The following is a 111,339-nucleotide window of genomic DNA, read 5'->3' on the forward strand; positions in this document are numbered from 1 at the left end:
GCCACCGATGCCGACCAGGCCCACGCCCGGTACCTGCGAGATCTTCGGCAGCAGGATGTTCTCCGCATAGGCGTCGACCGTGGTCAGAGGTAACGAGTCCGACGTCAGTGCGATCAGCATGATCGGCGTCTCCGCCGGATTGACCTTCCTGATCGTCGGCGGGTAGGGGATGTTCGGCGGCAGGAAGGGGCTGGCGGCGTTGATCGCTGCCAGCACGTCGACCGCGGCGCTGTCCACCGTGCGCGACAACTCGAACTGCACGGTGAGCTGTGCCACGCCGAGTGCGCTGAACGAGGTGAGCTGGGTGATGCCGGGAATCTGGCTGAGCTGCTGTTCAAGCGGTGTGGCGAGGGACGAGGCGATCGTGCCGGGGTCCGCGCCCGGCAGTTGCGCCGAGATCTGGATGGTCGGGTAGTTGACGTTCGGCAGGGCCCCGACCGGCAGCAGCGGATAGGCCGCAAGGCCGCACAACAGCAAGCCGGCCATCAGCAGGGCAGTCGCGATCGGCCGCAGGATGAAGGGCGCGGAGAGGTTCATGGGAGCGCGTCCTGCACGGCGCTTTGCAGATCAGCTTCGCGTGCCGCCTTGCCGTGCAGCTCTTTGATGCGGCTTCCTTCGGTCAGCCGATACTGGCCATCGACCACGACGACGTCGCCCGATTTCAAGCCCTGATCGATCAGGGCCTGCCCGTCGCTGATCTCGACCACGTGGACGGGACGCAAGGTGGCTGTCTGATCGGCAGACACGACGTAGACATAGCTGCCGTTCGGACCTTGCTGAACTGCCGATCCCGCTACCGTCAGGGCATCCTTGCGGGTTTCCAGCAGCAGTCGCGCGTTCACCAGCTGCCCCGGCCATAGCCGGTGCTCGTGGTTGGGGAATACCGCCTTGAGCTGGACGGTGCCAGTGGTCCCCGCGATCTCGTTGTTGACCAGCAGCAGCGTGCCCTCGCCGAGCTTCATCTTGTTGTCTTGACTGAAGGCGATGACCTTCAGCGCTCCCTTCGCGGCCTGCTGCTGGATGATGGGCAGGTCCGCCTGCGGCAGGGTGAACAGCAGCGAGATCGGCTCGATCTGGGTGACCACGACGAGACCGTTCGGATCGGTCGGATGAATCACGTTGCCGACGTCGATCTGGCGGACGCCCGTGATGCCGGGGATCGCCGACGTCAGACGCGTGTAGCTGAGCTGGACATTGGCCTGATCGATTTGCGCCTCGTCGGCCTTCACGGCGGCCTTGAGCTGCGCCACCTGCGCCGTCTGCGTCTCGATCAGTTGCGGGGTCGCATAACCTTTGTCGCCGAGCTGATTGTAGCGTGAAAGATTGGCCTCGGCGTTCACGAGCTGCGCCTGGTCCCTGTCGCGGTTCGCCGTGAGCTGCTCGATCTGTGCCTCGTAAGGACGAGGATCGATCTGGGCGAGCAGGTCGCCGGCCTTGACGGTCTGGCCCTCGGTGAAGGCGATCTTGACGATCTGTCCCTGAATCTGGCTGCGCACGACGTCGGTGTTGTAGGCGATCACCGTGCCGATGCCGCGCAGATAGATCGGAACAGCCTTGCCGGTGACGGTGGCCGCAACCACTGGCACGGCGGCGGGTACGGGCGCGGCGGTGACGACCGGCTTCTTGTCGCTGCCGAAGAACCAGAAACCCCCGCCGATCAGGATCGCGGCGAGAGCAACGAGTGCAAGGGTGAGGCTCCGTTTCACGGCGATGATCCTCCTTGATTTCCGGGATTGCCGGAGCCGTTGATTGAACTCGTGCTGCCAACGGAATCAGGGCCGGGCACCGGCACGAACGAACTGATTCCGGCGCCGCCGAGCTCGGTGGATCCGAGCGGAATCCCGACGCGTCCGACAGTCGATGTCGAGGGAGGCAAGGCTGACTGGGTCGTCAAGCCGTTCGGGCAGCCAAGCGACGAGCTTCCGGAGAGCCCGCCGCCGTCGAACAGAGATCCCGATGACCCGGGATTGCCTGATGCGGCGCAGTTGGTCGTGTCTTGCAATGGCGTGACCGGAGATACGCCCGGCGTTGCAATTTCAGTCGAGCCCAACGGAATGCCTTCAGGCCGTGTCGAACCCATGTTGAGCGGCGAGGTCGAGAGCATTCCGGTCGATGGTGGCATCGTCGGCAGTGCCGTTTGCGCAATAGCCGCGACGGGGGGCAGCCATATCAGGCCAGATGCGAGGGCCGCGCCCAGAAGCATCGATGTCAACCAGCGATGTCTGGACCGGTCCGGGGAGGGCTGTTCTCGCATGGGCTGCTCCGAATTCCTTCATTGCGCGGGACGATAGGGAGCGGCCGGCGTGCCGGTATTCCCTGAACGCACGTCCCGCTGTCTGGCCGCACGGTCGCAAAGGCATCACTTTCGGAATCATTGCGGCTCCTGCTGAAGCGGCAGCGTTGCCTCGGACAGCTCGCGGCTCCACCTGGCGATGTCGCCGGAGCGGTCCGCCGCACGCGCGCGATCGAGGGCATCGAGCGCGAGCCGAAGATGCGCTCCCCTTGCGCCTTCCGCCTGTGCCAGAGATCGCGGCGTGGGCTGATGACCGCGTAGTGCCTCGAGACTCTCCGGACTCCACCCATTTGCATCTGCATTCTTCTCAATGGCGGCGTCCAGCTGTGCCTGGACACGCTCGATCGAATCCTTGCAGGACGCTGCATGAACCGGAGCTGCCGCATTGAAGATGATTATAGTGGCAGCGGCGATCCGGATGAGTGAATTCGGTGTCATTGTCGATCCCAGCACCATCGTCGATCGGTTCAACCCGTGGCTTCTGCGGACGACGATGGCAGTTCTGGTCCTCGCGACGTCGTGAATATCAGCACACATGGCGTCTCCTCCGCTCGAAGTGCACGACCTAAGTAGGTCGCGTTCGAGGATGCGCGAGTGGCCGCCGTTGCGACGAGCATTCTTGGGCGTGCGAAGTGGCAAGCGCCGTTGCTTGCCGAAATACGCAGGCAGGCGGCGAAATTAGTGTCGCCTCATTCCAACCCGGAGTGATCCCGACATGAAACCCCTCAACGCTGGCCTGGCCCTTGCCGCGGCTTTCTCTCTGTTGACGACCGTCGTCCCGGCACGCGCAGAACCCCTGAAGAACATTGTCCTGGTGCATGGGGCCTGGGTGGACGCGTCCGGCTGGAAGCCGGTCTATGAGATTCTCACCAAGGAAGGTTTCCGCGTTACCATGGTGCAGGAGCCCGAGACGTCGTTCGCCGACGACGTCACGGCAGCGAAGCGCATTCTCGATCAACAGGACGGCCCGACGCTCCTCGTCGGTCACAGCTATGGTGGCTCGCTCATCACCGAAGCTGGAGTCCATCCCAACGTCGTCGGTCTCGTCTATGTCGCCGCGCACGCGCCCGACGTCGGCGAGAACGAATCGGCGCTAGGCAAGAAGACGCCGAGCGTGCTCGGCAAGACCGAGGGCGTGATCAAGGTCACCCCCGACAAGTTCACCTATCTCGATCCCGTGCAATTCCCGAAACTGTTCGCACCCGATCTGCCGCGTGAGCGCGCCGAGTTCGTCGCGCGCTCGCAGGTCCCGGCCGCGGCGCAAATATTCAGCACGCCGCTCACTGCGGCCGCATGGAAGACCAAGCCGAGCTGGGGCGTCGTGGCCGGTAGCGACCAGATCATCAATCCGGATCTCGAGCGCTGGTACTATGAGCGCGCCAAGAGCCAGATCACCGTCATCCCCGGTGCCAGCCATTCGGTCTACGAGTCGCATCCGAAGGAGGTGGCGGCTGTCATCACCCGCGCGGCACGCAGCGTCCAGCAGCCTGCTACGCGCTGACGACGTTTTCCTGCAGGTCCTGACGCACGGCCGGCAGAAGGAAGGTCGGCGGGAGCGACAGCGCTCCCGCCGACCTGACCAAAACTGCGGAGCGTTTGCTTTCGCGCGTCACCCGAGCGCCTAGCGCTACCAAGTTCCGAAGAGACGATGCCGCCGATCGCGCGACGCGGTCAAAAAAAGGGGCCGTCCTTGGGGGGAGGACGGCCCCGAGATGCTCGTACGCCCAGGGAGGAGGACAGGCTCGAGCGGTGACGTGGGGGTCTCAGTCACCTAACACGCACAGCATCGCCGATCCCGCAGCCGAAGTATTTCAAGAATCCCTTCTGTTTCTCATTTCGCATGATTCACGAGAAGTCCGCCTTGCCGGGATGTACGTCGGGTTGGGAGGAGAGCCCTCTTGCGGACTACGGCGTGTGACCTGCCAGCGCCTCTTCAAGGCAGCGGATGATTTCGTCACCGCTGGAGGGTTTGCCGAGATAGCAATGTGCACCTGCGGCCATCACGCGCTGGCGCACATTTTCGCTCGGGAACGCCGTCATGAAGATGATCGGGAAATGGCGACCGGCGGTAATCAGCCGGGCCTGCAACTCATCACCGGAGATAATTGGCATCTGGACGTCGGCGATCATGCACGCCGGATCGTCTGCTGGCGCCTGCTGCAGGAAATCCATGCCGGATTCATAGGCCTGGGCTTCGTAGCCGATCGAGCGCACGAGGCTCGCAAGCGACGTGCGGACGCCCTCGTCGTCGTCTACGATCGCAATCACCGGGGTTTTGGCCATGAGCGCACAATCCTGACCGCAGTCTTCCGCAAGGAGAGTATCTCCCTTTGCGCGGCCGATAATGCCTTATATGCACCCGGAGCAGCCCGGCCGGAACTATACTCAGGTTTGGTCCGTAGTCCTGCGGGTCTGGGAAACCCCAAGCGCCTCGGCCTTGCGGACCAGGTCGGCCAGTGACCGGACCTCCATCTTGCGCATGACGTTCCCGCGGTGGATCTTGACGGTGATCTCGCTGAGACCGATCAGGGCGGCGACCTGCTTGTTCATCAGGCCGGCTGTGACATGGCCCATCACCTCGCGCTCGCGCGCCGTCAGGGTCTCGTATTGGGCGCGGATATCCTCCTTGGTCGCGGCTTCGGCACGGTACTGCGCGTCGCGCTCGAGCGCCGCCGTCACCGCATCGAGCATGTCCTGGTCGCGAAACGGCTTGGCGAGGAAATCGACCGCGCCGGCCTTCATGGCCCGCACCGACATCGGAATGTCCCCGTGGCCGGTCATGAAAATGATCGGATGGCTGATGCCCTGCCGGACGAGCTGGCTTTGCAGGTCGAGCCCGCTCACGCCGGGAAGGCGGACGTCGAGCACGATGCAACCGGGGCCGTCCGGCAGCGCGCCGCCGAGCAGTTCGGCGGGCGATGCAAACAGGCGCGTTTCGAGGCCGACAGATCGGAACAGGCTGTCGAGCGAGGCGCGGATCCCCGCGTCGTCATCGACGATGATGACGACCGAGTTGAGGGATTGGGCAGATGGTTGCGCTTGGTCGGGTCGTTTCATGGTCTGGGGTGTTCTTGGCTGTATGGCAGTGTCAGGCGGAATGTCGCTCCCGCGCCCGGCGTGCTCTCGACCGACAACTGGCCGCCGTGAGCTTCCACCGTCGTTCGGCAGATCGCAAGTCCCATGCCCATTCCGCCGCTCTTCGTCGTGAAGAACGGGTCGAACAGGCGGGGCATGTCTTCAGGCCGGATGCCCGGGCCGCTGTCCTGCACCGTGATGGCGAGGTGCTCCCCGTCGACGGCAATGGCGCGCAGTTTGGCGGTTCGGGAACCGGGCTGACCCGACATGGCCTGGCAGGCATTGACCAGGAGATTGACGAGCACCTGTTGAAGCTGGATCCGGTCGCCGCGAACCGGCTTCAAGCCATGCTCGGTCTCGAAGGTGAGGACGACGCCGTCGTTCGCAAGCTCTCGCGCGACCAGAAGGGCCGCTTCCTCGATGATCTCGGCGATGTCGATACTGTCCTGCTGGGCGGGAGCCTTCTTCAGGAAGGTCCGGATGCGCGCCACAATCTCGCTGGCGCGGCGGCCTTCCCCGACGATCTGGACGATCGTGGCCCCGACCTCGTCCAGATCGGGTACCTCGCGGCGTAGCCAGCGCAGGCCGGCCTCTCCGCTGGTGACGATCGCCGCCAGCGGCTGGTTGACCTCGTGGGCAATGGAGGCGGTGAGCTCGCCGAGGGTGGCGACGCGTGCGGCGTGGGCGAGCTCCGCCTGCGCCGCAAGCAGGGCATCCTGCGCCTGCTCGCGCTCGGTGATGTCGACGACGAAAGCGAGCACGTTGCGATCGCCGCCGGGCTCGGAGGAGAAGGTGATCGTGAACAGCACCGGAACCTTGCGTCCGTCGAGCCTGACGAGCTCGGTCTCTCCTTCGTAGAACGGCTCCCTTTCCGCGAACGCGATCAAGGCGCCGACGAAACTCCGGTCGTCCTCGCCGAGAAGCCGCTCGACATTCTCGATAAAGGCCGAGGCGCCGTTTGCACCTGCCATCTTTTGCAGGGCCGGATTGACGTCGGTGATCTTGGCGAGCCGGCGGGCATGCCGGACGAAATCAGGATGTTGCACCAGATGCTCGCGCAGGCCGGCTCCTGCGGTGTCCAGCGATTGGAGTGCGGCCCGGAGATCGCTCCAGTCTTCTTCGACCACACCGATCCGGCTTGCGTCGAACATACGTCGGTACCGCTGCTCGCTCTGCACCAGCGCGCTGTGTGCGGCGACGCGGTCGGTGACGTCGGTGTGCGTTTCAAGGACTCCGACGGGCTTGCCGAGACGGTCGTGCTGCATGGCCCATCGGGCATCGACGGTGAGCACGGCGCCGTCTTTCGTTCGCTGCTGCACGCGGCCTTCCCATCGGCCCGTGTCGAGCAGGCCTGCTTCGATGACCTCGCGCCGGTCGGGATATGTGGTTCGCAGAAGCTTGTCGGCGAGCTGTCCGAGCGCCTCGTCGGCCGACCAGCCATAGGCCTGCTCGGCGGTCTTGTTCCAGAATGTGATCACGCCGCTGCGATCCCTGGCGAAGATCATGTCATGCGAAAGGTTGAGCAGGCGCGCCTGCGCTGCAAGGCGCTTCGTCGCCGCGTGATTTTGCAGCGCCAGCAGAGTCGTGATCCCGATCGCCGCGAGGCTCACCAGCACGCGAAGCAAGGGCGAGGCGATGCTCTCCAGATCGTGCGACAGCAGATAGGCGACAATCGTCAGGATGACGCAGCCGGCCGCGGCGACGATGATGTCGTCGCGCCGGTTGGTCTTGGCCGCGAGCAGGATCGCGACGACATAGAGAACCGCGACCGCGCCCTCGAGCGGCGTCAGCACGTCAACCAGGAAAACGGCGACGGCGAGGGCGGCAGACCCGGACCGCAAGCCGGCGCGGCTCATGGATGAACCCGTGGTTCGATCATGAATCGTCATCGTCGCTGGCAGTCGTAATTCTCATACAAGCGGCGTTGATGCCGCGATTTGACCGTGTTCACAACAGCCCGCCGCATGATTTTCGTGCCCTCGTGGAAGACCTGCGCGCCACGCAACCCGGCGAATTCGCCGATCGGCGGGAATCCCCGGAAAATCAGGGACGTCACGTGTTTCCGCCTTCGAATGATACGCAAAACGCGCGTCAACTTACCGCAGGCATCGCGCCGTGGTCCCGTCCGCTCCGCGATGCCCGGTGACGTGCCGCGCCGGTGCGCCCACGGGACGAACATGCTGCCATCATACCTAGGTATGATGCGGTCAACCCGACAACCTATCGGCGCAACCGCGCGTAGAATGGATCGCGCGGGCCGGCGAATTACTCTGCTCCCATGACATTCGGACAGGTCAGTCAGGCCTGGCCGGATCGAAAACGGGACAAGGAGATTCGACGATGTCGCTGCAAGTGTCACGCTCACAGGCGGTTGGGAATCATGACGTTCGCGCGATCGATATCTCGGCGATCGATCGCGATCCGCCCGGGCTGTCGACTTTCCCTGACCGGTTCGGCGAAGACGGAGCGACGCTGTCTTTCGTCCATCTGGATGTCGCCCTGGCAGTCGAGACGCGGGCGGTCGACGTCGAGCCATCTGCCGCCCGCGGGTCTGGCCTCCGGCTGTCCGCAAAACTCCTTGCGGGGGCGTCCGCCGAGTCCGAACCGGCGCTTGCAACGGGAGAGTTCAACGACCCGATCATGCGGCGCCTGTCGGACGCACTCGCGGCGACCGAAGCCACGCACGATGCCCATTCCGCCATCATGGCCGATGCGTTGCGGCTCGCGATCCTCACCCGAACGTTCAGCCGGCAGACGCTTCGCGCACCGACCGTTCGCGAGGAGAATGCGGGCCGGGCCGTGCGGTCGCTGCAAAACTGGCGCCTCAAGCGCGTCCTGAAATATGTCGACGAGAACCTGACCGCCAAGATCACGCTTCAGGATCTGGCGGTCGTGGCCGGGCTGAGCAGGATGCACTTCGCCGCGCAGTTCCGCGCAGCCACCGGCGTTCGGCCTCACGAATACCTGCTGAGGCGGCGGATCGAACGCGCCCAGGAGCTGCTCAAGCAGGGCGAAGTCGCCCTGGTCGATATCGCCTTGACCGTAGGCTTCCAGACCCAGGCGCATTTCACCACGGTGTTCAAGCGGTTCGTCGGCGATACGCCGTATCAGTGGCGAAGCGCCTATCTGGCGCAATTCATGCCGCTGCCGCGTCCGGGAGCAGGCCCGTCATGAACAACATCGGCATTCAAGCCCTTCTGTCGCTCGAGAGCACTCATTTGATGCTGACGCATCTTGAACTGATGGAGATGATCGGGTTTGTCCGCGCCCTCGGCAATTCGTATCGCCTTGCGGCTTCAGGGCCCGGTTCAAGCGTGATCTATGGTCGATTCACCCTGGATTTCTTCAGGACCATCGTCGCACGCGTTGTGCGCTAGGCGCGCGTCCGCGGAAAGCACGATGAAAATCGGCAAGGTCCAGGGATAAAACGGGTGCTGGCCGAAGTCGCTAGTCGATCGCCGTGCGCGAGCGGCGATGGCTGCCCTGAAGCTCGGGATAGCCGGTCAGCATCAGCTTGTCGGCGCGCACGCCCCAGCTCTCCAGGCGGTCGAGGAAGCTCATGCCGAGCAGATTGGTCTTCATCTGCCCGCGCTGGACGACGAGGGCCGGCACCGATTTTTCGACGAGATGGCCGACGGAGAGCCGGTCGAGCGTGAGGCGGGCCGCCTTGGTGTGGCCGCCCGCGGTTTCGAGGTCGACGTCGTATTCGAGCATCTCGAGCGGCAGGCCGATGGCCTTCGCGGTCTCCCAGGTCAGCACCACCGAGGTCGCGCCGGTATCGATCACCATGGGCGCCGCGACACCGTTGATCTTGGCCTTGAGAGCAAATTCGCCGCCCTGGCCGCGTGGGATCTGCACGGCGGGGGCAGGCGTCGCCGCCGTCTGCGCACGAAAGATGTGCGAGACCTTGTGGCTGGCGCGGGCGATCTGGTCGGGGTCGCCATAGGCGACGACGGCGCCTGCCGTGCCGGCGAGCATGACGAGGACGAGCAGGAAGCGGATCATCGCGCGCCTCCGCAGGCGCGCAGGCCGGTCAGGTGGGTTTCGGCGATGCCGCGATCGGCGCCAGTCCAGCTTCCGTCATGCGTGCCGGCAACAGCGCCATGACGGCAAGCCGGTCCGCGCTTTCCATGGCGTGCCAGCGCGCGATCTCGGGCAAGGTCCGGCCGCAGCCGAAGCACAGCTTGGTCCCGGGATCGATCATGCAGACGGCGACGCACGGCGTTTCTTTGCTCATTCGGACATAGTGGGGGATTGTCGGGCATGTCTGCAAGCATCTGGTTAAGAGCCTGTGCCTGCGCTCATGATCGGCTTGTGGCGCGGCCGGCGCTTCTCCTCGGGCAGTACGGAACTCTCCGGCTGGAGCGGCGGGGAATCATCCGATAGCGGCGCCAGCGCGCTCATCACGCGCTCCGGCGGGAAGGTGACGATCACCTCGGTGCCGATGCGCAGTTTCGATTTCAGCGTGAACGTGCCGCCATGCAGGTCGATCAGATTCTTGGCGATCGGCAGGCCGAGGCCGGCACCCTGTTCGGCGGACTTGATCGAGTTGGAGCCCTGGCCGAACGAGGCGAGCACGACCGGGATCTCGTCCTCGGGGATTCCGGAACCGGAATCCCGCACCGAGAGATATTGTCCGCCCGAGGCGGTCCAGCCGGCCTTCAGCCAGATCTCGCCGCCTTGCGGGGTGAACTTGATCGAGTTGGAGAGCAGGTTGAGCACGACCTGGCGGATCGCGCGCTCGTCGGCCCACAGCCGCGGCATGGCCTGCTCGAACACTTCGTGGATGGTGATGCCGCGGCTGGAGGCGCGCAGCTTCATCAGATGATGGCAGTCGGCGACGATGCCGACCAGCGACACCGCTTCCTCGTTGAGCTCGTAGCGGCCGGCCTCGATCCGCGACAGGTCGAGGATCTCGTTGATGAGGTTGAGCAGGTGCACGCCGGAATTATGGATGTCCGCCGAGTACTCCTTGTAGACCGGCACCGCATGCGCGCCGAAGATCTCGCTCTTCATCACCTCGGAGAAGCCGAGGATGGCGTTCAGCGGCGTGCGGAGCTCGTGGCTCATCTGCGCGAGGAAGCGCGACTTGGCGACGTTGGCGGATTCGGCGCGGTGGCGCGCTTCGTCCGAGATCGCCTTGGCCTGCTCGAGCTCGCCGATCAGCGCGTCCTTCTCGGCGCGCGCTTCCAGCGTGGCGAAGGTCGAGGAGTGCAGGCGATGCGCCAGCAGCACGAAATAGCCTTCGGCCGCGAGCGCGAGCGCGGCCAGGATGTAATTGTCCAGCGAGCCGGTCATCACGAAGCTCAGCGCCATGGCGACTGCGACCGGCGCTGTGGCGGCAAGCGCCGCGATCGGCAGATTGGCGGCGAGCATGCTCGATACTGCGATCACCAGCAGCATCAGGAACATCATCAGCGTTTCCGTGACCATGTCGAGCACGGGATGGATCAGGATCGCCATCCAGCACAGGCCATAGAGCAGGTCGAGCACGACGAAACGCGTCTGCCATGCCCGCGTCGCCGCGGGCGAAGCGGGCTCGGTCAGGAAGCGCCGGCAACTGCGGATCATCGCGGTGTGGATGCAGAGCATGCCGGCGGTCCAGGCCGCGGCCGGGATCGGCTGCATCCACAGGCCGAACAGCACGCCGGTCGCGACCACCAGCAGCATCACGACATAGGAAGCCGACAGCCGCGTCTGGGCGTATTGGCGCAGCATCTCGGCGTCGAAGGCCGGCCGGGTTCCGCTGGTCGACGTTAACTTGTCGCGCGCCTCGCGCACCCGCTGCGCCGCAGCCCGTCGGCTGCTCGCCGATGGAGCGCTCACCGGCTCGGCCGGAAGCTGCACGACCTCAGGCTTTTCAGCGGGGTTACTCATCAAGCAACAACGATTCCTGCCCACGCCGGACGCGGGCCTTCTGCATTGTCTATCTCTGGCAAGAAATCCTTAAGAGGTGACTTAAGGAGCTAAAGAATTACGTTAACCCGGCGTTAATTTGGATGTCGCCTGCGCCGTTCAATGCAGCGCAGCGTGCTGGGCGATGTAGACCACCGCTCCCGCCAGATAGCCCGCCAGCGCGGGGCCTGCGATGCGGCGGGCGTACCAGAAGAACTCGATCTTCTCGAGTCCCATGGCGGCAACGCCCGCGGCCGAGCCGATGATCAGGATCGAGCCGCCGGTGCCGGCGCAATAGGCGATGAACTCCCAGATGAAGCTGTCGGGCGGATATTGCACCAGATTGTACATGCCCATCGTGGCCGCGACGAGCGGGACGTTGTCGATGATGGCGCTCAGGAGGCCGAGCAGCATGACGATGATGTCGAGACGCCCGACCGTGGCGTCGAGCCATTTCGCCGCCAGTTCCAGCACGCGAGCATGCTCCAGGCACGCGACGGCCATCAGGATGCCGACGAAGAACACGATGGAGCTCATGTCGATGCGCGTCAGCGCATGGACGAGGGTGAGGGGACGGCGCGCATCCTCGTCTTTATGGCGGTGAACGATCTCGCCGACCAGCCAGAGGATGCCCAGCCCGAAAAGAATACCCATGAAAGGCGCAAGGTGCGTCACGGCCTTGAAAACCGGAACCGCAACCAGGGTGCCGAGGCCGAGATAGAACATCAGATTGCGCTCGAACGCCTCGACCCTGAGGGCCTGCTCTCCCCCTTGCAGCGGAGGGACGATCTCTTTTCCCCTGAGCGAATAGCCGATGATGAGCAGCGGTATCAGAAGGTTGGCCAGCGACGGCAGGAACACCGACTTCATGATGCTGACGGGAGTGATCTGCCCTCCGATCCAGAGCATCGTCGTCGTGACGTCGCCGATCACGGTCCAGGCGCCGCCGGCATTGGCCGCGATGACGATGATGGAGGCGAACAGCAGGCGATCGCTCTTGTTGCCGATCAGCTTCTGGATCAGCGAGATCATCACGATGGTGGTCGTCAGATTGTCGAGGATCGCGCTCAGGAAGAAGGTGACGAAGCCGATGATCCACATCAGCGTGGTCTGCTTCGTGGTGCGGATGATCGAGGTGATGACTTCGAAGCCGTTGTGGGCGTCGATCACCTCGACGATCGTCATGGCGCCGATCAGGAAGAAGACGATCTGAGCGGTCGAGGCGACGGATTCGTCGAGCTGGTGGTTGACGAGCGAGGCATCTCCAACGGACACCGCGTAAATGGTCCAGAGCAGGCCGGCTCCCAGCAAAGCCGAAGCGCTTTTGTTGACGCCGAGCGGGTGTTCGAGCGCGATGGCAGCATACGCAACGATGAAAATGACGGCTATCACGCTCAGCAAGTCAATTCCCCCCGGAATTCGTTCTTCGACTCAATGCGAGCCTCGCCGCGGCGGGCGCCGCGTCGAGATCCGCGAGGGCCGCAGCTGCCCGGCTGCGGCCGTCAATGCGTTCATCAGCGATTGAGGCGCGCCAGCAGGCTCGAGGTATCCCAGCGCTTGCCGCCCATCTTCTCGACCTCGGAATAGAACTGATCGACCAGCGCGGTGACAGGCAGGTTGGCGCCGTTGCGGCGCGCTTCGGCCAGCGCGATCGAGAGATCCTTGCGCATCCATTCGACCGCGAAGCCGAAATCGTACTTGTCCTCGTTCATGGTCTTGTAGCGGTTCTCCATCTGCCAGGACTGCGCGGCGCCCTTGGAGATGGTTTCGATCACGGCCGCGACGTCGAGGCCGCTCTTCTTGGCGAAGTGGATGCCCTCGGAGAGACCCTGCACGAGGCCTGCGATGCAGATCTGGTTGACCATCTTGGTCAGCTGGCCGCTTCCGGCGGGCCCGAGCAGTTTGCACATCCGCGCATAGGCGCCCGTGATAACAGGTTCGGCGCCGGCATAGGCGTCTTGCGCGCCGCCGCACATCACCGTCAGCACGCCGTTCTCGGCGCCGGCCTGGCCGCCGGAGACCGGCGCGTCGATGAACTTGAAGCCGGCCTTGATCGCGGCCGCATCCAGCTCACGGGCGACTTCGGCGGAGGCGGTGGTGTGATCGACGAAGGTCGCACCCTTCTTCATGCCGGCGAAGGCGCCGTCGGGGCCGATCGTGACCGCGCGCAGATCGTTGTCGTTGCCGACGCAGCACATCACGAAATCCTGGCCTTCGGCGGCGGCCTTCGGGGTCGGAGCGGTCTTGCCGCCGAACTTGTCCGCCCATTCCTTCGCCTTGGCCGCGGTGCGGTTGTAGACGGTGACCTCATGGCCCCCTTTTTTCACGAGGTGTCCGGCCATGGGGAAGCCCATGACGCCGAGACCGAGGAAAGCGACTTTAGCCATGTGTGGTACCTTGTCCGTAGCTTGAGTTTTACGGTTGCAGCCGGGCGAGGGCGCCAGGGCGGCGTCCTCGAAGTTCCGCCGCGAGGGCGGATCGGAGGCGCACCATAAACCGTTAGGGGCGGAGGGCAACGGCTTCGTTTGGTGGCCCCCTGTGCTAGGATGCCGGACCCAAGGACTTCAAAAAAGGGAGCGAAAGCATGGGCGGCGTGAGCGTTGGCGTCCTCGATCATTTCAACATCCGGACCCGGAATCTGGCCGAGACGGTCCGCTTCTACGAGGACGTGCTGGGCCTCGAAAAAGGCGCCCGGCCGAATTTCGCCTTCCCCGGCGCCTGGATGTACAGCGAGGGCAAGGCGGTGGTGCACCTCGTTGATATTTCCGCGACCGCCGAGCCGCAAAAGCCGGATTCCGGCGTGGTCCATCATGTCGCCTTCGTCAGCACCGGCTTCGACGGCATGAAGCAGCGGCTGGCATCCAGGGACATGAAGTTCGAGTCCCGCCAGGTGCCCGGCGGCGAGCTCTGGCAGATCTTCGTCAACGACCCCAACGGGGTCATGATCGAGCTGAATTACGAGGCCGCCAGGGAGCAGGGGGCAGCGCCGACCGAGAAGGCTGACGATATCGGCAGGCAGTAGCCTTTTGGGCGTTTCCGCTCTAATGGGGCATCCTGAACTTTGAGGAGATGCGCTTTGAGCGTGACGCAGCAACAGGTTCTCGACAGCCTCGCCCGGATCAAATCCCCCCGCGGGGTCGCGCTCCCCAATGCCAATGTGCTGAGCGCGATCAACGCGTCCGATGGCAAGGTGTTCTTCTCGATCAATGTCGATGCCGCCGAGGCGAGGGCCTGGGAGTCCATCCGGGCCGAAGCGGAGGCCGCCGTGCGCGCCATTCCCGGCGTCACCACCGTGATGGTGGCGCTGACCGCCGAACGCAAGCCGGGCTCCGCGCCGCCGCCACCCCCGCAACCCAGCCGCGGCACGCCCGGCGTGCAGCCGGTCCATGCCCACAAGCCGCCGCCACAGGGCGGCGCCCAATCGCCGATGGCGCGGCAGTCGGAAATCCCGGGCGTTGCCGCCGTGATCGCGGTCGCCTCCGGCAAGGGCGGCGTCGGCAAGTCGACCACCGCACTGAACCTGGCTCTGGGCCTTCGCGACCTCGGCCTCAAGGTCGGGCTGCTTGATGCCGACATCTACGGCCCCTCGGTGCCACGGCTGACTGGCCTGCACGCCAAGCCGGAGCTGAACGACGAGCGAAAGATGATTCCGCTCCGGCGCTTCGGCCTCGCCATCATGTCCATCGGCTTCCTGGTCGAGGAAGAGACCGCGATGATCTGGCGCGGTCCCATGGTGATGTCGGCGGTGACGCAGATGCTGCGCGACGTCGAATGGGGCAAGCTCGACGTGCTGGTCGTCGACATGCCGCCGGGTACCGGCGATGCCCAGCTCACGCTGGCGCAGAACGTGCCGCTGAAGGGCGCGGTGATCGTCTCGACCCCGCAGGACCTGTCCCTGATCGACGCGCGGCGGGGGCTTGCCATGTTCAAGAAGGTCAACGTGCCCGTGCTCGGCATCGTCGAGAACATGAGCTACTTCCAGTGCCCGCATTGCGGTACGCGATCGGACATTTTCGGCCATGGCGGGGCCCGGCACGAGGCCGAGAAGCTCGAGGTCCCCTTCCTCGGCGAGATCCCGCTGCACATGGCGATTCGCGCCAGCTCGGATGCCGGCAATCCCGTCGTCGACAGCGAGCCGGACGGTCCCCATGCGGCGATCTACCGCGCCATTGCAGGGCAGGTCCGCGACCAGCTGAAGGGCGTCATCGCGGCAGCCTGAGCCCGCCCGGGGCCGCTCCCCTCGTCCTTTTGGGGGCATGCGACTTTCGTAGAGCCCCGTCATGCCATTGTCGCGTTCCGCAGGCGGGGCTTCCGTGGTAAAGGCCCACGGCAGTCAAGCCCCTTCGGTTCGACGCGGCCTAACGCGTCGCCGGAATGAGCGGCGGCAAGAAGAGAAGTTAAGGGGAAACGCCCCAACAAGGAGAGACCTGAAGATGAAGCGTCGTGATTTTCTGAAAGTGTCGGCAGCAGGCGCGGCGGCGACCGCCGCGGTGGCCTCGCCGGCGATCGCGCAGTCCTCGCCCGAGGTGAAGTGGCGCTTGACGTCGAGCTTCCCGAAGTCGCTCGATACCATCTATGGCGGTGCGGAGCAGGTGGCGAAGTACGTCGCCGAGATGACCGACAACAAATTCCAGATCCAGGTGTTCGCCGGCGGCGAGATCGTTCCGGCCCTGCAGGCGCTCGATGCGACCTCCAACGGCACCGTCGAGATGTGCCACACCGTGTCGTACTACTATGTCGGCAAGGATCCGACCTTCGCGATCTACGCCTCTGTGCCGTTCGGCCTCAATGCGCGCCAGCAGAACTCCTGGTGGTACCAGGGCGGCGGCATGGAGCTCGGCAACGAGTTCTTCAAGAAGTCGAACGTGATCGGCTTCCCCTGCGGCAACACCGGCACCCAGATGGGCGGCTGGTTCCGCAAGGAGATCAAGACGGTTGCGGACCTCTCCGGCCTGAAGATGCGCATCGGCGGCATTGCCGGCCAGGTGCTCCAGAAGGTCGGCGTGGTGCCGCAGCAGCTCGCCGGCGGCGACATCTATCCGGCGCTGGAGAAGGGCACCATCGACGCCGCCGAGTGGGTCGGCCCCTACGATGACGAGAAGCTCGGCTTCGCCAAGGTCGCCAAGTACTACTACTATCCGGGCTTCTGGGAGGGCGGTCCGACCGTCCACGCCTTCGCCAACCTGGAGAAGTGGAATTCGCTGCCGAAGAGCTACCAGGCGATCCTCACCAACGCGATGGCCAATGCCAACAGCTGGATGGCCGCACGCTACGACATGCAGAACCCGGCGGCCTTGAAGCGCCTGGTCGCCGGCGGCACCCAGCTTCGTCCGTTCACCAACGAAGTGCTGGAAGCCTGCCTCAAGGCGACCAACGAGTTGTGGGGCGAGATCTCGGCCAAGAACCCCGACTTCAAGAAGTCGATCGACGCCATGCAGGCTTACCGTTCCGACGAATATCTGTGGTGGCAGGTTGCCGAATACACCTACGACAGCTTCATGATCCGCTCGCGCACGCGCGGCTGATCGTCTAGGCCTAAAGTCGCAAGACCGGAAAGCCCGGCCTCCAGTGGAGGCCGGGCTTTTTCTTTGCCGCAGTGCGATCGGGATGGCATTCGGTCCCGGCTTGCGTCATGCTGACCGCAAGCCTCGGAAAGAAGGCTCACAATCACTGATACATCAGGGCAGGAAATCATGAAGAGAAGAGACTTCATCAAGGTCACAGGACTTGGTGCGGCCGGCGCGGCCACGCTTGCGGCCCCCGCGATCGCGCAGTCGATGCCGGAAATCAAATGGCGCATGCCGACGAGCTGGCCGAAATCGCTCGACACGCTGTTCGGCGGCGCAGAGATGATGTGCAAGATGGTCGCCGAGGCGACCGACAACAAATTCCAGATCCAGATCTTCGCAGCCGGCGAGATCGTCCCGGGCCTGCAGGTGCTCGACGCCGTGCAGAACGGCACCTGCGAAATCGGCCACACCGCCTCCTATTATTATTTCGGCAAGGATCCGACCTTCACCTTCGGCTCGGCCGTGCCGTTCGGTCCGAACATGCGCATCAACCAGGCCTGGTACATGCAGGGCGGCGGCCGCGACGTGCTCAACGAGTTCTACAAGAGCTATAACGTCGTCTCGCTGCTCGCGGGCAACACCGGCTGCCAGATGGGCGGCTGGTTCAGGAAAGAGGTCAACACGGCCGAGGATCTCAAGGGGATGAAATTCCGCGTCGGCGGCTTTGCCGGTCGCGTGCTCCAGAAGCTCGGCGTGGTGCCGCAGCAGCTCGCCGGCGGTGACATCTACCCGGCGCTGGAGAAGGGCACCATCGACGCCGCCGAATGGGTCGGCCCCTACGACGACGAGAAGCTCGGCTTCTACAAGATCGCGCCGCACTACTACTATCCCGGCTGGTGGGAGGGCGGACCGATGCTGCTGGCCTTCGTCAACCTCGACAAGTGGAACGCGCTGCCGAAATATTACCAAAGCGTGCTGGAGCAGGCCGGGCACTACGCCAACAATTACATGATGGCGCGCTACGACGCCGCCAATCCGCTGGCGCTGAAGAAGCTGCTGGCGGGTGGCACCAAGCTGCACGCCTTCTCGCCGTCGATCATGGATGCCTGCTACAAGGCCGCCAAGGAGCTGCATGCCGAAGTCGGCGCGACCAACGCCAATTTCAAGAAGGTGCACGACTCCCTCGCCAAGTTCACGAGCGACGGCTATGCTTGGTTCCAGGTCGCCGAGGTCGGCTACGACATCTTCATGGCGCGGCGCTCGCAGAGCTGAGCGCATCACCGGTTGGATGCAGCGCCCCGGAGCGAAAGCTCCGGGGCGTTTTTTTATGCAATCAAGGGAGCGCCCAACTCAAAATTCGAAAAACAACCCCATGCACAGTAGCCAACGGCTTGATAAATCATAAGAAAAAATTGGCCGCACAGGCGGCCTTCGTGGAGGTGCAGCCGGCGTCGGGAGGCGGAGCACTTTGACATGTCGGGCAAAGCACCGGCGGGATGCGGAAATTGACCAATCCGAAGTATCTCGTTGGCAATCCGGGCGCTGCGCATCTTGGAGCTGTGGATGCGCTGCTGCCGATCTGCTGCGGCTCGGGAGTCTTTTGAACCGCATTTCGGTTGCAGGCGTCAAACGCCGAAAGCCCCAGGTGTCGCCTTGTCTCCCAGTCCGGCCGATCTCTTTCACGTCCCCACGCTGATCTGTGCGTGGGGCCTTGCGCTTGGAATTTCGGGCGGCCCGTTGCTGCTGAAATTCCTTAACTATAGGCCGGTGACCAGGGGCGCTGTCTTGCAGGCCGTATCGAGCTTTGTCGTGACGGGGGGCTATGTGACGATTGGCACCGCCGCGATCGGCGCTCACGAGCGCGGTCTGATTTCATGGCCCGCGAGCATTGTCGTGATGGCGTGCCTGCTCGCCGTCGCCGCCGGCAGCTCGTTCTTGATCGAGCGGTGGTATCCCGACGAACGGGCCTAGCGGATCGCATGGTGAGGATGACCCCAACTCGGCGGGTGCCGATGCTTACAAGGGGCTGACACCGCGCGAGAGGCCCGCGCGAGCTGCCTTTTTGCTGGCTGAAACCTGGCGAATGGTAGAAGAGAGCGGAGTGCGGCGCGGGCCGTACGGTGACACTTGAGTTTTCGGCGGATTTGCGATGCGCCTTCTGATCGTCGAGGACAATGCCGAGCTGTCGCGGCTCGTCGCGGGCGGGCTGGCGGCGGCGGGCTACCAGAGCGACATCGTCGGCAGCGCGGCCGAGGCGCGCGAGGCGGTGAGCAGCGTCAGCTATGCTGCGATGATCCTCGACCTCGGGCTGCCCGACGGCGACGGCCTGTCGGTGCTGCGCGAGCTGCGCCTCAAGATGGAGCCGCTCCCCGTGCTGGTGCTGACCGCACGCGGCGGCCTGCAGGACCGCGTCAGCGGCCTGCGCAGCGGCGCGGACGACTATCTCGCCAAGCCCTTCGCGATGGAGGAGCTGATCGCGCGGCTGGAGGCGATCCTGCGCCGGCCCGGCCAGCTGCTCGGCCGCTCGCTCAATCTCGCCAACCTCGTCTACGACACCGAGAGCCGCCAGATCTTCGTCGACGACCAGCCGCGGATCATCTCCGCGCGCGAGACGTCGGTGCTGGAGATCCTGCTGCGCCGGCAGGGCCGGGTGGTGCCGAAGAAGAACGTCGAGGACCACATCTTCGGACTGGACGGCGAGGTCGCCTCCAACGCGGTCGAGGTCTATGTCTCGCGGCTGCGCAAGCAGCTCGCCGAGCACGGCGCCAAGGTCGTGATCCATACCATCCGCGGCGTCGGCTATCTCATGGACGTGGAGAAATAGCGTGGCCCAGATCGGGTCCCATACCGGGTCCTTCGGCAGGTCGCCGACGTTCAAATCCCTGATCTGGCGCATCGTGTTCCTGCACATCCTGGCCGTCGCGGTGGTCGCGATCTTCCTGCCGCTGGTGCTGTTCTGGCTGCTCAATTCCGAGATCGACCAGCTGCATCGCGATGCCATGCGCGCCCAGGCCGAGGTGCTGGCGGAGCGCATCGTTGTCCAGCCGGGCGGCGTGCTGACCTTCAATCTGCCCGACAGTCTCAAGGGCCTCTACTCGGAAGCCTATGGCCGCTATCAGTACGACATTCGCGATGCCGACGGCCGGCTGCTGTTCTCCTCGCATCGGCGTACCGCTGCCGCCGCGCCGCGCGCGTCGGAGAGCATTTCCGGCGCCGCCGTCACCCGCGAGATCGACGGCAAGAGGGTGCGCATCCAGGTCGCGGAAGACCTCGCGCACCGTGACGTCATCATCGACGACATCGTCTCGAACTTCTTCCGCCGCGTGGGATGGATCACCATCCCGATCCTGCTGATCCTGCTCGCCACCGACATCATCATCTTTCGCCGTGCGATCGCGCCGCTGTGGAAGGCGTCCGAGGAGGCCAGCAACATCGGTCCGGCGCGCACCGACATCCGCCTGCCGACCGAGCAGATCCCGCGCGAGATCCTGCCGCTCGTCACCGCCGTCAACCGGGCGCTCGACCGCCTCGAAGGCGGTTTTCGGGTGCAGCGGCAGTTCACGGCGGATGCCGCGCATCAATTGCGCACGCCGCTCGCGATCCTGCGCACGCGGATCGAGACGCTCGGCGATCATGCGGTGCGGCAGGCGCTGCATGCCGACATCGAAACCATGAGCCGTCTCGTCGCCCAACTGCTGGAGATCGCCGAACTCGACACTTTGGTGCTCGATCCCGGCGAGATCGCGGATTTGCGCGCGGTCTGCGCCGAGGTGGTCGCCTCGATCGCCCCGTTCGCGATCGCGCAGCACAAGGACATCGCGCTGCGGGGCACCGACGCGCCGGTCAGCATCCACGGCAATGCGGAGATGCTCCAGCGCGCGATCTTCAACCTTGCCGAAAACGCCATCAAGTTCACGGCAAAGGACACCACCGTCGACGTCGAGGTGGGCGAGGACGGTTCGGTGCGCGTGCGCGATTGCGGCCCGGGCATCGTGGAGGCCGAGCGCGAGCTGATCTTCCAGCGCTTCTGGCGCGCCGACCGCCGCCGCAGCGACGGCGCGGGACTCGGGCTGTCGATCGTGCGCGCCGTGACCGACGATCACGCGGCCACCGTCGCGGTGGAGAACTTACCCGGCGGCGGCGCGGAGTTCACGTTGCGGTTTCGGCTGGCGGAGCAGGGCACTTTACCCTCTCCCCTTGCGGGCCCTCTCGCGGGAGCGGGCGTCTCGCCGCGGTAGCGGCGAGACGGGTGAAGGGCGCTCTCTTACTTCGACGGCGGTCCGAGATCCAGCGGCGGCAGCTCGATCTGCGGCACTTCGATCTTGATCGTGTTGGGATCGATGGTCGACTGGACGCCCTTGTAGTGCATCACCATCGACGGGAACGTGATCACCAATCCGACCATGATCATCTGGATGACGACGAACGGCACCGCACCCCAATAGATCTGGCCCGTGGTGACGGGGTCCATCCGCTTTCCGGTGACGCGATCGGTGTAGCGGTCCTTCGGTGCGACCGAGCGCAGATAGAAGAGCGCGAAGCCGAACGGCGGATGCATGAACGAGGTCTGCATGTTGACGCCGAGGATGACGCCGAACCAGATCAGGTCGATGCCGAGATGCTCGGCGGCGGGTCCGAGCAGCGGGATCACGATGAAGGCCAGTTCGAAGAAGTCGAGGAAGAAGGCCAGCACGAACACGAAGACGTTGACGAAGATCAGGAAGCCGACCTGGCCGCCGGGCAGCGAGGTGAGCAGGTGCTCGACCCAGACGTGCCCGTTGACGCCATAGAAGGTGAGCGAGAACACGCGGGCGCCGACCAGGATGAACACGACGAAAGCCGACAGCTTGGCGGTCGATTCCGTTGCTTGCCGGATCAGGTCCCAGCTCAGACGCCGCTTCGCGGCGCCGAGGATGAGGGCGCCGGCGGCGCCCATCGCGCCGCCTTCGGTCGGGGTCGCGATGCCGATGAAGATCGTGCCGAGCACCAGGAAGATCAGGAACAGCGGCGGCACCATCACGAAGGTGGTCTGCTGCGCCATCTTCGAGAGGAAGCGGAAGCCGGTGAGCTTGTCGATTACCCAGTTCAGCACGGCGACGACGAACGCGAAGATGATGCCGTAGAACATGCTGAGCACGACATAGTCGGCGCCATGGGTCTCCGAATTGCGCATCATGAACCAGCCGAACACGCAGCTCGCCAGGAACAGCACGCCGAGGGAACGCAGGCCGCGATCGCCGCTGTCTTCGCGGAAGCCGATGGCTTCCTTCGGCAGGCCCGGCGTGGCCTTCGGGAAGATCATGCTGACGAGGAAGGCGTAGCCGGCATAGAGCCCCGCGAGCACGAGGCCGGGAATGAAGGCGCCCTCGTACATGTCGCCGACGGACTTGCCGAGCTGGTCGGCCATCACGATCAGGACGAGCGAGGGCGGAATGATCTGCGCGAGCGTGCCGGACGCGGCGATGACACCGGCCGCCACGCGGCGGTCATAGCCGTAGCGCAGCATGATCGGCAGCGAGATCAGGCCCATCGAGATCACGGACGCCGCGACCACGCCCGTCGTGGCGGCAAGCAGCGCACCGACGAAGATCACGGCATAGGCAAGACCGCCGCGGATGGTGCCGAACAGCTGGCCGATGGTGTCGAGCAGGTCCTCGGCCATGCCCGACCGCTCCAGCACCAGTCCCATGAAGGTGAAGAAGGGAATGGCGAGCAGCGTGTCGTTGTTCATCACGCCGTAGACGCGCTCGGGAAGCGCCTGGAGGAAGTCGGGGTGGAATTGGCCGAGCTCGACGCCGATGACGGCGTAGAACAGGCCGACTGCGCCGAGCGAGAATGCCGCGGGATAGCCGAGCAGCAGCACGACGACCAGCGACGCGAACATGATGGGCGCCATATTGGCGACAATGAAAGCGGTCATGATTTCCCCCTAAACCGTCGCCAACGGCTACTTCTTCTCGATCGCTTCGACGAGATGCTCGACTTCCGCCTCGAGCGCCGAGACCTGGGATTCATGCGGGTCCGGAATCATTCCGCGCATCACCGCAATCCGCTTGATCAGCTCGGAGATGCCCTGAACGAGCAGGAACGCGAACCCGATCATGATCAGGGCCTTGGCGGGCCATTGCGGCAGGCCGCCGGCATTGCCGGATTGCTCGTTGATGTGGAACGAGCGCTGGAAGAACGGCACGCCGGTGATGATCATGACGATGCACAGCGGGATCAGGAAGAACAAATGACCGACCACGTCGATCACGTTACGCACCGTCTTCGGCAGCGCGTTGTTCACGATGTCGATGCGGATGTGCTCGTTGTCGAGCAGCGTCCAGGGCGAGCAGAGCAGGAACACGATGCTGAACAGCACCCATTGCAGCTCGAGCCACGAATTGGAGGACGTGTCGAAGGTCTTGCGGATGATCGCATTGACCGCGGAGATGATGACGGCGGCCACGATCAGCCACGCCAGGCGTTTGCCCGTCCAGCGTGTGAACGCGTCGATTCCTTGGCTCAGCTTAAGGAGCGCTTGCAACGATAGGTCCTCCCCCGATTGTGTGCCCCGGCCGTCTTGACTGCGCCGAACTGGGCGCGTGGCTTGTCTCGCCGCGCAGGCATGAGGCCGCCGCACCAAACCAGCGAGTTTGTCGCCAGTCAATCGGAAGTTTGTTGATAGTTAAGGGGAATAAGGCCGCACGGCGACGGTGTCACCCGCCGGTGACGCTCATATGCCGGGAGACGCTGGGACGGTCGTGGCGGCGGTCGATGATGAAATCGTGGCCCTTGGGCTTCAGCCCGATGGCGCGGTCGATCGCATCCGCAAGCAGCATGTCGTCATCGGATGCACGCAGAGGTTTGCGCAAATCGGAGGCATCCTCGTGGCCGAGGCAGGTGTGCAGCGTTCCCGTGCAGGTGACGCGAACCCGGTTGCAGGATTCACAGAAATTATGCGTCATCGGCGTGATGAAGCCGAGCTTGCCGCCGGTCTCGGCGACGCTGACATAACGCGCCGGGCCGCCGGTGCTTTCGGCCAGATCCGTCAGCGTGAATTGCTGGGCGAGGCGCGCGCGCACCAGCGACAGCGGCAGATACTGGTCGATCCGTCCCGATCCGATCTCGCCCATCGGCATGACCTCGATCAGCGTCAGGTCCATGCCTTTTCCGTGGGCCCAGCGCATCAGGTCGGGAAGCTCGTCCTCGTTGAGGTTCTTCAGCGCGACAGCGTTGATCTTCACGGCAAGACCTGCGGCGCGCGCGGCCTCGATGCCTTCCAGCACCTTGTCGATCTCGCCCCAGCGGGTGATCTCGCGAAATTTCTGGGGATCGAGCGTGTCGAGCGATACGTTGATGCGGCGGACGCCGCAATCAGCGAGCTCGCTTGCGTGTTTCGCAAGCTGGGTCCCGTTGGTGGTCAGCGTCAGTTCGTTCAGGGCGCCGCTCGACAGGTGCCGCGACAGCGAGCGCACCAGGGACATCACGTTGCGCCGGACCAGCGGCTCGCCGCCGGTCAGCCGCAGCTTCTTGACGCCCTTGGCGATGAAAGCCGAGCAGAGCCGGTCGAGCTCCTCCAGCGTCAACAGGTTCGCCTTGGGCAGGAACGTCATGTCTTCCGACATGCAGTAGAAGCAGCGCAGGTCGCAGCGATCGGTGACGGAGACGCGCAGATAGCTGATGGTCCGCCCGAACGGATCGGTCATCGGGGTCGACAGCGCGGTGGATCCGTTCATGGAGAGGCCTTGTCACTTACGGCGACGGGCGCACCTTTTGCTTCAGTGGTGCTCGGGAAGCAATCTAAGCATCGGACGCGACGAGGACAATCGGGTGGTATACTTAGATCAGCGTTTGCCGGCGTTCGGATCGGGGAACGGCGAGCCCGCGGCCGGTGCGGCTTCGACGGGTGCCGCGGCCGGCGCGGCGGCAGCCGGTTTGGGCTTCCTCGGCCGGTGCGGCTTGCGAACCGGTTTCGGCGGGGTGGCCGGCTGAAGTTCCGCAAACACCGGATTCGGATCTGATGTCGCCGAGGCGGGTGTGGTGAAAGTCCCGGGATTTCTGATCACGTTCACCGGGACGCTCGCCGGCTGGTACTTGGGCAGCACAAAAGCGACCGTAAAGGGAGCCTCGGGGGCGGGAACCGAGACGGAGCAGGGGGTCTTGCAGCCCGGACCGAGTGATGTCGTGGCGTCGGCACCCGGAGGATTGGATTCGAGCCGGACCTGCACGGTCGGCGGGGCCGATTTGAACATGTCCCAGGACATCGAGGAGCAGCCCCCAAGACTTGCCGCTCCCACAAGACTCGCTCCGGCTAACGCAACCGCAATGACACGACGCATGACCCATCCACTTCGACTGCGACGAACCGCCACATGACCCCGCGCGGACCTTAGAAGCGTCGTCTGGGGCAGGCAACCGGCGGGCTGCGCATAGTTAATGAATGGTTAATGCAGGGTTGGCTGAATACCAATTATATATCAATGGCTTGTCCGCGCTACCCGGTCATCAGGCTGCTGGCTGCAGCCGGCAGGTCACGCATGTGATGGATCAGCCGGTCCGGCTTCAGCTCGGCGATCGGCACGTCGGTATAGCCAAAACTGACTCCGATCACCGGCACCCCGGCCCGGCGGGCCACCCCGACATCGGTTCCGGCATCGCCGACCATGATGCTGGATTTGACCGCTCCGCCGGCGCGCGCCACCGTTTCACGAAAAATGGTCGGATCGGGCTTCTGGACGCCAAAGGTGTCCGCGCCGCAGATTGCCGCGAAGCGGCGACTGAGGTCGAGCTTATCCAGGAGCCGCTTCGACAGCCATTCCAGCTTGTTGGTGCAGACGGCGAGGCGATGGCCTTGCGCCGAAAAATGGTCCAGCGCGGCCTCGAGCCCCTCGAAGGGGCGGGATTCGACCGCGATATGGTCCGCGTAATAGGCGATGAAATCCGCCGTCATCCGGTCCATGTCGGCGGGGGTGACGCTGCGGCCCTCGGCCTCCAGCCCCCGTTCGATCAGCTTGCGGGCGCCGGCGCCGATCATGTTGCGGGCCGAGGCCATCGGCACGGGCGGCAGCCCCTCGCGGTCGAGCACATGGTTCAGCGCGGTGATCAGGTCGGGCGCCGTATCCACAAGCGTGCCGTCGAGATCGAAGACGATGGTGTGAGGGGAGGCCATGGTCCAAGCGCTACCGGCCCGGTCAGGCCAGCGCAAGGGGCGGCGCCATAAGATCAACTTATAGGCTGGTTCGCCAGACCCTGTTCTCCGGCGGGAAACGAGGCTACATAGGCCGCCGAAAGCGGCCACGATCGGCGGCACGTTCGGGACTCAGAGGTGGGCGCAGACGTGGATATGGACCAGTTGAAGCGACAGGCGGCTGCGCGCGCGCTCGAGGAGGTGCGGGACGGCATGCAGCTCGGGCTCGGCACCGGTTCGACCGCCAAGCATTTCGTCGAGTTGCTCGGCGAGCGCGTCGCCGCCGGGCTCAAGGTGATCGGCGTGCCGACCTCCGAGGCGACCCGCCTCGATGCCGTCAGGTGCGGTGTGCCGCTGACCACGTTGGATGAGATCGACCATCTCGATATCACCATCGACGGCGCCGACGAGATCGACCCCGAGCTCAACCTGATCAAGGGCGGCGGCGGTGCGCTGCTGCGCGAGAAGATCGTGGCTGCGGCCTCGGATCGCATGATCGTGATCGCCGATGACACCAAATGGGTGCCGACGCTGGGCCAATTTCCGCTCCCGATCGAGGTCATCCCGTTCGGGCTCGGCGCAACGCGCCGGGCGATCGAGAAGGCATTTGCCGAATGCGGCGTTTCCGGGCAAATGGCGGTCCGCAAGGCCAAGGGCGGGGACAGGGACGGCCACGTTTTCGTCACCGACGGCGGCCACTGGATCCTCGATGCAAAGCTCGGACGGATCGAGGATCCTGCTCGTCTCGCCAAGGCGTTGAGCGTGATCCCCGGCGTGGTCGAGCACGGGTTATTCATCGGCTTGGCCAACTCGGCTGTACTGGCGGGGGCTGAGGGAATTCGCGTGATTGAACGGCGTAAGCCGAAAGGAGACTAGGAATGAAGAGCGTCTTGAAGTTTTTGCCGGCTGCGACCCTCGCGGTGGGACTGGCCCTCTCGGTCGTCCCGGCCGCCGCGCAGCAGGCCGCGCCCAAGGCAGCTGCCGCACCCGCGCAGCCGAAAGCCTCGCCCGCGGCGGTTGCGGCGGCCAAGGAGATTCTGCAGATCAAGAACGCCAACGCGATGTACGCGGGCGCCGTGCCTGGTCTCGTCCAGAAGACCAAGATCGCGCTGATCCAGCAGAACCTGAACTACCAGAAGGACCTCAACGAGGTCGCCCCGATCGTCGAACAGCAGCTCAATGGCCGCCAGAACGAGATCGGCGATGGCATGGCACAGATCTATGCCAGCGAGTTCACCGAGCAGGAGCTGAAGGATCTCGTTGCCTTCTACAAGTCGCCGCTGGGCAAGAAGCTGATCGACGCCGAGCCGCGCGCCATCGGGCTCAGCATGGCCTTCATGAACTCCTGGGCCCAGAACTTCTCCGAGACCGTGATGGGGGCCTTCCGCGCCGAGATGCGCAAGCGTGGCAAGGAGATCTGACAGACACTATCTGATCAGTAATTCCTGATTGGGGGTCGGAGTGGACAATGGCTGAATTCGACGTCGACCTCTTCGTCATCGGTGGTGGTTCGGGCGGCGTGCGTGCCGCCCGTATTGCGGCCGGTTACGGCGCCCGCGTGATGATCGCGGAAGAGTACCGCATGGGCGGGACCTGCGTGATCCGCGGCTGCGTGCCGAAGAAGCTGTTCGTGATCGGCTCGCATTTCCGCCACGAGCTCGAGGATGCTGCCGGCTTCGGCTGGACCGTGCCGCCCGCCAGCTTCGACTGGGCTACGCTGATCGCCAACAAGGACAAGGAGATCGCGCGGCTCGAGGCGGCCTACACCGCCAATGTCGAGAAGTCGGGCGCGCAGATCGTCAAGAGCCGCGCGGTGATCGAGGACAAGCACACCGTCCGCCTGCTCGAAAACGACCGCAAGATTACCGCAAGATACATCCTGATCGCCACCGGCGGCGCGCCCAACCATGGCGCCGCGATCCCCGGCATCGAGCACGTGATCTCCTCCAACGAGGCGTTCCATCTGAAGAAGCTGCCGAAGCGGATCGTGATCCAGGGCGGCGGCTACATCGCACTGGAATTCGCCGGCATCTTCGCCGGCTTCGGCTCCGACGTCACCGTGATCTACCGCGGCGACAACATCCTTCGTGGCTTCGACGAGGATGTTCGCACCCATGTTCGTGCCGAGATGGAGAAGCAGGGCATCACCATTCTCACCGGCTGCACGGTGAGCAAGGTCGACCGCCACGGCGATGAATTCACCACGCATCTGTCAAACGGATCGAGCCTCGCCTCGGACCAGGTGATGTTCGCGATCGGCCGACATCCGGCGGTGGCCAATCTCGGGCTGGAGAACGCCGGCGTCGCCATCAATCCTGCGAATGGCGGCATCGCGGTCGACCATTTCTCGAAGAGCTCGGTCGACAGCATCTATGCGATCGGCGACGTCACCCATCGCTTCAATCTGACGCCGGTCGCGATCCGCGAGGGCCATGCCTTCGCCGACACCGTGTTCGGCAAGCGTATCGTGCAGGTCGATCACGCCAACATCCCGACCGCGGTATTCTCGCAGCCGGAGGTGGGCACGGTCGGCCTGACGGAAACCGAGGCGCGCGCGCAGTTCAGTCACGTCGACATCTACAAGACCTCGTTCCGCCCGATCAAAGCGACGATGTCGGGCCGCGACACCCGCGTGCTGATGAAGCTGGTGGTCGACGGCGCGACCGATCGCGTGCTCGGCTGCCACATCGTCGGCGAGGCCGCCGCCGAGATCACGCAGGCCGTTGCGATCGCGGTGAAGATGAAGGCGACCAAGGCCGATTTCGACGCGACCATCGCGCTGCATCCGACCGCGGCCGAAGAGCTGGTGACGATGCGCACCCCGACCGCGCGCCACGTGCGGCAGGCGGCGGAGTAGGGGCGCTTCTTCCTAGCGAGCGACGGCTTCGTCCTTCGGCGCGAGCGGCACGCCCTTGTGCATCGAGACGAAGGTCCGGCCCATGGTGACATTCTTCTGCGCGCGGATCTGCGAATTGTCGTAGGTCCAGCATTCCCCGGAATCGTCGAGGAAGACGACCCACAGCAGATTGAACTCCGCTCCGTAGTCGATCAGGACATGGGCGTAGCCGTCGCCCTTGGGCGTCACGACGGGAATGGGCGGCTTCAGCTGCAAAATGGACAAAGTAATCTCCGGGTGCGGGCTGGACCAACGTCAGGCCGCAAACTCGGTTCCTAAGGCCGACCGGGCGCCGCAGCTTGCGGAGGCCGCAACAGATGCCGCCGGGACGTCCGGCAAACTAGGCGTAGAGATAGCCGACCGGCTTGCCCTCGGTTCGCAGCGGACGAATGTCCTTCTGCGTGATGATCTGGCCGGCGAGGCCGTCGATCTCGTCGCGCTGGGTCGGCGTCCAGCTGCGCAGATCGTTCATGCCCTTGAGGAGACCGAGCCGGAGCACCTGGGTGTTCTCTCCGACCGCAACGAGGCTGACCGAGCTCTTGCCTGCGGTCACGACGTCGCCGGCCGCGAGCTCGAAGGTCTCGCCCGTCTTGTTCTTGAATTCCGCCGTGCCGCGAATGACGCGATAGATCACGACCTCGCCCTTGGCGAACGAGGCGGCGTCCGCTGACGACGAAGTGCTCTTCGGCAGAAGCGACCCGCCGCGCGGGTCGGTTGCGATGATATGGCCGGCGACGAGCTGGCCGCTCGGTGCTTCGATGCCGATGTCGCGCACGTAGACCGGCAGCGCCGATTTGATCGAGTTGTCCGCGAGCGGCTTGAACAGGGCATCCAACGCCAGCGGATCCTGAAGCCAGAAGCCGGCATTGGCCGGGCGATCGTGCAGCGGATGGCTCCAGGCCACGCGCGGCGTCTCGGCCTCGTCGATCTGGTCGGGACCGACGATGGTGGGATTCGGAAAGGTGGTGGGATCGGTGATGAAGGCTTCGAGGAATTTGCCCGAATAGCCCATCGAGACCGGATCCGGCACCACCGTCTGCGGCGTCTTCAAGTTCTCTTCGGTCGACAGGCCCGACCAGGTGTAGAACAGCTGGCGGTGCACGATCGCGCTTTGCAGCATCACGGCGCCCGGGCCGACATTGTAGAAGCGCCCGTCATAGTCGAAGGTGAACGCGCCCGAGGTCACCAGCACCAGCTGGAAGCCGCCGGGGGGAAGATGCAGGTGGAAATCGGTGGGACCGGTGTCGGGGCGGTAGATCGGCAGGTTGGTCGCGACTTCGTGGAGCAGGAAGGTTTCGTTGTTGGCGTGGAAGCCCTCGTTGGCGCGATTGTAGAGTGCTTGCGGGCGATAGGTCGCCTCGAATGTCGCATTCCGGTCGCGGTCGATCGCGACGAAGTCTTGCGTGTTGAGGCGGAGCGGCGCGCCGTTCGGATGGGTGAGGCCAGTCGTCCTGAGATCGCCCGCAGCATGCACGTTCATGACGTTCTCCGCTCTGCGCCGTTGCTTCGCTCGCACCTTCTTTGCGAATTTTGGGCCAGTTGGTTTGCGAAGCAGCAAGCGGGTCCGGCGCCGCGATGCGGATGTGCCGGTTCAGGAAAAATCCGGTGGTTGCACGGGAGGTTAGATCGACAGCTCGTTCCGATCGCCGGACGCAGTCGGGAGCACATGCTTCCCGGTGCCTTGACGGGACCTGTCTAATTTGTCGGCAAGCCTCGCCAGTGCGCGTGCAGCGATGCCGTCCGGGTAAGTAATAACGCCGCGATCCGCTACGGCGGCGATTGACAGATTGTTCATGTTTTGTTCTTATGCTGCGACCGAGATGGAGGCAGCCATGGACAACCGCATCAATGAAATTCGCAGAACCATCCGAGCGCTCCGCGTCAGCATGCGCGAAGCCGAAGCCATCATGCATGAGCAGATAAACCGAGGCGAGGACTGCAGCTTCGTGGCGCAGGAAGTCATCAAGATGCGCTCGGTGATGAGCCTGCTGGTGAAGGAGCGGACTGCGCTCGGCGATCACGAGCCGATCGTCGTGAACAGTTTCTTCATCCCGCGGCGCCGGCCGACGCGAAAGCCGGTCGCGGCTCGTGCGCCGACGGTCGAGTCCGTATTCCGTCCGCGTCTGGTGGCGCGGGCCTGACGCGGAGGGCGGCTCAATCGAAAGCGTGAGGCGCGGCCCGATCCGGCTTGCCGGCCGGGCTGTCGGCCCACTTTGCCATCTCCATGGTCTGGGCATCGACGCCGTCGCACCAGAAGCAGCTCGGCCGCGCGCGGCCGTTCTCGGACAGGATCGGGACCAGGCTGTGGCCGCAACCGGCGCACGAGGCGATGTCAGTCATTCATTCCCCCACGGAATATCAAATTCGGAAATGACGTTCTCGTCCGCAAAGCTTGCGCGGGCGCTATGACGGCGCCGGCGCGCTGCGCCCGATCGGCGCGCTCGTCCCCGAAATCGTCGATGTCGCGATCCATCGTGACACGGCTGCGATGTCGTCGCCGTTGTCGTGATAGGCGCGCAGCTGGAATTCGGCCGAGCTGCCGCGCTCCACGATGGTGCGGCAATGCTCGATCTCGGCGGTGCAGCCCAGCGCGTCGGCGTCCTCGGCGGTGTCGTCGATGATTCGGGAGAGCATCTCGGCGATCGTGACCGGTCCGTCCTTGGAGGCAAAGATGCAATCGGTGCCGTAGCGCTGGGCGCGCCACTTGTTCTCCACCGCAATCGCGCGTTCGACCGCGGTGACTTCCTTCGACAGATGAGGCCGCAGGTAGAGGTGGCGCGTCAGGCAGCGATAGAGCGAGGCGATGGCGACGGCGTCGTCGACCAGAGTGCAGGTGTCGGGCGCCCGAAGCTCGAGGGTCGGGTGCCGCATCGAGGGGCGCATCGCCCACCAGATGTGGCTTTCGTCGGGAATGACGCCGGAGCGCTGGAGGGCGCCGACATAGTCATCATAGTCCCGCCGGCTCTCGAACAATTCGGGCATGCCGGTGCGCGGCAGCTCGGAATAGGCGGCGAGACGGTAGCCCTTCAGTCCGGTCTTGTGCGAATTCCAGAACGGGGAGGACGCCGACAGCGCGATGAACAGCGGCAGATGCGGCAGCATCGCCCGCATCACCGCCATGCGCTTCTCGGGATCTGGCAGCTGGACGTGCACATGCATGCCGCACATCATGTTGCGATGGCCGATGCTGCGCAGATCCTCGATCATCTCCTCGTAGCGCGGCTTCGGGCTCGGCTGCGACATGCGCCAGACCGCGGTCGGGTGCGTGCCGCAGGCCATGATCACGAAACCATATTGTGCGGCGACGTTGGCGACTTCGCGCCGCAGGAAGCGAAGCTCTTCGCGGGCGTCGTTGACGTCGACATGGACGTTGGTGGCGACCTCGAGCTGGGATTGCAGCATCTCGCGCATGGCCTGGCCGCCGGTCGACCAGTTCGCCGACTCGAACAGCTCGTTGGGCGTGTGGATGGCGACTTCGAAACTGCGGCGGTCGGCCAGGAAATACTCCTCCTCGATGCCGAAGGAATATTCAGCCGCTTTGGCCCCGCCGCCGGCGGAGCGAATCACGAGATGCTGCTTGTCATCCGATGAATCGAGACGCAGCAGTTTCAAAACGTCCGAAGCAAAGGTCATGTCCCACCCGGCAAAAATCACCTGCGGGCACTAATCCTTCTGGCAGGGGCGGGTTCCGCATCGGCGCTCCCGCAAATTGTCGCGTCGAACGGAACAATTTTCACGCTTTCGGACGCGCGTGCGATCAGCGCGTGGTTCGGCGGCACTTCGGTCCAGTCCGGTTCCTTGTCGAACGGTTCGGACACGACGATGACCTGGCCACCGTCCTCCCGGTAATAGAGCGTGTTCGCGGCGTCGTTGATCGCGACGCGGAAGGCATAGAGATCCCGGCCATTGGCGATCGCGCTGGTGAAGCGCAGCCGTTCGCGCAGATTGCCTTCGTTGACGAGGCCGACCAGGGCCTGCAGCACGCGGCGCGTCGCTCCAAGCGGATCGTCGTCGAGGCCAGCGCCCATCATCGCCAGGAACACGGCTTCCGAATCGGTCGTGCCCAGCCGCGACGGATAATAGGCATCGGGGATCAGCGCCTCGACCTTGCGCCGCAGCCGATTCCAGCTCCCGACGAATCCGTTGTGCATGAACATCCATTGGCCGCAGGCAAAGGGATGGCAGTTCTGCCGCGTCACCGCCGTGCCGGTGGCGGCGCGCACATGGGCGAAGAACAGATGCGAGCGCAGGTGCCGGCAGAGGTAACGCAGGTTTTCGTCCGACCACGCCGGGCGCGTCTCGCGATAAAGCCCGGGCTCCGGATGCTCGCCATACCAGCCGAGCCCAAAGCCGTCGCCGTTCGAGCCCGCCGTGGATTGCAGCGAGCGGATGCTCTGCGCGACCAGCGAATGCTCGGGCTCGGTGACGTAAGGCTCGAACGAGGTGGTCTCGCCTCGGTATGCGATCCAGCGGCACATGGGGTTCCTGTCGGGGATGCGTCCTGACAGCACCAACAAATCTGCCCGGGCTGCGTTCCCGACGAGATCCGCCCGCTCGCACCGCTAATCCCCGCCGCCGAGCGTTTCGCGATAAGCCTTGCCGTAGGGATAGAAATGCTCCTTGCGGCCCTGGTCCCAGAGTGCCTTGAATCCGGGCGCGGTAATGTCCCAGTCCGGGCGGCACTTCATGCTGACGGCCCTGAGGTCCTGGCGCAATTCCTCCATGGTCGGACGCCCGAAGAACCAGTAGCCGTTGTAAATCTTGTGAACGACGAGGCGGGGCTCCAGCACGACGACATGCGGGATCATGGGATTGTGGACGGGATCGGTGTATTCGGCGATGTCGAGGTCCTTCTGGACGATCCGCCTGGGGTCCGAGAGGAAGGGCCAGTGCGCGCCGGCACCGCTGCGATATTCATTGGTCTCGGTGATGTTGTCGGTGGTGATCGTGACCAGCCGGCAATAGCCGACCTCCATCTCGCGATGGAGCTGAACCAGCCCTTCGGTCTGGCGGCGATCCTTCGGGCAGAACCCGCCGCGGCCGAGCACGACGATCATGGGATCGTCCCCCTGAAGCTCGGAGAGCTTGCGGTGCTTTGCGGTGTGGTCGCTGAGTTCGTAATCCGGGAAGGTCACTCCCGGCATGATGTCAGTTCGCATCGAAGCCTCCTGTGTCCGGCGCTGATGTATCTCTAGAGATCGATCACGACGTCGCCTTGCGGTCGTGCGCAGCAGATCAGCAGATTTCCCTCCGCCGGCGGGTCGAGCGGATCCGACGTGTAGCTGACCTCTCCGGCCACGAGGCCGCTCTCGCAATTGTGGCAAACCCCCGTCCGGCACGACCAGCGCACCGGGACATCGCATGCCTCCGCGAGCTCGAGCAGGCTGGCGTAGGAGGGCCCCCAGCACACGTTGAGGCCGCTGCGGGCGAACGACACTATCGGACCCGGGCCGCGTGCTCCTGCCGGCTGATGTGGAGTCGTCTTCGGCGCGGCGGCGATACCCGGTGTCAGCGAGGGCTTGCTGCCGAACAGCTCGGTGTGGATGCGATCGGGCACGACGCCCAGCGCGCCGAGGCCGGTGGTGAGATCGCTCATGAAGGCCGTCGGTCCGCAGAGATAGAAATCGCCATCCATGGGAATATCGAGCATCTGGAGCCGCTGTCGATCCAGACGACCCATGCTGTCGAAGTCGGCTCCCTCGCGGTCGGCTGGATCGGGGGCGCTGAAGCAGACATGGCTGTGATGATGGGCCAGCCCGGCGAGAAGCCCGCGCGCCTCGGCCGCGAACGGATGCTCGCGGCCGTTGCGTGTACCATGCAGCCACCAGACGTCCCGCGTCGTGCGTTCCGCGGCGAGGGCGTGCAGCATGGCGAGCACCGGCGTCACGCCGATGCCCGCGCTCAGCAGCACCACGGGCCGCGCGTCGCGCCGGAGCGTGAAACTGCCGCGCGGCGCACCGATCGGCACGATATCGCCGACCTGGATCGTCTCGGCGACATAGAAGCTGGCCGCGCCGTGCGCCTCGCGCTTGATGCTGATGCGATAGGATGCGGCGTCGGTGCTGTCAGACAGCGAATAGCTGCGCGTCATCGCGGAGGGTCCCAGCCGCACGACGACGAATTGACCGGGCAGGGCGGTCGCCAGCGGCTGTCCATCCGCGGGCTCGAGCATCAGCGAGGTCACGCTGGCGCTTTCGGCGATCTTGCGCGACACGCGGAAGGGGCGGAAGCCGCGCCAGGCCGGCGTCGGGCTGGCGGTCGGGCCGAGCCCGGCGTTTCCCGCGACGGCGCTGTCCTTCTGCGCCAGCAGCGCTGCAAAGGAGCGATTCCAGCCGCGGCTCAGCGCCGGAATTTTCAGCGCGCGCGCGAGGCGCTCGCGCGGATGAGGGGGCAAGTAAAGCAGCGCATCGATCTCGGCGACGCTCATGCCTTCCGGACCGCTCTCGACCTGCACGATCTCGTCGCCGGCCTCGACGTCGCCCTCCTCGATGACACGGAAATAGAAGCCCGGCCGGCCGTGCTTGACGAGCAGCGCGGGCATGTCAGGTTCGTCCATGCGAATGCCGAGCCGGTAGCAGGTGACGCGCGGCTGGGTGACCTCGAACAGGGCGGTGCCGATCCTGTAGCGATCACCGATGCAGACCTCGGCGTCGGCCAGGCCCTCGACGGTGAAGTTCTCGCCGAATTGACCATGAACGAGGTCGGACCGGCCGAGATGTTTCTGCCAGTATCGGTAGGACTCGTCCTGGTAGACGAAGACGGCGCGCTGCTCGCCGCCGTGACCCGCAATATCGCCCTGGCCGTCGCCGTCGATGTTGAGCCGGCGTACCCTGCGCGGGCCCGTGACGGGGGTCTTCCAGATTCCGGTATGAACGGTCCGGCCTTGCCAGGCGACGTCGCGCGGCAAGCCGACATTGAGCGAGAGCAGACGAGCCATGGACCTTCCTCGGCCAAAACCACCGTACCTGCGCAATCTGGCGAATTCCAGATTGCGGCAGCCGTCAATCTGCACCCGGATCGTGGCTTGCGCCCGTTAGTGGTTGTTAGACGTTGCGAGAGTGCCTTGTCTGCGGCCGTCCGCGCGCCGATCTGAAGGCTGAGACGACGGGAGAAGCGCAATGGACGATCAAGCGACGCTGGCAGCGCTCAGGCGCCATTGGGACGCCTCGGATGCGAACGATTTCGAAGCCGAGCACGACATCTATCGCGAGGACGCCGTGCTCGACTATCCGCAGTCGGGTGAGCGCATCCGCGGCCGCAGCAACATCCAGCAAAGCCGGACGGTGCAGCCGAACAGGAAGCGCTTCACGGTTCGGCGGATCATCGGCGGCGGTGATCTCTGGGTGAGCGAGTTCGTGCTGAGCTATGACGGGGTGCCGTCCTACGTCGTCAGCATCATGGAATTCCGCGACGGCCTCGTCGCCCACGAAACGCAATATTTCGGCGATCGGTTCGACCCCGGACCGTCCCGTGCGCATCTCGTCGAGCGGGCGGGGTAGGTTGGGCGGCATGGCTATCGCATCATGTGGCAATCTTGCCTGTGGCCATCCTTCGAGACGCCCGCCTTTGGCGGGCCCTCAGGATGAGGACCGAGTGCGCGGCACCAGCTTCAGCGAGCACCGACGCTGCTGAGCCTCATCCTGAGGAGACCGCGAAGCGGTCGTCTCGAAGGACGAGGCGCGCGCTCAACTCGTGCAAGGCGCCGTATGCGATAGCCGTGGGTTTGGCCGGTGGTTTCCGTCGTGACGATGTGCGTGTTGGCACACCATTTCGTAACCAAGCCCCGCAACATGGAACCGATGCGGCGGCTGGTCGCAGCCGTGCCGCCTTGATTCCGCCAGACGCACCTTTATCTCTGACACGAACAAGAATCCGGGCCCCTCTGGCGAGGACGCTGACCTAGTCGGCAAACCTCGCGATGTCGGATGACCTGTCCCGCGCGAATGCGATGGATTGGCTGATTGTCGGGCCTCGTTCGTTCTCTCCGACCATTCGTCCCCATCGCAGCTCCGTGCGGTCATTTCGCAAATTGAGGAGCAACGATGACTGACGCCAAGCATTCAAATCCCATCGAGATCGAGATCACGGAACCGTCCAGCCTGAACGAGCAGGCTGCCGCCGCGCTGGTGATCGTGGGCGCGCTGGTCGCGGTCGCCGACCGGCGCGTTTCGCCTGTCGAGCGCGACGAGGTGATCCGTTTCGTCAGGGATCGCAAGCTGGCGCCGCACATTCCGGAGGAACGGCTTTATGCCATGTTCGACGAACTCGCCGAACGGCTCGAAGAGCCGGATTTCGCCAATGTCGTGATCGACACGCTGCGGCCGGTTTCGAACCTGCCGCTCTCGTCCCATCTGATCGAACTGTCGGAGCGCGTCGCTGCGGCGGATGAGGACGTCCATCCCCATGAAGTGCAGGCGATCAAATTGTTGCGCCTGCTGACGCTGGTGTTGCCGCGCGCGAAGCAGGTCGACTCGCGCAAGGAGCGCATCGAACAGCCGTTGGCCACAGAGGAGTAGGCATGAGCGCAGCATCGAACGAGCGTCGCAATGAGGCCGCAGGCTCCGCCGGCGAGATGGCCGGCGGTGACCCGCGCCTCGACAAACTCGTCGATCGGCTGCCGCCACGCATGGGTGACACGGTCACCTATCTGCTCAAACCATCGAGCCGATGGGTCAGAATTCCCTCGGGCGCGCTGCTCGTTGCCGGCGGCGTGCTTTCCTTCCTGCCGATTCTCGGCGTCTGGATGCTGCCGCTCGGCCTCGCGCTGCTTGCCGAGGACGTGCCCGCGCTGCGTTCGTCGCGTTCGAAGGTCCTGGATTGGGTCGAGCGGAAGAAGCCGCATTGGCTCGATCCGTCTGCGCCAAAAAAATGATCGAACATGATTGAATTCATCACACCCGAAGCGCTCACTGCGCTGCTTCAAGTCGTCCTGATCGACCTCGTGCTCGCCGGCGACAACGCCGTCGTCATCGGCCTCGCGGCGGCGGGACTGCCGGCCGAGCAACGCCGCCGCGCCATCATCGTCGGCATCGCCGCCGCCACCGTGCTGCGTATCGTCTTCGCGGGCGTGGCGACCCAGCTCTTGCAGGTCATAGGCCTGTTGCTCGCGGGCGGCGTGCTGCTGCTCTGGGTGTGCTGGAAGATGTGGCGCGAGCTGCGCGAGCAGGCCGCGCACTCGAAAGAACTCGCATTCAGCCATGGCGGCGGCGCGGCGGCTGCGCCGGTGCAGCGAAAGACCTTCGGCCAGGCGGCGGTGCAGATCATCGCGGCCGACGTCTCGATGTCGCTCGACAACGTGCTCGCGGTCGCCGGCGCCGCGCGCGAGCATCCCTATATCCTCGCCTTCGGCCTGTTGCTGTCGGTCGCGTTGATGGGCGTCGCCGCCGACCTGCTCGGCCGCGTGCTCCAGAAGCAGCGCTGGATCGCCTATGTCGGCCTCGCCATCATCATTTACGTCGCCTTCGAGATGATCTATCGGGGCTCGCTCGAGCTCGCACCCGTCATCGCAAGTCTCTGAGGCGATCAATTTCGGCAATCCGGAGCAATTCATGACGTCCGAACCCAAAGCACCTTCGGCGCAGGCCGTGCCGCCGCGCCTCGGCCTGTTCGCCCAGCTCATCTTCGGCTCGCGCTGGCTGCAGTTTCCGCTCTACATCGGCCTGATCGTCGCGCAGGCCGTCTACGTGCTGCTGTTCCTCAAGGAGCTCTGGCATCTGGTCGTGCATTCCTTCGATGCCAGCGAGCAGCAGATCATGCTGGTCGTGCTCGGCCTGATCGACGTCGTCATGATCTCCAACCTCCTGATCATGGTGATCGTCGGCGGCTACGAGACCTTCGTGTCCCGGCTGAACCTGACCGGCCACCCCGACGAGCCGGAATGGCTCAGCCACGTCAACGCCAGCGTACTCAAGATCAAGCTCGCGATGGCGATCATCGGCATCTCCTCGATCTCGCTGCTCAGGACCTTCATCGAGGCCGGCAATCTCGGCACCACGCGCAGCAATTTCACCGAGACCGGCGTGATGTGGCAGGTGCTGATCCATCTGACCTTCATCATCTCGGCGGTCGGCATCGCCTGGGTCGACCGCCTCAGCGACAGCGGTCATCGCAAGGAGGCCGCCCACGATTGAGTTCGTGTGGCCAAAGGCTTCCGATGCCGCGATCGGCAAACAGGTTACGGGCGCGGCCGGATCAGGAAGGTTGCCTCCCGGCCGTCATGCTGCCAATGTCCCGGGAACGCGTCCCAGCGCACGTTGAAGCGCCGCGAAGCAGTTTGCATCGATCTGGGTGCCGACCATTTCGGACATGATCCCCAGCGCTTTTGTCACCGGCATGGCGGCGCGATAGGGCCGATCGGCGGTGAGCGCATCGAATATGTCCGCGGTCGTGATCATGCGGGTTTCCAGGCTGATCTGGTCCCCTGCGAGGCCGCGCGGATAACCCTTGCCGTCCAGCCGCTCATGATGCGCGCCCGCGATCGGAGCGAGGCTGCGGAATGCGCCGATGCGTGACAGGATCGCCTCGGAATGCGCCGAATGCATCCTCATGATGTCCCATTCGGCGTCATCCAGCTTGCTGGGCTTGTCCAGGATGGCGTTGCTGACGCCGAGTTTGCCGATGTCGTGCAGCAGTGCCGCGCGCTTGAGCCAGCGCCGCTGCTCGGCGCTGAACTCAAGCTCCTCGGCGATCATGTCGGTGAACAGCGTGACGCGCTCGCTGTGACCGCTGGTGTAAGGGCTTTTGGAATCCACCACCTGGGCGAACGCGGCTGCAATGTCGTCGAGATAGTCCTCGTCGATCGGCAGGCTCGCCTGTGCGGGCGCGTGTGAAATGGCGCATTCGTGCCCGAGGTCGGTGCCTGTGTCCCAGAATCCGGGTCTTGCCGCCACGCGCTCGAAAGCCGCGACCAGGTCGGGATCGAACCAGAGGCCCGACCGGTTCCTGGCCTCGCGAAGAGCGGCCTCGGGTCCGTTTGCGATGTGGAAGACGTCGACGACCTGCGCGAGCAGGGCAATGCGCGAATAGATCGGGATGACGGTGCCGGACAAGCCTAGGGGCTTGCCGCTGCCGTCCCAGTGCTCGTCCAGATTCTTGATGCCTTCGGCGACCAGGTCGGAGAAGCGCATCTTGCGGGCGATATCCGCGCCGCGGTGGCAGCGGGTCTCGATCAGCTCGCGCGCGATCTCGCCACCGTTCTGGAAGATATTGACGATGGCGCGGAATCGTTCGGCCAACCCGGCCTTCAGGCCGGTGTGGCTGAGCACGAAGCGCAGTGCCTGGGACAAACTCCCGTCGATCAGCTTGAAGTCCTGCTTGAAGGAGAGATCGTCGGTCAGATACAGCTCGCAGATGCGGGCGGCATTGCTGCTGCAGCCGAGATCCTTCAGCAGCAGCGCGTAATACAGCTCGGTGATCTCCTGCTCGCCAAGCCCGATCTCCCTGCCGATCTCGACGCCGATGTGGCTGCATCGCACGCAATGTCCAGCCGGCTGTCCCTCGGTCAGGTCGAGCGCGTAGCTCAGCGCACCCAGGAGTTCGGCGAGCGTGACCTTGTCGTGCAATCGGTGGTCGGGAGGCGGTGGTTCCATGGTCGAGCTCCGGGGCCACTTTCGCGGCCTGTCCGGGCCGGTCTGACATCCAAAAACCGGACCTCACCACGAGAGAATTAACAGGCGGTATTTCCCGCGGCGAGCATGGCACCGCTGAGAGCGACAATTCAGCCAGCCTGAAATCTCGAGATCGATAAAATTGTCTGCAATCCGCTCGGGGACGGCAAACCCTGCGGACAAGAAGAGCGTAGCCTTAAACCCCGGCTTTGGAACCGGCGTGCATGCTCCCGGGCAAAAGGATGGGGCATCAACATGTCAGTTCTCAAGGAGGTCGTCGCTGCGCTCGCGGGAGTCTACGCGCTCTTGTTCGCCTGCGACGCATTGTTCGGGGTCGGCGAGGCGCGCTTCGACGACAACTATTTCCGCGCCAGCTTCTACGCGCCGCAGCCGAAGGAATTCCGCTTTGCCGACGGGATCACGCCGGCCAGGCGCGTCAGCGATGCGTTCGCGCAGTTCTCGGCGGGCGAGGCCAAGCCGAACAGGCGTTACTCGTCGCTGACGACGATCATCCGGTAGGGCGGTCGCATTCATCGGATGTCCGCCTGACGGGGCTTCCGGTCAGGTGCACCCACGCTCCTCATTGCAAATCGTGAAGATCCTTACCGAGTGGCGGCGTCAGCCGAAAATCTGAAAATGCGACCGCGAGCCCGGACCGCTCCGGCGTGCAGGCCATCGGTCCTACAAGATAGGACGAGTTCTCTGCGAATGGCGCAAGCCGCATGAGAGGCCATATCTTGCCGTCGTTCGAAGACTGCAAACGAAGAACGCCGTGCGCCACCGTAACGCGCAAGCTGAAGTCACCGGCGTCGTGCTGATAGGGTGCAGTCGCCCAGTCCGATCGCCCGTCGGTCAGCACGCTCGACAGCATTGCGCGCCCATCCGCGAACTCGATCCCGGCCTTGAGCCAGCAACGTTCGTCCACGCGCACCATGAGGCCCGCTTGATCATAAAGCGTTTTGAAATCGCCTCGGATGCGGAGTTCGGCCGTGAATGCATCTCCGACCGGAAACCCAAGAAAATGCCCGCTGTCGCGGATAAAACCGTAATGGGTTTCGCGCCAGAAGTCGGTGGCATGGTCCGTGACCATTTCGAGGATGTCGTCCTTTTCAGACCATTGTTTCGGTTCGTTCAACCAAATGCCGTTGGACCTGCCAAACATCCTCGATGCTCCATCTGAGCGCGGTACACGAGGTCCAACAACCAACTGCGCGGAAAGTTTTGTGCCGAGCACAAAAAAGCAGGTTTCAGCACAATGCGACCTCGCGCACGCCTTTCAGCGCGCACACTCTCTGTTAAGGCCGCAAAGCGAAGGGCATTGCAGTGCGTCCGGGACACGGGAGACGCGTGCTCACACTCCGTCATTGCGAGGAGCTCTTGCGACGAAGCAATCCAGACTGTTTCCGCAGCCACAGTCTGGATTGCTTCGCTGCGCTCGCAATGACGATGTTGAGACCGTGTGTGTTCAAACGAAGGTCCCGTGCTGCGGCCGCAGTGCGTCCGGGACACGCCGCGAGGACGCGAAGCTGTGTCTCAGTCACCCTGAATCCATTCCGCCACCCCGCGCCACAGCGTGTCGCGATGCTCGGGGCGGAAGAAGCCGAAATGACCGATGGCCTTGGCGCCGACGTCGGACGGCTTGACGTTGAGCACCTCCGGCTTGATCGTGGTGAACCCGCTCGCGAGCAGCTCGACCGCGGGCTGGGTTGCCCAGGGATCGTCGGAGAAACAGAGCGCCCGCAGCTCGCCCTTGAACTTTGCAAAATTCTCCAGCGCCGGCAGTTTTGAATCGAAGAGGTAGCGGGGGCTCGAGACCCATTCGGCCCATTGCAGGAAGACGCCCTTGGGCAGATCCTCGCCGACGCCGGCCCAGCCCGGGGCGTAGCCGAGCGTGTGAACGAGCGGCACGCCGATGAGGTTCATGAAGGCGAAGACGCGGTATTTTTCCGGCGAGGTCATCAGCCGCCAGGTCGCCGCCTGCGAGGCCACGAAGGCAGCGCGCGAGATTTCGCTGTTGTTGGCGATCAGCCCCAGCGCCTGGCCGCCGAAGGAATGGCCGACATAGGCCAGCGGCAGGGTGTTGTACCGCTCCCGCATCCAGCTGACCGCGGCGGTGACGTCGAGCGCGGCCCAATCCGACATCGAGGCCTTGAAGCCCACCAGCGATTTCGGCTGGTTGTAGCCGACCATCGCCGGCAGCCGCGAGTCGCCGATGCCGCGATAGTCGTAGGTGAGCACGGCGCAGCCGCGATGGGCGAGGTAGGAGGCAAAGCCGCGATAGATTTTGCGCGGGACGGCCGTCGCCGAGTTGATCAGCACGGCATGGCGTTTGGTGCCGCGCGGCAGGAACAGCGTGCCCGTCAGGGCATACCCGTCGGTCGCCGGGAAGTTGATCTCGTCGATGAAAACGTCGTCCGGTGCCGCGTCCATGGGCGCAAGGTATCCTGCCAGTTGCCTCGCCCGCCCAGCAAATGCGAATTTGGCTTTCCCCGCAAGGGTTTGCAGTGCCGAATGGATTTACAACTGGCGATGTCGTGCCAGCCTGTGTATAAGGCGGCCCTCGCAACCCCTAGATCAGGTTGTGCTTTTTGCTTCACGGAGAGATTGCGATGTCCGAGCGGTGGACGCCCGAGTCCTGGCGCAGCAAGCCGGTGCTACAGGTGCCCGATTATCCCGACGCCAAGGCCCTGGCTGACGTCGAGGCGCAGCTTGCGACCTTTCCGCCGCTGGTGTTCGCGGGCGAGGCGCGCAACCTGAAGAAGGCGCTGGGGCGCGTTGCCGCCGGCGAGGCCTTCCTGCTGCAGGGCGGCGATTGCGCCGAGAGCTTTGCCGAGCACGGCGCCAACAACATCCGCGATTTCTTCCGCGTGCTGCTGCAGATGGCGGTGGTGCTGACCTATGCCGGCGCCGTGCCGGTGGTGAAGGTCGGCCGCGTGGCCGGCCAGTTCGCCAAGCCGCGATCGTCGCCGACCGAGAAGATCAACGGCGTCGAGCTGCCGAGCTATCGCGGCGACATCGTCAACGACATCGCCTTCACCAGGGAAGCGCGCGTGCCGGACCCGCAGCGCCAGCTGATGGCCTATCGCCAGTCGGCCGCGACGCTGAACCTGCTCCGCGCCTTCGCCACCGGCGGCTACGCCAATCTCGGCAGCGTGCATCAGTGGATGCTCGGCTTCCTCAAGGATTCGCCGCAGTCCCGCCGCTACAAGGAGCTGGCCGATCGCATCTCGGACGCGCTCAATTTCATGCGCGCCTGCGGCCTCGATCTCGAGGCCCATCCCGAGCTGCGCGCCACCGATTTCTACACCAGCCACGAGGCGCTGCTGCTCGGCTACGAGCAGGCCCTGACACGCGTCGATTCCACCACCGGCGACTGGTACGCGACCTCCGGCCACATGATCTGGATCGGCGACCGCACCCGCCAGCTCGATCACGGCCATATCGAGTATTTCCGCGGCATCAAGAACCCGATCGGGCTGAAATGCGGCCCGTCGCTCAAGCCCGACGAACTCTTGAAGCTGATCGACGTTCTCAACCCCGACAACGAGCCGGGCCGGCTGACGCTGATCGGCCGCTTCGGCTCCGACAAGGTCGGCGAGCATCTGCCGAACATGATCCGCGCCGTGAAGCGCGAGGGCAAAGTGGTGGTCTGGTCGTGCGATCCCATGCACGGGAACACCATCACCTCGACCTCGGGCTACAAGACGCGGCCGTTCGACCGCATCCTGTCCGAAGTGAAGTCGTTCTTCACGATCCATGCCGCCGAGGGCACCCATGCCGGCGGCGTGCATCTGGAGATGACCGGGCAGGACGTCACCGAGTGTATTGGCGGCGCCCGCGCGATCACCGATGAGCACCTCAACGACCGCTACCACACGGTCTGCGATCCCCGTCTCAATGCCGAGCAATCCATCGACATGGCTTTCCTGATTGCGGAGCTCCTCAAGCAGGAACGCGCGGGCAAGGCCACGCCGATGCCGGCCGCAGCGGGGCTCTAGGGTCTTGCTGCGGATCTGGAAGGCCACGATCAATTCCCGTAACGGTCTGGCCTTTGCGTTCCGATCGGAGCAGGCCGTCCGCGAGGAGATTTTTGCGCTCCTGGCGTCGCTGCCGCTGGCCTGGCTGGTCGGCGCGACTGCGATGCGCGCGGTCGAGCTGGTCTGTTCGGTTGCGTTCGTGCTCACCGTCGAGCTGCTCAACACCGCGATCGAAAAGCTGGCCGATCGGCTGACCATGGATCACGACAAGCAGATCGGGCGGGTCAAGGACATGGGCTCGGCGGCGGTGGGCGTCGCGCTGCTGATGGCCGGCGTGTTCTGGATCATCGCCATCATCGAGCGACTGGGATTTATCTGATCGGAGCGCGGCGGCCATGACCGAACGTCTCAAAGCATTCGCGGTCACGCTCGCCCAGCTCAATCCTGTTATGGGCGACATCGAGGGCAACGCCGCCAAGGCGCGGGCTGCGCGCGCGCGTGCCGCCGCCGACGGCGCCGATCTCGTGCTGTTTCCGGAATTGTTCATCGCCGGCTATCCGCCGGAAGACCTCGTGCAGAAGCCGGCCTTCCAGGCGGCCTGCCGCGCCGCGATCGAGAGCCTCGCGCGCGACACCGCCGATGGCGGTCCGGCCATGCTGGTCGGCACGCCCTGGGTCGAGGACGGCAAGCTCTACAATGCCTGCGCGCTGCTCGACGGCGGGCGCATCGCCGCCCTTCGCTTCAAATGCAATCTGCCGAACTACGGCGTGTTCGACGAGAAGCGGTTGTTTTCGCGTGGGCCTGCCGCCGGTCCCGTGACCGCGCGCGGCGTGCGCATCGGCGTTCCCATCTGCGAGGACATCTGGCTGGAAGAATCCGGGGACTACGAGAACGTGGTCGAGACGCTGGCCGAGACCGGCGCGGAGATCATCCTGGTGCCGAACGGTTCGCCTTACGCCCGCGACAAGAACGATTTGCGCCTGTCGGTCGCGGTGGCGCGCGTCACCGAGAGCGGGCTGCCGCTGGTCTATCTCAACCAGGTCTGCGGCCAGGACGAGCTGGTGTTCGACGGCGCGTCTTTCGCGCTCAACGGCGACCTCTCGCTGGCGGCGCAATTGCCGGCCTTCGAAGAGAGCATCGTCACGCTGCGCTTCACGCGAAACGGCGACGATTGGCGCTGCGCGGGTCCGGTTGCCGAGCAACCCGAGGGCGACAAGGCCGATTACGCCGCCTGCGTGCTGGGGCTGCGCGACTATGTCGTCAAGAACGGCTTTCCCGGCGTGCTGCTCGGCATCTCCGGCGGGATCGATTCAGCTTTGTGTGCAGCGATTGCGGTCGATGCGCTCGGCGCCGATCAGGTGCACGGCGTGATGCTGCCGTATCGCTACACCGCGGCACACTCGATCGCCGACGCGGGCGAACTCGCCGGCCATCTCGGCATTCGCTATGAGGTGCTGCCGATCGCAGAGGCCGTGACCGGGTTCGAGACCATCCTGTCGGGCCTCTTCAAGAACCTGCCTCCCGACATCACCGAGGAGAATCTCCAGGCTCGCACCCGGGGCACACTCTTGATGGCGATTTCCAACAAGACCGGCCTGATGGTGATGACCACCGGCAACAAGTCGGAAATGTCGGTCGGCTATGCCACGCTCTATGGTGACATGAACGGCGGCTTCAATCCGATCAAGGACATCTACAAGACACAGGTGTTTCGGCTGGCGACCCTGCGCAACGGCTGGAAGCCCGATGGCGCACTCGGGTCCGCGGGCGAAGTGATCCCGCCCGACATCATCACCCGGCCGCCGAGCGCGGAACTGCGCGAGAACCAGACCGATCAGGACTCGCTGCCGCCCTACGAGGCGCTCGACGCCATTCTGGAGCGTCTGATCGAGCGCGAAGAGCCGCTCGAAAAAATCATTGCCGCCGGCTTCGATCGCGAAACCGTCGCCCGCATCGACCATCTGCTCAACGTCGCCGAATACAAGCGCCGCCAGGCTGCGCCCGGCGTGAAGGTGACACCGCGGAATTTCGGCCGCGACCGCCGCTATCCCATCACCAACCGCTTCCGCGACAAGGGCGAGAAGCTGCCCGCCGCGGACGAGACCCTGGTCTCGCGCGCCAGCAAGGCCTCGATCGACGCGTTCGAGGGGTGAAAGCGAGGCGGGCGGTGGCGCTCAGGGAATTGCTGTCATCATCCGCGAAGGCGGATGATCCAGTACGCCGCGGCCGATATTGTGAAAACCGACGTCCGCCGCGGAGTACTGGATGCCCCGCCTTCGCGGGGCATGACAGTTGAATGTGGAGCGGCGGCCTGCCGCTATAACTATTTCTGCTGCTGCGGCAGGAAGGTCGGCCCGACCGAGCGGATCGGCTTGTTCTCCGCGCCGGTATCCACCGGAGGCGCCGCAGCCGGTGCAGCCGCCGTCGTCGGCGCGGGAGCTGCGCCCTTCTTGGCGTTCGCAGGCGTGCCCTTGTTGAGCCGCTGCTGTTGCATCTTCTTGGCGCTTTCCTCGGTGACGATGATGTCGCCCTGCTGCTCGGCTGCCGCCTTGTCGTCGGCCGATTTCAGCGCGTCCGCCCAGGACTGGCCCGCGGCCTTGCAGGAGCATGACGGGTTGAACTCGCTGCGGAATTTGAACGCGGTCGGCAGCGCCGTGTAGGGCTGGCCGCTGATCGAGACCGCCGAATTCATGTCCTCGCCGGGATTGCGATGGGTGTAGAGCACGGCTTCCGCGGCCGGGCACAGCGCCTTGCAGGTCTTCTCGTCGTCGGGGAAGCGCGCGGGCACCGTGGCAAACGAGACCGGGAAATAGGCGCCGTCGCAGGTGCGCACGCACACGGTGCGGTAGGTGCCGGATTGCGGGCCGAGATCGGAAGGCGGCACGGCTTGCGGATTGCCGGCGTTGTTGCCGCCGAACAGATTGCTGAGGAAGTTGCCGCCACCTTGGCCTTGCGCGGCGTTGGCATATTGCGGGCCGCAATTGTTCTGCGCCAGCGCCACCAGCACCGAGCGGCGCTGGTTGTCGCGCTCGGGGCTGTAGCCGCCGCCACCGCCGCCGCGCAGGCGTTCGAGATTGCCGGTGATCTGGTCCAGATTGGCGCGCATCTGCTGGATCTGGGTGTTGACCGGGCCGCATTGCGCCGACTGGCCGTTGAACAGCGAGAAGAAGCCGGAGGAATCGCAGCCCATGCGCTTGGCCTGCATGGTGACACGGTCGAGCTCGGCCTGCTGCTTGGCCTGGGAATCCTGGTAACGGCGGATCTGCTCCTCACGCGCGGGGTCGCCACTGCCGCCGCGGTCGAGCGCCGCGAGCTGGCCCTCCAGCCGCACGCACATCGGATTGGGCCCGAGTCCGTTTTGCCCCGGCTGAGGCGGCGGTCCGGGCGGGCCGGCCTGCGCGAAAGCGCCGGTGACGAGCACGGCCGTGCTCAAGAGCACGGTGCAGGCAAGGACGAAGCGGGCACGGGAGAGGGACAGGAATTCAGGCATATCCGCCATTCTAGCGAGGTCACGGCCCAAGGTGACGTTCCACGTGACTTGGAAGGGCCGAACGCGCCCTCCCATAGCCGCTTCCTGCGGCATCGTCACGTCGTTTCAGGGGCCAAAGGACCGGGCTAAGCTGTGCCAGCTCCGAGCAAATTAGCGCTGGCAGGTGATTGCGACATATTCGTCGCAATGGCCATGAGAGCAATTTGTGCCGGATTTGGGGACAGAGCCGGTAATTTCGTCGGGATCGACCCGGCGATAGCTTGATGCCTGGGCAAAATCTCGTGACTGGCAATAGGTCCGGGCGACGGAGGCGCCGCATTTGTCACCCTTGGCCACGCACTGGTCGTCTGAGCCGTTGGCGATGATGAAGACGCGGGTCTCGGCGCAGGCACCGGATGCCGCGAGGATCGAGGCGCTGAAAATGAGCGCGAGCAAGGATCGCATGAAAATACCGAGCGGCAAAAGGTGGAACAATCTGGTTCCAGAATGGGCTCAAATAGTTAGGGGATCGTAACTATCCGGGCGACCGCGCGCTTTGCGGGACCATAAAACGGCATTTCGGGGCTCCCTTGACGCGGGGCCGCCTCATAGCCCATATGTTCCGCATGAACGGTCTCCTCGCCATTTGCATCATTTGCGAGATTACGAGCTAGCGAATCGCTGGCTGGAGCCGTCATTTCTCAAACACATTGAGAGACCTGGACGCCCGGCCAACAGCCGACGGGTATCCCTATGGAATTGCGCCTCTACGATACGCTGAGCCGGGAAAAGCGCACCTTCGTACCGATCGATGCGAAGGACGTCCGCATGTATGTCTGCGGACCGACCGTCTATGACTTCGCCCATATCGGCAATGCCAGGCCGGTGATCGTGTTCGACGTGTTGTTTCGGCTGCTGCGCCACATCTACGGCGAGGCGCACGTCAAATATGTCCGCAACATCACCGACGTCGACGACAAGATCAACGACCGCGCCGCGCGCGATTTCCCCGGTCTGCCGCTGAACGAGGCCATTCGCAAGGTCACCGAGCAGACCGGCGCGCAGTTTCACGCCGATGTCGATGCGCTCGGCTGCCTGCGGCCGAGCGTGGAGCCGCGCGCGACAGAGCATATTGGCGAGATGCGCGAGATCATCGAGCGGCTGGTCAAGGGCGGCTTTGCCTATGTCGCCGAGGACCACGTGCTGTTCTCGCCGCAAGCGATGAACGCGGCAAATTCCTCGCTGCCGCGTTATGGCGCGCTGTCGAAGCGTTCGCTCGACGAGATGATCGCCGGCGCCCGCGTCGATGTCGCGCCCTACAAGCGCGATGCCACCGACTTCGTGCTGTGGAAGCCGTCCAAGCCCGGCGAGCCGTCATGGCCCTCGCCCGCCGGAATTGCGGTCGAGGGGCGCCCAGGCTGGCACGTCGAATGCTCGGCCATGGCCTGGAAGCATCTCGGCGAGCATTTCGACATCCATGGTGGCGGCATCGATCTCGTGTTTCCGCATCACGAGAACGAAGTCGCGCAGACCTGCTGCGCCTTTCACCGCGAGCGCATGGCGAACTACTGGATGCACAACGGCTTCCTGCAGGTCGAGAGTGAGAAGATGTCGAAGAGCCTCGGCAATTTCATCACGATCCATGAGCTGCTGAAGGACTGGCCGGGCGAGGTGCTGCGCCTCAACATGCTGAAGACGCACTACCGCTCGCCGATCGACTGGACCTTGAAGTCGCTGGAGGAGAGCGCCAAGACGCTCGACGACTGGTATCGTGTCGCGGCCGACGTTGCGCCCGGCGAGCCGGCTGCGTCGGTGGTCGAGCCGCTGCTCGACGATCTCAACACGTCGCTGGCGATCGCGGCGCTGCACAGCCTGCGTGCTACCGATGTGCCCGCTTTGGCGGGGGCATTAAGGCTGCTTGGTTTCCTCTCCGAGACCGCGGCTCAGTGGGAAGGCCGCAAGCAGCAGGCGAGCGGCGTCGATGCCGGGGAAGTCGAGCGCCTGATCGCGGAGCGGACGGCGGCCCGGACCCGCAAGGACTTTGGGGAGTCCGACCGCATTCGCGATTTGCTTGCTGCAATGGGCGTTGTGATCAAGGATTCCAAGGAAGGAACAACCTGGGAGATCGCGCGATGACCCGGCCCGACACGCCTTTCCCGCGGCACTGGCTCTATTACATCGCGCTGAAGATCGCGCTGCTCGCGGGCGCGGTGGCGCTGGTGCTCAAGCTCTATGGGATGTGGTAAGGACGATGGCACAAGCACACCCAAAGCCCGGCCTGCGGCCGTTCCTGCCCGATGACGTGCCGGTGCTCGCCGCGATCTTCGCCGCCAGCATCGAGGAACTGACCGGCGACGACTATAGCGAGGCGCAGCAGCAGGCCTGGATGGAGGCGGCGGACAGCGAAGAGTTCGGCAAGCATCTCGCGTCCGACCTGACGCTGATCGCGACGCTCGAGGGATCGCCGGTCGGCTTTGCATCGCTGCGCGGCGCCGATCACATTCGCATGCTCTATGTGCATCCGGCCGTCAGCGGGCAGGGTATCGCGGCCATGCTGACTGACGCGTTGGAGAAGCTTGCCGGCGGCCGTGGCGCTGCAGCGCTCACGGTCGATGCCAGTGACACCGCCCAAGGCTTTTTCGCCAAGCGCGGCTACGTCGCCATGCAGCGCAACAGCATCACCGTCAACGACGAGTGGCTGGCCAACACGACCATGAAGAAGACGCTCGGAGCGGGGCAATGAGCAAGGAGCGCCTTTATCTGTTCGACACCACGCTGCGCGACGGCGCACAGACCAACGGCGTCGATTTCACGCTGGCCGACAAGCAGGTCATCGCGGCGATGCTCGATGACCTCGGCATCGATTATGTCGAGGGCGGCTATCCCGGCGCCAATCCGACCGACACCGAGTTTTTCGGCACAAAGCCGGAGTTCAAGCATGCACGCTTCACGGCGTTCGGCATGACCCGACGGGCCGGACGCTCGGTCTCGAACGATCCCGGCGTGGCCGGGCTCCTGGCAGCGAAGGCCGACGCGATCTGCTTCGTGGCAAAGGCATCCGCCTATCAGGTGCGCGTCGCGCTGGAGACGACGAAGGAGGAAAACTTCGCCTCCATCCGCGACAGCGTCGCAGCGGCGAAGGCCGCCGGCCGCGAGGTCATGCTCGACTGCGAGCATTTCTTCGACGGCTACAAGGAAGATTCGAGCTTCGCGCTCGCTTGCGCGAAAGCCGCCTATGAGGCCGGCGCGCGCTGGGTGGTGCTGTGCGACACCAATGGCGGCACCATGCCCGACGAGGTCGAGGCCATCGTCACTGAAGTGACGAAGCACATCCCCGGCGATCATGTCGGCATCCACGCCCATAACGACACCGAGCAGGCGGTGGCCAATTCGCTCGCTGCGGTGCGTGCCGGCGCGCGGCAGATCCAGGGCACGCTGAACGGCCTCGGCGAGCGCTGCGGCAACGCCAATCTCTGCTCGCTGATCCCGACGCTGAAATTGAAGAAGGACTTTGCCGACACCTTCGAGATCGGCGTCACGGCCGAGAAGCTGGCGACGCTGGTCAAGGTCTCGCGCACGCTCGACGACATGCTCAATCGCGTGCCGAACCGGCACGCTCCCTACGTCGGCGAGAGCGCCTTCGTCACCAAGACCGGCATTCATGCCTCCGCGGTGCTGAAGGACCCGCAGACCTACGAGCACGTGCTGCCGGAGACGGTCGGCAACCACCGCAAGGTACTGGTTTCGGACCAGGCCGGACGTTCCAACGTCATCGCCGAGCTCGACCGGGCCGGCATTCCCTACGAGAAGAGCGATCCGAAGCTGACGCGCCTCGTCGAGGAATTGAAGGAGCGTGAGGCCGCCGGCTACGCTTACGAATCCGCCAACGCCTCGTTCGAGCTGCTGGCGCGCCGCACGCTCGGCAAGGTGCCGCATTATTTCGAGGTCGAGCAGTTCGACGTCAATGTCGAGCAGCGCTACAACGCGCTCGGCGAACGTGTCACCGTCGCTTTGGCCGTGGTGAAGGTGGACGTCGCCGGCGAGCATCTGATCTCGGCCGCCGAAGGCAACGGTCCCGTCAACGCGCTCGACCTCGCCATGCGCAAGGACCTCGGCAAGTACCAGAAATACATCGAGGGCCTGACGCTGATCGACTACCGCGTGCGTATTCTCAACGGCGGCACCGGCGCAGTCACACGCGTCCTGATCGAGAGCGAGGACGAGAACGGCGACAGCTGGACCACGGTCGGCGTCTCCCCCAACATCATCGACGCCTCGTTCCAGGCGCTGATGGATTCGGTGATCTACAAGCTCGTGAAGTCGGGCGCGCCGGCGTAGACAAAATGTAGCCCGGGCTACGGCAGATCGAGGAGGGTGCACACACATGATCGACCACATCTCCGTCGGCGTCAGCGATCTCGATCGCGCCGCGAAATTCTACGAGGCCACGCTCGCCGCCATCGGCCTTTTGCGCCTCGTCACGCGGCCGCGCACGGTCGGCTTCGGCAAGGCCTATCCGGAATTCTGGATCAATCTGCGCGAGGCCATGCCGCCGGTAGCCCCCGAAAGCGGCGTGCATATCTGCCTTCGGGCGAAGACGACAAGCGAGGTCGATGCGTTTCACGCCGCAGCGCTGTCCGCCGGCGGCGCCTCGGACGGTGCGCCCGGCATCCGTCCGCATGACCGCGTGCGCTATTACGCGGCCTTCGTCACCGACCCAGATGGTAATCGGATCGAGGCGGTGACGTTTCCTGCGGACTAGAGCTTGCGCGCCACTTCCGGCGCAAGATCGCGCTGGCCGTCGGGAATCTGCGCAGCCGCGGCGCGCAGCCGTGGGACGATCTCCTCGACCTTGTCCGCTTTCAGGATATCGACGGAAAGTCCGGCCCGGATGAACTGGGTCTGGCGCATGTGGGACACCAGAGAGAACAGCGGCTCCCAGAAATTGTCCACATTGGCGAGCAGCACCGGCTTGGCGTGACGGCCGAGCTGCTGCCAGGTCAACTGCTCGACCAGCTCTTCGAGCGTGCCGAGCCCGCCGGGCAAGGCCACGAAGGCGTCCGAGCGCTCGAACATCAGCCGCTTGCGCTCGTGCATGTCTGGCGTGACGACCATCTCCTGCACCCGCGTCAGCGCGTTCTCGCGCATCCGCAGGAAGTCAGGGATGATGCCGGTGACGGTGCCGCCGTGATCCAGCACCGAGGTTGCGACCGCCCCCATCAGGCCAAGCGAGCCGCCGCCATAGACGAGGCGGATCTTATTGTCCGCCAGCGATTTGCCAAGCGCCTTTGCCGCTTCGATGAAGTTGGGATTGGTTCCGGGGCCGGAGCCGCAATAGACGCAGACGGTTTTGATCGTGCTCATTGGTGCCATGATGCATTGCAGCGAACAGGCGTCAAGCCCAATCGGTGATTCGATACTCTGGGGAATTTACCGGTAAATGGCGACAAACAATCGAAGATTCGCCATCTGGCGGGGTGCGTTGACATCGGGAAGGCTCTATATGACGGACGAAAATCGTTAATCGCAGCGACGCCCGCATCCGGCGGGCTTTCAGGCTTTTTGATGGACCGACCTCAACCGTTCGACGGCGCCGACGTTCCCAACCCCGCCGGCGGTCCGCCGGAGCGGGCGACGCTGATGGGCACGCTGGCGCATCTGTGGCCCTATATCTGGCCGGGCGACCGCGTCGACCTGAAGATGCGCGTGGTGTGGTCGCTCGTACTGCTGCTCGCTGCCAAGCTGATCACGCTGACGGTGCCGTTCAGCTTCAAATGGGCGACCGATGCGCTGACCGGCGCCAACACGGCGCCGGTGCAGGCGGACAATTGGCACCTCTGGGTGATCGCCTCGCCGCTGCTGCTGACCGCGAGCTACGGTGTGATGCGCGTCCTGATGGCGCTGCTGACCCAATGGCGCGACGGCATCTTTGCGCGCGTCGCCATGCATGCGGTGCGCAAGCTCGCCACCATCACCTTCATCCACATGCACGAGCTGTCGTTGCGCTTTCACCTCGAGCGCAAGACCGGCGGCCTGACGCGCGTGCTCGAGCGTGGCCGCGAGGGCATCGAGGTCATCGTGCGCATGGTGATCCTGCAGCTGATCCCGACCATCGTCGAGGTCACTCTGCTGATGGCGGTGCTGCTCTGGCAATTCGACTGGCGCTACGTGGTCGCGACCCTGATCACGGTCACGCTCTACATGTACTACACCTACATCGCGACCGAGTGGCGGATCGGCATCCGCCGCAAGATGAACGATTCCGACACCGAGGCGAACACCAAGGCGATCGACTCGTTGCTCAACTACGAAACCGTGAAGTATTTCAGCGCCGAGGCGCGCGAGGCGCAGCGCTACGACAAGTCGGTCGCGCGCTACGAGGAGGCGAGCGTCCACAGCTACACCTCGCTCGCGGTGCTCAACACCGGCCAGGCCGTGATCTTCACGCTGGGGCTGACCGCGACCATGCTGATGTGCGCGATCGGCGTGCGCAACGGCACCAACACGGTCGGCGATTTCGTGCTTGTCAACGCCATGATGATCCAGCTTTACCAGCCCCTGAATTTCATGGGCATGGTCTATCGCGAGATCAAGCAGGCGATCATCGACATCGAGAAGATGTTCAACGTCCTCGGCCGCGAAGCCGAAATCAAGGATGTGCCCGATGCGAAGCCGCTGGTGGTCTCCGCCGGCAATGTGCGCTTCGAGGACGTGCGCTTTGCCTATGAGCCGGCGCGGCCGATCCTGAAAGGCATCAGCTTCGAGGTGCCGGCCGGCAAGACGGTCGCGATCGTCGGCCCGTCGGGTGCGGGCAAGTCGACCATCTCGCGGCTCCTGTTCCGTCTCTACGACATCTCCGGCGGCAGGATCCTGATCGACGGCCAGGACATTCGCGAGGTCACGCAGGCCAGCTTGCGCGCCTCGATCGGCATGGTGCCGCAGGACACCGTGCTGTTCAACGACACCATCCGCTACAACATCCGCTACGGTCGCTGGGACGCCGACGACGCCGAAGTCGAAGAGGCGGCGCAGCTGGCACAGATCGACCATTTCATCCGCATGGCGCCGAAGGGCTACGAGACCCAGGTCGGCGAACGCGGGCTGAAACTGTCGGGCGGCGAGAAGCAGCGCGTCGCGATCGCGCGCACGGTCTTGAAGGCGCCGCCGATCCTGGTGCTGGACGAGGCGACTTCGGCGCTCGATACCCATACTGAGCACGAGATCCAGGGCGCGCTCGACCGCGTGGCGAAGAACCGCACGTCGCTGGTGATCGCGCACCGGCTTTCGACCATCGTCGGGGCCGACGAGATCATCGTGCTGGACCAGGGCCGCATCGCCGAGCGGGGGACTCACGCCCAGCTGCTCGCGCATGGCGGTCTCTATGCCAGCATGTGGAACAGGCAGCGTGAAGCCGAGGCGGCCCGCGAGAAACTGGCCAAGATGGCCGATACCAGCGAGGCGCCCAACCGGGAGCCGCCGCCGGTCGACGACGCCCTGACGGCGCCTGCGGCAGCGGAGTGACCTTGTCTCCGGTCCCAACTCTGGCCTAAACAGGCCCGCGCGAAGATCCGCGCCTTTAACCCCCAGCGGCAGATAGCGATGTCCATTCTCGATTCGATCCAGCGTCAGATCCCGCCGATCCACAAGGAGGGCTATCCCTTCATTGGCGGCTTTGCGCTGGCAAGCCTCGTCCTGTTCTGGCTGTGGTCGCCTCTGGGGTGGATCGGCACGATCCTGACCGTGTGGTGCGCGCTGTTCTTCCGCGACCCCGTTCGTGTGACGCCGGTGCGCGAGGGGCTTGTGGTGTCGCCGGCCGACGGCCGCGTCTCGATGATCACCATGGCGCTGCCGCCGGCCGAGCTCGGGCTCGGCGACAGGCCACTGCCGCGCATCTCGGTGTTCATGAGCGTGTTCAACTGTCACGTGAACCGCGCTCCGGTCGCGGGCAGGGTGGACCGCATCGCCTACCGGCCCGGCCTTTTCATCAATGCCGAGCTCGACAAGGCCAGCGAAGACAATGAGCGCAACTCGCTGGTGATCTCGACGCCGACGGCGCGGATCGGCGTGGTGCAGATCGCAGGGCTCGTCGCCAAGCGCATCGTCTGCTTCGTCAGGGAGGGCCAGGCGATCGGCGCGGGCGAGCGCTTCGGCCTGATCCGGTTCGGCTCCCGGCTCGATGTCTATCTGCCTGTGGGGACCAAGGCGCTGGTCTCGGAAGGGCAGACCGCGATCGCCGGCGAGACGATCTTGGCCGATCTTGCCGGAGACGACCCCAGCCGCGCCTTCCGCGCCAATTAACCAGGTCGGTGGGGGCCTTCCGCCGCAATGGCGGAGGGGGACGCGGCTTGCTATATCTCGCCTCGAGGTGAGGATCCGCGATGACGCCCTATGACTTCAAAGACCCCGATACGCGCCGCCGGCGGTTCCGCCCGATTCCGGTGCGGATGCTGGTGCCCAACGTCATCACGCTGCTGGCGATCTGCGCCGGCCTGACCTCGATCCGCCTGTCGATCGAGGGGCGGATGTCGCTCGCCGTCTACGCCATCGTTTTCGCGGCCGCCCTCGACGGCATCGACGGCCGCGTCGCGCGCATGATCAAGGGCCAGTCCAAGTTCGGCGCCGAGCTCGACAGCCTCGCCGATTTCGTCAATTTCGGCGTCGCGCCCGCCCTGATGCTGTATTTCTGGCAGCTGCACGAGCTCGGCAATGCCGGCTGGATCGCCGCCATGGTGTTTGCGATTTCCGGCGGCCTGCGTCTGGCGCGCTTCAATGCCACCATGGACGATCCGAACAAGCCGGCCTTCGCTGCCAATTTCTTCACCGGCGTGCCGGCGCCGGCCGGCGCGATCACCGTGCTGCTGCCGATCTATGTCGCGTTCCTCGATCTCGGCCGCTGGCCCGCCGCGATGACGGCAGCCTATACCCTGCTGATCGGCTTCCTGATGGTGTCGCGACTGCCGGTGTTCTCCGGCAAGACCAAGCGCATGCGCGTGCCGCCCGAACTGGTGCTGCCGGCGTTCGTCGCGGTGGTCGTCTTCATCGCGCTGCTGATCGCCTATCCCTGGCATGTGCTGTCGATCGGCACGGCGCTGTATCTTCTCGCCTTGCCGCTCGGCTACAAATCCTATCGCGACCAGGCGCGCGCATTGCAGGCCACCGCACCGTCGGGAGGCGAGGTCACCTCGCCACCGTCGGCACCGACGCTGGCGAACTTGTCGGAGCCGCCGCAGGACGACGACCGGCCCGGGAGGCTGCACTGAGCGGCCAGACACGGATATCTGCCATGAGGCCGGCCTGAGTTGGGTTGAGACCTGATCTCGGCTATATCGCCTTGTGCCGGTGGATCGCGCCAACAGCGACTGCCAATCTGGGAGAGAACGCCGTGACTGATAAAGCGACCGGGCCGCTGCCCGCTTCCGTCCTCGAAGCGCTGGGCCGCTACGACACGCCGACGATCTGCAACGCCATGGAGATCGTGGCGCCCGAGCGCCGGCTGATCGGCTACACCACCAAGCAACTGGTCTGCCCGTTCCCCGACCTGCCGCCGATCGTCGGCTATGCCCGCACGGTCGCGATCCGCTCGGTGCTGAAATCCTCGCTGCCCGCCGAAGAGCAGTCGAAGCGCCGGATCGACTATTACGAATATGTCGGCACCGGCCACGGCCCGCGCATCTCGGTGATCCAGGATATCGACGGCCCCGATGTCGGCTACGGCGCGTTCTGGGGTGAGGTGCAGAGCAACGTGCACAAGGCGCTCGGTTGTCTCGGCGTCATCACCGACGGCTCGATCCGCGACATCCCGCAATGGGCGCCGGGCTTCCAGGCGCTGGCCGGCTCGATCGGCCCGTCGCATGCCTGGGTGCACGCGGAGAGCTTCGGCGGCGAGGTGCGCGTTGCCGGCATGACCGTGAAGTCCGACGATCTGATCCACGCCGACCAGCATGGCGCCATCATGATCCCGCTCGACATCGCGGCCAAGCTGCCGGAGGCCGCCGAGCTCTGCGGCCGCCGCGAGACGCCGATCCTGGAGATCGCCCGCAGTCCCGACTTCTCGCTGGAGAAGCTGAAGGCCGCACTGAAGCGCTCGGCGGAGATTCACTGAACTTACGGCGATGATGCCTGCCGAGGGCCGCCCTGTTCGGTCAGAAACAGCGCGGCCTGATCGGGCTCACCAAGCACCGCGGCGGCGCACCCGATCAAGGTGAAGCCGCCTGCGAGATCCCACAGCGTAATGTCGTCTGCGCTGCGGGTGCCCTGAATCAATCGTGCTGCAATCACCGCGAACGCTGCTTCGATAAAGAGCAAAACGCTGAATGCCGGCAGGACGAGTTCCGGCTCGAGCAGGTGAAGCGCCAGCACCGCCGGCACCGCGGTGAGAAGACCGAACAGCGTCAACATTGCGATGGCTCCCGCCATGGGCCTGCCGCGCTGCTACATGACAGCAAACGATCCACGGCTTCGATGTGGCGCAGGGCCGCAGCCGCAGCGCCCTGTTGCGGTCGGTATGGTTAGCGAACGGTTGAAATTCCTATCGCCGGGCGGCAATTCGGCGCTCGCAAGCGCGGCTAGCACGCTGTCCGAACTTAACCTTTACGCGGCTTTAAGGGCGGCGCTCTAGGGTTCCTGATGCGGTTCGGGTTGGGCCGCGCCAGCGGCCAGGATGGCCGTTGTTGCGTACGCGTTGGAGTATGCCATGGACATTATGACAGGCGCCGGGCTCGCGGGCGGATTGGCCGTTATTGTGGCCATGGTGCTGATGGGCGGCGATCTGCACATGTTCATCAGTGAACATGCGATGATCATCATCTTCGGTGGCTCCGGCGCCGCGACCATGATCCGTTTTCCGCTCTCGGTGCTGATGCACGGCCTGCCGCTCGGAATGAAGTTTGCCTTCACGATGAGCCGGCTGTCGGCGCATGACCTGGTGGACGAGCTTGCCCGCATCGCCGAGATCGCCCGCAAGCAGGGACCGGTGGGACTGGAAAAGGTCGAGACCGACGAGCCGTTCCTCGCCAAGGGCATCCGATACGTCGCCGACGGTTACGACCTCGATTTCATCAGAGACAATCTGGAACGCGATCGCGACAATTTCCTGTTGCATCTCAACGAAGGCAGCAAGATCTACCGCGCGGTCGGCGACTGCGCGCCCGCGTTCGGCATGATCGGAACGCTGATCGGCATGGTGCAGATGTTCTCGAACATGTCGGATCCCTCCAAGCTCGGCCCCTTCATGGCGACCGCGCTGCTGGCCACGCTCTATGGTGCGCTGGTTGCGAACCTGCTTTGTCTGCCGATCGCCGACAAGCTGCACACCAAGCTGATCGACGAGGAAACCAATCGTACGCTGATCATCGACGGCATTCTGATGATCCGCGATTCCAAGAGCCCGACTTTGGTGCGCGAGATGCTGTTGGCCTATCTGCCCGAGAAGCATCGCCATGCCGAAGGCGAGCCGGTTCCGGCGTAACGACTTACGCCGGGGTCTGACCGATGGCAAAGAAGAAGCGCGAAGAAGCACACGGCGGCCATGGCTGGTTCGTGACGTTCGCCGACCTGATGGCCTTGCTGCTGGCGTTTTTCGTGATGCTGGTCGCGTTTTCAACCCAGGATGCCAACAAGCTGAAGATCGTTGCGGGCTCCATGCGTGAAGCCTTCGGCGTCCAGAGCGAAGCCCGCTACGCCGGCATCATCGAATCCGACGGCCTGCCGACCCGCGCGCGGCTGAAGAACGTCGACCACATCCAGCCGGAAGAGTCGTCGAACACGCCGACGCCGGACCAGGAGGATCACGACAAGACGTCGGGCGCGAGGATGAAGGTCGACCGAAATTTCGCGCTGGCCGCCGCCTCGTTGAGGCAGGCGCTACAGGACATGCCTGAACTGACCGAGATATCCAAGCACATCATGTTCGAGGAGACCAAGCAGGGCCTCAACCTGGAGATCGTCGACCAGGACGGCCGTTCGATGTTCGCCGACGGCTCCAAGGTGCCTTATGATCGCACCCGCCGGCTCGTCGAGAAGCTCGCGATCCCGCTCAAGGCCACGCCGCTCCGCGTCTCCATCGCCGGCCACACCGCGGCCGGCTTCGTGCCGAACCGCAGCGACTACGGCGCCTTCGATCTATCGGCCGACCGCGCCAATGCCGTGCGTCAGATCCTCGAACGCGAGGGCCTGCCGCCGTCGCACATCTTCGCCGTCTCCGGCAAGGCGGATACTCAGCCGCTGTTTCCCGACGATCCCTCGCTTGCGGCGAACCGGCGGGTGACCATCACCCTGATGCGCGAAGATCCGCCGCTGCCCCCGAATCTGAAGCCCTAGGCCTCTTGCGCTACCATCTTACCTGAGGCATGTCGTCACGCTGGCAACGAACGTGGCCGCGCCGTCACAGCATCCGTCTCGGCACCTGCTATGGTGATGGGCCGATTGACAGGCGCGGCGGAAGCGTCGAAAGGCGCCGGATCAATTCCAGGGAAGAAGCGTTTTCCACCTCCATGACGGCGAGCATCACACAGGCCGAGACCCAGGACGGGCCGGTCACCTCGGGCTTTTGGTCCCTTACGCTCGGGAGCATCGGCGTCGTCTTCGGCGATATCGGCACCTCGCCGCTCTACGCATTCCATGAGGCCGTCAGGGGCGCCGCCCATGGTGCGCCGGTCTCACGTATCATGGTGCTCGGCGTGCTCTCGCTGATCCTGTGGGCGCTGCTGATCGTCGTCACCGCCAAATACGTCCTGCTGCTGCTGCGCGCCGACAACAACGGGGAGGGCGGCACGCTCTCGCTGATGGCACTCGGGCAGCGCGCGCTCGGGCGGCGGAGCTGGTTTCTGCTCGCCCTCGGCGTGGTCGGCGCCTCCATGTTCATCGGCGATTCCATGATCACGCCGGCGATCTCCGTGCTCTCGGCGGTCGAGGGCCTGAAGCTCGCGGCGCCCGCGCTCGAGCACTATGTCGTGCCGCTCACCGTCTTCATCCTGGTGCTGTTGTTCGCGGTGCAGAGCAAGGGGACCGCGCTGGTGGCCTCGGCTTTCGGGCCGGTGATGGTGGTCTGGTTCACCGTGATCGCCGTGATGGGAGCCGTCCACATCGCCGACGACCCGTCCGTGCTGGCGGCGATCAACCCCTATTACGCCGTGCAGTTCGTGCTGTCGCACGGCACGATCGGCCTCGTGACGCTCGGCGCCGTGTTCCTGGCGGTCACCGGCGGCGAGGCGCTCTATGCCGATCTCGGACATTTCGGCCGCAAGCCGATCCAGTCGGCCTGGATGTTCTTCGTGCTGCCCGCGCTCTTGATCAATTATTTCGGGCAGGGCGCGCTGGTGCTGTCCGATCCCAGTGCAATCGAACACTCGTTCTATCGCATGGTGCCCGAGAGCCTGGTGCTGCCGCTGGTCGGGCTTGCGACCGCCGCGACCGTGATCGCGAGCCAGGCAGTGATCACCGGTGCCTATTCGCTGGTCTATCAGGCGGTGCAGCTCGGCCTCCTGCCGCGCTTCGAGGTCCGTTACACCTCCGAGACTCACGCCGGCCAGATTTACCTGCCGCGAGTGAACCGGCTGCTGCTGATCGGCGTGATGCTGCTGGTGCTGCTGTTCCACACCCCCAGCAACCTGGCCTCGGCCTACGGCATCGCGGTCTCCACAACCATGGTCGCCGACGGCATCATGGGCTTCGTCGTGATCTGGAAATTGTGGAACTGGCGCGCCGCCACGGCTGCGGCCGTGATCGTGCCCTTCGTCATTGTCGATCTGAGCTTCTTCAGCGCCAATCTCCTGAAGCTGCTCGAGGGCGCCTGGGTGCCACTGTTGTTCGGCGTGGCCATGGCGGGAACGATCTGGACCTGGCGGAAGGGCTCCGGGATCCTGATCCAGAAGACGCGCCGGATCGAGGTGCCGCTGGACGACCTGATCCGCAGCCTGGAGAAGCGGCCGCCGCACGTCGTCAAGGGTACCGCGGTGTTCCTGACCAGCGATCCCGCCTTCGTGCCGACCGCGCTCTTGCACAATCTCAAGCACAACAAGGTGCTGCACGAGCACAACGTGGTCCTGACCATCGAGACTGCGCAAACGCCGCGGGTCGACCTGACGGAGCGGTTCCGCATGGAGAAGATCAGCGACAAGTTCTCCAAGGTCCGCCTGCGCTTCGGCTTCATGGAGCAGCCGAACGTGCCCAAGGCGCTCGCCATCGCGCGCAAGCAGGGCTGGCAGTTCGACATCATGTCCACATCGTTCTTCGTGTCACGGAGGTCGTTGAAGGCGTCGGCGCAGTCGGGCATGCCGCTATGGCAGGACCATTTGTTCATCGCGCTCAGCCGGTCGGCCAACGATGCCACCGACTATTTCCAGATTCCCACCGGGCGCGTGGTTGAAGTCGGAACCCAGGTGACTATCTGACCGGTACTGGCACTCCCATGCGATAATTGCATGGCAAGGGCCCAGAATCGGGCTAGGCTATGCCGGCAGCGCAGGACTATAAGCCGCGCGCTCTTCCGCCGTTGTGCAGTGAAGCATTTTAGAGGCCATCGGGCTCTCCCATGACAAGTGACGTAGCGATTTCCGCCCCGGAAACGGCGGCGGCCAATGGGCATGGCGACGCCCACACGACCGCCGGCTTCGGGGCGCTGACACTCGGCAGCATCGGGGTGGTCTATGGCGATATCGGCACCAGCCCGCTCTACGCGTTCCGCGAAGCGGTGATGGCTGCCTCGGGCGCGGAGGGGGTTCCGACGCCGGCAGCAGTGCTGGGCGTGCTCTCCCTGATCCTGTGGGCGCTGATCGTCGTGGTCACGCTCAAATACGTCGTGATCCTGCTCCGCGCCGACAACAATGGCGAGGGCGGCACGCTGGCGCTGATGGCCTTGGCCCAGCGCGCGGTTGGTACCGGCGGGGCGACCATCGTCATGCTCGGCATCATCTCCGGCGCGCTGTTCTACGGCGATGCCGTGATCACGCCGGCGCTCTCGGTGCTGTCGGCGATCGAGGGCATGAAGGACGTCACGCTGCGGTTCGAGCCCTACGTCGTACCGCTGACCGTGATCATCCTGGTTGGCCTGTTCGCCGTGCAGTCGCGCGGAACCGCCCGCGTCGCCGCCTTCTTCGGCCCGATCATGTGCGTCTGGTTTGCGGTCCTTGCCGTGGCGGCGATCCATCCGATCATCCAGCAGCCGCAAGTCCTGTACGCGCTGAACCCGCTCTACGCGGTTTCTTTCATGCTCCACCACGGCATCATCGGCTTCATCACGCTGGGTGCGGTATTCCTGGCGGTCACCGGCGCCGAGGCGCTCTATGCCGATCTCGGCCATTTCGGCAAGCGGCCGATCCAGACCGCCTGGCTGTTCATCGTGCTGCCGTCGCTGGCGCTGAACTATCTGGGGCAGGGCGCGCTCGTACTCGGCGATCCCGGCGCCATCGTCAGCCCGTTCTTCCAGCTCTTCCCGCAAGGCTTCGTCCGCGGCTGCATGGTCGTGCTCGCCACCATGGCAACCGTCATCGCCAGCCAGGCGGTGATCACCGGCGCCTATTCGCTGACGCGCCAGGCGATCCAGCTCGGCCTGCTGCCGCGCTTCGAAATTCGCCATACGTCGGAAGCCCATTCCGGCCAGATCTTCATCCCGCGCATCAACCAGCTGCTGCTGGTCGCGGTGGTGCTGCTGGTGCTGCTGTTCCGCTCCTCCAGCGCGCTGGCGTCCGCCTACGGCATCTCCGTGACCGGGACCATGGTGGTCACGGCGATGATGGGCTTCGTCGTGATCTGGAAGGTCTGGCGGTGGTCGCCGCTCGCGGCCGGAGCGCTGATCGTGCCGTTCATGTTCCTCGACCTTACGTTCCTGGCGGCCAACCTGCTCAAGGTGTTCGAGGGCGGCTGGGTGCCGCTGGCGCTCGGCGCGCTCATGATCATCCTGATGTACACGTGGCGGCGCGGCAGCCGGCTGCTGTTCGAGAAGTCGCGCAAGCTCGAATTCCCGCTCGCAGACCTTGTCGCCATGCTGGAGAAGCGGCCGCCGCAGCGGGTGCCCGGCACCGCCGTGTTCCTGACCTCGGACCCGCTCAGCGCGCCGACCGCGCTGATGCACAGCCTGAAGCACTACAAGGTGCTGCACGAGAAGAACGTCATTCTCACCATCGAGACGGCGCAGACGCCGCGGATCGATCCGGCCGAGCGGGTCAAGCTGGAGCAGATCTCGCCGACCTTCTCCAAGGTGACGCTGAAGTTCGGCTTCATGGAATCGCCGAACGTGCCGAAGGCGCTGGCGATCGCCCGCAAGCTCGGCTGGCAGTTCGACATCATGTCGACCTCGTTCTTCCTGTCGCGCAGGGCGCTCAAGCCCGCCGCCCATTCCGGCATGCCGCGCTGGCAGGACCGCCTGTTCATTTCGCTCAGCCGCTCCGCCAACGACGCCACCGACTATTTCCAGATCCCGAGCGGCCGCGTGGTCGAGGTCGGCACCCAGGTGACGATCTAGCCGGCCAGTCAACGCCGCACTTCAAGTCGCTGTGATTTAGCTTTAACTTGCGCCGCGCGGCTCAAGCCTTTGTAGCGCTTGATTTTCGTGAGCCGAGAGGCGAGGTTGCCGCCGGCCGGGACAGGTCCGGCGGGCACGCGCGATGTTGGAGGATGATGTGGCAAACCAGGTGCAGGATCTGACCCCGGACGAGGTCTCCAAGGGTATCGCGGAGGGTCGCTATCTCCTCGTCGACGTGCGCGAGCCGAACGAGGTCGAAGCCGAGGCCTATCCCTACGGCGTCGTAGTGCCGCTCTCGACCTTCGATCCCAAGGCGATCCCCGATCCCCAAGGCAAGGACGTCGTGTTCGCCTGCCGTTCCGGGAAGCGCTCGGTGACGGCCTCGCTCGCGGCGCAGGCGGCGGGCCTGCCTTACGACAAGCATCTGGCCGGCGGCATGCTGGGCTGGAAGGCGGCGGGGCTTCCCAGCAAGGTCGGTGGCTGACCTCGCGATGACCTCCAAGAGCTCCTCGCTGAACAAGGTCTTCGCCGACCTTCCCGTCACCATCTTCGAGGCGATGTCGCAGGCCGCGCGCGACAACGCCGCGATCAATCTCGGCCAGGGCTTTCCCGACGATCCCGGTCCCGAGGACATCCGCCGCGCCGCGGCCGAGGCCTCGCTGAACGGCTACAACCAGTACCCCTCGATGATGGGCCTGCCGGAGCTGCGGCAGGCGATCGCGACCCATTACGGCCATTGGCACGGACTCAAGCTCGATCCGATGAGCGAGGTGATGGTCACCTCCGGCGGCACCGAGGCGCTGACCTCGGCGATCCTCGCGGTGGTCCAGCCCGGCGACGAGGTGGTCTGCTTCCAACCGGTCTACGATTCCTATCTGCCGATCATCCGCCAGGCCGGCGGCATTCCGCGCCTCGTGCGGCTGGAGCCGCCGCACTGGCGCTTGAATGAGGACATGCTGAAAAGCGTCTTCAATTCAAAGACCAAGGCGGTGCTGTTCAACAACCCCTTGAATCCCAGCGCGGTGGTGTATCCGCGCGAGGATCTCGAACTGCTGGCGCGTTACTGCCAGGAGTTCGATGTCATCGCGATCACTGACGAAGTCTGGGAGCACGTCACCTTCGACGAGCACAAGCACATCCCGCTGATCACCATTCCCGGCATGCGCGAGCGCACCATCAAGGTCGGCTCGGCCGGCAAGATCTTCTCCCTGACGGGCTGGAAGATCGGCTTCGTCTGCGCCGCGCCGCCGCTGCTGCGCGTCGCCGCCAAGGTGCACCAGTTCCTGACCTTCACCACCGCGCCGAACCTGCAGGCCGCCGTCGCCTACGGCCTCGGCAAGCCCGACGAGTATTTCCTGTCGATGCGCAAGGATTTGACGCGGAGCAGGGACCGCCTGACCAAGGGGCTGGAGAGCCTAGGCTTCCCCGTGCTGAAGTCGCAGGGTACCTACTTCCTCACCGTTGACCTGTCGCCGCTCGGGCTCAACGAGAGCGACACCGAGTTCTGCTGGCGGATCGTGAAGGACTACAAGGTGGCGGCGATCCCGGTATCGGCTTTCTACGAGCAGGACCCGGTGACCTCGGTGGTGCGCTTCTGCTTTGCCAAGAAGGACGTGACGCTGGACACCGCGCTGGAGCGGCTGTCGGACGCCGTGCGCGGCCGCAAGAGGTAGAGATGACCAATGTCGGCCGCTCCGGACTGGGCCTTGGGCTTGCGATCGCCGCCGCGTTGACGTTGCTCTCTGTCCCCGCAGGGGCCGACGAGCGCGTCGTCAACTTCTACAACTGGTCCAACTACATGGCGCCGGATGTCCTCGACGCCTTCACCAAGGAGACCGGTATCAAGGTGGTCTACGACACCTTCGATGCCAACGAGACGCTGGAGACACGCCTGATGGCCGGCAAGTCCGGCTACGACGTGGTGGTGCCCACGGCCTATTTTCTGCAGCGCCAGATCAAGGCCAACATCTTCCAGAAGCTCGACAAGGCGAAGCTGCCGAATCTCGTCAACGCCTGGCCGATGGTGACCAGGAACCTTGCGACCTACGATCCCGGCAACGACTATGCCGCCAACTACATGTGGGGCACGACGGGCATCGGCTACAACGTCGCCAAGGTGAAGCAAATCCTCGGGCCGGATGCCAGGATCGACAGCTGGGACATCGTCTTCAAGCCGGAAAATCTCGCCAAGTTCAAAGACTGCGGCGTGCACATGCTCGACTCCGCCGACGACATCTTTCCGGCGGCCCTGAACTATCTCGGGCTCGATCCCAACTCGACCAGGCAGGCCGACCTGGAGAAGGCCGCCGAGGTCGTCGCGAAAGTCCGCCCCTCCGTACGCAAGTTCCACTCGTCCGAATATCTCAGCGCGCTCGCCACCGGCGAGATCTGCTTCGTGGTCGGCTGGTCCGGCGACATCTTGCAGGCCCGCGCCCGTGCGGCGGAAGCCAAGAATGGCATCGAGATCGGCTACGCCATTCCGAAGGAGGGCGCGCAGATGTTCTTCGACAATCTCGCGATCCCCGCGGACGCCAGGAACGTCAAGGAAGCCTACGAGCTGATCAACTATCTCTACCGCCCCGACGTCGCCGCCAAGAACTCGGACTTCCTGTCCTACGCCAGCGGCAACCTCGCCAGCCAGAAGCTGGTCGATCCGAAGATCCTGAACGACAAGAACATCTATCCGGACGAGGCGGCGCTCGCAAAACTGTTCGTCATCACGGCGCGTGATCCGGCGACACAGCGGGTCATCAACCGGTTGTGGACCAGGGTGAAGACGGGGCGGTGAGCGGCTGCCGCGTCATTGCCAGCGAAACGAAGCAATCCAGAATCTCTCCGCGGAGGCATTCCGGACTGCTTCGTCGCTTTCAGTGCAAAATTGCTTTGCAATTTTGTCACGAGCTCCTCGCAATGACGGCGCCTACCGCCACCTGCGGTGCAGCCACAGCCACTGCTCGGGATGCTCGCGCACCCAGCCTTCAACCACGCTGGTTATCGCCTGCGTCGTGCCCTGGATGTCGATCTTGCCGTCGGCATCGCGTACCGGCTGAATCTCTTCCGTCAGCTCGGCCCGGAAGCGGTTGCCGGGCAGGCGGATGATGCGAACGCCGTGGATGGGGCATTCGACCTGGCGCAAGAGGCGCGCCAGCATCGGGTTGGCGCGGGTCTTGCGGCCGAAGAACGTCACCTCGACGCCGCCGGTCAGGTACTGGTCGATCAGCATGGCGACGTGCTTGCCGTCCCTGAGCGCCTGCGCGAGGCGCAGCGGCGCATCGCGGCCCGCCGGGATCAGCGTGCCCATGTTGACCTGGCGCATCTCCTGGATGATGCGGTCGGCCGAGGCGATGTTCGGCCGGCGGTAGAGGATCGCGGTGTCGAGCCCGTGCGCGACGGCAGCGAGCGCCGGTAGTTCCCAATTGGACAGATGCGCAGCGAAGATCAGCGCCGGCTTGCCGTCGTCGCGGATCCGGTCGAACCGTTCGATGCTGGCCTGCGGCAGCTCGATCCGGCTGTTTTCCGGATGGGCGCGATCGTAGTCCCAGACACGGTCCATATGCGCAAACTCGCCGCCGACGCGGCCGAGATTGTCCCACACACCCATCAGGATCTGTTCGATCTCCTCCGGCGATTTCTCGGGAAAGGCGGCGGTGAGATTGGCGCGGCCGATGCGGTGCTCGCGCAGGCGCGGGCCGATCAGCTGGGTCACCCGCGCGAAAAAGTCCGAAGTCTTGGCCGGATCGAAATAGCGCGTGGTGCGCAGCATGCCGACGGTGGCGGCGCCGATCAGGCCTCCGCCGATCGATTTGGCTGCATTCCGCGCGCGAATCTTCGTGCTGATGGGAATCAGCGCCATGCGTCCGGTCAGGCCGGTTCGCGGGTCAGGATCAGCGAGGCGTTCTGGCCGCCGAAGCCGAACGAGTTCGACATCACCGCGGTGACGCGGGCGTCGCGCGCCTTGTTGCCGACGACGTTGAACAGGATCGTCGGATCCGGCGTCTCGTAATTGATCGTCGGCGGGATGCGCTGATGCTCGAGCGTGAGCAGCGAGAAGATCGCCTCGACGGCGCCGGCGGCCGAGATGGTGTGGCCGACCATCGACTTGTTGGACGTGACCGGAATCTTCTGCGCGAGCTCGCCGAACACGGCCGATGTCGTGTTGAACTCCATCTTGTCGTTCTCGGGCGTCGCGGTGCCGTGCGCGTTGATGTGGTCGATCTGGTCCGGCGTCATGCCGGCATCGGCCAGCGTCTTGTTCATGCAGCCGATGATCGGCTTGCCATCAGGAGAAGAGCGGGTGCGATGGAAGGAATCGGTCAGCTCGCCGCAGCCGGCGATCACGCCGAGTATCTTTGCGCCGCGCGCGGTCGCTGCCTCGTAACTTTCCAGCACGAGCGCGCCGGCGCCTTCGGCCATGACGAAGCCGTCGCGGTTCTTCGAGAAGGGGCGGGAGGCCGCCTGCGGCGGATCGTTCTGGGTCGACAACGCCGACAGCAGCGAGAAGCGCACGAGGGCTTCCGGGTTCACCGTGCCGTCGGTCGCCACGCACAGCGCAGCGTCGGTCTCGCCGCGGCGGATCGCCTCGACGCCGAGCTGGATCGAGGTCGCTCCGGACGCGCACGCCGTCGACAGCGAGATCGGCGAGCCCTTGGTGCCGAAGGTCTCGGCGAGATGCGCGGCCACCGAGCCGAACATGAAGCGGTGGTGATAGGCGCTGTACTTGCCACCGCCGGAGATGCGCAAGAGATCGTCATAGGTGAAGTCGGGCGCGCCGACGGCGCGGCCGAGTTCGCGGCGCTGCGGCCATTCGACTTCGACCGGCGCTACCGCGAGGAAGAGGGGGCCCGGGAAATCGGCCTTGGCGCCGATGCCGGCCTGCTCGAGCGCTTCCTCCGTCACGAGCTCGGCCATCCGCTCGGACAGGCCGGTGGAGGAGAACGGATCGACGCTGACGAAATCGACAGTGCCGGCCATCGTGGTCTTGAGGCCGTCGACCGGAAAACGCGTGATGGTACGGATGCCGGATTCACCGGCGACGAGCTTGGCCCAATTGTCGGCCTTGCCGGCACCGAGCGAGGTCATGATGCCCATGCCGGTGACGACGACGATGGGACGCCCGAGTTTGTCGCGTGGTGCAGTCATGTCGATCCCCCCGGGTGAGCTAGCCAACTGCCTCGACCAGCGCCATGCCTTCGCCGCGCCAGTGTCCGGCTCCGACCACCACAATCTGGGTGGGCGCTCCCTGCATTTCAATCTCAGTGCCGGTCGAATCGTTCGGCGGGAATAGCGCACCGCGCGAGATCGACAGCGCGGCGAGCGCGATGCCGAGCGGGAATTGCGTCTCCATGGTGTGGCCGAACATCGTGCCGGTCGAGCGCACCGGGAAGTCGGCATGGCCCTTCAGGAAGCCGCGCTCTTCGCTCGTCGCGGGCTCTGCACCGGTCGCGCCCGTGATGATCGCGCCTTTGCCTTCGCGCCTGGGCAGTTTGGTCCACAGCTGCTCCAGCGTTGCGGCCATGTCGCCGGGCTGCTTGCGCCGGGCGAGGTCGGCGACGACGCTCGTCAGTCTGGCGAACGGCTTGGCGCCACGCGCTTGCGCATGCGCTTTCGACTCCAGCACGAGGAAGGCGCCGGCAGATCCCAGCGCGAAGCCGGCGTGGTCCTTGCGCGCCCAGACGGGTGCGAATTTGTCCTTGAGGTTGAAATCGCCGAATTCGTAGAGGACGAGCAGGTCCTTGCGCTCGCCATTGTGCGAGCCGCCGACCAGCGCGATGTCGCTCTCGCCCGAGGCGATGCGCGCGAGCGCAATGCGGGCAGCATCGGCGCCGGCGACCTCTTCGCCCATGAAGGTGCGCGAGGTGCCGCCGAGCCCGTGCACGATGGCGATGTTGCCGGCGAGCAGGTTGGAGAGCTGTGCCAGGAACAGCGTCGGCCTGAGATCGCTCATCAGGCGCTCGTTGAGGAAGCCGGGCGCGTTTGCGCCCTTGGCCTCGGCCGTCAAGACGCCGGTGTCGACGTTGAGATCGCGCTCGCCACCGCCGGCGGCCACCACCATGTCGATCTTCGACAGGATGTCCTTGTTGCCCTTGATCCCGGCGGAATCGAGCGCGAGTCCGGCGGCGTAGGTGCCGATGCGCTGCCAGGCTTCCATCTGGCGCTGGTCGCCCTTCTTCGGGATCTGGGCGTCGAAGGAGACGGGCATCAAGGGATGCACGATGTAGGGTGCAAAGCCCTTCTCGTCGACATTGATGCGCTTCTCGGAAAGCGCGGCCCAGTTGGCGTCCAGGCCCTCGCCGAGCGAGGTCGCTAGTCCAATGCCGGTGATCCAGACTTCAGTCTGGCCGGGCCTCGAAGCAGTGTCATTCATGGCGATACGGCCTGTTGCGGAAAGCCGACGCGCTCGGCGACTTTCGCCATGTGGCCGCGTATATCCGCATTGGGGAAGGGAATCAGCGTGAAGGTCAGCGCCGAATTCGCGCGCAGCTTGCCGCCGACCCTGATCTTGGCTTCGGTCATGGCGTAGCCGGAGCCTTCATGGACGAGGCTCGCCTCGATGCTCATGAGATCGCCGGGGAAGACCGAACCGCGGACCTTGGCTTCCTTCACGGCGGCAAGGATCGGCATGCGCTCGAACTTGAGCACGCCGAGCTGAAGCCAGCCCGAAGCCTGCGCCATCGATTCGATCAGGAGCACGCCGGGCATCAAGGGGTAACCCGGGAAGTGCCCCTCGAAGATGGTGCTCTCCTTGGGGACCTGGGCTTCGACGACAATCGTCTTCTCGTCGACCTTGAGGTCGACGATGCGATCGATCATGTGGAAGTATTCGAGTTGCATGACCGCGCCCTTAGGCGCTCGCGCCCTTGGCCGCAACCAGTTCGTCGATGCGGGCGCACAGATTCTTCAGCACGAAATACTGCTCGGTGGTCGCCTTGCCGTCGTTGACCTCCTGGGTCCACTTTTCCAGCGGCAGCTTGATGCCGAATTGCTTGTCGATCGCAAACGCGATGTCCAGGAAATCGAGGCTGTCGATGCCGAGATCGTCGATGGCATGACTATCCGGCGTGATCGTGTCGCGCGGGATGTCGCAGGTTTCAGCGATGATCGTGGCGACCTGATCGAATGTGGAAGACATCACTAAGCCTTTGATATATTGCGGATATTTATCAGATTGTCCAGAGTGGCACGGTGGGTGGGCATCGCGCCCCTGATGACGCCCTCAACCCCCCTCTGGCCGGGTCGAAAGCCCGTATATCGGAGCGACGCCCTGAGTTCAATGGAGCCGGGCAGGCGGCGAGACAGGGCTGGGGATGCCCCGCTGGTGTCCCTTACCCCTCCGTGCCGGGGCGAGACAGGCCTAGATATGCGGCGTGGTGATCTTGACGCAGTCGCGACGGCCCATCAGCACGCAATCCTGGGTCCGGCGCAGGTCCGCGATGTTTACCGCGAGCCAAATTCCGATTGCAGTGAGCGCGATGGTGAAGGCCAGCGCCGCGATGTTGGCGAGCATGCGATGGCGGAAATCGTCCGGCTCGGCGCGGGGTTGCTCGTAGCGCGACAGGTCGGGCGGTTCGGGCACGACGCGCAACGGCTGCACGGTACCGCTACCGCGGGGCGGCGCCGGGGAAGGCGAGGTGCGCGGCCTGAACTGGAGCACCCGGTGCTCGTCGTCAGAGCTTATGGGCCGCTGGGTCGTCATGGGGCGGGGATCACTCCAAAGCAGCGATTTTAGATAGCATACGTGGTGAACGCGTTGCAGGAAATCTTCTCGATACTCGCGTGCATTCGTGCGCTCGCACTATTTGTGCATGGACCGGTCTGGAGCCATTGCGGAACCGGCCCTCATGCCGATACCGGGGCGCGAGGGTTGCGTTGCAACAACAACCAAGGTTGCGCCGCCACCATCGGCTTGTGATCTCGATGTCCTCGCGAACACGTTTTGCCGCCGCATGGCCCATGTCATAGTCGGGGAACCTGAACCCGTCAGTTGCATCCATCCGAAGGGTCTTCGACCATGACCACGACCAACGCGCGCGAGCCGAGAGTGCATCCGGTCCCGATCCTGTCGCTCCGGCCGACGCAGATGACGGTCGGCATGCGCGAGGTCGAGGAGAAGCGCAAGCGCTGGCGCGAGCACGACAAGAAGAAGCAGGCCGATCTGCTCGGCAAGCACATGATCCCTGTCGTCTACGGCCCCGACGCGCGGTACTACGTGATCGACCATCATCATCTCGGCCGCGCGCTGCACGACGAAGGTGTCAAGGAGGTGCTGGTGACCATCGTCGGCGACCTCCGCATGGTCGAGCGCGAGGCGTTCTGGGGCGTGATGGACAACAAACGCTGGGTCTATCCTTACGACGCCAAGGGCGAACGGCGACAGTTCCGCGACCTGCCGAAATCGGTCGCCGATCTCAAGGACGATCCGTTCCGCAGCCTTGCCGGCGAATTGCGCCGCCTCGGCGGCTTCGCCAAGGACACCACGCCGTTCTCCGAATTCCTGTGGGCCGACTTCCTGCGCCGAAAGGTCTCGCGCAAGGTAGTGGACGCCGATTTCGACAAGGCACTCGAGAAGGCGATGTCCGCAGCAAAGAGCAAGGGCGCGATCTACCTGCCCGGCTGGTGCGGTCCGGAAGACGATGACTAGAGGCGTCGCGAATCGCGTGCGGTGATGCCTCACATCAGTCGCGCTGGAAGATCCTGGCGTCGGGATAGGCGCGGCGAGCGTAGGTGACCACCAGCGCGCGGTCCTGGGTGTCCAGGAAGGGCGTTCGGATCCGGTGCGCCCCGACGATGAGATGCCACAGGCCATTGAGCTTCTGGATCACGATCTTCATTTTGAATAGTCCTCGATGACTCCTCATTGCAGCGGATGCCGCTGGTCGTCGCATTGCTTGGGATCGCAGACGCGGCCGTAAAATTCCCATCGCGGCTCGCATTCCGCCGCAAAACACGCCGATGACTGTTAGTTGGTTATGGCTTGTGCCCTGATAAGCCGAATCCCATCACAGTCGCTTGAGTGAAATCAATTTCCGCGCCCATGAAGCCGTCCTGAAACAGAGCCGCCCCATCTCTGTACGGTGGTCGAGCTCATACAGGAGGCGAAGATGCGCCGTCTGGTTTTCGTAATTGCACTGCTCGCGGTCGCTTCGGCAGGAATTTCGGCATCGTTTGCCGCGGTTCATCACGCCAAGTCGTTGACGTTCGCGGAGCGCTTTGCTCCGGCGCTCGAGTTGATGGCGAAGCGCTAGCGGCATAGCGCTCTCCGCCGGGAGCCATGCAGCGGCTGATCGCTCCGGCGTGGACGTCACGTAGTGCCCGTGGACAGGCCGGATGCGGCGACGGCCGGAACAGGCTTGACCTGCCGCAAATCTGCGTCGCTGCGGTCGGTTAAAGTTCGTCGGCATGATTGCCGAAGCAGCGTTGCGCCCCGATGGCGAGGGCGAGGTCGGTTTCAGGTCATGCTGGCCGGAGACACGACCGTGAGCCTCATCTTTCGCATCGTCTTCATCATCGCCGGCGCGCTCACCGCGTTGTTCGTCGCGCGTGACGCCCTGAACTTCACCATCATCCAGACCTTCGTCGCCGTCCTGCTCGTGACGGCCGTCGTGGGCGCTGGAAGTCTCTGGAGCATGCGGCGGAAGACGTGAGCAACGCAGAACGCGGCAGTCCGGCCGGGCTCAGCGAAACCGAGGCCCGGCTGCGGCTGCAACAGGACGGTTACAACGAACTGCCTCGGCCCGAACGGCGCACGCGGCTTCGCATCGTTCTCGATGTGTTGCGCGAGCCGATGCTCGCGCTCCTTCTGTGCGGCGGGCTGATCTACCTGCTGCTCGGCGACCTCCGCGAGGCCCTGCTGCTCGTGGCATTCGGCGCCATCTCCGTCGTGATCACGATCGTGCAGGAAACCCGCACCGAGCGCGTGCTGGAGGCGTTGCGGGAGCTGACAAGTCCGCGAGCGCTCGTGGTCAGGGACGGCGAGCGCCGGCGCATCGCGGGCCGGGACGTCGTCCGCGGCGATCTCGTCATTCTGGCTGAGGGCGATCGGATCCCGGCCGATGCAGTCCTCGTCAGCGCGCGTGATCTGGCGGTCGATGAGTCCCTGCTGACTGGAGAATCGGTGCCGGTTCGCAAGCAGGCCGTCAAGACGCTGGTCGCCAAAGCGTCCTCGACTGAAAAGGCCGCCCTGGCTGAACATCGCCCGGGCGGCGATGACCTGCCGTTCGTGTATTCGGGCTCGCTGGTCGTGCGAGGCGAGGGCCTCGCCGAGGTCGATGCCACCGGCCCTCGCAGCGAGATCGGAAAGATCGGACTGTCGCTGCATGGCCTGCAACAGGAGCCGCCGCGGCTGCAGCAGCAGACCGCACGGCTCGTGCGGCTTTGCTTTCTCGGCGGCGCGGCCATCAGCCTCGCCGCCGTCCTGCTCTACGGAACGTTGCGCGGGGATTGGCTGCAGGCGCTGCTCGGAGGCATCGCGATCGGCATGTCCATGCTGCCTGAGGAGTTTGCCGTCGTCCTCACGGTGTTCATGGCCATGGGCGCCTGGCGGATCTCGAAGGCGCGGGTGCTGACGCGGCGCGCGGCCGCGATCGAGGTGCTGGGCTCCGCGACCTTGCTGTGCACCGACAAGACCGGCACGCTGACGCAGAACCGGATGTCGGTCGCGGAACTGAGGCTGCCCGACGGGGCGAGCGTGCGCCTGGTGTCGTCGCAGGCGGCGCCCATGGGAGCAGAATTTTTCGAGCTGGTGCGTTGCAGTGCTCTGGCGAGTTCGTCCGAACCGTTCGATCCCATGGAGAAGGCCCTGCATGTGTTCGCGCAGGCGAGCCTGCCGGAGGATGAGGCAATCCCGGGTGCCCGGACCTTGATCCGCAGCTACGGCCTGCGCCCCGAACTGCTGGCGATGACCCAGGTCTGGCAATCATCCCAGGCAGTGTTCGCCTCGGCCAAGGGCGCTCCCGAAGCGATTGCGCGCCTCTGCAAGCTGGATGGCCCGGACCAGGACGCGATGCGGGATGCGGTCGCGGCGATGGCGAAGGATGGTCTTCGCGTGCTGGGCGTCGCCGCCGCGGCCTGCGACGGCGAGGCCCTGCCGAGCTCGCAGGAAGGCTTTTCGTTTCGCTTCCTCGGTCTCGTCGGGTTGGCCGATCCGCTTCGTCCGAACGTCGCCGAGGCGGTGGCCGAATGTCGTTCGGCCGGCATCCGCGTCGTCATGATCACGGGCGACTATCCGGCGACCGCCTTGGCGATCGCCGGGCAGGCCGGGCTCGACGTCAACGAGGTCGCAACCGGCGAGCAGATCAAGCTCGCGGACGATAACGGGCTGGAGGCACTGGTCAGGAACGTGAACGTGTTCGCGCGGGTGCTTCCGGAGCAGAAGCTGCGGATCGTTCAGGCCATGAAGCGTAACGGCGAGATCGTCGCGATGACCGGCGACGGCGTCAACGATGCGCCGTCGCTGAAGGCGGCGCATATCGGGATCGCGATGGGTGGCCGCGGCACCGATGTCGCCCGCGAGGCCTCCTCGATCGTCCTGCTCGACGACGATTTCGGCTCCGTCGTTGCATCCATCCGGTTAGGCCGCCGGATCTACGACAATCTGCGCAAGGCCATGGCCTTCATTTTCGCCGTCCACGTTCCGATCGCGGGGCTTGCCCTGCTGCCCCTGGTTTTCGGGCTGCCTCTGGTTCTCGGCCCCGTTCACATCGCGTTTCTGGAGCTGATCATCGACCCCGTCTGCTCGCTCGTGTTCGAAGCCGAGCGGGAGGAGCGCGATGTCATGAGCCGCCCGCCGCGACGTGCCGATGCGGAGCTGTTCTCGTGGGCCTTGGTCGGCTGGAGCGTCCTGCAGGGCGTCGTTGCATTTGTGTTGATCGCGGCGATCTTCGTCGTCGCGCTTCGTTGGGGCGTTCCGCCCGAAGAGGCCCGCACGCTGGCCTTCATCGCGCTCGTCGTCTGCATCGTGGCGCTGGTACTGGCCAACCGGTCCTTCAGCGCGTCCTTCCTGTCTGCCTTCTTCCGTCCGAATCCGGCCTTGCTCTGGATATTCCTGTCGATCGCGTCCATTCTCGCTGCGGCCCTGTTCTGGCCGCCAGCGTCCGGTCTGTTCCGGTTCGGTCCGCTGCACCTCGACGATCTCATGGTCACCCTCGGCGCGGGACTGCTGGTGCTTACGGTGCTCGAACTGCTGAAGCCGATATGGGCACGGCGGTTGCGATTCTAGACGCCGTCCTGGGAGCCGGTCTTCGGCACAGCCTCCGCATGGTGCGGATCTTCCTTGCCGCCGAGGGAGCGATGCAGCCAGCGTTCGACGCGGCGGCCGATCGTGAGCAGCACGAAAGTGAAGGCCAGCGCGACCAGCACGAAAGTGAAGGCCAGCGCGACCAGCACGATCTTCCATTGCCCGGCGCCGCACGCAATGCCGAGACAGGCGGCGAGGAAGGTGCAGGCCGCGCTGGTCAGGCCGCGCACGCGAAAACGATCGCTCTCGTGGACGATGACGCCGGCTCCGAGGAAGCCGATGCCGGTCAGGATGCCCTGGATCACGCGGCTCGCCGCATCGGTGACGTTGCCGTGCTCGCCGAACTGCACCGCGAGCAGCACGACGGTTGCGGTGGAGAGCCCGACGATGCCGAGCGTCTTCAGTCCGATCGGCTTGCCGTGCAGGTCGCGATTGAGGCCGATCGCGCTGCCGGCGAATGTCGCGGTGCCGAGGCGCAGCAGGATTTCGGGCCAATCCATCCCGGTCATGTCTTGTCCGTCACGTCTTCGGCACGCGTCCCATCATGTAGAATTCGTCGTTCGGGCGCATGCCCGTGAAATTCGCCAGCCGGTTCGACAGCGCGAAAAAGGCGGAGATCGCGGCGATGTCCCAGATGTCGTCGTTGCTGAAGCCGTGCGGCGCGAGCGAGGCGAAATCGTCCTCGGAAATCCGTTGCGCGTCGGCCGAGACCTTCATCGCGAAGTCGAGCATCGCCTTCTGCCGCGGCGTGATGTCGGCCTTGCGGTAGTTCACCGCGACCTGATCGGCAATCAGCGGGTTCTTGGCGCGGATGCGCAGGATCGCGCCGTGGGCGATCACGCAATACTGGCACTGGTTGGCGGCCGAGGTCGCGACCACGATCATCTCGCGCTCGGCCTTGCTGAGGCCGCCGTCCTTCTCCATCAGCGCGTCGTGATAAGCGAAGAAGGCGCGGAACTCGTCGGGACGATATGCCAGCGTCAGGAACACGTTCGGCACGAAGCCGCTCTTCTCCTGCACGGCGAGTAGTCGCGTGCGGATGTCATCGGGCAGCGTATCGAGGGCAGGAGCGGGGAAGCGTTGCGCGGGCTGTGTCATGGGCATGGATTCCGGCTTGGGGCCGGAGACCATAATCGATGCGCGCGGCGGGCTCAACGTGAGGCTCTCGTGCCCCGGACGCAGCGCAGCGCCTCTTCGGCGGTGCGCTGCAGAGCCGGGGCCCATGTTTCCGAGAGTGTGTGGCGTGGGTCCCGGCTCTGCGCAGCAACGCAAGAGCGTTGCAGCGCGTCCGGGACACCAGAGCGGTCTTACCGCAGCGGCTTCTTCAACAGTGAGAAGCGGTCCGGATCGAGCCCCAACGAGGGCTGCAGCATCGGGGCCTCGACATTGGAGAGCGTCTTGGCGGGCGGGGCCGAGAACACCGGATCATTCGGTACGTCGCGCTGCGAGGTGGCGCCGCGCCAGCGTTCGAGCACGGCGCTGACGAAATGCATGTCGTGGCCGGAGGTGACCGAAGGCACGCTGCTGATGGTGGCCTCACCGCGCGGCAATTGGTGCGGTGGCACCTCCTTGAAGCGCAACCGGGTCGGCAGCGCGACGCCTTCGCCGAAGGCCAGCACTTCACGCGTGCCGAGCGAGGGCACGAAGGACAGCAGGTTCGCGGCGGCATCCGACACCGCGGCGCGCAGCAGCGCCTGGTCGCGCTCGTTGGCAAGACGCATCGTGAACAGCGTATTGCACTGGGAGATGATGGTGGCATCGAGCTCGGCTGGACGCTGGGTGATGAGACCGAGATAGACGCCGTATTTGCGGCCTTCCTTGGCGATGCGTGACACCGCCTTGCGGGTCGGCCCGAAGCCGACGTTGCGGTCCGCGGAGGCGTAGCGATGCGCTTCCTCGCAGACGAACAGCAGCGGCGAGACGCCGTCGCTCCACAGGCCGAAATCGAAGGCCATGCGGCAGAGCACCGAGACGACGGAATCGATGACCTCGGCCGGGAAGCCGGCGAGCTGCATCACCGTCATCGGCTTGCCGTTGGCGGGGAGACGGAACAGCAGGCTGATGACTTCGGCCATGGTGTCGCCGCCGACATTGGCGTTGTCGAACATGAAGGCGTAGCGGGGGTCGTTGCGCACCGCCTCGATGCGCGAGATCAGCTTGTGATAGATGATGCGCGAGGAGCGGTTCTCGAGCTTGCCCATGCGCTCGTCGATCAGCGACATCAGGTCGACCAGGCGGTACGGCACCGGGGTGTCGACGGTGTAGCCGACCTGCTTGGGATCGATGCGCTTGAGGCCGATGCGGTCGGCGTTCTGGTATTGGGTGTAGACGCCCTTGGCGAGCGGGATCACCTCGGCGAGGATGTCGAGCTCCTCGGGTACGCCGGCGCGGCCGCCGAACAGCACGTCGACGATTTCCTCGAAATTGAACAGCCAGAACGGCAGCTTCAGATTGCGCGGGTTGAGCACCAGCGCGCGGTCGCCGAAGCAGCGGCCGTATTCGTTGTGCACATCGAGCAGGAAGATGCGCAGGTTCGGGCGCGCCTTCAGGATCTCGTTGAGCAGCAGCGACACGCCGGTGGATTTGCCGACGCCGGTCGATCCCAGTACCGCAAAATGCTTGGACAGCATTTCCTCGACATCGACATAGGCGACGACCGAGCGGTCCTGCTGCAGGAAACCGACATTGATTTGGTCCGAGCCGGTCGGCGCGTAGATCGTGCGCAACTCCTGGCTGGTGATGAGATCGACGGCATCGCCGATGGTCGGATAATTGGTGACGCCGCGCTGGAATTTCGGCTTGTCGCTGGCGTTGAGGATCTCGCCGAGCAGGTCGACCGAGGCAACCGCAATATAATTGTCGCTGCTCGACAGGTTCTCGCAGGACACCTCGGTGATCATCGCGACGATGACCGAGCTGGAGCTGCGAATACTGACGAAGCGGCCGACGGTAGCCCGAACTTCCGAGATCGGCATCTGGCTTTCCGCCAAGAGCCCGACCCGGGCGAGCGATCCGCGAACCGAAATCACGCGTCCAAAGGATGTCACAATGAATGAACCTGGCAAGAGCAAGGGGTTTGTCCCAGACTATGCGCGGCCCTGGCTGGACAAACGGTTAAACGGCGGGCGCAGGCACTTCGTTAAATCCGCGACAATTCGGCCGTGAGGTTTGTTCCGATTGCATACTTGCGGCCGGAAACGCTGGGAAATTGCTGCAATTTCAGGCCGCTGAGGGTTAGAACGAATTAAGGAAGATTTTACCATCCGGCCAGTCATTCAGCCGTTCGGGGGACATCTCCCTTCGATCCAGGGGATGTTTGATTTGTTGACGGGACCTAATCATTTGTACATTGGTACAAATGGGCCGGCGGGGCCTCGTGACCATTTTGGGCGCATGAGCGCGTCGCAGCCGTGGCCCGATTGCGCGATCCGGTCGGCGGATCGCCAACTGCGCCCTGGAGGAAAGCATGCAAGCCGAACCGATCCTCGATCTCGCTCATCTCGGCCATATGGAGCTGCTGACTCCGAAGCCCGATGAGAGCCTGAAATTCTTCGTCGATGTCATGGGCATGACCGTCAGCGGCCAGAAGGGCGAGTCGGTCTATCTGCGCGGTTGGGACGATTACGAGCGCTACTCGCTCAAGCTGACGGCGTCGAAGACCTCAGGCATGGAGCACATGGCGCTGCGCGCGCGCAGCCAGCAGGCGCTGGAGCGTCGCGTCGCCGCGCTGAAGGGCTCCGGCTTCGACATCGGCTGGATCGACGGCGACATGGGGCAGGGGCCGACTTTCCGTTGCCGCGATCCCGACGGCCACATCGTAGAGCTCTACTACGAGACCGAATGGTATCAGGCGCCGCCGGAACTGAAGCCGGCGCTGAAGAACCAGGCGCAGCGCTTTCCCGCGCGCGGGGTCAATGTCCGCCGTCTCGATCATCTCAACTGCCTCGCCGTCGACATCAAGGCGAACCGCGAGTTCTTCGAGAACTATCTCGGCTGCCGCCTCACCGAACAGATCGTGCTCAACGACGGACGCGAAGCTGCGATGTGGCTGACCATGTCGAACAAGAGCTACGATTTCGCCTATTCGCTCGACCATTCGGGCGTGCCGGGCCGCTTCCACCACGTCACCTACGCGCTCGACAGCCGCGAGGAGATTCTGCGTGCGGCCGACATCTTCCTGGAGAACGGCATCCACATCGAGACCGGCCCGCACAAGCACGCGATTCAGCAGACCTTCTTCCTCTACGTCTACGAGCCCGGCGGCAACCGCGTCGAGGTCGCCAATGCCGGCGCCCGCCTGATCCTCGCGCCGGACTGGAAGCCGATCGTGTGGACCGAGGAGGAGCGCAAGAAGGGGCAGGCCTGGGGGCTGAAGACGATCGAGTCGTTCCACACCCACGGCACGCCGCCGGTGGAAGTGAAGAAGCACGCGTGAGCGTGATGGCTTTTGTTTGACTCGATCTCGCGGCGGGCTCGGTTACCTCTCCCGCTTGCGGGAGAGGTCGGCGCACTTGCGCCGGGTGAGGGCTCTATACTCTTGGGGAATCCCACGGCGGAGATACCCTCACCCCAACCCTCTCCCGCAAGAGGGAGGGAGCGCACCTGCTTCGCGGTTAGCGATCAAACTAACTTCATCATGCTCTAATGCGCTGTCGCACGCACCCGCGCGATCGTCTCGCGAACGCCTGACCAAGCCGGCTTGTCCGGCGCGAATTGCCTGCGCAAGAAAGTGACGAGTTCCTCGATTTGCGCGTCGCTCATGCTGTTTCTGAATGCGGGCATGTAGCCGAGGTCGCTCGACACGGGATCGGCGATGCCGTGCAGGATCACCTGCACGAGATTGTCCGCCTTTGTGCTGTGAATGTTGCTGTTGAGCGCGAGCGAGGGCCGGGAGCCGAATAGCGGCAGGCCGCCGACCTCGTGGCAGACGGCGCAGGCGCCCTGATAGAGCCGTGCGCCGCTGGAGGAGGCGACCGTGACCTGCGTTGCGCTCTCGAGCTTTGCGGCAAGCGCAGGCGCATCGGCTGCGGTGTCGTTGAACGAATTGAGATAGACCGCCATCGCGCGGATGTCCCGGTCGGGCAGGGCCTTGAGGTCCCTGACGACAGGCGCCATCGGGCCGGCAGCGACGCCGTGATAGCGCGAATGGCCGGTGCGCATATAGGCGAACAGCTCGTCCTCGCTCCATGGGATCGGGGCATGCGAGACCGAGGTCAGCGGCGGCGCCTCCCAGCCCTCGGCAAAGCCGCCGGCGAGGTAGGTGTCGCGCTGCTCGGCGCCCAACGCATTGCGCGGCGAATGACAGCCGCTGCAATGGCCGAGGCCCTCGACGAGGTAGGCGCCGCGATTCCAGGCCTCGGATTTGGTGGGGTCGGGCTTGAATTCCTTGGTCTGGTGGAACAGCGCATTCCATCCCGCGAGCAGCGGGCGCAGATTGAGCGGGAAGGCGAGGGTGTTCGCCGGCGCCGTCGCGCGCACCGCTGGCTGCGCCATCAGGTAAGCGTAGAGCGCCTGCATGTCGGCGTCACCGGTCTTTGAAAAATGCGTGTACGGAAAGGCGGGATAGAGCTGCCGTCCATCGCGGTGCAATCCTTCGCGCATCGCGCGCTCGAAGGCTGGGTAGGACCAGGCGCCGATGCCGGTCTCGACATCAGGCGTGATGTTGGTCGCGTAGATCGTGCCGAACGGTGTCTCCAATGCGCGGCCGCCGGCGTAGAGCGCGCCATTGATCGTGGTGTGGCACTCCGCGCAGTTGCCGAGCGCTGCGAGTTGCTCTCCGCGCGCGATTGTCGCGGCGGAATAGACCGATGCATCCGGTCGCGCGATCGGCGCGATCGCGCGTCCCGGCAGCAGCGCCGCGCCGATGCCGATCGCGGCGGTGCAAACCGCCGCAATCGTCGCGACAATGCCGGCGCGTTTGGCGAAGGGATTCTCCCAGCTGCGCGACGGCTGCGGCGGAACGGGCGCGGGCAGGGCCTGCGGCGGCGCCGGCGTAGTGCCGTGCAATCCCTTCAGGATGCGTTCCGGCGTAAACGGCGGCTCGCGAAAGCGCACGCCGGTCGCATCGAAGATCGCATTGGCAATTGCCGCGGCGCTCGGGACCGAGGCGGATTCGCCGACGCCGAGCGGCGGCTGATCCGGTCGCGGCAGCATCAGCACGTCGATCTTGGGCACGTCCGGGAACGGGATGATCGGATAGGCGCCCCATTCGCGCGCCGCCACCGCGCCACGCTCGAACGAGACCTCCTCCATCAGCGCGCGGCTGGTGGACTGGATGACGTTGCCGTGGATCTGGTGGCGCACGCCGTCCGGATTGATCATCAATCCGGAATCCTGTCCCGCAACCACACGCGTGACGCTGACATCGCCGGTCGATGTGTTCACCGCGACGTCGGCAATCCAGGCCGACCACGCCGCGCCATAGCCGGGAAACTTGCTGTGGACGTAGAGCGCATAGGCGAAACCGCGCCCGCGCACGATTTCGCCGTCTTTCTCTTCGCGCACCGGCCGGGGCGTCCAGCCCGCACGCTCGGCCACCGCATTGACGAGATCGACGGCGCGCTGATCCTTGAGATAACGCAAGCGGTATTCGATCGGGTCGACGCCGGCCTCGGTGGCGGCTTCGTCGATGTAGGATTCGTGCGCAAAGGTGTTCGGCAGCGCGGAAACACCGCGGAACCAGGAGGCGCGCACGATCGGCGGCATATCGTGGGCGACGACACGCATGTGGTCGTAATCGTAGGGCGGGATCGCGGTGCGGTCGCCCATCTGGAGCACGGCGGGGTCGGATGGAATGCGCCCGGTGAGCAGCAACGCCAGCGTCGGCGCGGCGTTCGAGGGATAGCGCGTGGCGAGATCGTAACCGGCGATGCCGCCGTCGGCATCGAGCCCGCCATCGACATCGATGAGCTGCGCCGTGCCCTTGGGCTCCCAGGCGTGCTCCTGCTCGCGTGTGAGCTGCACGCGCACGGGGCGCCCGACCGCGCGCGACAGCAGCAAGGCGTCGGCGGTGACATCGTCAGCGCAATTGCGGCCGTAGCAGCCAGCGGCCTCCAGCCGGATCACCTCGATCTCGCTCTCGGGTCGCTCGATCAGCAGCGCGAGGTCGCTGCGCAGCACATGCGGATTTTGCGTGCCCGACCAGACCCGGATATTGCCGTCGCTGAAATCGGCAACCGCACAGGATGGGCCGATCGAGGCGTGCATCTGATAAGGCCACACGTAAGTGCGCTGCATCGGCTTGGCCGCGTTTGATATCGCCGCATCGACGTCGCCCTTGTCGATCAGCGTGCGCGGCGTCGAGGGATTGGCGCGCAGCGCCGTCTCGACGTCGGCAAGATCGGTCAACGCCGGCGTCGGCTTCCAGCTCACCTCGAGCTGCTCGGCCGCGCGGATCGCATTTTCCTCACGCTCGGCGACGAGACCGACGAAGTCGCCGATGCGGATGACGGCGACAAGGCCGGGAATGTCGCGCACCGAGGATTCATCGACCGCGATCAGGCTGGTGCCGACGAACGGGCCGGCATCGACGCCGGCATAGGGCGGCCGCACCACGCGGCCGTGCAGCATGCCGGGGACGCGGATATCGTGCACGAAGGTCAACGCGCCGGTGGCCTTGGCGGGCAGATCGACGCGCGGCATCGACTGACCGACGATGGCATAATCGCCGACCGCCTTGACGGTGACGTCGTCGGCAAGTTCGAGGCGGATCGTCTCGCTGCCGATCAACTCCCCATAACTGATGCTGCGATTGTCGCGTCCGCGCACGAGGCCGTCTTCGATCCTGAGATCTGCCGCCGGTAGCTCCAGCCGCTCGGCGGCACGCGCGATCAGGAAGTGACGCGCTTGCGCCGCGGCCTTGCGCAGCGGCACGGCGGTGATCTGGATGGTCTCGCTCGCGATCGTCGCGCCCTGGTTCGGCACCACCGCGGTGTCGCCGAGCACGACGACGACGCGCGCAAAGGAGACATCCAGCTCCTCGGCGACGATCTGGCCGAGCGCGGTGCGGATGCCTGTGCCGAGATCGACATGGCCGTTATAGGCGTTGACCGAGCCGTCCGCGGTGATGCGGATGAAAGTTTCGGAGGTGAGCTCGTCCACGGTGCGGACGACCACGAGCGAGCCGGATTGACGCTCAACTCCATCAGGGGCAGGGGAGGCCATCAATCAACGGCCTCGGTGAGCTGGCCTGAAGCGCGCATCACGGCGCGCAGGATTTCGACATGGGTGCCGCAGCGGCAGAGATTGTAGCGCAGCGCGGCGACCGCCTCCTGCTCGGTCGGCCGCGGGTTGATCGCGAGCAGCGCCTTGGTGGTCATGATCATGCCGTTGAGGCAATAGCCGCATTGCGCAGCCTGTTCGTCGATGAACGCCTGCTGCACCACGTCAGGCTTGTCGCGCGTGCCGAGTCCTTCGAGCGTCACGATGTCGCGGCCGGCGCAGCCAGTGACGGGAATCACGCAGGAGCGGGCCGGGGCCCCGTCGATCAGGACAGTGCAGGTGCCGCATTCGCCGAGGCCGCAACCATATTTCGGGCCGTTGAGCGCGAGGTCGTTGCGCAGCACGTAGAGCAGCGGCGTCTCCGGCGCTGCGGCGATGTCGTGGATCGCCCCATTCACGGTGAGACGGATCGGTGTCTGCGTCATCCTCGTTTCCAAGCGCTCGGCCAAGTCGTGTCGAAAATCCAAGTCGTGTCGAAAATCTACGTCGCGACGATACCGTTTGTACACAAACGTGCAAGCCATGCATGCCGCACTGCAGCGCGACTGCCTGCTTTGTGGACAGAGCCCATAGGCAAATGAGGTTTTATGCAGCAGCCCCATCTTTTGCGCTGCACCGCCGCTTGACAGCCATCCGGGGCGCGCGCACCATCGTTCGTATACGAATGATAACCGCGGTCTCGCTGGCTCTGACATGGTGATGGAAACGACGAGCGCTGCTCTCGACAAGATCCGCTGCGATGCTTGTCCGGTGATGTGCTACATCAAGCCGGGCGCCGCGGGCGCCTGCGATCGCTACGCCAATCACGACGGCAAGCTCGTCCGCGTCGATCCGCATGTGATCCTGGAGCGCACGGTCTCGCATGGCGGCAAGCTGGTCCCGTTCAGCCGCACCGAAGATTGGGACGGCAAGATCGTCCACGAACCCTCCACCTTTGTGACGGCGATCGGCGCAGGCACGACCTATCCCGACTACAAGCCGGCGCCGTTCATCGTCTCCGCGGAGGTCGACGGCGTCGACATGGTGACTGTCGTCACCGAGGGCATCTTCTCCTATTGCGGCATCAAGGTGAAGATCGACACCGATCGCTATCTCGGGCCGGAGACCGCGACCGTCCGGGCGCAGGGCGAGGCGGTCGGCCACGTCACCACCAGCGAATACGGCTCGCAGATGCTGTCGCTCGGCGGCGTGCATCATCTGACCGGCGGCTCAAAGAAGGAGGGCCGCGTCACCTGCGACACGCTGATGGATCTCGCCAATTGCAAGGCGGTCGAGCTGACCATCGACGGCGGCGCGAGTGTCGTGGTGCAGGCCGGCCAGCCGCCGATCGTCAACGGCATGAAAGAAGAGCGCATGCGGGTCGGCTGCGGCTCGGCGACGATCGGCATGTTCGCCAAGCAATGGCACGGCAAGGTCGACGAGGTCGTCGTGGTCGACGACCACATCACCGGCGTGCTCAGTGAGCACCAGGCCGGCAAGCTGCTCGACATCGCCGACACCGGCATCAAGATGAAGGGCCGCCGCTCGACGCCCGGCCGTTATTTCCAGGTCGCCGATCCCGGTACGGGGTGGGGTGGGACCAACATCTCCGATCCGCTCGCGATCCTCGGACCGTTCGATGCCAAGGAGGCAAAGCCGGGTCTTTCGATGCTGATGGTCTCCACCACCGGTGAGCATTCGTCCTATTACGTGCTCGACGAGGCCCTGAAACCGGTCGAGACCGAAATGCCTGCCGAGCTGAAGTTTTCGGTCGAGCGCATCCAGGAGAATTGCGAACCGGCGCTGTGCACGGTGCTGTTCATGGCGGGTGCCGGCGGCTCGCTGCGGGCAGGCGTCACGGACAATCCGGTGCGGCTGACACGTTCGGTGAAGGATGCGCTGACGCGCGTCACCAGCGGCGGCGCGCCGGTGTATGTCTGGCCCGGCGGCGGCATCACCTACATGGTCGACGTGACGCAGATGCCGGCGGGCGCGTTCGGCTACGTGCCCACACCGGCGCTGGTCGCCCCGATCGAGTTCACGATGAAGCTGTCCGACTACGCCGCGCTCGGCGGCCACATGGATTACGTGAAGCCGCTCTCCGAGGTGCAGAACGGCGAGGATGTCCGCCAGCTGCCCTGGCAGAACCCGATCCCGGGACCTCGGGCATGACGAGGCTCCCGCAAATCGCATTGCTGTCTGATGGCCGGCGGCTGCATTTGCAGGATGGTCCGATTGACCTGGTCGTTGAGGCGCGGGGACGCGCGGACGATGTGCGTGCGGCTTACGAGGCTGCGGCGCGACGGTTTGCCGGGCTGCTCGACGAACTCTGCGCCGAATTGCCGGAGCTGCGGAGCGCCGCCGGGAAGCGTAGTTCGCTGAAGGGCGTGGTTGCGCGTCGGATGCACGCCGCTGTCGCGCCTTACGCCTCCGATTGCTTCATCACGCCGATGGCGGCTGTTGCCGGGAGTGTGGCGGAGGAGATCCTGGGCGCCATGCTCGGCGCTGCGACGCCGGACCGTGTCTATGTGAACAACGGTGGCGACATTGCGCTTCATCTCGGTAGGGCTGAATATTTCTCCGTCGGCCTGATGGACCGACCTGATCGCGACGGCGTGATGCGGACGATGCGGCTGGATGCCGACGATCCCGTACGCGGCATCGCGACCAGCGGACGGCACGGCCGCAGTTTTTCGCTCGGAATTGCGGATGCCGTGACGGTGTTGGCGGCGACGGCGTCGCAGGCCGACGCGGCTGCGACCGTGATCGCCAATGCGGTCGATCTGCCCGGGCATCCCGCCATCGTCCGGACGCCTGCCAACGAGTTGCAGCCCGACAGCGACCTCGGCGCGCGACTTGTGACCCGCAATGTCGGTGTATTGTTGCAGAATGAGATCGCGATGGCACTCGAATCTGGCGCGGAACGTGCACGTCAATTGTTCGATCGCGGATTGATCGAGGGTGCCGTGGTGCGGCTTTGTGGTGATATGCTTGTCATCGGAACCAAGGATATAGAAGAGCAACGAACGCGCCCGCTTGTACCGGAGAACGCGGTCTGTGCCTGAACGGGGAAGCGAAGCATGAGCGCGATCATCCGCAAGATCGTCACCGTCGTCGAAGAGACCCAGATGGAGATGGGCCGGCAGGTCTCGCCGCCGACCCGGCGCGCGGCGGCGATTGCCGTCATCGAAAATCCCTTTGCCGGACGATATGTCGAAGACCTCTCGCCGCTGATTGCGATTGGCGAGGAACTGGGCGAGCTCCTGTCGAAGCGCGCGGTGGCGGCGCTCGGCATCGATGGCGCCAAGGCGCAGAGCTACGGCAAGGCCGCGGCCGTCGGAGAGAACGGCGAACTGGAGCATGCCGCCGCGATCCTCCATCCCAAGATGGGCGCGCCGGTGCGCAAGGTTCTGGGCAAGGGCGCAGCGCTGATCCCGTCGTCCAAGAAGCGGAGCGGTCCCGGCACGACGCTCGACATTCCGCTCGGGCACAAGGATGCCGCGTTCGTGCGCAGCCATTTCGACGGCATGGAGGTGCAGATCAACGACGCGCCGCGCGCCAACGAGATCATGGTCGCGGTCGCCGTCACCGACAGCGGCCGTCCGCTGCCGCGCGTCGGCGGGCTGACGGTTGCGGAAGTGAAGGGCGAGGACGGCTTGAGATAGAGCTCGGAGCGGGAGGCGGGCGCAGCCTCTCCGATGAGATCACGCAGAAGACGTAAGAGAGTTCAAAAACTGGAGGTTGGGATGCGAGCAAGAAATTACTTCGTCGGCGCGGCGTTTGCGCTTCTGGCGGGCGGCATGGCTAATTCGGCCCTGGCGCAGGACATCAAGATCGGCGAGATCAACAGCTATTCGCTGCTGCCGGCGTTCACCGAACCCTATCGCAAGGGCTGGCAGCTCGCGGTCGAAGAGATCAACGCGGCCGGCGGCATCAACGGCAAGAAGCTCGTCGTCATTTCGAAGGACGACGGCGGCAAGCCGGCGGACGCGCAGACCGCGGCCAACGAGCTCGTCTCGAGCGAGGGCGTTGCGATGCTGACGGGTACGTTCCTGTCGAACATCGGCCTCGCCGTCAGCGACTTCGCCAACCAGAAGAAGGTGTTCTTCCTCGCGGCCGAGCCGCTGACGGACGCCGTCACCTGGTCCAAGGGCAACAAATACACCTTCCGCCTGCGTCCTTCCAACTACATGCAGGCGGCGATGCTGGTGGAGGCGGCCGCGAAGCTGCCGGCAAAGCGCTGGGCGACCATCGCGCCCAACTATGAATACGGCCAGTCCGCAGTCGCCGTCTTCAAGAAGCTGATGTCGGAGAAGCGCCCGGACATCCAGTGGGTCGACGAGCAGTGGCCGCCGCAGGGCAAGATCGACGCGGGTCCGGTGGTGCAGGCCGTTGCCGCCGCCAATCCCGAGGCGATCCTCAACGTCACCTTCGGCGCCGATCTCGTCAAGCTCGTGCGTGAAGGCAACACCCGCGGCCTGTTCAAGGGGCGCGAAGTCGTCTCGTTCCTGACCGGTGAGCCGGAATATCTCGATCCGCTCAAGGACGAGACGCCCGAGGGCTGGATCGTCACCGGTTACCCCTGGTACTCGATCAAGACGCCCGAGCATGACGCGTTCCTGAAGGCCTACCAGACCAAGTACAACGACTATCCGCGCCTCGGCTCGATCGTCGGCTACCAGACCATCAAGGCGGCCGCCGCAATCCTGGCGAAGGCCGGCTCGACCGATCCGGAGAAGCTGATCGCCGCGGCGGAGGGGATCTCCATGCCGTCGCCGTTCGGAGAGATCACCTTCCGCAAGATCGACCATCAGTCGACGCTCGGCGCATTCGTCGGCAAGACCGCGCTGAAGGACGGCAAGGGCGTGATGGTGGACTCGGTCTACAAGAAGGGCGCGGACTACCTGCCCAGCGATGCCGAGGTCGAGAAGCTGCGTCCGAAGGATTGACGCCGCTGCCGTAGGGTGGGTTAGCCGAAGGCGTAACCCACCACGGTCTGCAACCGCAGAACCAGAAGAGGTGGGTTACGCTGCGCTAACCCACCCTACGAAGCCCTCTCCCCGCAAGAGCGGGGAGGGGTGAACCAACACTCAACCCGGACCGCCGATGGCCTTTTACGTCGTACAGTTTCTGACCGGTCTCGCCAGCGCGGCGTCGCTGTTCCTGGTGGCCTCGGGCCTGTCGATCATCTTCGGCGTGACGCGGATCGTCAATTTCGCGCATGGCGCCTTCTACATGATCGGCGCCTACATTGCCTTCACCCTGACGGAGCGTCTGTCGGGTGCATTCGGCTTCTGGGGCAGCATGGTGCTGGCGGCGATGGCCGTGGCGCTGATCGGCGTGCTCGTCGAGATGGTGCTGCTTCGCCGCATCTATCACGCGCCAGAGCTATTCCAGCTGCTCGCGACCTTCGGCCTGACCTTGATGGTCGAGGATCTCGTGGTGCTGATCTGGGGGCCCGACGATCTCGTCGGCCGCCGCGCGCCGGGCTTCCGGGGCGCCATCGATTTCTTCGGTCAGAACATCCCGAGCTATGATCTGTTCCTGATCGTGCTCGGGCCCGTCGTGCTCGGCATCCTCTGGCTGCTGTTCCAGCGCACGCGCTGGGGCGTGCTGGTGCGCGCGGCGACGCAAGACCGCGACATGGTCGCGGCGCTCGGCGTCAATCAGAAATGGCTGTTCACGTCCGTGTTCGCGGTCGGCGTCTTCCTCGCCGCGCTCGGCGGCGCGCTCCAGATCCCGCGCGATGCCGTCCACCACGCCATGGATCTGCGCATCATCGTCGAGGTCTTCGTTGTCGTCGTGATCGGCGGCCTCGGCAGCATCGTCGGCGCCTTCGTCGCGGCGGTGCTGGTCTCCGAGCTCAATGCCTTCGGCATCCTGATCTTTCCGAAGATTTCCATCATCCTGGTCTTCCTGGTGATGGCGGTGGTGCTGATCGTGCGGCCCTGGGGGCTGTTCGGCAAGCCGGAGGCGCCCGCGCGCAAGACGCCCGGGCTCACCGTCAATCCATGGCGCCCGCTGACGTCGAACGAGCGGCTTGCGGCGCTGGCGGCGCTCGTGATCGCAGCGACACTGCCGCTGTTTGCCGGCAACTACGTGCTGACCGTCGGCTCCGAGATCGCGATCTTCGTGATCTTCGCCGTCAGCCTGCACTTTCTGATGTCGGTCGGGGGGCTCGCGTCCTTCGGCCATGCCGCCTATTTCGGCCTCGGTGCCTACGGCGTTGCCTTCCTCGCCAAGATGGCGGGGCTGCCGATGATCGTGTGCCTGCTGCTCGGGCCGCTGCTGGGCTGCATGGGGGCCGCCGTGTTCGGCTTCTTTGCCGTACAGCTATCGGGTGTGTACTTCGCGATGCTGACGCTCGCCTTCGCGCAGATCGTGTGGTCGATCGCGTTCCAATGGGTGAGCGTCACCGGCGGCGACAACGGCATATTGGGCGTCTGGCCGGAAAAATGGGCGGGAAGCCCGTCGCACTTCTATTGGCTCGCGCTCGGCGTTGCCGCGTTGGTGACCATTGCGCTGCGGGCCATGGTGTTCTCGCCGTTCGGCTACGCGCTTCGGGCCACGCGCGACTCGCTGCTGCGCAGCGAAGCGATCGGCATCAATGCCAAGCGCATCCAGTGGACGGCGTTCGTGATCGCGGGCACGACCGCCGGCATCGGCGGTGCGCTGTTCGCCTACCTGAAGGGGAGCGTCTTTCCTGACAATCTCGGCATCTCGCTGTCGGTCGATGCGCTCGTCATGGTGCTGCTCGGCGGCGTCGAGACGGTGTCGGGCGCGGTGATCGGCGCGATCGTCTACAAGGCGCTGAGCATCTGGCTGATAAGCCAGACCGACCTGTCGAAGCTCGTGCTCGGCGGCTTCATCATGCTGATCGTCGTCGTCTTCCCCAAGGGCATCGTCGGCATGCTGGAAATGCTGGCGCAGCGCCGCAGGAAGTCGTCGCCGCCGGGATCATCTCTGCTTGCCAAGCCGATCGAGTCCGCCGAATGAGCGTTGCACCCCCGCTTCTCGTGGTCGAAGGCCTGACCAAATCCTATGGCGGCATCCATGCCGTGCGCGGCGTTTCGTTCTCGCTGCGCGCCGGCGAGATTCTGGCGCTGATCGGGCCGAACGGCGCCGGCAAGAGCACCTGCTTCGACATGCTCAACGGCCAGAACCAGCCCGATACCGGGCAGGTCCGCCTGCTCGGCGAAGAGACCACCGGCAAGAAGCCGCGCGAGATCTGGCGCATGGGCGTCGGGCGCACGTTCCAGATCACCGCGACCTTCGCCACCATGACCGTTCGCGAGAACGTGCAGGTGGCGCTGATTTCACATGGCAAGCAGCTGTTCAATCTGTTCGGCTCGGCGCCCAAGTTCGACCGCGGCGAGGCCGGGCGGCTGCTCGAGCTGGTCGGCATGGGCGGCTACGCGGATCGTCCTTGCGGCGAGTTGGCCTATGGCGACCTCAAGCGGCTCGAGCTTGCGGTGGCGCTCGCCAACCAGCCGAAATTGCTCCTGATGGACGAGCCGACCGCCGGCATGGCGCCGCGCGAGCGTGTCGACCTGATGCGGCTCACGGCGCAAATCGCGCGCGAGAAGTCGATCGGCGTGCTCTTCACCGAGCACGACATGGACGTGGTGTTCGAGCACGCCGACCGCATCATCGTGCTGAATCGAGGGACGCTGATCGCCGAAGGCACGCCGGCCGAGGTGCGCGGCAATCCGCAGGTGCAGGCGGTCTATCTCGGCGAGGGTCTCGTCTACGATGCCCGCCATCGCGAGGGGGCCTCGGCATGAAGCTCACCGTCGAGGGCCTCAACAGCCATTATGGCCCGGCGCATATCCTGTTCGACATTGGCTTTGAGGTCGGCGAGGGCGAGGTGGTGGCGCTGCTTGGGCGCAACGGCGCCGGCAAGTCGACCACGTTCCGCTCGATCGTCGGGCTCGTGGCGCAACGCTCCGGCCGCATCATGTTCGAGGGCAAGGACGTCTCGCTGCGTCCGACCCACGAAATCGTGCGCGAGGGGCTCGGCTATGTGCCGGAGGAGCGCCGCATCTTCACCGACCTGACGGTGGAGGAGAACCTCGAAGTCGGCAAGCAGCCCAGGCGTCCGAATGCGCCATACTGGACCCGCGAAAAACTATTCGCGCTGTTTCCAAATCTCGGCGAAATGAAGAACCGCCCGGGCGGCCGCATGAGCGGCGGCGAGCAGCAGATGCTCACCATCGCGCGCACCCTGATGGGCAATCCGTCACTGGTGCTGCTGGACGAGCCCTCGGAGGGCCTGTCGCCGAAGATCGTGGAACAGATGGTCGATGCCATCCTGACCATGAAGAAGGAGGGCGTCAGCATCGTCGTCTCCGAGCAGAATCTGCACTTCGCGCGGCTGATCTCGGATCGCGCCTACATCATCGAGCGCGGCCGCATCTGCTTCGGCGGCACCATGGCCGAGCTCGACGCTCGTCCGGATATCCGCGACGCGCATCTGTCGTTGTGAGGCAAGGGAAGGGCTGCGAACGGATGGCGAGAAGCGTCACGGCGAAGAAGAGCGTCAAGCCGGGAAAACCGCCTTACGTGCTCGACGAGCAGGTCGGCTTCATCCTGCGCCAGGTCTGGCAGCGCCACAGCTCGATCTTCTCCCGCGATATCGGCACCAATTTGACGCCGACGCAGTGGGCGGCATTGTCGAAACTCGCCGAGACCGGGCCGTGCTCGCAGAACCAGCTCGGCCGGCTGACGGCGATGGACGTCGCGACCATCAAGGGCGTGATCGACCGCCTGACCGCGCGCGGGTTGACTGAGACCAGCCAGGATCCCGAGGACGGTCGGCGGCTCCTTGTCAGCCTGACGCGCGCCGGTCAGCAGCTTTCGGAGAAGGTCGCGCCGAACGCGCTCGCCATCACCCGGGAAACGCTGTCGCCGCTCGATGCGAAAGAGCGCGAGATGCTGATGGCGCTGTTGAACAAGCTGCGGTGAAGGGTGCGGTAGGGTGGGCAAAGCGAAGCGTGCCCACCACCTTTCCCAGTCAGCAAGAGATCGTGGGCACGTCACTTCGCGCCTTTGCCCACCCTACGGCAGTTGAACGAGATGCGGGGATTGGCGACTAACCTCGATGGGGACGTCATCGAGGTTTTTTCATGAGAGCGGCGACGCGGTTTGTATTTGTCTTGGGTTTCGGCGCGGTGCTCGCCGGCCAATGCGTGCCGGCCTTTGCCGCCCAGCCTTATGAAGGTTTCTGGGCGTCGACCAAAAAGGACTGCCGCGACGACGACAGCCCCAACCGCATGAGCATCGAAGGCGGCAATCGGTTGTATTGGTACGAGACACGGTGCCGCGCCAGCGAGATCACCGCCGACGGAAAGCTCGGCTGGACAATGAAGCTCGCCTGCGAAGGCGAGGGCGAGAAGTTTCGCTCCAATCCCCGGGTCTCCATCGCAACGGACGGCAAGCTGGTGATGGACAACGGACCGGTCGGGCGTGACAAGCGCCAGACCTATGTGCGTTGTGAGATCGCGAGGAAGCGTTGATCCCTTACGTCTGCCCCGGCCATTTGGCGCGGTAGCGGATTTCGCTGCCGTCGCCGAGCCGCCGCCACGTTCCGAACTCCGGCGTATGCGGCGCGCGGGCGCTCAAATCGATCGGATAGATCCGGCTCGGCTGGCCCTGGATGTCCACGGCGAGCTGCCGGTGCGAGGTTCGAAACGCGAGCTCGACCTTGCCTGCGATGACAGGCTGGTCGCCGTCACGATGAAAGGCGGCCGGGGTCACTTCGCCCGGCATCGTATTGAGGTCGGTCTGCAATTCGATGGTGATGCCCTGGGCTGATGTCGGCACTGCGATCCCGGCCGGAAAACGGACCTCGAACACGAGCAGGGGATTGGCGCCGTTGCGGTTGAGCCATGGCGTCGCGGTCGCATAGGCGTAGGCAATGTAGATGCCGATCCCGGCGACGCAGAGCAGGACGACAACGCCCAGTGACTTCAAGCTGTTGCGCGTGACGCTGCCCTTGCTGGTGTCATTGCCGGAGCGCGCCACCAGCCAGTTGGCGAGCACCGCGCCGGCGATCGCGCCGATGGGCGAGTAGACGAACAATCCCAGCAGCCCCGATGTGATCGGGTCCGCCCGGTTGCCGAAATCGAACAGGGAAAGCAGCACGAAGGTCGTGACATAGCCGGCCACCGCGGCGACGACGCCGATAGCTATGCGCGATGAGCTCTTCATGTTTCCCTCGATGGTCCAGCAACGAACTGCGGCCGCCGAGGGCTGCCTGCGTTAGACGCAGCAGGCAGGAGACTTGTTCAACGCCTTCAAGGGGCGATGCGGAGCGGCGTGCCGCTCCGGCTGCGTCACTTCACCACGATTTCCGGCACCTTGCCGGCCGGCGGGGTGTTGCGGCTGCGCTGGGTGCGGACGATGCCGTCGATGATGGTCATGCCGATGCCGGGGAGGTCGCCGAGCTGGACGCTCTCCAGGATGTTCTTGCCGGGCGAGTGTTGGGCCTTGTCCATGATGACGAAATCGGCGGATCGCCCCACTTCAATGAGGCCGCAATCGAGCTCGCGCATCCGGGCGGTGTTGCCGGTGGCGAGGCAGAACGCGATCTCGGCCGGCAGCTCGCCGAGCGAGGACAGCATCGAGACCATGCGCAAAATGCCGAGCGGCTGCACGCCGGAGCCGGCGGGCGCATCGGTGCCGAGGATGACCCGGTGCAGATCGCCCATCTCGCGCGCCGTGCGCAGCGTGAACAGAGCGGAGCGCTCATTGCCGTTGTGTACGAGCTCGAGGCCGCGCTTGCAGCCCTCGCAGATGCAGCGGATCTGGTCGTCGGGGAGGGCGGTGTGGCCGCCATTGATGTGGCCGACCACGTCGGTGTCGGCCTCCAGCACGACGTCCTTGTCGATCAGGCCGGAGCCGGGGATCGAGGGGCCGCCGGTGTGGATCGTGCTCTGGATCCCGTATTTGCGCGCCCAGCCGACCATCTTGCGTGCGGTCGGGCCGTCCTTGACGCCGCCGAGGCCGACCTCACCGAGCAGCTTGACGCCGGCCGCGGCCAGCTCCTTGAAGTCCTCCTCGACCATCTCGCATTCGATCACCGGCGCGCCGGCGTGAACCTTCACGCCGCCCGGCCGCAGCGTCCAGAACGCGCGCTGGGCAAAGATCGCCATCGCTTTCAGGCCGACGACGTCGCGGGGGCGGCCCGGCATGTGAACCTCGCCGGCCGAGATCATGGTGGTGACGCCGCCATGGAGGTAGCTGTCGATCCAGTTGATCTGGTTCTGCCGCGGCGTCCAGTCGCCGGCGACGGGGTGGACGTGGCTGTCGATCAGGCCCGGCGCCACCGTGGTGCCCTGGGCGTCGACGATGGTGGTTGCACCTTCGATGTCGACGTCCTTGAAACGGCCGATCGCGGTGATCTTGCCGTTCTCGGCGACGATGGTGTCGCCGTCCAGGATCGGCTTTTCCAGCGCGCCGGACAGGATCAGGCCGATGTTCCGGATCACCAGCTTCGACGGTCCGGTAGCCTGGGGTGCGTCATGCGCCATGGAAGGGGCTCCTTATTCCCTGCTGCAACGCTTCCGATCTTGGGCAGCCTTGACCGCGGGAGCAAGCGGGATTATTCATTAGTATACGAATGATCGTGTACAAACGACGCATAGCTGCCCGCCTCGACAACCGCATTGACGCGACACGGATAGGTGAGATGAGCAATTTCAATCAGGAAAGCGTTTTGAGCGTCCATCACTGGACCGACACGCTGTTCTCTTTCAAGACCACCCGCAGCCCGACCTTCCGTTTCCGTAACGGCGAATTCACCATGATCGGGCTCAAGGTCGGCGAGAAGCCGCTGCTGCGGGCCTATAGCGTTGCCAGCGCCAATTACGAGGACACGCTGGAGTTCTTCTCGATCAAGGTTCCGGACGGCCCGCTGACCTCGCGCCTCCAGCACCTCAAGGAAGGCGACGAGATCATCGTCAGCCGCAAGGCCACCGGCACGCTGGTGATCGATAATCTCGAGGAGGGCCGCAACCTCTATCTCATCGGCACCGGCACCGGCCTTGCGCCGTTCCTGAGTGTGATCAAGGACCCCGAGACCTACGAGCGGTTCGAGAAGGTCGTGCTGTTGCACGGCTGCCGGCACGTGAAGGAACTCGCCTATGGCGAGATGATCACCGAGACGCTGCCGAAGGACGAACTGATCGGCGAGTACATCCAGAACCAGCTGATCTACTACCCGACCGTGACCCGCGATCCGTTCCGCAACCGCGGTCGCATCACCGATCTCATCACCTCTGGCAAGCTGTTCGCTGATATCGGCCTGCCGGCGCTGGAGGCCGCTCACGACCGCGTCATGATCTGCGGCAGCCCGGCCCTTGTCGCGGACACCCGCGTGCTCCTGGGCGAACGCGGCTTCATCGAGGGGAATCACGGCGAGCCGGCCCAATTCGTGGTCGAAAAGGCCTTTGCCGAGCGCTAACACCCAATTCTTGCCCGATAAGATCGTCATTTCGCCGTCTGCCGGGCGTTGCGGCGCCGATTCGGCGCTTGATACACTGTGGGAGCGAATCAGCGGAGTTCCCACATGGTTGCGGACAGCGACAGCAACATCGCCTGGCACCGGGTCCAGTTGAAGAAGAACCGCGCCGAGTTGAAGTCGCTCGAGACCGCGCGCTTCACGATGGGCGAGATCGCCTCCTCGAAGCGGAACGGCCAGACCCAGAAGACGGTGGCCGAACTCAAGCGCAAGATCGCGCAGTCCGAGCGCGTCATCGCCGATCACGACAAGCGCACGCGCCGTCCGCTCGGCACCGACCTGCAGAGCCTCAGCAATGGCAGTTGGAGTCATTGGGACGCATACACGCAGCAGCAGCGCAAGACGGGGCAGCGTTCGCCGGGAGGCGGATAGGTCGTCTCCTCGCGCGAGTTCCGCCCCCCTTGCGCGTCGGTCCGCCCATACCATCTGGGTGAGACGCCAATAATCACTCCGGTGATCCCATGACAGTGCGCCTCGATTTCACCAGCGAGGCCTTCTTCCGTGATCCGCCCAAGGCGATCGCGGCGTTGCGCATGTCGGGTCCTCTCGTCGCGACGCGATTTCCCCTGGTCGGCGATGTCTGGATCACCACGACCCATGACGCCACCGCGCAGGTCCTGAAGGACGGCGCGACCTTCACGCTGCGCAAGGAGGACGGCGACGTCGCCGGGCTGCGCTGGTGGATGCCGAGATACGTCAGGACCATCGCCAACAACATGCTGACGATGGACGAGCCTGGCCATACCAGGCTACGCAGCATCGTGGACGAGGCCTTTCGCCGCCGTGCGATCGTCGCCATGGAGCCGCGCATCCGCGTCATCGCCGACGGTCTCGCCGACGAGCTGTTCGCTAATGGAAGTCCGGCCGATCTGGTCCAGCGCTACGCGCGAATCCTGCCGCTCGCAGTGATCTCCGAGCTGCTGGGACTGCCTCTGGCCGACCGGCCCAAATTCATCGCCTGGGGCAACGCGATGTCCTCGCTGACCAACGTCGTCGGCTTCTTCCGATTGCTGTGGACCTTTCGCAAGATGCGGGCCTATCTCGAACAGCAATTGCAGGCCGCGCGCACGCAGGGCGGCGAGGGCCTGATTGCCGAATTGGTCCAGGTCGAGCGCGAAGGGGCCCAGATCACGCCGGACGAGATGGTCTCGATGGTGCTCCTGCTGCTCGCAGCCGGCTCCGAGACGACGACCCATCTCATCAGCGGATCCGCCTACGAGTTGCTCCGACGTCCGGACGACTGGCTGGAGCAGGACTGGAGTCGCATAGGACTTGCGGTGGAGGAGTTTCTTCGCTTCGTGTCACCGGTGCAGTTCTCTAAGCCGCGCCATGTGCGGCGAGACGTCGAGGTCGAAGGCGTGCGTCTGAAGAAGGGCGACCGTGTCATGGTGATGCTGGCCGCGGCCAACATGGACCCGGCGATGCATGATCATCCCGAAAGCCTCGATCTGGAACGCAAGCCGAACCGTCACATCTCGTTCGGAACAGGAGTCCATTTCTGCCTCGGCCATCAGCTCGCGCGCATCGAGGCGGCCTGCGCACTGGAAGCACTGTTCGTGCGGTGGCCGAAACTTGGTCTGGCCGTTGATCCCGCCGAGGTCCGCTGGCGGCGGAGGCCGGGGATCCGCATGATTGCGAAGCTTCCCGTTTCGGCCGAGGCCCGCGGAACAAGCGCGTCTTCGCGTCGCGAAGCGAGCGTCGATCGTTCCTTCACCGTTGCGAGCTGAGGACCAGACTTCTTCGGAGAGGGGCGTTCCTTCCGCTGGACTCGCGGACCGGTGTTCAGCCGGTCCGCTTTTTTGTCGCCGCGAGATCGCGTTCCCAGCCGAACACGGAGAGGCCGTCGAGGTCGGGTGAGGCGGCGCGCTCGCCGGCAATGTAGGCCTCCACCGAAGGGCCGCGCGCGGTCCGCTCCAGCTGTCGCGCCTGGTCGTCGAGCCGCTTCATCGCCTGCATCTCTTCCTCACGCCCGAGCCTGGCGTTCTGGATCGCGCCCTTCAGCACGCGGATGGTCTCGTCATAGACCTTGATCGGCACCGGATAGGGATGGCGGTCCTTACCGCCATGGGCGAGCGAGAACCGCGCGGGATCGGCGAAGCGATAGGGCGCGCCATGCACGACCTCGGCGACCATTGCGAGTGAGCGCACGGTGCGCGCGCCGACGCCTGGCGTCAGCAGCAATTCCGGGAAATCGACCGGTCCGCGTTCCGCGGCGGCTGCGAGGGTGCCGTGCAGGCGCCGTGCGAACACATCCTTCGGCCGGACATCGTGATGCGCCGGCATGATCAGATGCGGCAGCATGGCCTGCGCCGGCTCGGGGGCGGTGTCGGTCAGCCGCTCGAACTCGGTGAGGATGCGATCGGGGCCGAGATCGCTGAGGAGATCGAGCTGGGCGCTGCGCGAGATTTCGGCGCGGTGGTCGGTGAGGTTGACGATCTCGCCTTGCTGAGGGCCGTCGATCGCGCTGTGCGGTGTATCGACGAAGCTCTTCAAAGCCTCGGAGTGCCAGTGATAGCGGCGGGCCTGCCGCTTGTCGCCGTTCATGCCCTGCTGCACCACCGTCCATTTGCCGTCGGTGGTCACGAAGAAGCCGTGGAGATAGAGATCGAAGCCGTCCTGCACGGCCGCGCTGTCGACCTTCGCCACCAGGCGGCTGGCGCGGGTGAGCTTTGCGCTGTCGAGGCCGACGCGGTCGCCGAGCTGCATCAGCTCGTCCGGCGTCTTGCGCGAATGCTGACCGCGGCCGCCGCACACGTAAATCCCGAGCTCATCCTGGAGCGGTCCGAGCCCGCGCTTCAGCGCGCCGATCACGGACGTGGTGATGCCCGAGGAGTGCCAGTCCATTCCCATCACGGCGCCGAACGACTGGAACCAGAACGGATGCGACAGCCGCTGGAGAAACGCGTCGCGGCCGTAATGATGCACGATCGCCTGCGTGACGATCGACCCGAGCGAGGCCATGCGGCTCGCCAGCCAGGGCGGAACCCGCCCGGTATGCAAGGGAAGATCGGCGCTGCCGGTGCGTCTGGTCATGATGACTCAATTAGCGCAATTCGGCGACGGTTGCATCTGCGGAATGCTGCGTTGCAAAAGAGGGTGGACTGAAGCAGGCCGGGAAACGTTGAGCTGGCTGCGCGAATGCAATGACGGAACCAGTCCATGAACTTGCAGGCCCTGATGGCAGACATCGACAGGATGTTCAGCTGGATCCCGTCGTGGTTTGTTGGCCTCGGCTTGGTTGTCGGCGCGATGCTCCTTGCGCTGTTTGCTTACCGTGTCGCCGTATGGCTGCTCAACCGCGCTTTCGGAACGCGTCTTCCGCTTCTGAGCGTGTTCATCGACCGCACCGCGGGCCCTGCCCAACTGGCTGTGTGTCTGGCGGCCGTGGCTCTGGTCCTGCCGCTTGCGCCGCTCGACGACACGATCCGGACGCCGCTGACGCGCCTCTTCGTCGTGGCCTTCATCGCCCTGATCGGCTGGATATCGATCCGGATCGTCGACATGAGCGCGGCGCGCTATCTGCAGAATTTCCGGGATGTCACCGAGAATTTCGTCGCGCGCAAGCACGTCACGCAAGTTCGCGTCTTCAAGCGCGTCACCGACACCATCATCGTCGTCATCACGGTGTCGACTGCATTGATGACGTTCGATTCGGTGAGGCAATATGGCGTCAGCCTGTTCGCCTCCGCCGGCGCGGCCGGTATCATCGTCGGTCTTGCCGCGCGGCCGCTGCTCAGCAACCTGATCGCCGGCCTGCAGATCGCGATCACCCAGCCGATCCGCATCGAGGACGCCGTCATTATCGAGAACGAATGGGGCTGGGTCGAGGACATCGCCTCGACCTATGTCGTGATCCGGCTGTGGGACTGGCGCCGCATGGTGGTGCCGCTGTCCTATTTCATCGAGAAGCCGTTCCAGAACTGGACTCGCGACACCGCTTCGTTGATCGGTGTGATTGCCCTTCACGTTGACTATCGCGCCGACGTCCCGCGTATCCGGCGCTGGCTGGAGGAGGCCGTGAAGCATTCCAAGCTCTGGGATGGCGCCGTGGTCAATCTTCAGGTGATCGACGCGGACTCGCGCACCATCGAGCTGCGTGCGCTCGTCAGTGCGCGGAACGCGCCGCAGTCCTGGGATCTGCGCTGCGAGATGCGGGAGAAGCTGATCGCCTTCATCCGCGACGAGATGCCGGAAGCGCTGCCGCGCGAGCGGGCGATCCTGATCCCGTCGGCAGACGATGCCGACCTGCGGCGGCCTGTTAGGCCACCGGAGAAGATGCGGGCGAGCGCGCGCAATTGACTCTCCGAGCGATCAGCCGGCGCCGACCATAGCCGCGCCGGATTGCCGGTCGGAACGCGGACGCCGCTTGCGCAGTTGACGTCGCGCCCAGATCAGGAGGCCGGTGGACAGCAGCGCCAACAATGCGACTGACGTCACGACGTTGAGCGGCGAGGCGATTAAGACCGACCAGTTTCCTTCATGGATCAGGCGCGGCCAGTTGCGCGGCAGCGGCGTGACCTCCGATGGATTGACGGCGTATGCGCGCAGCTCTCCATCCTCATAGAGACGCGCCATGATTCGACCTCCGCGCGTGCCGATCGAGATCACGTGCGCGAAGTCATGGGAGGCCGCGACCATGCGTATCGCGTCGGGCAGGGCGAGGGGACGGCCGCCGGCCGGAGCGGCTCCGCCCTGGAACGTCAGGCCGAACGCCATGCACAGGCCGGTCAACGGGCTCAACAGGACCAGCGGCAGCGCGAACCAGGCGGTGCCCTTGTGCCATCCGGACAGCGTGTTGCGCAGCCGCGGCAGTCCCATGAGGATGCCGAGCATCATCAGGGCGACCATGGCGATGGTCGAGATCGTCACCAGCCACGCCTGGCCGAGCAGCCGCTCATGCGTGACGCGCGCCCACCGGAAGAGCTCGCTGAGGCCTGAGCCGGCGGCGGCAGGCGTGCCGGTCACGAGGTCGATCGCCGGCGTGCCGGAGCCTTGCAGCGTCATCCGCTGCCCAGCCGCATTGATCGAAAGCCCGCGCGCCTTGTTGTCCGGATCATATGTCTTCACCAGCTCGACGATTCGTGCGGGATCGATCGCCGGACCGCCGATGCCACCGACTTGCACGAGTGGCTCGAACGACAGGATCAGGCCGGTCGCGATGATCGCAAACAGGGGAAGCGCAAAGATCAGCGTGATCCAGCGATGGAGCGTCAACAACAGCGGTTTGTTCATTCTTCGGTCTCCGGCGATCTGGGACACTCGTCGCCTGACGCAGTCCCGAAGACAAATGACGCTTTGTCCAGATTGCCGCGTTGATGTGCAGCAAATGGAAGCGCGCGGTTATCGGCGATGCTGCGATCGCAAATCGTTTGCAGGTTCGAGCATCGTCGACATTTGAGCCGCGCAAGCCGCCTACCGGCTGGATCGCGTCGAGCCCGCCGGACGGCTGCTCTTCCGTCACGGTTGAGCAGGTCAGCCGTCCTGGCTGGCAGCGTGCGCTTGGAGATCGAGCTCTTGGTTAGGCCCGATTGAAGCGCCTCACTGCGCGCGGATGTCGGCAGCCTTCAGCACCGGCTGCCATTTGGTCGCCTCGGCGTGCATGTAGGCGTCAAACTCCTTGGGCGAAGAGCCGACCGGCGCGGCGCCGATCTTGCCGAGTGTCGACAGCACGTTCGGATCCTGCAGTGCCGCCTTGAGATCGGTCTCGAGCTTCGCCACGATCTCCGGCGGCATTTTGGCCGGACCGAGCACGCCCCACCAGACCGAGACGTCGTAACCGGGGACGCCGGATTCTGCGACGGTCGGAACGTTGGGCAGCGCCTTGGAGCGCTCGGCCGAGGTCACAGCAAGCGCGCGCACCGGGCCACCTTCGAGCTGTCCGATCGCTTCCGCGAGCGGATTAATGCTGAGCGGGATCTCGCCTGCGATCACGGCCGTCAGTGCCGGCGCGCCGCCTTTGTACGGGATCGCGACGATCTTGGTGCCGGACATGTATTTGAGCAGCTCACCGGCGAGATGCGCCGAGGTGCCGTTGCCGGACATGCCGTAAGACAGCTTGTCCGGCTCCTTCTTCGCTGCGGCCAGGAGCTCGCCGAGCGTCTTGTACGGGCTGTCCTTGGCGACGACGATGGCAAGCGGCGAGGAGGCGATCTCGGTGATCGCGGTGAAGTCCTTGAACGTGTCGTAGGGCACGCTCGGGTAGATGAACTGGTTGAGCGGATGGCCGCTGGCGACCAGGATCAGCGTGTAGCCGTCGGGCGCGGCCTGCGTCAGCGCCTGCGAGGCCACGATGCCGCCGGCGCCGGGACGGTTGTCGACCACCGGCTGCTGCCCCCAGGTCTTGGCCAGCGCCTGGCTCAGCGTGCGCGCGAGCACGTCGACTGCGCCGCCGGCCGCGTAGGGCACGAGGATATGAACAGGCTTGCTCGGATAATTGTCGGCGGCCTGCGCCGCGCTGCCCGCGAGCAGCAAGCCGGCGCCCAGCATCCATCCGCCGATCGTCTTGTTCAAACCCAGCATATTCCCAGCACTCCTTGCGGGCGCACGCATCCTTCGCAGCATCCTTGCATCGGTCTTCGAGTCGTCCGGATGGCGCCCATGGTTCTTGTTGACGAGACCTGATCTTTTGTACGATAGTACAAATAACATGGTACGCAAGCCCGCTAGCAAGGAAACAGCCCGCAAGCCGAACATGCGCGAAGCGATTCTCGCTGCGGCCGAGGAGCTGTTTGCCACCAACGGCTTCAATGCCGTCTCGGTGCGCGACATCGCGCAGGCCGCCGGAGCCAATCCCGGCAGCGTGACCTATCACTTCAAGACCAAAGACGGCCTGCTGCTGGAGATTTACCGGCGCCATTGCGGGCCGATGAACTTGCGCCGCTTCGAGCTTCTTGCCGCCGCAAAACGCGTCCGCGATCTGCAGGATCGGCTCGAGGCGATCGTGCGCGCCTATGTGGTGCCGGCCTTCACCTCGGGCAGCGACCTTGCCGGCGGTGGGGCGCGCTTCACCCGGCTAAGAGCCGTGATGTCGGCGGAAGGCAACGAGGTCGCGCGAAAGATCATCGCGCAGACGTTCGACGACACCAGCCACGCCTTCATCGATGCGATCCACGAGAGCCTGCCGCACATTCCGCGCACCGACATCGTCTGGCGCAGTCACTTCCTGCTCGGCGCGCTCTATTACTCGCTGGTGACGCCGGACCGCGTCTCGCGCCTGTCGCGCGGCGAGGCCGATGGCGGCGATGCCGCCAGCGCCATCGAGCAGCTGGTGCAGGCCACGGTCGCTGCGTTCCAGGCTCTGCCGCTCGATCATGCCGCGCCGGCGCGGCGGCGGCCGGTCGTCGGCAGCAAGACTTGAAAGCCGCGGTTTCGCCCGGCGGTTGAAGTGATGACGATGATGTACACGCCCACCATTCCGCCGCCCGATCCGAACACGCGCACGCCGAAGTTCAAGCTGCCAAGACTATCCTGCGACGCGCATTGCCACATCTTCGGGCCCGGTGCGAAATACCCTTATGCGCCGGACCGATCCTATACGCCGCCGGACGCGCCGCTGGAGGATTTTCGCATCCTGCATGCCAGGCTCGGCGTCGAGCGCGCCGTCATCGTCAATGCCAGCGTCCACGGCACCGACAACAGCGTGGCTCTCGATGCGATCGCGCGGAGTAACGGCGCCTACCGCGCGGTCGCCAACATCGACGATACCATCACCGAGCGCGGTCTTCGCGTGCTGCACGAGGGTGGCTTCCGCGGCTGCCGCTTCAATTTCGTCCGCCATCTCGGCGGCATCCCCGACAAGGGCATGTTCGACCGCGTCATCGCAATGGTCGCGCCGCTCGGCTGGCACGTCGACCTGCATTTCGACGCGATCGACCTGCCCGACTATGCCGACATGCTGGGAAGGCTGCCGCTGAGCTACACCATCGACCATATGGGACGGGTGAAGGCCTCCGAAGGACTCGACCAGCTCCCGTTCAGGATCCTGATCGAACTGATGCAGCGCGACGAGAAATGCTGGGTCAAGATCTGCGGTTCGGAGCGGGTGTCCTCCAGCGGTCCGCCCTTTACCGACGCGGTGCCGTTCGCGCGAAAGATCGTCGAGACCGCGCCGGATCGCGTCATCTGGGGCACCGACTGGCCGCACCCGAACGTCAAGGTGATGCCCAATGACGGCGATCTCGTCGATCTCATTCCGCTGTTCGCGCCGGAGCCGGAGCTTCAGCAGAAGATCCTGGTCGACAATCCCGCGTTCCTGTTCGGTTTCGACGATGACCGCGCGCGCGATCGATGCAAGTCACCGAATGAAAGAGGGGAGTTCGTCCCATGAAGACAGGTCTGGTCATTACCGCACATCCCGGCGATTTCGTCTGGCGTGCCGGCGGTGCCATCGCGCTGCACGCGAAGAAGGGCTATCGTATGAAGATCGTCTGCATGTCCTTTGGCGAGCGTGGCGAGAGCCAGTTCGCCTGGAAGGAGAAGGGCGCGACGCTGGAATCGGTCAAGGCCGGCCGCAAGGACGAGGCGGAGCGGGCGGCGCAACTGCTTGGCGCGGAGATCGAGTTCTTCGATTGCGGGGACTATCCGCTCAAGCTCACCGAGGCGCATTTCGATCGCATGGTCGACATCTACCGCGAGCTCAATCCGAGCTTCGTGCTGACCCACGCGCTGGAAGACCCCTATAATTTCGACCATCCGAACGCGGCGCATTTCGCGCAGGAGACCCGAATCGTCGCGCAGGCCATGGGCCACAAGCCCGGCGCGCAGTACAAATATTCGGCGCCGCCGGTGTTCCTGTTCGAGCCGCACCAGCCGGAGCAGTGCAATTACAAGCCGGACCTGCTCCTCAAGATCGACGAGGTCTGGAAGGAGAAGTACGAGGCGTTCCAGATCCTCGCCGCGCAGAAGCATCTCTGGGGCTATTACGAGCGCGTCGCGCTCAATCGCGGCATCCAGGGCAGCCGCAACACCGGCGTGCCCATGACCTATGGCGAGGCGTATCAGCGCCTGTTCCCGACCGTTACGGAGGAGCTGGCATGAAGCCGGTCGTCGTTCGCAACATCAAGAGAGCCGATCCCGCCGGCATGGCGGAGTACGGCGTCTCGACCGTGCACGAGGCCTATGGCCGCATCGGCCTGATGAAGCCTTATCTGCGTCCGGTCTGGGCAGGGGCGTCGATTGCCGGTCCCGCCGTCACCGTGCTGGCGCAGCCCGGCGACAACTGGATGATCCATGTCGCGGTCGAGCAGTGCAGGAAGGGCGACATCCTCGTCGTCGGCTGCACCACCGACAATACCGACGGCATGTTCGGCGAGCTGCTCGCGACCTCGCTGCAGGCCCGCGGCGTGCAGGGGCTGATCATCGACGCCGGCTGCCGCGACGTCAAAGCGCTGCACGAGATGAAGTTTCCGGTATGGTCGCGCGCGGTGTCGGCCAAGGGCACGGTCAAGGCGACGCTCGGCTCGGTCAACATCCCCGTGGTTTGCGCCGGCGTCAATGTCGATCCCGGTGACATCGTCGTGGCCGATGACGACGGCGTTGTCGTGGTCCCGAAGCGCTATGCCGTCGAGGTCGCCGAAAAGGCCAGGAAGCGCAACGCGGATGAAGGCGGCAAGCGCAAGCGGCTGGCATCGGGTGAGCTGGGTCTCGACATGTACAGCATGCGCGAGGCGTTGGCGAAGGCCGGGCTCGTCTATGTCGACAATCCTGAGGATGTTTGAAGAGAAGCGGAGCGGGCGGATGGATCGTCTCAAGCTGAAAGCCGTGCTCGGCAGCCACCCTCATGTGCAGGCGGTGAAGCGCGGCGAGCTTCGCTCCGACCTTTTCGATCTGGACTTCGTCGCGTACACGCCGACCAACACCGCGTTCAAGCCGATGGTGCGTGAGCAGGCCTTCGACGTCTGCGAGATGGCGATCGTCACCTATCTGATGGCGAAGTCGCATGGCAAGCCGCTGGTGCTGCTGCCGGCGACCATGCTCGCCCGCTTCCAGCATTCCTATGCGCTATACAACCCTGAAAGGGGAACGCTGGGGCCGTCCGATCTCGAAGGCAAACGCGTCGGCATCCGCTCGTTCACGACGACGACCGGAGCCTGGATCAGGGGCATCCTCGCCAACGACTACGGCGTCAAGCTCGACGCGATCCGCTGGATCACCTTCGAGGATCCGCATGTCGCCGAATATGTCGACACCACCGAGCGCGCGCCGAAGGACAAGAAGATCCTGCAGATGCTGCTCGACGGTGAGCTCGACGCCGTCCTCGGCGAGACCTCCGATGATGCCAGGCTGAAGCCACTCTTTCCCGATCCGGCAGCGGAAGCCGCCGAATGGTACGCCCGGCGTGGCGTCGTGCCAGTCAATCATCTCGTCGTCGTGACCGAGCAACTCGCGAGAACACGTCCCGAGATCGTTGCGGGCATCTATGATCTGCTCAAGCGGAACAAGGAACAGATGGGCCCGGCGACGACGCCGGACCTCATCCCGTTCGGGGTCGAGGCCAACCGGAAGTCGCTGGAGCTGATCGTCGACTACGCATTCCAGCAGGCGCTGATCCCGCGCCGCTATGCGGTCGATGAGCTGTTCGACGCGACGACACGAGGATTGAATTGATGGTGGATCCGAAGCGATGGCAGATCGGGCTGGTCGGCTATGGCGAGGTCGGCCGTATCCTGGCCGAGGATCTGCGTCAGCAGGACATCAAGGTCTCAGCCTACGACATCAAGCTCGGGGGCGAGCAGGGCGTGCCGCTGAGCGAGCATGCGGCGAAATTCGGTGTGACGCTGGCGGTATCTCATGCCGAGCTGACGGCGAAATCGGACTTCATCATTTCCGCCGTCACCGCAAGCCAGGCGGTGCCTGTCGCAAAGTCCTGCGCGACTGCGATCAACCAGGGCACATGGTTCCTGGATTTCAACTCGGCCTCGCCCGGGGCCAAGCAGCGTGCCGCTGCGCTGATCGACGGCGCTGCGGGTCGCTATGTCGAGGGCGCCGTGATGACCTCGGTGCCGCCGTATCGCATCAAGGTGCCGCTGCTGCTCGGCGGCCCCGGCGCGAGAGAGCTGGAGCCGCTTCTAAACGCCATCGGCTTTGCCGCCAAGGTTGCGAGCGACAAGCTCGGCGTGTCCTCGGCGGTGAAGATGTGCCGCAGCATCATGATCAAGGGCCTGGAGGCCATGGTCATCGAGAGTTTTACGACCGCGCGCGCCTATGGCGTCGAGGACGCGGTGCTGGCCTCGCTCTCGGAAACCTTTCCCGCGATCAACTGGGAGAAGCAGGGCGCCTATTTCTTCCAGCGCGTGATCGAGCACGGTCGCCGGCGTGCCGAGGAAGTGCGTGAGGTCGCCGAGACCGTGCGCGAGGCGGGGCTGACGCCGTGGTCGGCGCAGGGAACAGCCGAGCGTCAGGCCTGGGTTGCCGATCTAGCCGATCAGGGGTTGTTCGGAACGAAGGGCACGAAAGAGTTCGCCCGCAGTGCCGATTGGCGTACCGAGGCAGATCGAATCCTGGCGAAGGTCAAGCGCTGACGCCAAGCACGCGCATTCAGCTCAGAACCCTGCCACGGTCGCGATAGTTCGTGATTTCGTCACGGGCGAGCTCGATCTGGTCGACCAGACGCTTGGCCTCGCGGACGACCTGCTCCTTGGCGGGCGCGGTGCGGAACTCTCTGAGGATCATGCGGATGCACTTGTCGGCGGTATCGAGCGTCCAGAGCGCGCGGGTCATGTCGTCCTGCGTGTGGATCGCCGAAATATCGAGGCTGGATAGGACTTCGCCGATTCCATTCAGTCGCTTGACGGCTGTTTCCGCCAGCGTGCCGGCCCGAATGGAACGATAATCCATGCTACTGAATGCACTGAACATACACGTACTTCCCCACCGAACTCAGACCTTCAGGGCGTCCCCTTAGTACGAGCCGGACGGCCTGTGGTGCAATGCGCACAGCTACGGTCCGGGATTCTACCGGACTCGGATTGGGGCCGTGAAGCCGGTCCGGAACGGTCCGAAGATCGACTGCGTGTTCCGACGATTTTACCGTCGGGAACCCTGGCTGCACACGCCCTCAGCTCCCCGGCCGGAACAGGGCCGGCCGCTGCCGTGCAAAGGTCTGCCGGCCATCCTTGAAGCCCATCATGATTTCGGGCAGCTCGGCGATCGCGAAGCGGCTGTCTTGCGTGTCGAGCACGATGAGATCGGCGGGATTGCCGACCTTGATGCCGTAATCGTCGAGATTCAGCAGCCGCGCCGGAAGCTCGGTCACGAGATCGAGGCAGATGCCGAAATCCCTCACCGAGGCGTGCGCGACGTTGGCGTAGAAGTTCGCCATCCGCAGCAGCGAGGCGTCGCCGAACGGCGTGAAGGGATTGAGGACGTTGTTGGTCGCGACCGAGCACACGACGCCGTCGCCCGCGAGCTTGTGGGCGAGGGTCAGCCCGCGTGGCGCATTGTGGCTGGCCTCGCGCCCCATCAAATAGAGATCGGTCGCGGGCAGAACGGTGACGGCGACGCCGGCTCTCGCCAGTTGGGCGGTGGCAGCTTTCATCCGCTCGGGCGGCAGGGCAGAGAGCTTTGTCGCATGGCCGATTGTGACCCGTCCGTGATAGTTGCGCCGCTCGGTCTGGCGGCAGACTTCTTCGAGATGCGACCAGGAGGGATCGAGATCGAAATCCAGATGGAGGTCGACGTCGACGTCGAACTCCTGCGCGAGATCGAAGATGCGCGCGAGATGCGCATTCGGGTCGGTGTCGGTATAAGGACAGCCGCCGATGGTCTCGCCGCCGTTGCGCAGCGCCTGGACCAGCAGCTCCTCCGCTCCGGGATCGTTGGTCAGACCTTCCTGCGGGAACACGCAGAGCGACAGGTCGAGCGCCCAGGCGTAGTCGCGCTTCAGCGCTTTCACCGCCTCGAAGCTGCGCAGGCCGATCCGCGGATCGATCTCCACATGCGTGCGCATCCGCGTCGTGCCGTGCACGATCGCACGTTCGAGCACCTTGGCGCCGCGGGCGTAGACGTCCTCGACGGTGAAGTCGCGTTTCATTGCCGAGACGGCCCGGATGGCATCGCCGAGACTTCCGTGATCGTGGCCGCAGCGGTCGAGCAGGCAGGCCTTGTCGAGATGGATGTGGGTATCGACGAAGCCGGGCAGGGCGAGATGACCTCCGATATCGACCTCGACCGCTTCGCAGGCGAGCTTCGGCTCGATCGCGGCGATCCGGCCGGCTTTCACGCCGATGTCGACGGGCGCGGCGGATGATCGCAACAGCGCGTTACGGAAGATCAGGTCGAAGGCGGGCTGGGTTGTCATGGCTCTTGCGGACGGAATTTAGAGCAATCAGCGGGGATCGGTGGCTCCAGATTGTCGGCAGTGTAGCGAGGCAAATGTTCAAAATATATGCATGGATTCCGAGACAGTGGCGTTAATATTCCGCGAACCTTGGGAGAACCTGCCATGTCCGTTGCCGCAAGAGCCGAAACTGCACACTTGTCCGACGCGGCGATCGTCGAGGCCTATCTCACGGCATCGATGATTCCCGATCCGGATGCTGCGGCGGCCTATATGGCGCCGGGCACGGTGATCACGTTCACCGGCGGGCGCGAATTCGATCACCCGCGCGGCCCGACGGGTTTCAACGCCAAGCGCTATCGCTGGGTCAAGAAGAGGATGGACCGGTTCGACGTCTGCCCCGGCGACGGCGAGACCGTGGTCTACAGCGTCGGCACGCTCTACGGCGAATGGATGGACGGGACCCCGTTCGAGGGCAACCGCTACGTCGACCGCTTCGTGGTTCGTAACGGCAAGATTACCAAGATGGACGTCTGGAACGACAGCGCCGAGCGCATCCTGCTCCAGCGCGGCATCGAGGCGTAGTGGCAATCTCACCGTATCGAAAGCTGCGATAACTGCTAGGCGCAAGCACGTGTGGCGGCTGGAGCGCGCCTGCGCTATCAAGTTCCGTGTTTGCGCCCGGATACGGCGCGAATCCCCTTTAGGAGCCCCCGATGCGTCTACCTATCATTTTTCTGGCCGTCTCATGTCTTGCGAG

115 protein-coding genes (2 of these 115 cut by a window edge) are annotated in these 111,339 nt (G+C 64.8%); 65 read left to right on the forward strand and 50 right to left on the reverse strand.

The window, feature by feature from the left end:
- From CIT40_RS13210 to CIT40_RS13225, 4 genes are all read right to left on the reverse strand, one after another.
- On the reverse strand, positions 1-537 hold the 5' end (the start) of the coding sequence (locus CIT40_RS13210) for an efflux RND transporter permease subunit (protein ID WP_094896388.1). It extends 2,607 nt beyond the left edge of the window; only the first 537 of its 3,144 coding nucleotides appear in the window; it begins with the start codon at positions 535-537; the stop codon falls past the left edge of the window.
- Complete coding sequence (locus CIT40_RS13215) at positions 534-1,706, reverse strand: efflux RND transporter periplasmic adaptor subunit (protein ID WP_094896389.1); 1,173 nt, start codon at positions 1,704-1,706, stop codon at positions 534-536. Before CIT40_RS13215 ends, CIT40_RS13210 begins: the two co-directional genes overlap by 4 nt.
- Positions 1,703-2,254, reverse strand: coding sequence for a hypothetical protein (locus CIT40_RS13220; protein WP_155525992.1), 552 nt, complete (start codon positions 2,252-2,254; stop codon positions 1,703-1,705). Before CIT40_RS13220 ends, CIT40_RS13215 begins: the two co-directional genes overlap by 4 nt.
- A gap of 117 nt (positions 2,255-2,371) precedes the next feature.
- Positions 2,372-2,830, reverse strand: a complete 459-nt coding sequence (locus CIT40_RS13225) for a hypothetical protein (RefSeq protein WP_244611964.1) — start codon at positions 2,828-2,830, stop codon at positions 2,372-2,374.
- Between the two features lie 178 nt (positions 2,831-3,008).
- Here CIT40_RS13225 and CIT40_RS13230 point away from each other — a divergent pair, with 178 nt between their 5' ends.
- Positions 3,009-3,794, forward strand: a complete 786-nt coding sequence (locus CIT40_RS13230) for an alpha/beta hydrolase (protein ID WP_094896390.1) — start codon at positions 3,009-3,011, stop codon at positions 3,792-3,794.
- A 404-nt stretch (positions 3,795-4,198) separates the two neighbouring features.
- Here the strand turns inward: CIT40_RS13230 and CIT40_RS13235 are convergent, their stop codons facing one another.
- From CIT40_RS13235 to CIT40_RS13245, 3 genes are all read right to left on the reverse strand, one after another.
- Positions 4,199-4,576 (reverse strand): response regulator transcription factor, encoded by a 378-nt coding sequence (locus CIT40_RS13235; protein ID WP_094896391.1) that lies wholly within the window; start codon positions 4,574-4,576, stop codon positions 4,199-4,201.
- 102 nt (positions 4,577-4,678) lie between these two features.
- A complete protein-coding gene (locus tag CIT40_RS13240) occupies positions 4,679-5,350 on the reverse strand; it encodes a response regulator transcription factor (RefSeq protein ID WP_094896392.1) in 672 nt (223 codons plus the stop codon).
- On the reverse strand, positions 5,347-7,257 hold the full coding sequence (locus CIT40_RS13245; protein ID WP_094896393.1) for a PAS domain-containing sensor histidine kinase: 1,911 nt from the start codon (positions 7,255-7,257) through the stop codon (positions 5,347-5,349). Before CIT40_RS13245 ends, CIT40_RS13240 begins: the two co-directional genes overlap by 4 nt.
- Between CIT40_RS13245 and CIT40_RS13250 the strand changes: the two genes are divergently transcribed.
- From CIT40_RS13250 to CIT40_RS13260, 3 genes are all read left to right on the forward strand, one after another.
- Positions 7,227-7,514: a hypothetical protein gene (locus tag CIT40_RS13250; protein WP_162307303.1), complete on the forward strand. Its 288-nt coding sequence runs from the start codon at positions 7,227-7,229 to the stop codon at positions 7,512-7,514. The two genes, CIT40_RS13245 and CIT40_RS13250, sit on opposite strands and share 31 nt — an antisense overlap.
- Before the next feature lie 194 nt (positions 7,515-7,708).
- Positions 7,709-8,542 carry an AraC family transcriptional regulator gene (locus tag CIT40_RS13255; RefSeq protein WP_094896394.1) on the forward strand — a complete coding sequence of 278 codons (834 nt, stop codon included), beginning with the start codon at positions 7,709-7,711 and terminating at the stop codon, positions 8,540-8,542.
- Positions 8,539-8,745 carry a hypothetical protein gene (locus CIT40_RS13260; RefSeq protein WP_094896395.1) on the forward strand — a complete coding sequence of 69 codons (207 nt, stop codon included), beginning with the start codon at positions 8,539-8,541 and terminating at the stop codon, positions 8,743-8,745. The genes CIT40_RS13255 and CIT40_RS13260 overlap by 4 nt, the downstream gene beginning before the upstream one ends.
- Positions 8,746-8,815: 70 nt before the next feature.
- On the opposite strand, the gene CIT40_RS13265 is transcribed toward CIT40_RS13260, so the two are convergent.
- The 5 genes from CIT40_RS13265 to CIT40_RS13285 all read right to left on the reverse strand — a co-directional run bounded on the left by CIT40_RS13265 (position 8,816) and on the right by CIT40_RS13285 (position 13,650).
- On the reverse strand, positions 8,816-9,373 hold the full coding sequence (locus CIT40_RS13265; protein WP_094896396.1) for a TIGR02281 family clan AA aspartic protease: 558 nt from the start codon (positions 9,371-9,373) through the stop codon (positions 8,816-8,818).
- Between the two features lie 28 nt (positions 9,374-9,401).
- Positions 9,402-9,605, reverse strand: a complete 204-nt coding sequence (locus CIT40_RS13270; RefSeq protein WP_094896397.1) for a DUF1289 domain-containing protein — start codon at positions 9,603-9,605, stop codon at positions 9,402-9,404.
- Positions 9,606-9,649: 44 nt separating this feature from the next.
- On the reverse strand, positions 9,650-11,245 hold the full coding sequence (locus CIT40_RS13275; RefSeq protein ID WP_094896398.1) for a sensor histidine kinase: 1,596 nt from the start codon (positions 11,243-11,245) through the stop codon (positions 9,650-9,652).
- 138 nt (positions 11,246-11,383) lie between these two features.
- Complete coding sequence (nhaD, locus tag CIT40_RS13280; RefSeq protein WP_094896399.1) at positions 11,384-12,664, reverse strand: sodium:proton antiporter NhaD; 1,281 nt, start codon at positions 12,662-12,664, stop codon at positions 11,384-11,386.
- 113 nt (positions 12,665-12,777) lie between these two features.
- Positions 12,778-13,650 (reverse strand): NAD(P)-dependent oxidoreductase, encoded by an 873-nt coding sequence (locus CIT40_RS13285; RefSeq protein WP_094896400.1) that lies wholly within the window; start codon positions 13,648-13,650, stop codon positions 12,778-12,780.
- Positions 13,651-13,847: 197 nt separating this feature from the next.
- Between CIT40_RS13285 and CIT40_RS13290 the strand changes: the two genes are divergently transcribed.
- From CIT40_RS13290 to CIT40_RS13320, 7 genes are all read left to right on the forward strand, one after another.
- Positions 13,848-14,285, forward strand: a complete 438-nt coding sequence (locus tag CIT40_RS13290; RefSeq protein ID WP_094896401.1) for a VOC family protein — start codon at positions 13,848-13,850, stop codon at positions 14,283-14,285.
- 54 nt (positions 14,286-14,339) lie between these two features.
- Positions 14,340-15,482, forward strand: a complete 1,143-nt coding sequence (locus tag CIT40_RS13295; protein ID WP_094896402.1) for an Mrp/NBP35 family ATP-binding protein — start codon at positions 14,340-14,342, stop codon at positions 15,480-15,482.
- A gap of 214 nt (positions 15,483-15,696) precedes the next feature.
- Complete coding sequence (locus tag CIT40_RS13300) at positions 15,697-16,788, forward strand: TRAP transporter substrate-binding protein (protein ID WP_094896403.1); 1,092 nt, start codon at positions 15,697-15,699, stop codon at positions 16,786-16,788.
- A gap of 168 nt (positions 16,789-16,956) precedes the next feature.
- Positions 16,957-18,045: a TRAP transporter substrate-binding protein gene (locus tag CIT40_RS13305; protein ID WP_094896404.1), complete on the forward strand. Its 1,089-nt coding sequence runs from the start codon at positions 16,957-16,959 to the stop codon at positions 18,043-18,045.
- Between the two features lie 513 nt (positions 18,046-18,558).
- Positions 18,559-18,744, forward strand: coding sequence for a hypothetical protein (locus CIT40_RS13310; protein WP_334265250.1), 186 nt, complete (start codon positions 18,559-18,561; stop codon positions 18,742-18,744).
- Positions 18,745-18,922: 178 nt separating this feature from the next.
- Positions 18,923-19,597, forward strand: coding sequence for a response regulator (locus tag CIT40_RS13315; protein WP_094896406.1), 675 nt, complete (start codon positions 18,923-18,925; stop codon positions 19,595-19,597).
- 1 nt (position 19,598) lies between these two features.
- A complete protein-coding gene (locus CIT40_RS13320; RefSeq protein WP_162307478.1) occupies positions 19,599-21,011 on the forward strand; it encodes a sensor histidine kinase in 1,413 nt (470 codons plus the stop codon).
- Between the two features lie 26 nt (positions 21,012-21,037).
- Here the strand turns inward: CIT40_RS13320 and CIT40_RS13325 are convergent, their stop codons facing one another.
- From CIT40_RS13325 to CIT40_RS13345, 5 genes are all read right to left on the reverse strand, one after another.
- Positions 21,038-22,693 carry a TRAP transporter large permease gene (locus CIT40_RS13325; RefSeq protein WP_094896407.1) on the reverse strand — a complete coding sequence of 552 codons (1,656 nt, stop codon included), beginning with the start codon at positions 22,691-22,693 and terminating at the stop codon, positions 21,038-21,040.
- Between the two features lie 27 nt (positions 22,694-22,720).
- The gene (locus tag CIT40_RS13330) at positions 22,721-23,302 is read right to left on the reverse strand and encodes a TRAP transporter small permease subunit (RefSeq protein ID WP_094896408.1); all 582 of its coding nucleotides are present in this window, start codon (positions 23,300-23,302) and stop codon (positions 22,721-22,723) included.
- A gap of 172 nt (positions 23,303-23,474) precedes the next feature.
- A complete protein-coding gene (moaA, locus tag CIT40_RS13335) occupies positions 23,475-24,494 on the reverse strand; it encodes a GTP 3',8-cyclase MoaA (protein WP_094896409.1) in 1,020 nt (339 codons plus the stop codon).
- A 108-nt stretch (positions 24,495-24,602) separates the two neighbouring features.
- Positions 24,603-25,097: a hypothetical protein gene (locus tag CIT40_RS13340; RefSeq protein ID WP_162307479.1), complete on the reverse strand. Its 495-nt coding sequence runs from the start codon at positions 25,095-25,097 to the stop codon at positions 24,603-24,605.
- A gap of 155 nt (positions 25,098-25,252) precedes the next feature.
- Positions 25,253-25,927, reverse strand: a complete 675-nt coding sequence (locus tag CIT40_RS13345) for an HAD-IA family hydrolase (protein WP_094896411.1) — start codon at positions 25,925-25,927, stop codon at positions 25,253-25,255.
- 168 nt (positions 25,928-26,095) lie between these two features.
- Between CIT40_RS13345 and rpiA the strand changes: the two genes are divergently transcribed.
- Genes rpiA through gor form a run of 3 tightly spaced genes read left to right on the forward strand, consistent with a single transcriptional unit; the run spans position 26,096 to position 28,802 of the window.
- On the forward strand, positions 26,096-26,821 hold the full coding sequence (gene rpiA, locus CIT40_RS13350) for a ribose-5-phosphate isomerase RpiA (RefSeq protein WP_094896755.1): 726 nt from the start codon (positions 26,096-26,098) through the stop codon (positions 26,819-26,821).
- Between the two features lie 2 nt (positions 26,822-26,823).
- Positions 26,824-27,366 carry a DUF2059 domain-containing protein gene (locus tag CIT40_RS13355; protein ID WP_094896412.1) on the forward strand — a complete coding sequence of 181 codons (543 nt, stop codon included), beginning with the start codon at positions 26,824-26,826 and terminating at the stop codon, positions 27,364-27,366.
- 47 nt (positions 27,367-27,413) lie between these two features.
- A complete protein-coding gene (gene gor, locus CIT40_RS13360; RefSeq protein WP_094896413.1) occupies positions 27,414-28,802 on the forward strand; it encodes a glutathione-disulfide reductase in 1,389 nt (462 codons plus the stop codon).
- A gap of 12 nt (positions 28,803-28,814) precedes the next feature.
- Here gor and CIT40_RS13365 read toward each other — a convergent pair whose 3' ends face one another.
- A complete protein-coding gene (locus CIT40_RS13365; RefSeq protein WP_094896414.1) occupies positions 28,815-29,066 on the reverse strand; it encodes a hypothetical protein in 252 nt (83 codons plus the stop codon).
- 115 nt (positions 29,067-29,181) lie between these two features.
- Positions 29,182-30,321 (reverse strand): hypothetical protein, encoded by a 1,140-nt coding sequence (locus CIT40_RS13370; RefSeq protein ID WP_094896415.1) that lies wholly within the window; start codon positions 30,319-30,321, stop codon positions 29,182-29,184.
- A gap of 352 nt (positions 30,322-30,673) precedes the next feature.
- On the opposite strand from CIT40_RS13370, the gene CIT40_RS13375 reads away from it, so the two are divergent.
- A complete protein-coding gene (locus CIT40_RS13375; RefSeq protein WP_094896756.1) occupies positions 30,674-30,982 on the forward strand; it encodes a hypothetical protein in 309 nt (102 codons plus the stop codon).
- A 13-nt stretch (positions 30,983-30,995) separates the two neighbouring features.
- Here the strand turns inward: CIT40_RS13375 and CIT40_RS13380 are convergent, their stop codons facing one another.
- From CIT40_RS13380 to CIT40_RS13400, 5 genes are all read right to left on the reverse strand, one after another.
- Positions 30,996-31,181, reverse strand: a complete 186-nt coding sequence (locus tag CIT40_RS13380; RefSeq protein ID WP_094896416.1) for a hypothetical protein — start codon at positions 31,179-31,181, stop codon at positions 30,996-30,998.
- Between the two features lie 63 nt (positions 31,182-31,244).
- A complete protein-coding gene (locus tag CIT40_RS13385; protein ID WP_100298087.1) occupies positions 31,245-32,474 on the reverse strand; it encodes a carboxylate-amine ligase in 1,230 nt (409 codons plus the stop codon).
- Positions 32,475-32,491: 17 nt separating this feature from the next.
- Positions 32,492-33,319: a class II glutamine amidotransferase gene (locus CIT40_RS13390; protein WP_094896417.1), complete on the reverse strand. Its 828-nt coding sequence runs from the start codon at positions 33,317-33,319 to the stop codon at positions 32,492-32,494.
- A gap of 84 nt (positions 33,320-33,403) precedes the next feature.
- Positions 33,404-34,000: a redoxin domain-containing protein gene (locus CIT40_RS13395; RefSeq protein ID WP_094896418.1), complete on the reverse strand. Its 597-nt coding sequence runs from the start codon at positions 33,998-34,000 to the stop codon at positions 33,404-33,406.
- A 32-nt stretch (positions 34,001-34,032) separates the two neighbouring features.
- Positions 34,033-35,778, reverse strand: coding sequence for an MOSC and FAD-binding oxidoreductase domain-containing protein (locus tag CIT40_RS13400; RefSeq protein WP_094896419.1), 1,746 nt, complete (start codon positions 35,776-35,778; stop codon positions 34,033-34,035).
- 181 nt (positions 35,779-35,959) lie between these two features.
- Between CIT40_RS13400 and CIT40_RS13405 the strand changes: the two genes are divergently transcribed.
- From CIT40_RS13405 to CIT40_RS13425, 5 genes are all read left to right on the forward strand, one after another.
- Complete coding sequence (locus CIT40_RS13405; protein ID WP_094896420.1) at positions 35,960-36,340, forward strand: nuclear transport factor 2 family protein; 381 nt, start codon at positions 35,960-35,962, stop codon at positions 36,338-36,340.
- Positions 36,341-36,883: 543 nt separating this feature from the next.
- Entirely contained in the window at positions 36,884-37,357 is a 474-nt protein-coding gene (locus tag CIT40_RS13410; RefSeq protein ID WP_094896421.1) for a tellurite resistance TerB family protein, read from the forward strand.
- 2 nt (positions 37,358-37,359) lie between these two features.
- Complete coding sequence (locus tag CIT40_RS13415; protein WP_094896422.1) at positions 37,360-37,713, forward strand: hypothetical protein; 354 nt, start codon at positions 37,360-37,362, stop codon at positions 37,711-37,713.
- A 6-nt stretch (positions 37,714-37,719) separates the two neighbouring features.
- Positions 37,720-38,358: a TerC family protein gene (locus tag CIT40_RS13420; protein WP_094896423.1), complete on the forward strand. Its 639-nt coding sequence runs from the start codon at positions 37,720-37,722 to the stop codon at positions 38,356-38,358.
- Positions 38,359-38,389: 31 nt separating this feature from the next.
- On the forward strand, positions 38,390-38,971 hold the full coding sequence (locus CIT40_RS13425; RefSeq protein ID WP_094896424.1) for a TIGR00645 family protein: 582 nt from the start codon (positions 38,390-38,392) through the stop codon (positions 38,969-38,971).
- An 84-nt stretch (positions 38,972-39,055) separates the two neighbouring features.
- Here CIT40_RS13425 and CIT40_RS13430 read toward each other — a convergent pair whose 3' ends face one another.
- Complete coding sequence (locus CIT40_RS13430) at positions 39,056-40,429, reverse strand: HD-GYP domain-containing protein (RefSeq protein WP_094896425.1); 1,374 nt, start codon at positions 40,427-40,429, stop codon at positions 39,056-39,058.
- Between the two features lie 273 nt (positions 40,430-40,702).
- Between CIT40_RS13430 and CIT40_RS13435 the strand changes: the two genes are divergently transcribed.
- Entirely contained in the window at positions 40,703-40,966 is a 264-nt protein-coding gene (locus CIT40_RS13435; RefSeq protein WP_094896426.1) for a hypothetical protein, read from the forward strand.
- Positions 40,967-41,027: 61 nt separating this feature from the next.
- On the opposite strand, the gene CIT40_RS13440 is transcribed toward CIT40_RS13435, so the two are convergent.
- Together CIT40_RS13440 and CIT40_RS13445 are read right to left on the reverse strand one after the other, a co-directional pair.
- Positions 41,028-41,609 carry a DUF1349 domain-containing protein gene (locus CIT40_RS13440; RefSeq protein ID WP_094896427.1) on the reverse strand — a complete coding sequence of 194 codons (582 nt, stop codon included), beginning with the start codon at positions 41,607-41,609 and terminating at the stop codon, positions 41,028-41,030.
- A 371-nt stretch (positions 41,610-41,980) separates the two neighbouring features.
- Positions 41,981-42,877: an alpha/beta hydrolase family protein gene (locus CIT40_RS13445; protein WP_094896428.1), complete on the reverse strand. Its 897-nt coding sequence runs from the start codon at positions 42,875-42,877 to the stop codon at positions 41,981-41,983.
- A 179-nt stretch (positions 42,878-43,056) separates the two neighbouring features.
- On the opposite strand from CIT40_RS13445, the gene CIT40_RS13450 reads away from it, so the two are divergent.
- From CIT40_RS13450 to CIT40_RS13460, 3 genes are read left to right on the forward strand one after another with little or no spacing between them, the layout of a single operon-like run.
- Positions 43,057-44,445 carry a class II 3-deoxy-7-phosphoheptulonate synthase gene (locus CIT40_RS13450; RefSeq protein ID WP_094896429.1) on the forward strand — a complete coding sequence of 463 codons (1,389 nt, stop codon included), beginning with the start codon at positions 43,057-43,059 and terminating at the stop codon, positions 44,443-44,445.
- A 4-nt stretch (positions 44,446-44,449) separates the two neighbouring features.
- Positions 44,450-44,803: a diacylglycerol kinase gene (locus CIT40_RS13455; protein WP_094896430.1), complete on the forward strand. Its 354-nt coding sequence runs from the start codon at positions 44,450-44,452 to the stop codon at positions 44,801-44,803.
- Positions 44,804-44,819: 16 nt separating this feature from the next.
- Positions 44,820-46,577 carry an NAD+ synthase gene (locus CIT40_RS13460; protein ID WP_094896431.1) on the forward strand — a complete coding sequence of 586 codons (1,758 nt, stop codon included), beginning with the start codon at positions 44,820-44,822 and terminating at the stop codon, positions 46,575-46,577.
- A gap of 170 nt (positions 46,578-46,747) precedes the next feature.
- Here the strand turns inward: CIT40_RS13460 and CIT40_RS13465 are convergent, their stop codons facing one another.
- Positions 46,748-47,923: a DUF2865 domain-containing protein gene (locus CIT40_RS13465; protein WP_094896432.1), complete on the reverse strand. Its 1,176-nt coding sequence runs from the start codon at positions 47,921-47,923 to the stop codon at positions 46,748-46,750.
- A gap of 141 nt (positions 47,924-48,064) precedes the next feature.
- Positions 48,065-48,358, reverse strand: coding sequence for a hypothetical protein (locus CIT40_RS13470; protein WP_094896433.1), 294 nt, complete (start codon positions 48,356-48,358; stop codon positions 48,065-48,067).
- Positions 48,359-48,646: 288 nt separating this feature from the next.
- Here CIT40_RS13470 and cysS point away from each other — a divergent pair, with 288 nt between their 5' ends.
- The 4 genes from cysS (at position 48,647) to CIT40_RS13490 (ending at position 52,655) form a co-directional block, all read left to right on the forward strand.
- A complete protein-coding gene (gene cysS, locus CIT40_RS13475) occupies positions 48,647-50,029 on the forward strand; it encodes a cysteine--tRNA ligase (protein ID WP_094896434.1) in 1,383 nt (460 codons plus the stop codon).
- 115 nt (positions 50,030-50,144) lie between these two features.
- A complete protein-coding gene (locus CIT40_RS13480; RefSeq protein WP_162307480.1) occupies positions 50,145-50,636 on the forward strand; it encodes a GNAT family N-acetyltransferase in 492 nt (163 codons plus the stop codon).
- Entirely contained in the window at positions 50,633-52,231 is a 1,599-nt protein-coding gene (gene cimA / locus CIT40_RS13485) for a citramalate synthase (RefSeq protein WP_094896436.1), read from the forward strand. The genes CIT40_RS13480 and cimA overlap by 4 nt, the downstream gene beginning before the upstream one ends.
- 46 nt (positions 52,232-52,277) lie before the next feature.
- Positions 52,278-52,655, forward strand: a complete 378-nt coding sequence (locus CIT40_RS13490; RefSeq protein WP_094896437.1) for a VOC family protein — start codon at positions 52,278-52,280, stop codon at positions 52,653-52,655.
- Here the strand turns inward: CIT40_RS13490 and CIT40_RS13495 are convergent.
- Positions 52,652-53,257: an LOG family protein gene (locus tag CIT40_RS13495; protein WP_162307481.1), complete on the reverse strand. Its 606-nt coding sequence runs from the start codon at positions 53,255-53,257 to the stop codon at positions 52,652-52,654. The genes CIT40_RS13490 and CIT40_RS13495 overlap by 4 nt on opposite strands.
- A gap of 201 nt (positions 53,258-53,458) precedes the next feature.
- Between CIT40_RS13495 and CIT40_RS13500 the strand changes: the two genes are divergently transcribed.
- From CIT40_RS13500 to CIT40_RS13515, 4 genes are all read left to right on the forward strand, one after another.
- Positions 53,459-55,414, forward strand: coding sequence for an ABCB family ABC transporter ATP-binding protein/permease (locus CIT40_RS13500; protein ID WP_094896439.1), 1,956 nt, complete (start codon positions 53,459-53,461; stop codon positions 55,412-55,414).
- 78 nt (positions 55,415-55,492) lie between these two features.
- Positions 55,493-56,191 carry a phosphatidylserine decarboxylase gene (locus CIT40_RS13505; RefSeq protein ID WP_094896440.1) on the forward strand — a complete coding sequence of 233 codons (699 nt, stop codon included), beginning with the start codon at positions 55,493-55,495 and terminating at the stop codon, positions 56,189-56,191.
- Between the two features lie 80 nt (positions 56,192-56,271).
- Entirely contained in the window at positions 56,272-57,153 is an 882-nt protein-coding gene (pssA, locus tag CIT40_RS13510) for a CDP-diacylglycerol--serine O-phosphatidyltransferase (protein WP_094896441.1), read from the forward strand.
- Between the two features lie 122 nt (positions 57,154-57,275).
- Positions 57,276-57,995: an RraA family protein gene (locus tag CIT40_RS13515; protein ID WP_094896442.1), complete on the forward strand. Its 720-nt coding sequence runs from the start codon at positions 57,276-57,278 to the stop codon at positions 57,993-57,995.
- A 2-nt stretch (positions 57,996-57,997) separates the two neighbouring features.
- Here CIT40_RS13515 and CIT40_RS13520 read toward each other — a convergent pair whose 3' ends face one another.
- The gene (locus CIT40_RS13520; RefSeq protein ID WP_094896443.1) at positions 57,998-58,291 is read right to left on the reverse strand and encodes a hypothetical protein; all 294 of its coding nucleotides are present in this window, start codon (positions 58,289-58,291) and stop codon (positions 57,998-58,000) included.
- 295 nt (positions 58,292-58,586) lie between these two features.
- Between CIT40_RS13520 and CIT40_RS13525 the strand changes: the two genes are divergently transcribed.
- From CIT40_RS13525 to CIT40_RS13555, 7 genes are all read left to right on the forward strand, one after another.
- Positions 58,587-59,360 (forward strand): motility protein A, encoded by a 774-nt coding sequence (locus CIT40_RS13525; RefSeq protein WP_094896444.1) that lies wholly within the window; start codon positions 58,587-58,589, stop codon positions 59,358-59,360.
- Between the two features lie 23 nt (positions 59,361-59,383).
- Positions 59,384-60,211 (forward strand): OmpA/MotB family protein, encoded by an 828-nt coding sequence (locus CIT40_RS13530; protein ID WP_094896445.1) that lies wholly within the window; start codon positions 59,384-59,386, stop codon positions 60,209-60,211.
- Between the two features lie 173 nt (positions 60,212-60,384).
- On the forward strand, positions 60,385-62,283 hold the full coding sequence (locus CIT40_RS13535; protein ID WP_094896446.1) for a potassium transporter Kup: 1,899 nt from the start codon (positions 60,385-60,387) through the stop codon (positions 62,281-62,283).
- A 140-nt stretch (positions 62,284-62,423) separates the two neighbouring features.
- Positions 62,424-64,352 carry a potassium transporter Kup gene (locus CIT40_RS13540; RefSeq protein WP_094896447.1) on the forward strand — a complete coding sequence of 643 codons (1,929 nt, stop codon included), beginning with the start codon at positions 62,424-62,426 and terminating at the stop codon, positions 64,350-64,352.
- Between the two features lie 157 nt (positions 64,353-64,509).
- On the forward strand, positions 64,510-64,836 hold the full coding sequence (locus CIT40_RS13545) for a rhodanese-like domain-containing protein (protein ID WP_162307482.1): 327 nt from the start codon (positions 64,510-64,512) through the stop codon (positions 64,834-64,836).
- A gap of 7 nt (positions 64,837-64,843) precedes the next feature.
- Entirely contained in the window at positions 64,844-66,025 is a 1,182-nt protein-coding gene (locus tag CIT40_RS13550) for an aminotransferase (protein ID WP_094896449.1), read from the forward strand.
- Between the two features lie 2 nt (positions 66,026-66,027).
- Complete coding sequence (locus tag CIT40_RS13555; protein ID WP_094896450.1) at positions 66,028-67,140, forward strand: polyamine ABC transporter substrate-binding protein; 1,113 nt, start codon at positions 66,028-66,030, stop codon at positions 67,138-67,140.
- A gap of 132 nt (positions 67,141-67,272) precedes the next feature.
- On the opposite strand, the gene CIT40_RS13560 is transcribed toward CIT40_RS13555, so the two are convergent.
- The 6 genes from CIT40_RS13560 to CIT40_RS13585 all read right to left on the reverse strand — a co-directional run bounded on the left by CIT40_RS13560 (position 67,273) and on the right by CIT40_RS13585 (position 72,045).
- Positions 67,273-68,205 (reverse strand): lipid A biosynthesis lauroyl acyltransferase, encoded by a 933-nt coding sequence (locus tag CIT40_RS13560; RefSeq protein WP_094896451.1) that lies wholly within the window; start codon positions 68,203-68,205, stop codon positions 67,273-67,275.
- A gap of 8 nt (positions 68,206-68,213) precedes the next feature.
- Positions 68,214-69,491, reverse strand: a complete 1,278-nt coding sequence (locus CIT40_RS13565) for a beta-ketoacyl-ACP synthase (RefSeq protein ID WP_094896452.1) — start codon at positions 69,489-69,491, stop codon at positions 68,214-68,216.
- 19 nt (positions 69,492-69,510) lie between these two features.
- Positions 69,511-70,716 (reverse strand): beta-ketoacyl-ACP synthase, encoded by a 1,206-nt coding sequence (locus tag CIT40_RS13570; RefSeq protein ID WP_094896453.1) that lies wholly within the window; start codon positions 70,714-70,716, stop codon positions 69,511-69,513.
- On the reverse strand, positions 70,713-71,183 hold the full coding sequence (locus CIT40_RS13575) for a 3-hydroxyacyl-ACP dehydratase FabZ family protein (RefSeq protein WP_094896454.1): 471 nt from the start codon (positions 71,181-71,183) through the stop codon (positions 70,713-70,715). The genes CIT40_RS13570 and CIT40_RS13575 overlap by 4 nt, the downstream gene beginning before the upstream one ends.
- 10 nt (positions 71,184-71,193) lie before the next feature.
- Positions 71,194-71,481 carry an acyl carrier protein gene (locus CIT40_RS13580; RefSeq protein WP_007592476.1) on the reverse strand — a complete coding sequence of 96 codons (288 nt, stop codon included), beginning with the start codon at positions 71,479-71,481 and terminating at the stop codon, positions 71,194-71,196.
- 222 nt (positions 71,482-71,703) lie between these two features.
- On the reverse strand, positions 71,704-72,045 hold the full coding sequence (locus CIT40_RS13585; RefSeq protein ID WP_094896455.1) for a hypothetical protein: 342 nt from the start codon (positions 72,043-72,045) through the stop codon (positions 71,704-71,706).
- 315 nt (positions 72,046-72,360) lie between these two features.
- Between CIT40_RS13585 and CIT40_RS13590 the strand changes: the two genes are divergently transcribed.
- Positions 72,361-72,990, forward strand: a complete 630-nt coding sequence (locus CIT40_RS13590; RefSeq protein WP_094896456.1) for a ParB-like protein — start codon at positions 72,361-72,363, stop codon at positions 72,988-72,990.
- A gap of 34 nt (positions 72,991-73,024) precedes the next feature.
- Here CIT40_RS13590 and CIT40_RS13595 read toward each other — a convergent pair whose 3' ends face one another.
- Positions 73,025-73,180 carry a hypothetical protein gene (locus CIT40_RS13595; protein ID WP_167443343.1) on the reverse strand — a complete coding sequence of 52 codons (156 nt, stop codon included), beginning with the start codon at positions 73,178-73,180 and terminating at the stop codon, positions 73,025-73,027.
- A gap of 270 nt (positions 73,181-73,450) precedes the next feature.
- Between CIT40_RS13595 and CIT40_RS13600 the strand changes: the two genes are divergently transcribed.
- The 3 genes from CIT40_RS13600 (at position 73,451) to CIT40_RS13610 (ending at position 76,566) form a co-directional block, all read left to right on the forward strand.
- On the forward strand, positions 73,451-73,594 hold the full coding sequence (locus tag CIT40_RS13600) for a hypothetical protein (protein ID WP_167443344.1): 144 nt from the start codon (positions 73,451-73,453) through the stop codon (positions 73,592-73,594).
- 231 nt (positions 73,595-73,825) lie between these two features.
- Positions 73,826-73,993: a hypothetical protein gene (locus CIT40_RS13605; RefSeq protein WP_162832235.1), complete on the forward strand. Its 168-nt coding sequence runs from the start codon at positions 73,826-73,828 to the stop codon at positions 73,991-73,993.
- Positions 73,990-76,566, forward strand: a complete 2,577-nt coding sequence (locus CIT40_RS13610; RefSeq protein ID WP_094896458.1) for a cation-translocating P-type ATPase — start codon at positions 73,990-73,992, stop codon at positions 76,564-76,566. The genes CIT40_RS13605 and CIT40_RS13610 overlap by 4 nt, the downstream gene beginning before the upstream one ends.
- On the opposite strand, the gene CIT40_RS13615 is transcribed toward CIT40_RS13610, so the two are convergent.
- From CIT40_RS13615 to CIT40_RS13625, 3 genes are all read right to left on the reverse strand, one after another.
- The gene (locus CIT40_RS13615) at positions 76,563-77,093 is read right to left on the reverse strand and encodes an MgtC/SapB family protein (protein WP_094896459.1); all 531 of its coding nucleotides are present in this window, start codon (positions 77,091-77,093) and stop codon (positions 76,563-76,565) included. The two genes, CIT40_RS13610 and CIT40_RS13615, sit on opposite strands and share 4 nt — an antisense overlap.
- Positions 77,094-77,103: 10 nt before the next feature.
- Positions 77,104-77,682, reverse strand: coding sequence for a peroxidase-related enzyme (locus CIT40_RS13620; protein ID WP_094896757.1), 579 nt, complete (start codon positions 77,680-77,682; stop codon positions 77,104-77,106).
- A gap of 209 nt (positions 77,683-77,891) precedes the next feature.
- Positions 77,892-79,631: an ATP-binding protein gene (locus CIT40_RS13625; protein WP_162307483.1), complete on the reverse strand. Its 1,740-nt coding sequence runs from the start codon at positions 79,629-79,631 to the stop codon at positions 77,892-77,894.
- A gap of 419 nt (positions 79,632-80,050) precedes the next feature.
- Between CIT40_RS13625 and CIT40_RS13630 the strand changes: the two genes are divergently transcribed.
- Entirely contained in the window at positions 80,051-81,019 is a 969-nt protein-coding gene (locus CIT40_RS13630; protein ID WP_094896461.1) for a catechol 2,3-dioxygenase, read from the forward strand.
- A gap of 206 nt (positions 81,020-81,225) precedes the next feature.
- On the opposite strand, the gene CIT40_RS13635 is transcribed toward CIT40_RS13630, so the two are convergent.
- Both CIT40_RS13635 and CIT40_RS13640 read right to left on the reverse strand, forming a co-directional pair.
- Positions 81,226-84,747 carry a molybdopterin cofactor-binding domain-containing protein gene (locus tag CIT40_RS13635; protein ID WP_094896462.1) on the reverse strand — a complete coding sequence of 1,174 codons (3,522 nt, stop codon included), beginning with the start codon at positions 84,745-84,747 and terminating at the stop codon, positions 81,226-81,228.
- Positions 84,747-85,229 (reverse strand): (2Fe-2S)-binding protein, encoded by a 483-nt coding sequence (locus tag CIT40_RS13640; RefSeq protein ID WP_094896463.1) that lies wholly within the window; start codon positions 85,227-85,229, stop codon positions 84,747-84,749. The genes CIT40_RS13635 and CIT40_RS13640 overlap by 1 nt, the downstream gene beginning before the upstream one ends.
- Positions 85,230-85,497: 268 nt before the next feature.
- Between CIT40_RS13640 and CIT40_RS13645 the strand changes: the two genes are divergently transcribed.
- The 9 genes from CIT40_RS13645 (at position 85,498) to CIT40_RS13685 (ending at position 94,298) form a co-directional block, all read left to right on the forward strand.
- A complete protein-coding gene (locus CIT40_RS13645; protein WP_094896464.1) occupies positions 85,498-86,955 on the forward strand; it encodes a 6-hydroxynicotinate reductase in 1,458 nt (485 codons plus the stop codon).
- Positions 86,952-87,848, forward strand: a complete 897-nt coding sequence (locus CIT40_RS13650; protein WP_094896465.1) for a UPF0280 family protein — start codon at positions 86,952-86,954, stop codon at positions 87,846-87,848. Before CIT40_RS13645 ends, CIT40_RS13650 begins: the two co-directional genes overlap by 4 nt.
- 15 nt (positions 87,849-87,863) lie before the next feature.
- The gene (locus CIT40_RS13655) at positions 87,864-88,448 is read left to right on the forward strand and encodes an amino acid synthesis family protein (RefSeq protein WP_094896466.1); all 585 of its coding nucleotides are present in this window, start codon (positions 87,864-87,866) and stop codon (positions 88,446-88,448) included.
- Positions 88,449-88,529: 81 nt separating this feature from the next.
- Complete coding sequence (locus CIT40_RS13660) at positions 88,530-89,732, forward strand: ABC transporter substrate-binding protein (RefSeq protein WP_094896467.1); 1,203 nt, start codon at positions 88,530-88,532, stop codon at positions 89,730-89,732.
- A gap of 157 nt (positions 89,733-89,889) precedes the next feature.
- Positions 89,890-91,779 carry an ABC transporter permease gene (locus CIT40_RS13665; protein WP_094896468.1) on the forward strand — a complete coding sequence of 630 codons (1,890 nt, stop codon included), beginning with the start codon at positions 89,890-89,892 and terminating at the stop codon, positions 91,777-91,779.
- Positions 91,776-92,567 (forward strand): ABC transporter ATP-binding protein, encoded by a 792-nt coding sequence (locus CIT40_RS13670; RefSeq protein ID WP_094896469.1) that lies wholly within the window; start codon positions 91,776-91,778, stop codon positions 92,565-92,567. Before CIT40_RS13665 ends, CIT40_RS13670 begins: the two co-directional genes overlap by 4 nt.
- Complete coding sequence (locus tag CIT40_RS13675; RefSeq protein ID WP_094896470.1) at positions 92,564-93,268, forward strand: ABC transporter ATP-binding protein; 705 nt, start codon at positions 92,564-92,566, stop codon at positions 93,266-93,268. Before CIT40_RS13670 ends, CIT40_RS13675 begins: the two co-directional genes overlap by 4 nt.
- A gap of 23 nt (positions 93,269-93,291) precedes the next feature.
- On the forward strand, positions 93,292-93,747 hold the full coding sequence (locus CIT40_RS13680; protein ID WP_094896471.1) for a MarR family winged helix-turn-helix transcriptional regulator: 456 nt from the start codon (positions 93,292-93,294) through the stop codon (positions 93,745-93,747).
- A 161-nt stretch (positions 93,748-93,908) separates the two neighbouring features.
- Entirely contained in the window at positions 93,909-94,298 is a 390-nt protein-coding gene (locus CIT40_RS13685) for a hypothetical protein (RefSeq protein WP_094896472.1), read from the forward strand.
- 4 nt (positions 94,299-94,302) lie between these two features.
- Here CIT40_RS13685 and CIT40_RS13690 read toward each other — a convergent pair whose 3' ends face one another.
- A complete protein-coding gene (locus CIT40_RS13690) occupies positions 94,303-94,992 on the reverse strand; it encodes a hypothetical protein (RefSeq protein ID WP_094896473.1) in 690 nt (229 codons plus the stop codon).
- Positions 94,993-95,117: 125 nt separating this feature from the next.
- Positions 95,118-96,314 (reverse strand): amidohydrolase family protein, encoded by a 1,197-nt coding sequence (locus CIT40_RS13695; RefSeq protein ID WP_094896474.1) that lies wholly within the window; start codon positions 96,312-96,314, stop codon positions 95,118-95,120.
- Positions 96,315-96,472: 158 nt separating this feature from the next.
- Here CIT40_RS13695 and CIT40_RS13700 point away from each other — a divergent pair, with 158 nt between their 5' ends.
- The 3 genes from CIT40_RS13700 (at position 96,473) to CIT40_RS13710 (ending at position 99,030) form a co-directional block, all read left to right on the forward strand.
- Positions 96,473-97,246 (forward strand): ferredoxin--NADP reductase, encoded by a 774-nt coding sequence (locus CIT40_RS13700; RefSeq protein WP_094896475.1) that lies wholly within the window; start codon positions 96,473-96,475, stop codon positions 97,244-97,246.
- A gap of 105 nt (positions 97,247-97,351) precedes the next feature.
- The gene (locus CIT40_RS13705; RefSeq protein WP_094896476.1) at positions 97,352-97,675 is read left to right on the forward strand and encodes a hypothetical protein; all 324 of its coding nucleotides are present in this window, start codon (positions 97,352-97,354) and stop codon (positions 97,673-97,675) included.
- Between the two features lie 89 nt (positions 97,676-97,764).
- Positions 97,765-99,030 carry a cytochrome P450 gene (locus CIT40_RS13710; RefSeq protein WP_094896477.1) on the forward strand — a complete coding sequence of 422 codons (1,266 nt, stop codon included), beginning with the start codon at positions 97,765-97,767 and terminating at the stop codon, positions 99,028-99,030.
- Between the two features lie 55 nt (positions 99,031-99,085).
- On the opposite strand, the gene CIT40_RS13715 is transcribed toward CIT40_RS13710, so the two are convergent.
- The gene (locus tag CIT40_RS13715; RefSeq protein ID WP_094896478.1) at positions 99,086-100,336 is read right to left on the reverse strand and encodes a DUF763 domain-containing protein; all 1,251 of its coding nucleotides are present in this window, start codon (positions 100,334-100,336) and stop codon (positions 99,086-99,088) included.
- Positions 100,337-100,462: 126 nt separating this feature from the next.
- Here CIT40_RS13715 and CIT40_RS13720 point away from each other — a divergent pair, with 126 nt between their 5' ends.
- The gene (locus tag CIT40_RS13720; protein ID WP_094896479.1) at positions 100,463-101,602 is read left to right on the forward strand and encodes a mechanosensitive ion channel family protein; all 1,140 of its coding nucleotides are present in this window, start codon (positions 100,463-100,465) and stop codon (positions 101,600-101,602) included.
- A gap of 12 nt (positions 101,603-101,614) precedes the next feature.
- Here CIT40_RS13720 and CIT40_RS13725 read toward each other — a convergent pair whose 3' ends face one another.
- Positions 101,615-102,535, reverse strand: coding sequence for a PepSY-associated TM helix domain-containing protein (locus CIT40_RS13725; RefSeq protein ID WP_094896480.1), 921 nt, complete (start codon positions 102,533-102,535; stop codon positions 101,615-101,617).
- A gap of 306 nt (positions 102,536-102,841) precedes the next feature.
- The gene (locus CIT40_RS13730) at positions 102,842-103,822 is read right to left on the reverse strand and encodes a tripartite tricarboxylate transporter substrate binding protein (protein ID WP_094896481.1); all 981 of its coding nucleotides are present in this window, start codon (positions 103,820-103,822) and stop codon (positions 102,842-102,844) included.
- A 127-nt stretch (positions 103,823-103,949) separates the two neighbouring features.
- On the opposite strand from CIT40_RS13730, the gene CIT40_RS13735 reads away from it, so the two are divergent.
- Genes CIT40_RS13735 through CIT40_RS13760 form a run of 6 tightly spaced genes read left to right on the forward strand, consistent with a single transcriptional unit; the run spans position 103,950 to position 108,822 of the window.
- Positions 103,950-104,660 carry a TetR/AcrR family transcriptional regulator gene (locus tag CIT40_RS13735; protein ID WP_094896482.1) on the forward strand — a complete coding sequence of 237 codons (711 nt, stop codon included), beginning with the start codon at positions 103,950-103,952 and terminating at the stop codon, positions 104,658-104,660.
- Between the two features lie 30 nt (positions 104,661-104,690).
- A complete protein-coding gene (locus CIT40_RS13740; RefSeq protein WP_094896483.1) occupies positions 104,691-105,629 on the forward strand; it encodes an amidohydrolase family protein in 939 nt (312 codons plus the stop codon).
- Complete coding sequence (locus CIT40_RS13745; protein ID WP_094896484.1) at positions 105,626-106,339, forward strand: PIG-L deacetylase family protein; 714 nt, start codon at positions 105,626-105,628, stop codon at positions 106,337-106,339. Before CIT40_RS13740 ends, CIT40_RS13745 begins: the two co-directional genes overlap by 4 nt.
- Positions 106,336-107,019 (forward strand): 4-carboxy-4-hydroxy-2-oxoadipate aldolase/oxaloacetate decarboxylase, encoded by a 684-nt coding sequence (locus CIT40_RS13750; protein ID WP_094896485.1) that lies wholly within the window; start codon positions 106,336-106,338, stop codon positions 107,017-107,019. The genes CIT40_RS13745 and CIT40_RS13750 overlap by 4 nt, the downstream gene beginning before the upstream one ends.
- Positions 107,020-107,038: 19 nt before the next feature.
- Positions 107,039-107,908, forward strand: a complete 870-nt coding sequence (locus tag CIT40_RS13755; protein ID WP_094896486.1) for a substrate-binding domain-containing protein — start codon at positions 107,039-107,041, stop codon at positions 107,906-107,908.
- The gene (locus CIT40_RS13760; RefSeq protein ID WP_094896487.1) at positions 107,908-108,822 is read left to right on the forward strand and encodes a DUF1932 domain-containing protein; all 915 of its coding nucleotides are present in this window, start codon (positions 107,908-107,910) and stop codon (positions 108,820-108,822) included. The genes CIT40_RS13755 and CIT40_RS13760 overlap by 1 nt, the downstream gene beginning before the upstream one ends.
- Before the next feature lie 16 nt (positions 108,823-108,838).
- On the opposite strand, the gene CIT40_RS13765 is transcribed toward CIT40_RS13760, so the two are convergent.
- Positions 108,839-109,159 carry a hypothetical protein gene (locus CIT40_RS13765; protein ID WP_094896488.1) on the reverse strand — a complete coding sequence of 107 codons (321 nt, stop codon included), beginning with the start codon at positions 109,157-109,159 and terminating at the stop codon, positions 108,839-108,841.
- A gap of 199 nt (positions 109,160-109,358) precedes the next feature.
- Entirely contained in the window at positions 109,359-110,600 is a 1,242-nt protein-coding gene (locus CIT40_RS13770; protein ID WP_094896489.1) for an amidohydrolase family protein, read from the reverse strand.
- Positions 110,601-110,744: 144 nt separating this feature from the next.
- On the opposite strand from CIT40_RS13770, the gene CIT40_RS13775 reads away from it, so the two are divergent.
- Together CIT40_RS13775 and CIT40_RS13780 are read left to right on the forward strand one after the other, a co-directional pair.
- Complete coding sequence (locus CIT40_RS13775; RefSeq protein ID WP_094896490.1) at positions 110,745-111,164, forward strand: nuclear transport factor 2 family protein; 420 nt, start codon at positions 110,745-110,747, stop codon at positions 111,162-111,164.
- A gap of 131 nt (positions 111,165-111,295) precedes the next feature.
- Positions 111,296-111,339, forward strand: the beginning of a protein-coding gene (locus CIT40_RS13780) for an amino acid ABC transporter substrate-binding protein (protein ID WP_094896491.1). Its footprint extends 865 nt past the window's final position; the window shows 44 of its 909 coding nt (coding positions 1-44); it begins with the start codon at positions 111,296-111,298; the stop codon falls past the right edge of the window.

The organism is Bradyrhizobium amphicarpaeae (assembly GCF_002266435.3).
GTDB lineage: Bacteria > Pseudomonadota > Alphaproteobacteria > Rhizobiales > Xanthobacteraceae > Bradyrhizobium > Bradyrhizobium amphicarpaeae.

Bases quoted from the DNA above. Each gene is read 5' to 3' on its own strand.
- CIT40_RS13220 (WP_155525992.1), bottom strand. From the start codon at position 2,254: ATGCGAGAACAGCCCTCCCCGGACCGGTCCAGACATCGCTGGTTGACA.
- CIT40_RS13225 (WP_244611964.1), bottom strand. From the start codon at position 2,830: ATGTGTGCTGATATTCACGACGTCGCGAGGACCAGAACTGCCATCGTC.
- CIT40_RS13230 (WP_094896390.1), top strand. From the start codon at position 3,009: ATGAAACCCCTCAACGCTGGCCTGGCCCTTGCCGCGGCTTTCTCTCTG.
- CIT40_RS13235 (WP_094896391.1), bottom strand. From the start codon at position 4,576: ATGGCCAAAACCCCGGTGATTGCGATCGTAGACGACGACGAGGGCGTC.
- CIT40_RS13240 (WP_094896392.1), bottom strand. From the start codon at position 5,350: ATGAAACGACCCGACCAAGCGCAACCATCTGCCCAATCCCTCAACTCG.
- CIT40_RS13250 (WP_162307303.1), top strand. From the start codon at position 7,227: ATGAACCCGTGGTTCGATCATGAATCGTCATCGTCGCTGGCAGTCGTA.
- CIT40_RS13245 (WP_094896393.1), bottom strand. From the start codon at position 7,257: ATGACGATTCATGATCGAACCACGGGTTCATCCATGAGCCGCGCCGGC.
- CIT40_RS13255 (WP_094896394.1), top strand. From the start codon at position 7,709: ATGTCGCTGCAAGTGTCACGCTCACAGGCGGTTGGGAATCATGACGTT.
- CIT40_RS13260 (WP_094896395.1), top strand. From the start codon at position 8,539: ATGAACAACATCGGCATTCAAGCCCTTCTGTCGCTCGAGAGCACTCAT.
- CIT40_RS13265 (WP_094896396.1), bottom strand. From the start codon at position 9,373: ATGATCCGCTTCCTGCTCGTCCTCGTCATGCTCGCCGGCACGGCAGGC.
- CIT40_RS13270 (WP_094896397.1), bottom strand. From the start codon at position 9,605: ATGAGCAAAGAAACGCCGTGCGTCGCCGTCTGCATGATCGATCCCGGG.
- CIT40_RS13275 (WP_094896398.1), bottom strand. From the start codon at position 11,245: ATGAGTAACCCCGCTGAAAAGCCTGAGGTCGTGCAGCTTCCGGCCGAG.
- CIT40_RS13285 (WP_094896400.1), bottom strand. From the start codon at position 13,650: ATGGCTAAAGTCGCTTTCCTCGGTCTCGGCGTCATGGGCTTCCCCATG.
- CIT40_RS13290 (WP_094896401.1), top strand. From the start codon at position 13,848: ATGGGCGGCGTGAGCGTTGGCGTCCTCGATCATTTCAACATCCGGACC.
- CIT40_RS13300 (WP_094896403.1), top strand. From the start codon at position 15,697: ATGAAGCGTCGTGATTTTCTGAAAGTGTCGGCAGCAGGCGCGGCGGCG.
- CIT40_RS13305 (WP_094896404.1), top strand. From the start codon at position 16,957: ATGAAGAGAAGAGACTTCATCAAGGTCACAGGACTTGGTGCGGCCGGC.
- CIT40_RS13315 (WP_094896406.1), top strand. From the start codon at position 18,923: ATGCGCCTTCTGATCGTCGAGGACAATGCCGAGCTGTCGCGGCTCGTC.
- CIT40_RS13325 (WP_094896407.1), bottom strand. From the start codon at position 22,693: ATGACCGCTTTCATTGTCGCCAATATGGCGCCCATCATGTTCGCGTCG.
- moaA (WP_094896409.1), bottom strand. From the start codon at position 24,494: ATGAACGGATCCACCGCGCTGTCGACCCCGATGACCGATCCGTTCGGG.
- CIT40_RS13340 (WP_162307479.1), bottom strand. From the start codon at position 25,097: ATGCGTCGTGTCATTGCGGTTGCGTTAGCCGGAGCGAGTCTTGTGGGA.
- CIT40_RS13345 (WP_094896411.1), bottom strand. From the start codon at position 25,927: ATGGCCTCCCCTCACACCATCGTCTTCGATCTCGACGGCACGCTTGTG.
- CIT40_RS13355 (WP_094896412.1), top strand. From the start codon at position 26,824: ATGAAGAGCGTCTTGAAGTTTTTGCCGGCTGCGACCCTCGCGGTGGGA.
- gor (WP_094896413.1), top strand. From the start codon at position 27,414: ATGGCTGAATTCGACGTCGACCTCTTCGTCATCGGTGGTGGTTCGGGC.
- CIT40_RS13370 (WP_094896415.1), bottom strand. From the start codon at position 30,321: ATGAACGTGCATGCTGCGGGCGATCTCAGGACGACTGGCCTCACCCAT.
- CIT40_RS13375 (WP_094896756.1), top strand. From the start codon at position 30,674: ATGGACAACCGCATCAATGAAATTCGCAGAACCATCCGAGCGCTCCGC.
- CIT40_RS13380 (WP_094896416.1), bottom strand. From the start codon at position 31,181: ATGACTGACATCGCCTCGTGCGCCGGTTGCGGCCACAGCCTGGTCCCG.
- CIT40_RS13385 (WP_100298087.1), bottom strand. From the start codon at position 32,474: ATGACCTTTGCTTCGGACGTTTTGAAACTGCTGCGTCTCGATTCATCG.
- CIT40_RS13390 (WP_094896417.1), bottom strand. From the start codon at position 33,319: ATGTGCCGCTGGATCGCATACCGAGGCGAGACCACCTCGTTCGAGCCT.
- CIT40_RS13395 (WP_094896418.1), bottom strand. From the start codon at position 34,000: ATGCGAACTGACATCATGCCGGGAGTGACCTTCCCGGATTACGAACTC.
- CIT40_RS13400 (WP_094896419.1), bottom strand. From the start codon at position 35,778: ATGGCTCGTCTGCTCTCGCTCAATGTCGGCTTGCCGCGCGACGTCGCC.
- CIT40_RS13405 (WP_094896420.1), top strand. From the start codon at position 35,960: ATGGACGATCAAGCGACGCTGGCAGCGCTCAGGCGCCATTGGGACGCC.
- CIT40_RS13410 (WP_094896421.1), top strand. From the start codon at position 36,884: ATGACTGACGCCAAGCATTCAAATCCCATCGAGATCGAGATCACGGAA.
- CIT40_RS13415 (WP_094896422.1), top strand. From the start codon at position 37,360: ATGAGCGCAGCATCGAACGAGCGTCGCAATGAGGCCGCAGGCTCCGCC.
- CIT40_RS13420 (WP_094896423.1), top strand. From the start codon at position 37,720: ATGATTGAATTCATCACACCCGAAGCGCTCACTGCGCTGCTTCAAGTC.
- CIT40_RS13425 (WP_094896424.1), top strand. From the start codon at position 38,390: ATGACGTCCGAACCCAAAGCACCTTCGGCGCAGGCCGTGCCGCCGCGC.
- CIT40_RS13430 (WP_094896425.1), bottom strand. From the start codon at position 40,429: ATGGAACCACCGCCTCCCGACCACCGATTGCACGACAAGGTCACGCTC.
- CIT40_RS13435 (WP_094896426.1), top strand. From the start codon at position 40,703: ATGTCAGTTCTCAAGGAGGTCGTCGCTGCGCTCGCGGGAGTCTACGCG.
- CIT40_RS13440 (WP_094896427.1), bottom strand. From the start codon at position 41,609: ATGTTTGGCAGGTCCAACGGCATTTGGTTGAACGAACCGAAACAATGG.
- CIT40_RS13445 (WP_094896428.1), bottom strand. From the start codon at position 42,877: ATGGACGCGGCACCGGACGACGTTTTCATCGACGAGATCAACTTCCCG.
- CIT40_RS13450 (WP_094896429.1), top strand. From the start codon at position 43,057: ATGTCCGAGCGGTGGACGCCCGAGTCCTGGCGCAGCAAGCCGGTGCTA.
- CIT40_RS13460 (WP_094896431.1), top strand. From the start codon at position 44,820: ATGACCGAACGTCTCAAAGCATTCGCGGTCACGCTCGCCCAGCTCAAT.
- CIT40_RS13465 (WP_094896432.1), bottom strand. From the start codon at position 47,923: ATGGCGGATATGCCTGAATTCCTGTCCCTCTCCCGTGCCCGCTTCGTC.
- CIT40_RS13470 (WP_094896433.1), bottom strand. From the start codon at position 48,358: ATGCGATCCTTGCTCGCGCTCATTTTCAGCGCCTCGATCCTCGCGGCA.
- cysS (WP_094896434.1), top strand. From the start codon at position 48,647: ATGGAATTGCGCCTCTACGATACGCTGAGCCGGGAAAAGCGCACCTTC.
- CIT40_RS13480 (WP_162307480.1), top strand. From the start codon at position 50,145: ATGGCACAAGCACACCCAAAGCCCGGCCTGCGGCCGTTCCTGCCCGAT.
- cimA (WP_094896436.1), top strand. From the start codon at position 50,633: ATGAGCAAGGAGCGCCTTTATCTGTTCGACACCACGCTGCGCGACGGC.
- CIT40_RS13490 (WP_094896437.1), top strand. From the start codon at position 52,278: ATGATCGACCACATCTCCGTCGGCGTCAGCGATCTCGATCGCGCCGCG.
- CIT40_RS13495 (WP_162307481.1), bottom strand. From the start codon at position 53,257: ATGAGCACGATCAAAACCGTCTGCGTCTATTGCGGCTCCGGCCCCGGA.
- CIT40_RS13500 (WP_094896439.1), top strand. From the start codon at position 53,459: ATGGACCGACCTCAACCGTTCGACGGCGCCGACGTTCCCAACCCCGCC.
- CIT40_RS13505 (WP_094896440.1), top strand. From the start codon at position 55,493: ATGTCCATTCTCGATTCGATCCAGCGTCAGATCCCGCCGATCCACAAG.
- pssA (WP_094896441.1), top strand. From the start codon at position 56,272: ATGACGCCCTATGACTTCAAAGACCCCGATACGCGCCGCCGGCGGTTC.
- CIT40_RS13520 (WP_094896443.1), bottom strand. From the start codon at position 58,291: ATGTTGACGCTGTTCGGTCTTCTCACCGCGGTGCCGGCGGTGCTGGCG.
- CIT40_RS13525 (WP_094896444.1), top strand. From the start codon at position 58,587: ATGGACATTATGACAGGCGCCGGGCTCGCGGGCGGATTGGCCGTTATT.
- CIT40_RS13530 (WP_094896445.1), top strand. From the start codon at position 59,384: ATGGCAAAGAAGAAGCGCGAAGAAGCACACGGCGGCCATGGCTGGTTC.
- CIT40_RS13535 (WP_094896446.1), top strand. From the start codon at position 60,385: ATGACGGCGAGCATCACACAGGCCGAGACCCAGGACGGGCCGGTCACC.
- CIT40_RS13540 (WP_094896447.1), top strand. From the start codon at position 62,424: ATGACAAGTGACGTAGCGATTTCCGCCCCGGAAACGGCGGCGGCCAAT.
- CIT40_RS13550 (WP_094896449.1), top strand. From the start codon at position 64,844: ATGACCTCCAAGAGCTCCTCGCTGAACAAGGTCTTCGCCGACCTTCCC.
- CIT40_RS13555 (WP_094896450.1), top strand. From the start codon at position 66,028: ATGACCAATGTCGGCCGCTCCGGACTGGGCCTTGGGCTTGCGATCGCC.
- CIT40_RS13560 (WP_094896451.1), bottom strand. From the start codon at position 68,205: ATGGCGCTGATTCCCATCAGCACGAAGATTCGCGCGCGGAATGCAGCC.
- CIT40_RS13565 (WP_094896452.1), bottom strand. From the start codon at position 69,491: ATGACTGCACCACGCGACAAACTCGGGCGTCCCATCGTCGTCGTCACC.
- CIT40_RS13570 (WP_094896453.1), bottom strand. From the start codon at position 70,716: ATGAATGACACTGCTTCGAGGCCCGGCCAGACTGAAGTCTGGATCACC.
- CIT40_RS13575 (WP_094896454.1), bottom strand. From the start codon at position 71,183: ATGCAACTCGAATACTTCCACATGATCGATCGCATCGTCGACCTCAAG.
- CIT40_RS13580 (WP_007592476.1), bottom strand. From the start codon at position 71,481: ATGTCTTCCACATTCGATCAGGTCGCCACGATCATCGCTGAAACCTGC.
- CIT40_RS13585 (WP_094896455.1), bottom strand. From the start codon at position 72,045: ATGACGACCCAGCGGCCCATAAGCTCTGACGACGAGCACCGGGTGCTC.
- CIT40_RS13590 (WP_094896456.1), top strand. From the start codon at position 72,361: ATGACCACGACCAACGCGCGCGAGCCGAGAGTGCATCCGGTCCCGATC.
- CIT40_RS13595 (WP_167443343.1), bottom strand. From the start codon at position 73,180: ATGAAGATCGTGATCCAGAAGCTCAATGGCCTGTGGCATCTCATCGTC.
- CIT40_RS13600 (WP_167443344.1), top strand. From the start codon at position 73,451: ATGCGCCGTCTGGTTTTCGTAATTGCACTGCTCGCGGTCGCTTCGGCA.
- CIT40_RS13615 (WP_094896459.1), bottom strand. From the start codon at position 77,093: ATGACCGGGATGGATTGGCCCGAAATCCTGCTGCGCCTCGGCACCGCG.
- CIT40_RS13620 (WP_094896757.1), bottom strand. From the start codon at position 77,682: ATGACACAGCCCGCGCAACGCTTCCCCGCTCCTGCCCTCGATACGCTG.
- CIT40_RS13630 (WP_094896461.1), top strand. From the start codon at position 80,051: ATGCAAGCCGAACCGATCCTCGATCTCGCTCATCTCGGCCATATGGAG.
- CIT40_RS13635 (WP_094896462.1), bottom strand. From the start codon at position 84,747: ATGGCCTCCCCTGCCCCTGATGGAGTTGAGCGTCAATCCGGCTCGCTC.
- CIT40_RS13640 (WP_094896463.1), bottom strand. From the start codon at position 85,229: ATGACGCAGACACCGATCCGTCTCACCGTGAATGGGGCGATCCACGAC.
- CIT40_RS13645 (WP_094896464.1), top strand. From the start codon at position 85,498: ATGGTGATGGAAACGACGAGCGCTGCTCTCGACAAGATCCGCTGCGAT.
- CIT40_RS13650 (WP_094896465.1), top strand. From the start codon at position 86,952: ATGACGAGGCTCCCGCAAATCGCATTGCTGTCTGATGGCCGGCGGCTG.
- CIT40_RS13655 (WP_094896466.1), top strand. From the start codon at position 87,864: ATGAGCGCGATCATCCGCAAGATCGTCACCGTCGTCGAAGAGACCCAG.
- CIT40_RS13660 (WP_094896467.1), top strand. From the start codon at position 88,530: ATGCGAGCAAGAAATTACTTCGTCGGCGCGGCGTTTGCGCTTCTGGCG.
- CIT40_RS13665 (WP_094896468.1), top strand. From the start codon at position 89,890: ATGGCCTTTTACGTCGTACAGTTTCTGACCGGTCTCGCCAGCGCGGCG.
- CIT40_RS13670 (WP_094896469.1), top strand. From the start codon at position 91,776: ATGAGCGTTGCACCCCCGCTTCTCGTGGTCGAAGGCCTGACCAAATCC.
- CIT40_RS13675 (WP_094896470.1), top strand. From the start codon at position 92,564: ATGAAGCTCACCGTCGAGGGCCTCAACAGCCATTATGGCCCGGCGCAT.
- CIT40_RS13680 (WP_094896471.1), top strand. From the start codon at position 93,292: ATGGCGAGAAGCGTCACGGCGAAGAAGAGCGTCAAGCCGGGAAAACCG.
- CIT40_RS13685 (WP_094896472.1), top strand. From the start codon at position 93,909: ATGAGAGCGGCGACGCGGTTTGTATTTGTCTTGGGTTTCGGCGCGGTG.
- CIT40_RS13690 (WP_094896473.1), bottom strand. From the start codon at position 94,992: ATGAAGAGCTCATCGCGCATAGCTATCGGCGTCGTCGCCGCGGTGGCC.
- CIT40_RS13695 (WP_094896474.1), bottom strand. From the start codon at position 96,314: ATGGCGCATGACGCACCCCAGGCTACCGGACCGTCGAAGCTGGTGATC.
- CIT40_RS13700 (WP_094896475.1), top strand. From the start codon at position 96,473: ATGAGCAATTTCAATCAGGAAAGCGTTTTGAGCGTCCATCACTGGACC.
- CIT40_RS13705 (WP_094896476.1), top strand. From the start codon at position 97,352: ATGGTTGCGGACAGCGACAGCAACATCGCCTGGCACCGGGTCCAGTTG.
- CIT40_RS13710 (WP_094896477.1), top strand. From the start codon at position 97,765: ATGACAGTGCGCCTCGATTTCACCAGCGAGGCCTTCTTCCGTGATCCG.
- CIT40_RS13715 (WP_094896478.1), bottom strand. From the start codon at position 100,336: ATGACCAGACGCACCGGCAGCGCCGATCTTCCCTTGCATACCGGGCGG.
- CIT40_RS13720 (WP_094896479.1), top strand. From the start codon at position 100,463: ATGAACTTGCAGGCCCTGATGGCAGACATCGACAGGATGTTCAGCTGG.
- CIT40_RS13725 (WP_094896480.1), bottom strand. From the start codon at position 102,535: ATGAACAAACCGCTGTTGTTGACGCTCCATCGCTGGATCACGCTGATC.
- CIT40_RS13730 (WP_094896481.1), bottom strand. From the start codon at position 103,822: ATGCTGGGTTTGAACAAGACGATCGGCGGATGGATGCTGGGCGCCGGC.
- CIT40_RS13735 (WP_094896482.1), top strand. From the start codon at position 103,950: ATGGTACGCAAGCCCGCTAGCAAGGAAACAGCCCGCAAGCCGAACATG.
- CIT40_RS13740 (WP_094896483.1), top strand. From the start codon at position 104,691: ATGACGATGATGTACACGCCCACCATTCCGCCGCCCGATCCGAACACG.
- CIT40_RS13745 (WP_094896484.1), top strand. From the start codon at position 105,626: ATGAAGACAGGTCTGGTCATTACCGCACATCCCGGCGATTTCGTCTGG.
- CIT40_RS13750 (WP_094896485.1), top strand. From the start codon at position 106,336: ATGAAGCCGGTCGTCGTTCGCAACATCAAGAGAGCCGATCCCGCCGGC.
- CIT40_RS13755 (WP_094896486.1), top strand. From the start codon at position 107,039: ATGGATCGTCTCAAGCTGAAAGCCGTGCTCGGCAGCCACCCTCATGTG.
- CIT40_RS13760 (WP_094896487.1), top strand. From the start codon at position 107,908: ATGGTGGATCCGAAGCGATGGCAGATCGGGCTGGTCGGCTATGGCGAG.
- CIT40_RS13765 (WP_094896488.1), bottom strand. From the start codon at position 109,159: ATGTTCAGTGCATTCAGTAGCATGGATTATCGTTCCATTCGGGCCGGC.
- CIT40_RS13770 (WP_094896489.1), bottom strand. From the start codon at position 110,600: ATGACAACCCAGCCCGCCTTCGACCTGATCTTCCGTAACGCGCTGTTG.
- CIT40_RS13775 (WP_094896490.1), top strand. From the start codon at position 110,745: ATGTCCGTTGCCGCAAGAGCCGAAACTGCACACTTGTCCGACGCGGCG.